The sequence below is a fragment of the Streptococcus sp. CP1998 genome (assembly GCF_041026655.1).
In the GTDB taxonomy this organism is placed as follows: domain Bacteria; phylum Bacillota; class Bacilli; order Lactobacillales; family Streptococcaceae; genus Streptococcus; species Streptococcus dentalis.
Window position 1 is genome coordinate 576,715 of sequence record NZ_CP163380.1, and the last position, 115,343, is coordinate 692,057.

Here is a 115,343-nt window from a genome sequence, read left to right on the forward strand (position 1 = left end):
ACTTCCAGCATAAGCACGAATCAGACCGCCAGCACCTAATTTAATACCTCCGAAATAGCGGGTAACCACGACACAACTATTAGTGATGCGATGATTCTCCAAAACTCCTAACATCGGTACCCCAGCTGTTCCACTAGGCTCTCCATCGTCACTGGTTCGTTTGATATCACTTTGTTCTCCAATGATGAAAGCAGAGCAGTTATGTGTAGCCTTATAGTGTTCCTTTTTGATGGCATTGATAAAATCTCTAGCTTCCTCTTCAGAGGAGACTCGCTTGACATGACAAATGAATTTTGACTTTTTGATTTCTTCTTGAACAGTACCGTTCTCTTTAAATGTAACATATTCCATATTCTTATTTTACAAAAAAAGAATGATTTTCTCCAACTTTTGCGAATTAATAAGTATGAAGATAGAAGATTCTTATGGAAGACTCTTAACGGAGAGTCAAATGACAAATGATCTAAAAGAAATTGCCCAAGAATTTCCAGCTATAGAAAAACAGAATGGAAGGTACCAATGCTTTCGATGTGGCAGTTTGATTAATCAAAAACTGTGGAAGTTGAGTGAAGAGGTACTGTATTGTAGAGCCTGTATCCAATTGGGAAGGATCCGGAGTGATCAAAAACTTTATGCTATTGGACAGCAAGACTTTGAAGGAAAAGAGGTGCTAAACTGGAAAGGGACCTTGACTTCCTATCAACAAGAGGTATCTGAAGGACTTATCCATGCAGTTAAAGCAGGAAAACATGCCTTGGTACATGCTGTGACAGGAGCTGGAAAAACGGAAATGATGTACCAGGTTGTAGCAACAGCGATCAAGGCAGGAAAAGCAGTCTGTATTGCTACCCCAAGAATCGATGTCTGTATAGAATTGTACGGAAGGATGGAGGAAGATTTTTCCTGCTCCATCTCTTTGCTTCATGGAGAATCAGAGCCCTATTTTAGAACGCCTTTAGTGATCGCTACAACCCACCAATTGCTAAAGTTTTATCAGGCCTTTGATCTCCTTATTATAGATGAGGTAGATGCTTTTCCATATGTGGATAATCCAATCTTATATAAAGCAGCTCAGAATGCAATAAAAAAAGAGGGGAATACCCTATATTTGACAGCAACCTCTACAGATGAGTTAGATAAAAAGGTCAAGAAAAAAGAAATCATTCGTTATAGTCTCCCAAGAAGATTTCATGGGAACCCACTAGTGGTCCCTAAAATAAAATGGGTGCCGAAAATTAGAGAAAAAATAGAAAAAGGAAGAATCCCTTACGAACTATTGCAACTGATCAAGAAACAAAGACAGACTCACTACCCATTGTTAATCTTTGTATCTGAAATAGAATTAGGACAACAATTCACTGAGAACTTAAAAAAATACTTTCCCAAAGAAACAGTAGGTTTTGTATCCTCACAGACAACAGACCGTCTACGAATGGTAGAAGAGTTTAGAAACAGAGCCATAACCATGCTAGTCTCTACAACTATTTTAGAAAGAGGAGTGACCTTTCCGTTTGTAGATGTCTTTGTTTTAGAAAGTAATCATAAATTATTTACTAAAAGTACCCTCGTACAAATTTCAGGAAGGGTCGGTCGAAGTAAAGAAAGACCAACAGGTAAACTACTTTTCCTATCAGATGGCATAACACGAGAAATGAAGAAAGCGATTAAGGAAATAAAGGAAATGAATCAGGAGGCTGGATTTTGAAAGAATGTCTGCTTTGTACGAAAGAGTTGAAAACTGGTGAACATTTCACAGACCTTATTTTTATGAATCAACAAGAAGAATGGATTTGTAAAGAATGCAAAGAAGACTTCGAACAAATTGGCGAAATCCATTGTCCTAGATGTTATAAAGATAAAGAGGAGAAAGTATGTAAAGATTGCGAATACTGGATACAAAAGGGGAATATAGTCGAACATGAAGCATTATATAGATATAATGCAGCAATGAAGGACTATTTCAAGCGATATAAATTTGAAGGAGATCGTTTATTAGGAATGGTATTTGCATGTGACATCAAAAAAGCCTTAAAAAAGTATAAAAGCTATACTATAGTACCGACTCCAATTAGCCATGAAAAAAAGCAGGAGAGAGGATTCAATCAAGTATCGACTATATTAGATTTTGCAGAAATAAAGTACAGCAGTCTATTCCAAAAAGAAGGCACCTTAGCCCAATCAAAAAAAACAAGAGAAGAAAGATTAAAAACCTCTCAACACTTTCAATTAAAAGGAGAAGTTTCAAAAAAGCAGAAATATCTTATCTTCGATGACATCTACACAACTGGCAAAACAATCGAATTAATGAAGCGCCTATTAATTGAAAAAGGTGTGAAAGAAATAAAGACATTTTCAATCGCAAGGTAAAAAAAGATTTGCAAAAACTTTATGAAAGCGTTATAATATACATATAAATAAAAACATAATGTTTAGAAAGTAGGTACTAATATGATTAAATATAGTATCCGTGGTGAAAACCTAGAAGTAACAGAAGCCATTCGCGACTATGTCGTTTCTAAACTCGAAAAGATTGAAAAATATTTTCAGGCAGATCAAGAGCTAGACGCTCGAGTAAACTTAAAAGTTTACCGTGAAAAGACCGCAAAAGTAGAAGTAACTATTCCACTTGGATCTATTACACTGCGTGCAGAAGATGTCTCTCAAGATATGTACGGTTCAATTGATCTGGTTGTGGATAAAATTGAACGTCAAATTCGTAAGAATAAAACAAAAATCGAAAAGAAAAATCGTGTTAAATCTGGTGCAGGTAAATTGTTTACCGACGCAGTTGTAGAAGAAGCAACAACCACAGAAAAAGTTGTTCGCTCAAAAACAATTGATCTAGAACCAATGGATATAGATGAAGCGATCCTTCAAATGGATCTATTAGCACACGATTTCTTCATTTATCGTGATGCAGAAGACAACACAACTAATGTTATCTACCGTAGAGAAGACGGAGATATCGGTCTATTGGAAGTAAAAGAATAGAGATCAAAAAGAGATTGAAAACATCAATTAAATTATAGAGGAATCAGGGGTATTGATGCTCCTGATTTTTTTATATAAACAAAAAACTTTCAAGAAAGTAAAATTTTTTGAAAAAAAGTATTGACAGTAGGGGAAGGTCATGATATACTAATATAGTTGTCGCGCGAGAGCGACAAAGACCTTTGAAAACTGAACAAGACGAACCAATGTGCAGGGCGCTATAACGCAAGTTATAGTAACTGAACAATAAAGAAACAATAAATCTGTCAGTGACAGAATGAGTTTAAGACAAACAATTATTTTAATGAGAGTTTGATCCTGGCTCAGGATGAACGCTGGCGGCGTGCCTAATACATGCAAGTAGAACGCTGAAGGAGGAGCTTGCTCTTCTGGAAGAGTTGCGAACGGGTGAGTAACGCGTAGGTAACCTGCCTCTTAGCGGGGGATAACTATTGGAAACGATAGCTAATACCGCATAAAAGTCGACATTGCATGATGTTGACTTGAAAGGTGCAACTGCATCACTAAGAGATGGACCTGCGTTGTATTAGCTAGTTGGTGAGGTAACGGCTCACCAAGGCGACGATACATAGCCGACCTGAGAGGGTGATCGGCCACACTGGGACTGAGACACGGCCCAGACTCCTACGGGAGGCGCAGTAGGGAATCTTCGGCAATGGGGGCAACCCTGACCGAGCAACGCGCGTGAGTGAAGAAGGTTTTCGGATCGTAAAGCTCTGTTGTAAGAGAAGAACGAGTGTGAGAGTGGAAAGTTCACGCTGTGACGGTATCTTACCAGAAAGGGACGGCTAACTACGTGCCAGCGCGGTAATACGTAGGTCCCGAGCGTTATCCGGATTTATTGGGCGTAAAGCGAGCGCAGGCGGTTAGATAAGTCTGAAGTTAAAGGCTGTGGCTTAACCATAGTACGCTTTGGAAACTGTTTAACTTGAGTGCAGAAGGGGAGAGTGGAATTCCATGTGTAGCGGTGAAATGCGTAGATATATGGAGGAACACCGGTGGCGAAAGCGGCTCTCTGGTCTGTAACTGACGCTGAGGCTCGAAAGCGTGGGGAGCAAACAGGATTAGATACCCTGGTAGTCCACGCCGTAAACGATGAGTGCTAGGTGTTGGGTCCTTTCCGGGACTCAGTGCAGCCTAACGCATTAAGCACTCCGCCTGGGGAGTACGACCGCAAGGTTGAAACTCAAAGGAATTGACGGGGGCCCGCACAAGCGGTGGAGCATGTGGTTTAATTCGAAGCAACGCGAAGAACCTTACCAGGTCTTGACATCCCTCTGACCGCTCTAGAGATAGAGTTTTCCTTCGGGACAGAGGTGACAGGTGGTGCATGGTTGTCGTCAGCTCGTGTCGTGAGATGTTGGGTTAAGTCCCGCAACGAGCGCAACCCCTATTGTTAGTTGCCATCATTGAGTTGGGCACTCTAGCGAGACTGCCGGTAATAAACCGGAGGAAGGTGGGGATGACGTCAAATCATCATGCCCCTTATGACCTGGGCTACACACGTGCTACAATGGCTGGTACAACGAGTCGCGAGTCGGTGACGGCAAGCTAATCTCTTAAAGCCAGTCTCAGTTCGGATTGTAGGTCGCAACTCGCCTACATGAAGTCGGAATCGCTAGTAATCGCGGATCAGCACGCCGCGGTGAATACGTTCCCGGGCCTTGTACACACCGCCCGTCACACCACGAGAGTTTGTAACACCCGAAGTCGGTGAGGTAACCATTTGGAGCCAGCCGCCTAAGGTGGGATAGATGATTGGGGTGAAGTCGTAACAAGGTAGCCGTATCGGAAGGTGCGGCTGGATCACCTCCTTTCTAAGGAAAAGGAAACCTGTACGTTGGTCTTGTTTAGTTTTGAGAGGTCTTGTGGGGCCTTAGCTCAGCTGGGAGAGCGCCTGCTTTGCACGCAGGAGGTCAGCGGTTCGATCCCGCTAGGCTCCATTAACACTATAAGGGTGTTAAGATTGAACATTGAAAATTGAATATCTATATCAAATAGTAACAAGAAAATAAACCGAAACGCTGTAAATATTTAAAGAGTTTAGGTCGCAAGACCAAAAATAAGGTTAAGTTAATAAGGGCGCACGGTGGATGCCTTGGCACTAGAAGCCGAAGAAGGACGTGACAAACGACGAAATGCTTTGGGGAGCTGTAAGTAAGCGACGATCCAGAGATGTCCGAATGGGGGAACCCACTAGCTAATGGCTAGTACTCCTATCTGTTAAGGATAGGTAGAGGAAGACGCAGTGAACTGAAACATCTAAGTAGCGCAGGAAGAGAAAGCAAAAGCGATTGCCTGAGTAGCGGCGAGCGAAACGGCAGGAGGGCAAACCGAAGAGTTTACTCTTCGGGGTTGTAGGACTGCAACGTGGACTTAAAGATTATAGAAGAATGACATGGGAAGGTCAGCCAAAGAGAGTAAGAGCCTCGTATTCGAAATAGTCTTTATACCTAGCAGTATCCTGAGTACGGCGGGACACGAGAAATCCCGTCGGAATCTGGGAGGACCATCTCCCAACCCTAAATACTCTCTAGTGACCGATAGTGAACCAGTACCGTGAGGGAAAGGTGAAAAGCACCCCGGGAGGGGAGTGAAATAGAACCTGAAACCGTGTGCCTACAACAAGTTCGAGCCCGTTAATGGGTGAGAGCGTGCCTTTTGTAGAATGAACCGGCGAGTTACGATATGATGCGAGGTTAAGTTGAAGAGACGGAGCCGTAGGGAAACCGAGTCTGAATAGGGCGCAATAGTATTATGTCGTAGACCCGAAACCATGTGACCTACCCATGAGCAGGTTGAAGGTGAGGTAAAACTCACTGGAGGACCGAACCAGGGCACGTTGAAAAGTGCTTGGATGACTTGTGGGTAGCGGAGAAATTCCAAACGAACTTGGAGATAGCTGGTTCTCTCCGAAATAGCTTTAGGGCTAGCGTCGACATTAAGATTCTTGGAGGTAGAGCACTGTTTGGGTGAGGGGTCCATCCCGGATTACCAATCTCAGATAAACTCCGAATGCCAATGAATTATGGTCGGCAGTCAGACTGCGAGTGCTAAGATCCGTAGTCGAAAGGGAAACAGCCCAGACCACCAGCTAAGGTCCCAAAATAATTGTTAAGTGGAAAAGGATGTGGGGTTGCACAGACAACTAGGATGTTAGCTTAGAAGCGACTATTCATTCAAAGAGTGCGTAATAGCTCACTAGTCGAGTGACCCTGCGCCGAAAATGTACCGGGGCTAAAACAATTTACCGAAGCTGTGGATACCTTTATAGGTATGGTAGGAGAGCGTTCTATGTGTGGAGAAGGTGTACCGTGAGGAGCGCTGGAACGCATAGAAGTGAGAATGCCGGTATGAGTAGCGAAAGACAGGTGAGAATCCTGTCCACCGTAAGACTAAGGTTTCCAGGGGAAGGCTCGTCCGCCCTGGGTTAGTCGGGACCTAAGGAGAGACCGAAAGGTGTATCCGATGGACAACAGGTTGATATTCCTGTACTAGAGTATGTAGTGAAGGAGGGACGCAGTAGGCTAACTAAAGCGTGCGACTGGAAGTGCACGTCTAAGCAGTGAGGTGTGAATTGAGTTAAATGCTTAATTCTATAACATTGAGCTGTGATGGGGAGCGAAGTTTAGTAGCGAAGTTAGTGACGTCACACTGCCAAGAAAAGCTTCTAGCGTTAATCATACTCTACCCGTACCGCAAACCGACACAGGTAGTCGAGGCGAGTAGCCTCAGGTGAGCGAGAGAACTCTCGTTAAGGAACTCGGCAAAATGACCCCGTAACTTCGGGAGAAGGGGTGCTGGCTTAAAGTCAGCCGCAGTGAATAGGCCCAAGCAACTGTTTATCAAAAACACAGCTCTCTGCTAAATCGTAAGATGATGTATAGGGGGTGACGCCTGCCCGGTGCTGGAAGGTTAAGAGGAGTGCTTAGAGGTAACTCGAAGGTATGAATTGAAGCCCCAGTAAACGGCGGCCGTAACTATAACGGTCCTAAGGTAGCGAAATTCCTTGTCGGGTAAGTTCCGACCCGCACGAAAGGCGTAATGATTTGGGCACTGTCTCAACGAGAGACTCGGTGAAATTTTAGTACCTGTGAAGATGCAGGTTACCCGCGACAGGACGGAAAGACCCCATGGAGCTTTACTGCAGTTTGATATTGAGTGTCTGTACCACATGTACAGGATAGGTAGGAGCCATTGATATCGGGACGCCAGTTTCGATGGAGGCGTTGTTGGGATACTACCCTTGTGTTATGGCCACTCTAACCCGGTAGGTTAATCATCTACGGAGACAGTGTCTGACGGGCAGTTTGACTGGGGCGGTCGCCTCCTAAAAGGTAACGGAGGCGCCCAAAGGTTCCCTCAGAATGGTTGGAAATCATTCGCAGAGTGTAAAGGTATAAGGGAGCTTGACTGCGAGAGCTACAACTCGAGCAGGGACGAAAGTCGGGCTTAGTGATCCGGTGGTTCCGTATGGAAGGGCCATCGCTCAACGGATAAAAGCTACCCTGGGGATAACAGGCTTATCTCCCCCAAGAGTTCACATCGACGGGGAGGTTTGGCACCTCGATGTCGGCTCGTCGCATCCTGGGGCTGTAGTCGGTCCCAAGGGTTGGGCTGTTCGCCCATTAAAGCGGCACGCGAGCTGGGTTCAGAACGTCGTGAGACAGTTCGGTCCCTATCCGTCGCGGGCGTAGGAAATTTGAGAGGATCTGCTCCTAGTACGAGAGGACCAGAGTGGACTTACCGCTGGTGTACCAGTTGTCTCGCCAGAGGCATCGCTGGGTAGCTATGTAGGGAAGGGATAAACGCTGAAAGCATCTAAGTGTGAAACCCACCTCAAGATGAGATTTCCCATGATTTTATATCAGTAAGAGCCCTGAGAGAAGATCAGGTAGATAGGTTAGGAGTGGAAGTTGTGTGAGCAATGGAGCGGACTAATACTAATAGCTCGAGGACTTATCCAAAGAGTCAGAAGATATTGACAACGAAAGGTTAACTTGTTAGAATATAGATGTTCAATTTTGAATGTTTAATCATTCAGAGTTAAGTGACGATAGCCTAGGAGATACACCTGTACCCATGCCGAACACAGCAGTTAAGCCCTAGAACGCCGGAAGTAGTTGGGGGTTGCCCCCTGTGAGATAAGGTAGTCGCTTAGCAAGAGATTGAGCCTAGTAGATACTAGGCTCATTTGGGAGTTTAGCTTAGTTGGAATTGAGAGGCAATCGAGATTCCAATCGGCGGATAAGAGAAACGCAGTTTCTGACCGTTGGCTGAGTTAAACGACCATAAGGGAGTTTAGCTCAGCTGGGAGAGCATCTGCCTTACAAGCAGAGGGTCAGCGGTTCGATCCCGTTAACTCCCATAGGTCCCGTAGTGTAGCGGTTATCACGTCGCCCTGTCACGGCGAAGATCGCGGGTTCGATTCCCGTCGGGACCGTTAAGATAATGAAAATTATTTTAAGACTCGTTAGCTCAGTTGGTAGAGCAATTGACTTTTAATCAATGGGTCACTGGTTCGAGCCCAGTACGGGTCATATTTTGCGGGTTTGGCGGAATTGGCAGACGCACCAGATTTAGGATCTGGCGCTTTACGGCGTGGGGGTTCAAGTCCCTTAACCCGCATAAGAGAATAATAATGAGCCGGCTTAGCTCAGTTGGTAGAGCATCTGATTTGTAATCAGAGGGTCGCGTGTTCAAGTCATGTAGCCGGCATTTTTTTATATAAAGAAAGCAATGCGAACGTAGTTCAGTGGTAGAACACCACCTTGCCAAGGTGGGGGTCGCGGGTTCGAATCCCGTCGTTCGCTTGAGGAGGCCGGGGTGGCGGAACTGGCAGACGCACAGGACTTAAAATCCTGCGATTGGTAACGATCGTACCGGTTCGATTCCGGTCCTCGGCATAGACAAAGGTTGAAAGAAGCACCCTTAGCTCAACTGGATAGAGTACCTGACTACGAATCAGGCGGTTAGAGGTTCGACTCCTCTAGGGTGCATGGTCGGAAGGCTATGTAAGAATTAAATAGGAATGAGCACCCTTAGCTCAACTGGATAGAGTACCTGACTACGAATCAGGCGGTTAGAGGTTCGACTCCTCTAGGGTGCATAAAGCGGTAGCTTTAGATCGGGAAGTAGCTCAGCTTGGTAGAGTACTTGGTTTGGGACCAAGGTGTCGCAGGTTCGAATCCTGTCTTCCCGATAGTGTATCGAAAAAGTCTAATGGTTGTCATTAGACTTTTTTTTGTAGTTATTTTTTTATTAATTTAAAAGAAAAAAGAGCTTGCGCTCTTTCCAACTTTATTTATTTCGCAGTTCAACATAACGGTTATACCAAATTTTGATATATTCCTCAGAAAAGGGACTTTTGTTTTGGTTTATCCAATCTACTAGAACCTTAACATTTTCCTTTAAAATAAAGTCGATGTCATCTGAATAGTGCATTTTTTCTTTATGCTGCTCGTATTCTTCAACATCTAACAATTTTTTTTCACCATTGGTAAAGACCTTGACATCGAGATCATAGTCGATATATTTTAAGGCTTCTTGGTCAATGTGAAAAGGACTTGCTAGGTTACAGTAGTAAGACACACCATTGTCACGGATCATGGCGATGATGTTAAACCAATATTTTTTATGGAAATATACGATCGCTGGTTCACGTGTAATCCAACGTCTACCATCACTTTCAGTAACAAGTGTATGATCATTTACTCCAATAATTGCATTTTCGGTTATCTTTAATACCATGGTGTCACGCCATGTTCGGTGTAAACTGCCATCATGTTTATAACTTTGAATTGTAATAAAGTCGCCTTCTTTAGGTAGTTTCATAACTTACCAACTTTCTACAATCTAAGTATATCCTCTATATTGTATCATATTTTTTCAAATTTTTTCTTATTTTTCTATTTAATTTTCAATTTGGTTTATGAATCTAAGTATTCTCTAATAGCTGACGTTATATCACTATAATCATATCCCTTTCTGGCCAGTGCTTGAGTTAAGCGTTGTTTGAGGTCATAGCCTTCATATTTTTTACTGTATTTACGGTATTGTTTTTCTAACTCTTTTAGAATGAGCTCATTGGTTGTTTCTTCATCTGTTTCGAGCTCGAGATTTTGGAATGCTATCTTTGCTTGATTGTAAGAAAAACCTTTTGAAATGAGTGCTTGGATGATTTTCGTTTCAATGGCTTTTAACGGATATTTTCCTTGGTATTTTTTTAGCAGTTTTATTGCGGTACGGTCGATCACTTCTGAAAAATCATAGTCTGCAAGTATTTCTTGAAGGATAGATTTTGGTATCCCTTTTTGTTGAATTTTTTGTTGTAATAAGAGAGGGCCCTTATCGCCACTGAGGAGGTTGGCTTCTATCAGGTTTCTTGCATATTGACGATCATCTAACCACTTGTCTTCTTTTAGGTGTTGGACCACTTTATCAATAATGCCACTTTCAATCTCATACTTTGTCAGGTAGTCTCTGACTTCTTTTGTTGTTCGAGCTTTAAAAGAAAGATGGTAAAGGGCCAGGTTTTTACCATAGGAGTATTGAGCAAACTCTTGGATTTCTTTTAGTTCCTCTTCACTGATTTCTTTCTCTTTGGAAAGAAAATATTTGACGATGGTGTCTTCTGTGATATAAAGTTTTTGATCATTGTCTAATTCAAGGAGGTAGAGTCTTTTTTTCTTTTCTAGTTTTGTAATTTTCATGTTTTTATTATACCGAAAAATGTGTTAAGATAGGGATATGAACGTTAAAGTAAAACAAAAAATTCCTTTGAAAATTAAACGAATGGGAATTAACGGAGAAGGGATTGGCTTTTATAAAAAAACACTTGTCTTTGTGCCAGGTGCTTTGAAGGGAGAAGATATCTTCTGCCAAATTACAAGTGTCAAGAAAAATTTTGCGGAAGCCAAACTCCTATCTGTGAATAAGGCGTCTAAGTTTCGTGTGACACCCATGTGTGATATCTATGAGACCTGTGGTGGTTGCCAAATCATGCATTTGAAGTATGACAAGCAGCTGGAGTTTAAGACAGATTTATTGCAACAGGCCTTGAAGAAGTTCTCACCTGAAGGATTTGAACAGTATGATATTCGGCCAACAATCGGAATGCAGGAGCCTCTTTACTATCGGGCAAAATTGCAATTTCAAACAAGGAAATTCAAGGGTCAGGTGAAGGCGGGCCTCTATGCTCAAAATTCACATTATTTGGTGGAATTAAAAGATTGTTTGGTTCAAGATCCGGTTATTCAAGCTATCGCCAACGATCTAGCGGATTTACTGACCTATTATCAGATTCCGATTGCTGATGAACGTAAAGAACTGGGTGTTAGAACCATGATGATTCGACGGGCTCGGAAGTCTGGTCAGGTTCAGATCATTGTGGTTACCAGTCGTCAGATTAACCTAAATAATTTGGTGCAAGACTTGGTCACGAAACACCCTGAGATTGTCACAGTTGCTGTTAATAAAAATACGTCTCGATCCAGTGAAATTTATGGGGAACAAACGCAGATTATTTGGGGAGAAGAAGCCATTTTGGAAGGGGTTTTGGATTATGAATTCTCCCTTTCTCCTCGAGCCTTTTACCAGTTGAATCCGGAACAAACTGAAGTATTGTATAGTGAGGCTGTCAAGGCTCTAGATGTTTCTCCAGAGGATCATTTGATAGATGCCTATTGTGGGGTTGGAACGATTGGGTTTGCTTTTGCTAATAGAGTGAAAAGTGTTCGGGGGATGGATATTATTCCTGAAGCGATTGAAGATGCCAAATACAATGCTAAACGGATGGGATTTGAGAATACCCACTATGAGGCTGGTACAGCAGAGGAGATCATTCCTCGCTGGTACCAAGAAGGCTATCGAGCTAATGCTGTGATTGTGGATCCACCTCGTACGGGCTTGGGTACAAAATTAATCGAGACCTTGTTGCAGTATGCACCTGAAAAGATGGTCTATGTCTCTTGTAATGTCTCTACTTTGGCACGCGATCTAGTGGCTTTGACGAAGGTTTATCAGGTTGAATATATTCAATCAGTGGATATGTTCCCCCATACTGCACGCACAGAAGCAGTTGTGAAATTAGTGAAGAAGAGAAAATGAACAGAATGAGTGAAGGAAATAGGAAAATGGACAATGTTATTGATGTATCGATTCCAGTGGCTCAAGTCATTGATCAACATCCGGAAGTATTGGATTTGTTGGTGGAGTTGGGCTTTAAACCCTTAGCCAATCCGATCATGCGCAATACAGTTGGGCGCAAGGTTTCTTTGAAACAAGGATCAAAATTAGAAGGTACGCCTATGGAGAAGATTGTGCGAACGCTAGAGGCTAATGGCTATGAAGTAGTGGGGCTAGACCAATGAGTGATGAACGAATTCATGTCTTAAGAGATATCTTATTAGAGCTTCATCATGGAGCTTCCCCTGAATCGGTTCAGGAACGGTTTGATGCGACTTTTGCAGGGGTTTCTGCGATTGAGATCTCCCTTATGGAGCATGAACTGATGAACTCCGATGCAGGCATCACCTTTGAGGATGTCATGGAGCTGTGCGATGTCCATGCCAATCTCTTTAAGAATGCGGTTCAAGGGGTCGAAGTAGCAGATACCGACCACCCTGGTCATCCTGTTCAAATCTTTAAACAGGAGAATCTAGCCCTTCGTGCGGCTATGATGCGGGTACGCCGCTTGCTAGACAATTATGAGACGACTGAGGATCCTGAGATGATTCAGGAGATTCATAAGGGATTGTTACGTCAGCTGGGTTTGGTGGGTCAATTTGACCGGCATTACCGTCGTAAGGAAGAGTTGATGTTTCCGATTATGGAAAAATATGGGCATGATTCCCCACCAAAAGTGATGTGGGGAGTGGATGACCAGATTCGGGAACTCTTTGCGAAAGTTTTGGATGTGGCCAAGAAATTACCGGATTCTAGTATCTTAGAAGTCAAAGAGCTCTTTGAAGCCTTTGCGCAAGAATTTGAGGGCATGATCTTCAAGGAAGAGTCGATTCTCTTGATGATTTTGTTGGAGGCCTTTACCCAGGATGACTGGCTCTCCATTGCAGAAGAAAGTGATGCTTATGGTTATGCCATTATTCTCCCAAGTGAGAAATGGGTGCCGAAACGCGTGGACTTCAAGGAGGAAGCGTCTGAAGAGTCAGAAGGTTCAACTGAACCGCTTTCTTCTTCAAATGGAGACGAGCACCGTCAGGTCATTGAGACTCCTGAGGGACAGTTGACGATTACCTTCACGCCTAAGAAAAAAGAAGAGAATTTCGATCGCAACCAACCTCAACCGTTTGGTAATGGCTATTTGTCAGTGGAGCAAGCGAATTTGATCTTGAATCATCTGCCGATGGAGATCACCTTTGTCAATAAGGATGATATTTTCCAATATTACAATGATGCTGCGCCTTTTGAGGAAATGATTTTTAAGAGGACGCCATCACAGGTAGGACGTAATGTTGAGCTGTGTCACCCTCCGAAATACTTGGAGAAGGTCAAAGCCATCATGCAAGGGCTTCGTGAAGGGAAAAAAGACAAGTATGAAATGTGGTTCAAATCAGAATCGCGTGGGAAATTTGTCCATGTCACCTATGCAGCCGTGCGTGATGAAGCAGGGGATTTTCAAGGTGTCTTGGAATATGTTCAGGACATTCAACCTTATCGGGAGATCGATACGGATTTTTATAGAGGAATGGAGTAAAGATGAGTTACGAAACAGATTTTATGAAGGAGTTTGAGGAGTGGATCAAGACTCAAGTCATGATCAATGAAATGGCTCTCGAAGAAAGTAAGAAGGTTTTTGACGAAGACCAGGATGAGCGAGCTAAAATTGCTATGATTCGCTATGAAAGCCGTTTGGACGCTTATCAGTTCTTGCAAGGGAAGTTTGAAAATTTCCATGCTGGAAAAGGATTTCATGATTTACCAGATGGCCTCTTTGGTGAAAGAAAATATTAAAATGGCCTTATTGAAGGCGTTTTACTGGCTAGATTTACCTGAAAATTGAGCAATGACTTGATTTTTTAGGGGATTGTGATACAATAAAAAAGTTGAAATGACATCAACGGATTATTGAATGGAATTATGGTGATGAAACCTTGTTGCCTTAGGAATTGATCACTGAATTTAGGAGGAAAAATGGCAAAGAAGAACGTAAACCGTGCGAAACAATACAAACATCAAAATAGACATCTTTTGAAAAAGCTGTCGCAACTGTAACTACTGTGAAAGAAGCACCTAAAAAGGTTGAGAAAGCTACAAAAGCAGTGGCGAAAGAAGTGAAACAAGCGACTTCTTCAGTGGAAGAATTTGTCGCAAGTTTGGAAGGTGTGGCACTTGATCGTGCGCAAACATTCTATGATGAAGGTATTCGCTCTGTTGCGGACTTCGCAAACTGGACAGAAAAAGAGTTGTTGGCCCTTAAAGGAATCGGCCCAGCTACAATCAAGAAATTGAAAGAACTAGGCGTTAAATTTAAATAATCGCTTTTATGATTTCTTGCTATTTCCAGGAAAACTTGCTAAAATGAACCTATTAGAGGTGTTTTGAATCCCACATTTTACAGAAAGTGGCGGTGCTGAGAAGTCCACAAATGTGTCAGAACTAGTTGCTAATGGATGAAAATGAAATAAACAAAGTTGCGGGCATTGCCCGAAATTGGGTGGTACCGCGGATCAACACATTCGTCCCTGTCAGATTAATGACAGGGACGATTTTTCTTTTATCCCGCTAGCTGAAGGAGCTTGTCATGAAACAATCTTTTAACACCAGCAAACTCTACTACGGTTTTCCGATTTTCATCTTGGGGTATCAGGACCAGAACTTTGGGGACAATATCACGACTTGCAGTTCCTCTTATAGCTTGGGAGATTGGCTGGTCATCGGTGTTGGTAGTGAGGAAAATGCGGCTGACCAGATTAAGCATTATCAACAGTTCACTGTCAACATCCCTGATGAAAATCTCATGCTCCAGATGGAGCAGGCTGGTTTTATCAGCCATAGGGAGAAATTGAAACACTTGGGCCTTGACTATGAGATTTCTGAACGAACTCAGGCACCGATTTTAGAAGCTTGTCCAGTCGTTTTGGATTGTCAGGTGGATCGGATTATTGAGGAAGATGGCATCTGTCATATTTTTGCCAAGATTCTCGAGCGACTGGCTGATCCAGAGCTCTTAGATGACAAGGGGCATTTTAAAAATGACCGCTTTGCGCCAACTTACTTTATGGGGGACGGGCACCAGCGTGTTTATCGTTATCTAGATGACCGAGTCGATCCCATGGGGAGCTTTATGAAGAAAGCGAGGAAGAAGAATGACAAGAGCTGAGTTGCCAGATAAAATCGAAACGGATCGACTGGTCTTGCGAGTCCGAACAGTGGCGGATGTTGAAGATATCTTTGACTATGCTAGTCGTCCAGAAGTCTCTTACCCAGCAGGTTTTCCACCTGTCAAGACCTTGGAAGATGAGATTTATTACCTAGAACATATCCTTCCCGAGCGCAATGAAAAGGACAATCTCCCAGCTGGTTACGGCATAGTAGTTAAAGGGACCGATACAATCATTGGTTCTGTCGACTTCAACCATCGCCACGAAGATGATGTGCTGGAAATTGGCTATACCTTGCACCCAGACTATTGGGGCCGAGGTTATGTGCCAGAAGCAGCGCGAGCCTTGATTGACTTAGGCTTTAAAGAATTGGGGCTTCACAAGATAGAACTGGTCTGCTTTGGATACAACCTTCAAAGTCAACGAGTCGCGGAAAAGCTTGGCTTTACCCTCGAAGCTCGCATAAGAGACCGCAAAGATGCCCAAGGCAATCGCTGTGATGATTTGAGGTACGGCTTGCTGAAGAGTGAGTGGGAGACTCAAGATCAACACTAAAGAATAGAAATAACTAGAAAGGACACACACATGTCTAAAGAACTTTCACCTAAATACAATCCAGCCGAGGTTGAGGCTGGTCGTTACCAAAAATGGCTTGACGAAGATGTTTTCAAGCCTTCTGGCGATAAAAAGGCTAAGCCTTATTCCATCGTTATTCCACCACCAAACGTAACTGGGAAACTTCACCTTGGTCACGCTTGGGATACAACTTTGCAAGATATCATCATCCGTCAAAAACGTATGCAAGGTTTCGATACGCTTTGGCTTCCAGGGATGGACCACGCTGGGATTGCCACTCAAGCTAAAGTAGAAGCGCGTTTGGCTGAGGACGGCATCTCTCGTTATGACCTCGGTCGTGAGAAATTCCTCGATAAGGTTTGGGAATGGAAAGACGAATATGCGACGACTATCAAGGAACAATGGGGCAAGATGGGGCTCTCTGTAGACTACTCTCGTGAGCGTTTCACCCTTGATGAAGGGTTGTCAAAAGCCGTTCGTAAGGTCTTTGTAGAGCTTTATAAGAAGGGCTGGATCTACCGTGGTGAATTTATCATCAACTGGGATCCGAAAGCCCGTACTGCCCTTTCTGATATCGAGGTTATTCACAAGGATGTTGAAGGTGCCTTCTACCACATGAACTACATGTTGGAAGACGGTTCCCGTGCCCTCGAAGTAGCGACAACTCGTCCGGAGACTATGTTTGGGGATACTGCCGTAGCGGTTAACCCAAATGACGACCGTTATAAAGACTTGATTGGTAAAAATGTTATCTTGCCAATCTTGAACAAGCCAATCCCAATCGTAGGGGACGAACACGCAGACCCTGAATTTGGTACTGGTGTGGTGAAAATCACTCCTGCCCATGACCCTAACGACTTCTTGGTTGGTCAACGTCATAATCTTCCGCAAGTGAACGTCATGAACGATGATGGCACCATGAATGAATTGGCTGGCGAATTCAACGGTATGGATCGCTTTGAAGCTCGTAAGGCTGTTATCAAGAAGTTAGAAGAAATTGGTGCCCTTGTTAAGATTGAGAAGATGACCCACTCAGTTGGTCACTCAGAGCGTACAGGGGTTATGGTTGAGCCACGTTTGTCTACACAATGGTTTGTGAAGATGGATCAATTGGCGAAAAATGCCATTGCCAACCAAGACACAGATGATAAGGTTGAATTTTACCCACCTCGTTTCAACGATACCTTCCTTCAATGGATGGAAAATGTCCACGACTGGGTGATCTCTCGTCAGCTCTGGTGGGGTCACCAAATCCCAGCTTGGTACAATGCTGAGGGTGAAATGTACGTTGGCGAAGAAGCGCCAGAAGGTGACGGATGGAAACAAGACGAAGATGTCTTGGATACTTGGTTTAGTTCAGCCCTTTGGCCATTCTCAACTATGGGCTGGCCGGATGTCGACTCAGAAGACTTCAAACGTTACTTCCCAACTTCAACCTTGGTAACAGGTTACGACATCATCTTCTTCTGGGTGTCTCGTATGATCTTCCAATCTTTGGAATTCACAGGTCGTCAACCATTCCAAAACGTTCTGATTCACGGTCTCATTCGTGACGAGCAAGGACGCAAAATGTCGAAATCTCTCGGTAACGGGATTGACCCAATGGATGTCATTGAGAAATACGGTGCCGATGCCCTTCGTTGGTTCCTTTCAAACGGTTCTGCTCCAGGGCAAGACGTGCGTTTCTCTTACGAGAAAATGGATGCGTCATGGAACTTCATTAACAAGATTTGGAACATCTCACGTTACATCCTCATGAACAATGAAGGGTTGACCTTGGATGTGGCGCGTGAAAATGTAGCTAAAGTGGCTGCTGGTCAAGCAGGTAACGTGACAGACCGCTGGATTCTCCACAACCTCAACGAAACGATCGGTAAGGTCACTGAAAACTTCGATAAGTTTGAGTTTGGTGTGGCTGGTCACATCCTCTACAACTTCATCTGGGATGAGTTTGCGGACTGGTATGTTGAGTTGACTAAGGAAGTGCTATACAGCGACAATGAGGACGAAAAAGTCATCACTCGTTCGGTTCTTCTTTACACCTTGGATCAAATCTTGCGTCTCCTTCACCCAATCATGCCATTCGTGACTGAGGAAATCTACGGTCAAATCTCTGAAGGAACAATCGTGACTGCGGAATACCCAGTGGTTCGTCCAGAGTTTGAAAACGAAGAAGCAGCAGCCGGCGTTGAAGCTCTTAAAGATGTGATTCGCTCCGTTCGTAACTCACGTGCAGAAGTGAACGTAGCGCCAAGTAAACCAATCACTATCTTGATCAAGACAAACGACAGCAAGCTCGATGCTTTCTTTAATGATAATGTCAACTACATCAAACGCTTCACAAACCCAGAACACTTGGAAATTGCAGCAGATGTCGAAGTGCCTGACTTGGTTATGTCAAGCATCATCACAGGCGCAGAAATCTACTTGCCACTTGCTGACCTTCTTAATGTTGAAGAAGAATTGGCTCGTCTTGAAAAAGAATTAGCCAAATGGCAAAAAGAACTGGATATGGTTGGTAAGAAGCTCTCTAACGAACGCTTCGTAGCCAACGCCAAACCAGAAGTCGTCCAAAAAGAACGCGACAAACAAGCCGACTACCAAGCGAAATACGACGCGACTGTTGCACGTATTGATGAGATGAAGAAGTTGGTGAAATAAACCTAGAAACACGGCGGTATGCCGTGTTTTTTTGGTATAATGGAAAATAAAGTGTTAAAGTAGGTTATTAAATTGTCTATATCAGATATTGAGTTTGAACGTAGTGAGAAGAATTACCGTTACTTAAGACTAGCTATTGAACAGTTATCTGAAACGGATAAAACTTTTATTAAAGAGAATTTGTTAACGATTATTTCGGGACGTGAAAGTTCCTTATCTTTGAAGGAAGAAGCAAGAGAATTGCTAAATTATCTTAGAAGAATTGACATTAACAAAAGAAATGGAGCAATAGCGGAATTAGTCGTCATATGTTTATTGAGAACGAAAGGTTTTTCTCAAGAATATTGCTTTAGAAATTTAGAAGAAAATTCTGCTAAAAAAGGGTTTGACGGTCTTGTACTTGAGGGGGAAAGATTCTGGTTGTTAGAGAGTAAATCTAGTCAGATAGGACATAATAACAGTCATAGGAATACAGTATATAGAGCATACAATGGGTTAAAGAAGCAATTATCTGGTGAAAATGAAAAAATCAATAATCCGTGGCGGAATGCATATAATCATACAAAGATTGCTCAATCACCACATAGTTTAGTTCAAAAAGTTGCGGAATTATCAACAGATTATACAAATGGAAATTATTTTAAAATTGAGGATAATAACGTTATTATAGGATCGACGATTATACCAGATAAGAGAGGGAACCATCATATTAATGAAATTAATTTTGAGATTTCTACCTTAAATAATTTTATAAAAAATCATCAATCAAAAGATGAAATAATTATCGCAATTAATTTACAAACTATTGAAATTTTTTTGGAATACTTAGAGGAAATCATTGATGAGTAGCGATGGAAAAAGTACATTGACAACACTCTCTAAAAGAGAAGAGATTGTAAATACAATCTTAGAATTATTGTTTATAAAAGAGAAATTAACTAATCGAGACGCAGAATATTTATTTGCAATATCATTGTTATTTATTGAAGAATTTGAAAAAAACAGATCCAGAAGTTATTATATAGAGTTTGCGTATTCAATTATTGTTAGAACATGCTTTAAAATCAAAGATTACAGAGCTCTATACGATTTTTCAGTTAATTTTGGTTATTATCCAATTGCACGAAAACTTTTAAAAAGTGGTTTGGTAGATGAAGGAATATTGAATTATTTTCTTTCGGATTTAAAACTTGCTCAATTCTCAAATGGTGATAAAATGAACACGTTTGAACAAGATAAAGTATCTAAGGAAATCATTACTTCAGGAAATAAAACATTTGCTTTTATTGCTCCAACATCATATGGAAAAAGCGAAATAATTTATCAACATATTTTAAAAAATAATGAGTTGGACAATATTGGAATTATAGTACCTACTAAAGCGTTGATTGACCAAGTACTCCGAGAAGCAAAAAAGTTAAGAGAATTAAATAGGAAAATTATAACTCATGAACAGAATTATAATGATTCTGATCGACGAGTACTTGCGATTGTTACACAGGAGAGAGCGTTGCGATTAATTGAACAACACTTAATATTCGATTCTCTCTATATAGACGAAGCGCATGAACTGTTTAACTTTGATTTCGGTTTGAAACATGCAAATAGAAGCCTATTATTAGCAAGATTACTTAAACTCAACAAGAAACTAAATCCTGGACTAAATATATACTATTTTTCACCTCTAATTCAAAATGTTAAGAATTTATTGTTAAAAGATGAAGAAGGGGATATAGAGCAGTATAAAATTAACAATAATTTGAAGGTTTTAGATATAAGATATGTTAGTAATTCCAATGAACAATTTGTCTTCGAGCAATATCTGGGTTACTTTTTTAAATTACCTAATACGGAAAATAATTTAAAATATATTGTTAACTGTAGTAAAAATTACAAAAAAAATTTGCATTATTTATATAGGCCTATTTATATAGAACATTACGCTAAAGAATTATTTGACCAATTACCTGAGTATGATGAGTTACCAAATTCACTCGGTAATTTAATTGAAGAATTGAAGTATATAGTTCATCCTAAATTTAAGCTAATTGAATTTTTATCAAAAGGAATTCTATATTTACATGGTAGACTACCAAATAATATAAGGAATTATCTTCTAAAATGTTTTAGAGATGATACTTCAATTAAACATTTAATTGCCAATTCAGTTATTCTCGCTGGTATGAATATGCCTATCGACTCTTTATTCTTTATTTCAGGTTTTTCGGCTACTAATGAACTAATAAACTTAGTTGGTAGAGTCAATAGATTGAATGAGATTTTTTCAAATAATGGTGAACTAAATAAAATCTTAGTTCCTGTACACTTTGTGGAACTTGATAGCTATCCTCAAAATAGAAATGGTCAATTAAAGAAAACAGTTGAATCTTTACGAAGTAATATTAAGGATTCTGTAAAAAATCCACTGTTAGAAAATTCTGTAGTAAATAGATCTAATTTAGAAAATTCTGAGAAAATTTTAGCTTTAGAAAGTAATATAGTTAATGATTTTGATAATCCTAGTTTTATTTCTCGTCTCACGAGATCTGGAGCTCAGCAACTATTAAATTATACTGATTTAGGTTTAATAAAATTAGAGAAAATTATAAATAAGACAGAAATTATCCATAATGCTGATAATGTCTACAAAGAAATTTTGCTTAAAGTTAAGGAAGTTTTTTTTGATAATTTTGTTTCTGAAGGTGTCGATAGAGATATAGACTATAGGTATTTTCATCCGAATAACAATGTCAAACGTTTGCGGTTTGAACCTACGATTAATTATTATTCAGGTTTTATTCCAAGCGCCTATTCTCCTCTAAAGGATAGAGTAAATAATTTAGTATCATATTGGAAAGATATTTTAAGTTCTCCTTCGGATCATGAAAAAAATTTAATGCAATATGTTGGTAGCCAATTTGGAGAAAAGGCATATCAGTCGAATGATTATAATGATTCCAGGGCAAAAGTCTATATAGATTTAAATGACTATAAAACTAGAGAATATGATATGTATAACATCGCCATTATTAAACTCCAAATCGATGATGAATTTGTAGATTTTGAAATTGGTTTATTAGTAAATTCATTAAGAGAATTTAATATTATCTCTGATGATTTGTATAATTTGTTTATGTTTGGAACAAATGACATAAAAGAGTTGCAAATTTCGCAACTAGGATTAAGTAAAAATCTATATAACACGCTAAAAAAGGATAACCAAATTCAAAACATAGAGTTTGATGATTTTTATAATCCAAGAGCAAATCAACATTTAAGAGAGTACATACTTTCAAAGCAAGGAATTGAAAAATTTGAATTAGAACAATATTTTTTATAAACTATATAGAGCCATATATCTTTTATTTTAGAAAGCAGGTTACTACATGACAAATTCTGTAAGTTCGAGCCGACCTGAGAAGTACAACATTGCAGCTTTCTTCTCAGGTGTTGGGGGAATTGAGTTGGGATTTGAACAGACCAACGAGTTCAGAGTGGTGTATGCCAATGAATTTGATAAGTATGCGCGTCAGACTTATCGTTTAAATTATCCAAATACGCATTTGGATAGTCGTGATATTCATGCGGTGCAGCCGGAAGAAATTCCAGCTGAGCGCGTGGATGTCATTATGGGAGGTTTCCCTTGTCAGGCCTTTAGTATTGCGGGGTATCGCAAGGGCTTTGATGATGATCGTGGCGATCTTTTCTTTGAGTTGCTTCGTATGATTGAAGGACGTAAACCTCGTGCCATCTTCATCGAAAACGTCAAAAACATGGTCGGTCATGACCATGGCAATACCTTCAAGGTTATTCGTGAGGCTTTGACTGAGAACAACTACTTCATCAAGTGGAAGGTACTCAATGGGAAAGACTATGGAAATATCCCACAAAACCGTGAGCGGATCTACATTGTTGGTTTTGATACTAAAGAAGCCTACGACTTATTTGAATTCCCAGAGGAAATCAAACTAACAACGACCTTGGCTGATGTCATTGATTTTGGTGCCAAGCCTGATGAGGCCTACTATTATCGAGAAGGGAAACAAAATTTCTACGATCAGTTGAAGTTTGAAGTGACTAGTCAAGATACGGTTTATCAATGGCGTCGTCAGTATGTCCGTGAAAACAAAAACGGTGTAGTCCCTACCTTGACAGCCAATATGGGAACAGGTGGACACAATGTTCCATTGATCTTGACAGACAGTGGCGAGATTCGGAAGTTAACTCCCAAAGAAACCTTTAATGTTCAAGGCTATCCTAAATCCTTTAAAATCCCTGAGGGGGTTTCCAATGGTCAGCTCTACAAACAAGCTGGAAATAGCGTAGTTGTTCCTGTGATTAAACGCATTGCAGAGCGGATTGCTTTTGCCCTTAATGAGAGCAATGGGCCGTCTCAACTGGATCGTTCAGGAAAATTTGCCATTATCTACACCAAGATGAATGGTCAATTTGAAGGTCAGTCTTATGTGAAAGATTTTGTCTCCACTTATGAGGAAGCAGAGAAGAAGATTGCCTCCTATGAGGATGGGCTTGCAATTTTATCAGATGAAGATTATTTCAGATTGGTAAAAAAACGTGGGAATTTGGAGTTTTACAGCATTATTTAACGAATTATATAAGTAAGAGGACTAGTGAAAATCTAGTCTTCTTTTGATATACTTAAATAAGAAGTGAGGATGAATAGATGTGGGAACACTTAAAAAAAGAACAAAAAGAGAAATATAAGACTCTCATTACCAATTTTGCTAGTCTGAGTGAAGCATTTTCTCAAAAAGCAGAAGGTGAAGATTCTGATGATCGAGAAAGCTATGTTGCTCCGATTGTCAATTCAAAATTCCAAGAGACTGTTTTCCAAAAAGCTTTTCATGCGGTTGGTGAGGATATTGCTAATACCTCCTATGATGCTTCGGTTGTCGTTGATGAGCAACATAAGTATTTGGTTGGGATTAAATCCTTTGGTTTGGATTCAGGGGATCAAAAGATTGCTCAGTTTAAGAAAGATTCGCAGTCTTGGAATGAGCTGTTGAGTGAAATCCGATTTCAGGCTGAGATTTCACCGGACAAGGAAACAGCTGATAAAGAAAATGATGCCCGTTATGAAAAACTGGCCCGTGAGATTGCGTCTTTGCGAAATCAACGGATTGAATCCTCCAAAGCACTCATAAAGGGATTTCATGATGATGCTAGTCATGTAGAAGCCGTCTATCATGTTTTGATGCCGACCTCGAAAGGACACAAGCCTCAGATCCATGTAGGAGAGACAACTTATTTGCCGGTTGATTTAGACCATCTCAAGATTCTAGGATCAACGACCAAAAACAATCCGACAAATTTCCGTTTTACGGACGGCCAGCATGATTACAAATATACGGCTGCAGATAGTCAGCTCCATATGACCTTTAGGAATAAGGAGATTGTGGTTGATACCTGGGATGTGAATTATGTCGAAGATCCCTTTTATCTCTTTGAACATCTTCACTTATTGACCTCAGAAAAAAGTGATACTGAGATTCTTGAGACGGTGTCGTGGGTGATCACAGACAAGCATGGAAATGTAGAAGAAAATTCTGGTTTTAATGCCTTTAATGGTGGATCAAAGTTGGCCAAGAAGGATCGCTTGCCACGGATTTTAAAGATTCAGGAAAAATTTAAAGACAGTCTGGCTCCAGAAGAACTAGCTTTTGTGACTTTTTCTTTAGAAGAAATCCTCTTGAAAAAATGGTCTACCAAGGAAGAAAAAGCCCAGATGAAGTCCATTCGTGAAGACTTGATTCGCTTTGTACACGAGACGGGGAATGAAAAACTAATCAAAGAAATTGAACAGCTGGTGTATCGTCCAGTCAGTGAAGTGTATATTCCTCTTCCAGACTCCAAACATTTTCATGAGGAGCGTCCGGACTTTTTTGGTAAAGATATTGGAAGGTTTGAGACAGGTACAAGTAAACTTGTGCTCCCAAAAGAAGAACGGACCTTTAAGCTACGATTTTTATCATCAGGTGATGTGATTACGGCCTATATCAACCAAGAAGCTGGGAAGGCCATTCAATCAACTGATAAGCAAGAAATCCTTGGAAATTGGATTCTTCGTGGGGTCTTTCAGTTAAAAGACAGAGAGATCTTAACGGGTAAGAAATTATCTCAGTTAGAAATCAATGGTATCCGTCTTACTAAATTCAAAAACGGTGAAATCGGCATTGATTTCATCTGGATCGATGTGGACAATCCTCCTGCAGACGCGATTGGTTGGGTTGCGAAATAGAGAGTAATAAACTATTCATAGAACTACAAAAACACCACCTCCTAGTCTTTAGGAGGTGGTGTTATGCTTTAGACCATTTGCCAGAAATAATCGATGATATAGGTCAGGCCGTAGGTGTAGATGACGAGGGTGATAGGTTTGCAGAGGATGATGATGGTCATGTAGCGTTTGAAGGTCATATTGGTCAGACCTGCCAGCATACAGATGAAGTCGGCGGGACTAACTGGCCAGATCATCATGAAGATAAAGAAGCGATCGAATCGCTTGCCTTCATTGAGCCAGCCAATGTACTTGTCGTAGGTTTTCTGACTGACCATGGATTGGACGAACTTGGGCCCGTACATTCTGGCGAGATGGAAGATAATAGCACAGCCGATGACGATGCCGATGTAATTGTAAATGGTCCCAATAATATGGCCGTAGATGAAAACACCTGCTACAGATGTCAGGGCACCGGGAATAATAGGGACCACTGTCTGAAGGATCTGAAGAAAGATAAAGAGAGGTGGTCCAAAGATGCCCGCTTGTAGAATAAAAGCTGACAAAGTTTCCTTGGATTGAAGGATGCCAGCAAAGTAGGCCCAGATACAAAAGGCCAAGGTCCCAAGAGCTCCGATGATGGAGGACCAATTAATGATGCGCTGGAGAAGAGGAGAGACCTCTTTTAAGCTTGTTTGTTTCATAAAAAATTCCGAGTTCTTTTTCTTCTACTATACCATGTTTTTGGAACTTTGTAAGGATTTTGTCTATTTTTTGAGCAGTGAAATTGACCTGATAGGAGTCTGTCGTTGTTTTAGTCGTGAAGCGAGTGCAAAATGGGCCTTTTTATGCTACAATGAAAGGAGTATAAAAAATGGAGAAAAACGTGTCAATCGAAAATTACAAACCAGATTTTGCGGTGGAAGCAGCCTATGATCTCACCGTTGCAGACTTGAAAAAACAGGGCATCAAGGCGGTCCTTGTGGATTTGGATAACACCTTGATTGCTTGGAACAATCCGGATGGAACTCCGGAGATGCGCCAGTGGTTGCATGACCTTCGTGATGGAGGGATTCGGGTTATCGTAGTGTCTAATAATAGCCCCAAACGGGTCAAGCGCGCTGTTGAGAAATTTGATATTGACTATGAAGCCTGGTCGCTCAAGCCCTTTACTTTTGGGATTGATCGGGCCCTCAAACGTTTCCACTATGAGAAAAATGAAGTGGTCATGGTCGGGGATCAACTGATGACGGATATCCGGGCTGCCCATCGTGCAGGCATTCGTTCGATTTTGGTCAAACCTTTGGTCGAGCATGACTCGATCAAGACGCAGATCAACCGGGCGCGTGAACGCCGTGTTATGAAGCAAATGGCCGAAAAATATGGTCCGATTGTATACAAAAAAGGAATTTAAGAATGGAAGAATTATTCTGTATTGGCTGTGGAGCCCCCATTCAGACAGAAAACAAAGAGGGACTAGGTTATACTCCCCAATCAGCTCTTGAAAAGGGCTTGGAAACAGGCGAGGTTTATTGCCAACGCTGTTTCCGTCTGCGTCACTACAATGAAATCACTGATGTGCATCTGACAGATGATGATTTCCTAAAACTCCTTCACGAAGTAGGAGATAGTGATGCTCTCGTGGTCAATGTAGTGGATATTTTTGATTTTAATGGATCCGTTATCCCTGGCTTACCACGCTTTGTAGCAGGAAATGATGTCCTCCTGGTCGGAAACAAAAAAGACATCTTGCCCAAGTCTGTCAAGGACAGCAAGGTGACCCATTGGTTGATGGAGCGGGCCCACGAAGAAGGCATGCGTCCTGTCGATGTGGTCCTCACCTCTGCCCAAAACAAGAGTGCTATCAAGGACTTGATGGAAAAGATTGAACAGTACCGTAAGGGCCGTGACGTCTATGTGGTGGGTGTGACCAACGTTGGGAAATCGACCCTCATCAATGCAATCATCCAAGAAATCACTGGAGATAAGGATATCATCACGACCTCTCGCTTCCCAGGGACGACACTGGACAAGATCGAAATCCCACTGGACGATGGATCCTACATCTACGATACACCAGGGATTATCCATCGTCACCAGATGGCTCATTACTTGACAGCAAAAAATCTCAAGTATGTCAGCCCTAAAAAGGAAATCAAGCCTAAGACTTATCAGCTCAATCCAGAGCAAACCCTCTTCTTGGGTGGTCTGGGACGCTTTGACTTTATTAAGGGAGAAAAGCAAGGTTTCACCGCCTTCTTTGATAACGAACTCAAGCTTCACCGAACTAAGCTCGAAGGAGCGACCGCCTTTTATGACAAGCATGTCGGTGGCTTACTAACCCCACCTAATAGCAAGGAAAAAGAAGAATTCCCGCTCTTGGTTTCTCATGAGTTCACCATCAAGGACAAGACAGACCTCGTCATCTCAGGCCTCGGCTGGATCCGCGTCAATGGAGAAGCCAAAGTAGCTGTCTGGGCACCAGAAGGCGTCGCCGTCGTCACCCGCAAAGCTATTATTTAAAAATTTGTAATAGAATGAATTGAAGAGCGCACGAAGTGAGCTCATAAAGAGATCGTTATTGCCGTGGTGTAGTTGCCAATCGATCGATTGGCAAGGGCAAAATGGAGACCAAGGCTCCATTTTGAGGTGAGGAAATCCATTTTTCAAAGATGAGATCTTTGAAAAATTAGTTCCGGCCGTCCCCACCACTTAAAATAACGATCAAAAAAAGGAAGTAAAAACATGACATTAACATCTAAACAACGGGCTTTCCTCAACAGCCAAGCCCACAGCCTCAAACCCATTATCCAAATCGGGAAAAATGGGCTCAATGACCAAATTAAAACCAGTGTGCGCCAAGCGCTAGATGCGCGCGAACTGATCAAGGTAACTCTTCTTCAAAATACGGATGAGAATATCCATGAAGTAGCAGAAATCTTGGAAGAAGAAATCGGTGTGGAAACGGTCCAAAAGATTGGTCGGATTCTCATCTTGTTTAAACAATCGAGCAAAAAAGAAAATCGTAAAATTTCAGCGAAGGTAAAAGAAATTTAGGACATCGAGGAGAGCAAACCTATGGCAATTGAACTATTGACTCCCTTTACCAAGGTAGAGTTAGAGCCAGAGATCAAAGACAAGAAACGCAAACAAGTTGGTATTTTGGGTGGAAATTTCAATCCGGTCCACAATGCCCATTTGGTCGTTGCGGATCAAGTGCGCCAACAATTAGGATTAGATAAGGTGCTCTTGATGCCTGAGTATGAGCCACCGCATGTCGATGCCAAGGGGACGATTGCAGAGCACCATCGCCTTAAGATGCTGGAATTAGCTATTGAAGGCATTGAAGGTCTGGAAATCGAGACGATTGAACTTGAGCGGAAAGGGATTTCTTATACCTACGACACTATGCTCTTGCTCAATGAACGGGATCCAGACACAGATTATTACTTCATTATTGGTGCAGATATGGTAGATTATTTACCAAAATGGCACCGCATCGATGAATTGGTGGAGATTGTGCAATTTGTCGGAGTCCAGCGACCACGCTATAAGGCAGGGACTTCTTATCCGGTGATCTGGGTGGATGTTCCTCTCATGGACATCTCTTCTAGTATGGTGCGTGATTTTGTTGCCAAAGGCCGGACGCCGAATTTTATGTTGCCAAAACCAGTCTTGGACTACATCAAGAAAGAAGGATTGTATCAATGACCTATGAAAACTATCTAGGCTTTTCTCGTGAGGTCTTGCTTGAAAAAATGCGTCAAATCCTGCCAGAAAAGCGGCTAACTCACTGTTTAGGAGTTGAGAAGGTTGCGCGTGACTTGGCCAAACGATATGGGGCTGATGAAGAGCAGGCTGGCCTAGCTGGTCTCTTACATGACTACGCCAAGAAAATATCGGATCAGGAATTTCTGGACTTGATCGATCGCTATGAGCTGGATCCAGCGTTAAAAAACTGGGGCAACAATGTCTGGCATGGGATGGTCGGGATTTATAAGATCCAAGAAGATCTGGGGCTGACAAATCCAGCCATTCTTCGCAGTATTGAGATTCACACCGTGGGGAGTGGACAGATGTCGACCTTAGACAAGATTGTCTATGTGGCAGATTATATTGAACACAACCGGGCCTTTCCTGGGGTAGAACAAGCACGTGATATCGCTCAAGTTTCTTTGGATCGTGCTGTGGCCTATGAGACGGCTCGCACAGTCGAACACCTGGCCCACCAAGGATTGCCCATTTATCCCCAAACCCTTGAAACCTATAACGCCTTTGTGAAGTATTTGAAAGAGGAGCAGTGAGTGAAGACAGCTTTTATCATTATTGATGTACAAAATATCTTAGTGGAAACAGGTTTTGAGACAGAAAAGATCTTAGAGAAGATCGCTTATTTGCAAGAGCAGGCTAGAAAACAGCAGATTGAAATTATCTACATGCAGCATATTGAAACGCCAGAGGCTTTAACTTCGGAAGATTGGCAATTGTCGCCTCAGTTGAAGAGACAGGCAAATGAAAAGGTATTTCAGAAGCGATACAATAGCATGTTTAAAGAGACAGGATTAAAAGAATACTTGGATCAACAAGGGATTGAACAACTGGTCCTGTGTGGTATGCAGACAGAATATTGTGTCGATACATCCGTCAAAGTGGGATTTGAATATGGCTACAAGCTGGTCATTCCAGAAGGAGCTGTCACAACCTTTGATGGAGAGGATATTCCAGCAGAAACGCTGAATGAATTTTATGAAAATATTTGGGCAGAACGTTTTGCGGATGTCTTAGATTACAAATCAATTTTTTAAGGAAAGAGGATTACATGAAAGAAAAAGAACTACTTGAACTAGTTGTCAAAGCAGCAGATGAAAAGCGTGCAGAAGACATTGTAGCTTTGGATGTTCAAAGCTTAACCAGCGTGACAGACTACTTTGTCATCGCAAGCTCTATGAATAGCCGTCAATTGGAGGCTATCGCTGAAAATATTCGCGAGAAGGTCGTTGAAGCTGGTGGCAATGCCAGCCACGTCGAAGGTGATTCAGCTGGAGGTTGGGTCCTTCTTGACTTAGGTAGTGTGGTGGTCCATGTCTTCTCAGAAGAAATGCGTGCCCACTATAACCTAGAAAAGCTATGGCACGAAGCAAGTGCTGTCGATCTTTCAGCAGCCCTAGCATAAGCAGGTAAACTCAGTTGGTAGCAACTGAGTTTTGTTGGTTAAATTGAAAATTCTACGGAAAGAAAGGATGGAGCCTCGTGTTTAGTTGGTTTGATAATTGAACACGAGCTAAAAGCTGTGAGAAAAAGAGTAACTTCCTTTGTATCTGACGATAGGGCAGAAAGGTTCCTATTTTCTCTTTGCTTTTAAGGCTCTTTGTATCTTAGAAAGGATTTGAACCCGTCCTGTAATCCTCGGGAAATAGATAGCTCTCCTTGGAGCTTAGCTCCATCGTCGTGCTCCTAATTTTCTATCGGATTACGGGCGGACTCGGTATCATGAATATGGCGACTTATGAAACGTTTGCGGCGGTCTATGATGCGGTCATGGATGACAGTCTGTATGATTTGTGGACGGATTTTTCCCTCCGGCATCTCCCTAAAAGCAAGGACCGGAAAAAATTACTGGAATTGGCTTGTGGGACAGGGATCCAGTCTGTCCGCTTTTCCCAAACTGGTTTTGATGTGACAGGATTAGACCTGAGTGCGGACATGCTGAAAATTGCTGAAAAAAGAGCTGCTTCAGCCAAGCAGAAGATTGATTTTATCGAGGGGAATATGCTGGACTTGTCACAAGCAGGCACTTACGATTTCGTGACCTGCTACTCGGATTCTATCTGCTATATGCAGGACGAGGTAGAAGTAGGGGATGTCTTTAAAGAAGTCTATAATGCCCTCAATGAGGACGGAGTCTTTATCTTTGATGTCCATTCGACCTATCAGACGGATGAGGTTTTCCCAGGTTATTCCTACCACGAGAATGCCGAAGACTTTGCCATGCTCTGGGATACTTACGAGGACGCGGCCCCTCACTCGATCGTCCATGAGCTGACCTTCTTTGTCCAAGAAGAAGATGGAACCTTTAGTCGCCACGATGAAATCCATGAGGAACGCACTTATGAAGTTTTAACCTATGACATCTTATTGGAGCAGGCTGGCTTTAAATCTTTCAAATTGTACGCAGACTTTGAGGACAAAGAGCCAACAAAGACCAGCAAACGATGGTTCTTCGTAGCACAGAAGTAGGAAAGCATGACAGTTACAGGTATTATTGCAGAATTTAATCCCTTTCACAATGGTCACAAGTACCTGCTGGAACAGGCAGAAGGGCTGAAGATTGTGGCCATGTCTGGGAATTTTGTTCAACGTGGCGAGCCTGCCATTGTAGACAAGTGGATTCGCGCGCAGATGGCTTTGGAAAATGGAGCGGACCTGGTGGTCGAGCTCCCCTTTCTCGTGGCTGTTCAATCGGCGGATCATTTTGCCAAGGGAGCGGTAGAAATCTTATCCCGTCTGGGAATCGACCAATTGACTTTTGGGACAGAAGCGGTCTTAGATTACCAAGCGATTGCGAGTGTTTATTCGGAGAAAGAGGCGGAAATGGAAGGTTTCTTGCGAAATCTTCCAGAAGATTTATCCTATCCACAAAAGACCCAAAAAATGTGGGAAACCTTTGCTGGAGTGGAGTTCACAGGAGATACTCCCAACCATATTCTGGGCTTGGCCTATGCCAAGGCTTGTGCTGGGAAGGGGATTGCGCTCAAGGCTATCCAACGGCAAGGTGCAAGCTACCATTCAGAAGAAAAAGAGGTGGCCTATGCTTCTGCGACTAGTCTACGCCTACACAAGGAAGATCAAGACTTTGTCGCTAAATTCATGCCCAATAGTCAACTCTTTCAGTCGGCACCACAGGTGTCTTGGGAGGATTATGACCAACTGCTCCGTTATCAAATCCTAACCCATCCGGATCTGACACAGATTTTTCAAGTCAATGAGGAACTGGCCAATCGGATAAAGGATGCGGTTCGAAGTGCTAGCACTGTGGAAGACCTGGTGGAGAAAGTCGCAACCAAGCGTTATACTAAGGCGCGTGTGCGCCGCATCTTGACCTACATCTTGGTAGGGGCGATGGATCAAGCTCTTCCCGATGCCATTCATGTCTTAGGATTTTCCGCAAAGGGACAAGCTCACCTCAAAGGCTTGAAAAAATCAGTAGAAATCGTGACTCGAATCGGTAAGGAACCTTGGGATGGTTTGACTCAGCAAGCAGATCAGGTGTATCAGCTAGGCCATCCCCAATTGCCTGAACAGATCTGGGGTCGGGTGCCCGTGAGAGTGGAAGAATAAAATGTCTCACGGAAATCTCCTTTTCCCCAAAAATAAAGGTGTTTTTGTCACATAAGGCAAGAAGTTTATGATATACGGAAACAATGTTTATCTACTGTCTAAAAATTCTTTTTAGACAGTAGATTTTTTTTACCAATTTTAGAAACTTTTTACGAATAATTAGGTAGAGAGGGAAAAACTTGTACAAGTTTCTGACAAGTTTTTCTTTTTCATGTATAATAATAGAAAAGAGGTAGAATGAGGTATGGTCATGGAAGCAGTCGTTTATTCAACATTCCGCAATCATTTGAAGGATTATATGAAGAAGGTGAATGATGAGTTTGAGCCTTTGACGGTCGTAAATAAGAATCCAGACGAAGATATTGTGGTCATCTCTAAGAGCGAGTGGGACAGCCTACAAGAAACCCTGAGACTAGCTCAGAACAAGGAATTGTCAGATAAGGTCTTGCGGGGCATGGCAGAAGTCCGAGCTGGCCAGGTTCAATTCCATAAGATTGAGGGGTAACGGATGTTACTCAAGTTTACAGAAGATGCCTGGAAGGATTATTGTTACTGGCAAAGTCAGGACAAAAAAACACTGAAGCGAATCAATACTCTTATCAAAGAGATCCAAAGGGATCCATTTGCTGGGATTGGTAAGCCTGAGCCCTTGAAATATGACTTTCAAGGAGCATGGTCAAGGCGGATTGATGCAGAGAATCGCCTGATTTATATGCTAGATGAGTCAGGTGTCGCTTTTCTGTCATTTAAAGATCATTATTAAGTCTTTAAAAGAGGATCTTTTTGATAGTTAGGATAGCTATTTAGAATTTCCAACTCGAAGAAAATTCCTATAAAATCCCCTTTCTAAAAATAGAAAAATCTAGTCTAACTTCGATGATTTGTGATATAATGTTAAAGATTGAAAATAATTTGAAAAAATTTAAGGAGAATCCTCATGGGACGTAAATGGGCCAATATTGTTGCCAAGAAAACTGCCAAAGATGGTGCCAACTCAAAAGTGTATGCCAAATTTGGTGTGGAGATCTATGTAGCTGCTAAAAAGGGTGAACCAGATCCAGAACTAAATACTGCTTTGAGATTCGTTATTGACCGTGCTAAACAAGCGCAAGTGCCAAAACACGTTATTGATAAAGCGATCGATAAGGCAAAAGGAAACACTGACGAAACCTTTACAGAAGGACGTTACGAAGGATTTGGACCAAATGGTTCGATGTTGATCGTTGATACTTTGACTTCAAACGTTAACCGTACAGCTGCCAATGTCCGTGCTGCTTTTGGTAAAAACGGTGGGAACATGGGAGCTTCAGGTTCTGTATCTTACCTCTTTGACAACAAAGGTGTTATCGTCTTTGCTGGTGATGATGCCGATGCGATCTTTGAACTTTTACTTGAAGCAGATGTGGATGTAGATGATGTCGAAGCAGAAGAAGGAACGATCACCGTCTACACTGCTCCAACTGATCTTCACAAAGCAATCGTTGCTTTGCGTGAATCAGGTGTCGAAGAATTCCAAGTAACAGAATTGGAAATGATTCCTCAATCAGAAGTTGAGTTGTCAGGTGAAGATTTGGAAACATTTGAAAAACTTTACAGCGTTCTTGAAGATGACGAAGACGTACAAAAAATCTACACAAACGTAGATGGATTCTAATCACTCCTAAGGATTGTAGTGAATCCCATAAATTAAGAAAAAGGATAGCTTCTTAGATCAAGCTATCCTTTTTCTCTGTTTGATGAGGAACTATCTTTTGTAAGTGATGTCCTGTATAAGCGTAAATACGGGTCAGGGGTGATTGGGAGAGTGTGGAAACCTTAAAATAGAAATAATGGTCTCGATGATCCCGACTTTTGGTGTGGTGAAGACGAAAGTAGTTTCGCTGGCCTGCTGCCATAGAGTGGAGAATATCGTCTTCTAAAAAGACGAGTGGCGTAGAAGTAGCTGCCCACTTGTAAAAGTCTGTCTCAAATTGGTGGTAATTCTCCGAAAAATAATCAAATTGTAATTCGTGTTTAGTCTGAATAGGTTTCATAGGCTGTTTCCTCAGATTCAATAAAAATGATAGAGTCTACGAGGAGACGGTGGTAGTGGCCATCGCTTTTGAGAAGAAGCTCAGAAGCAGATAAGGTGTGAATCGAACCTGTGTAGGTTGCAAATTGATTCCCCTCTAAAGTTGTGATCGAGATCGTCGTTTGTTGTTGAAAGGCCTGCTCCAGGAGCTGGATCTGTTCAGCAAGTGGAAGAATTGTGAGCTGACTGCGGTCAATTTCTTTTGTCTGCAGGGCAGTTGTGTGCTCGGATAAAAAGAAGCCAGCCCATTTGGCCATGCCACGATCTTGAAATTCGCGGGCGGATTGATAAGGGAGATAAGAACGGTCGATCATGTTAATCCATCTAAGCCTCCTGCGGAATGTCCGCCTGTTAGTTTACTGCGTGCAATGGCGCGTGAGTTTTCTAGTAGTGAGGAGCCTTTCTGAAGAGAGGTGAATCCAAATTGGTCCCGAATGCGGTCAATGGTCTGCTGGAGTTTTTCCTCTTTTTCCAAGGCTACTGGATCGTCAAAGAGAGAAAAGAGTTGAAGAGACTCCTCGACAAGTTCTCCATAAAAAACGCCAATCTGCCGAATGGCGCCTCCTTCGTACTTGGAGCGAAAGAGCCGCAGAACCGTATCGGATAAAACTTTGGTGGATTGAGTAGGCTCAATCTTTTGCTGGCAGTGAATGGACGGAAGCCCCTCGATTTTGGAGTAAGAGGCATGAATGGAGACCAGTTGGGTCTTCTTTTTTTTCCGTCGCAAGCGAATAGCCACCTGCTCAGCCATCTCCCGAAACACCAGTTCAATATCAGCTTGTAGATGGTAGTCATAGGGCAAGATTTGAGAGTTGCCAATGCCTCGTGATTTCGGACGATAAGGCTTGTGGACATTGCTTTCATCAATGCCATGAGCATGGAACCAGAGTTGCAGACCCATGACTCCGAATTCTTTCTTTAAGAGATCCGGATGGGCCTGAGCCAGTTCAGCAATCGATGTGATCCCGATCTTTTGCAATCGCTTTTCAGTCCGACGTCCAATGCCCCAAAAATCAGTGAGCTGGGGCAGTTTCCAGACCTTACTTTCTACATCTTCATAAGACCAATTGGAGCGCATATTTCGGCAATGCTTGGCTTCATTGTCCAAGGCTAGCTTGGCAAGAAGGGGATTGGCATTGCTGAGGCCGATGGTAGAGTAGATTCCAGTTTCCTGCCAGATCCTTTTTTGGATTCTGGCAGAAAGGAGATCTAGTTTTTCCTTTCGAGAGAGGGAGGGATCTGGAATAAAATAATTTAAGGAAGAAGTCAGATCGATAAAGCCTTCGTCAATCGAGTAAGGGAAAATATCATCTGGTGCCGCAAATTCCTGAAAGACCTTCTGAATCTCCATATTGACTTGAATATAGGCATTCATCCGTGGAGGCACAATCAGAGTTCTCTTGGCCCAGGATTCAATGGATGCAATAAAGGCTGAATCTGTGGGCAATCCTTGCTTTTTGGCGACGTAGCTATTAAATTTTCTGGTTTTGAGGTCAAAAGGTAGGTCGTAGCTACGACTCACATTCTTCTTACCAAAGACTTGTTTGAAAACGGGAGAGCTCGCCAAAATCAGGCCAGCAGAATTGTCGCTTCGACTCATGACGCAAAGGGAAGTCGTCAAGGGGTTGAGACCTAGACGGACACATTCACAGCTAGCATAAAAACTTTTCATATCCACAAAAGCAATATCAGAATGAGGCTCACGTGAATAATCAAATAGCATATTTAAACCTCGAGTGGAAGAAAATGCCCGACCACAATGCCGACGATTTTGGGCTCGTCTTCATAGGGAGCAAATAAATCATCGTAGTCAGGGTTGATGGATTCTAAGCGCAAACCTTCCGCTTCTCGATAGACTTTCTTGATGTAGGTTTTTCCGTTCCACATGAGGGCATAGACAGCCCCATCATAGTCAAAGCCAGTCTGCTTCATGAGGGCAACAGAGCCATTGGGATAGAGAGGTTCCATCGAATCACCTGATACCCAAGAAGCGAAATCGTGCTGGATCTCTTGGTCAAAATAGACGGTTTCATAGTCCGTTTCGTTGTCATAAAAGGTATGTCCTAAACCGGCTGCTAGTTCAATCGAAAGAACCTTATAAGCAGTCAAGGAAACAACTTTTTGTTGCTGTTCCAATAACTGGCTGGCCAACTGGTCGACTTTCTTTTGATGAGGTGGGGTTAATAAAGGGTAGGTGTAGAGTGCGGAGTCTTTGTTAATAAAGTAGTCCTCTTTAACGGAGAGGCGCTTGGCCAACCTCCTGAGATTTTTTTCGTGTGGCTCCGCTAAGCCATTCTCCCAACTGGAGTAAGTCTTGCGAGAAATCTTGAGATCCTCGTAGACATCTGCTTGGGTCAAGCCTTTTTCCAGGCGTCTTTCTTTTAGTTTTTTTGCATCAAACATGTCAGTTCTCCTATGTAACGTTTTAAAAGTTACGTATAGTTTATCAAAAATAAATCCTTTTTGCAAGAGAAAAATTAAGTTGAAAACGAATGAAAAGACTTGATTTTGATTGAAAAAAGAGTATAATCATTTCTAAAATGTCTATAAATGAGGAACTATATGAAAAAAAGTTTTATCCACCAACAAAAAGAAATTTCGTTTGTTAAAACGACGTTCACACAATATTTAAAAGATAAATTGGACATCATTGAAGTCCAAGGGCCAATTTTGAGCAAGGTCGGAGACGGGATGCAGGATAACCTTTCTGGGATCGAACATCCGGTATCTGTAAAGGTCCTTCAAATTCCTGATGAGACTTATGAAGTCGTGCATTCACTTGCAAAATGGAAACGCCATACCTTGGCACGTTTTGGTTTTGGAGAAGGTGAAGGTCTCTTTGTCCATATGAAGGCCCTTCGTCCAGATGAAGATTCGCTAGACGCTATCCACTCTGTTTATGTAGACCAATGGGACTGGGAAAAAGTCATCCCCAATGGTCAACGCAACATCGCCTACCTCAAAGAAACGGTTGAAAAAATCTACAAGGCGATTCGTTTGACAGAACTAGCAGTAGAAGCGCGCTATGACATTGAGTCAGTTCTTCCAAAACAAATTACCTTCGTTCACACAGAAGAGTTGGTGGAACGCTATCCAGATTTAACTCCAAAAGAGCGTGAAAATGCCATTGCCAAAGAATTCGGAGCCGTTTTCTTGATCGGGATTGGTGGAGAGCTTGCAGATGGCAAACCACACGATGGACGTGCACCTGACTACGATGACTGGACAACAGAGTCTGAAAATGGCTACAAGGGCTTGAATGGTGATATCCTCGTCTGGAATGACGTTCTAGGTTCAGCATTTGAGTTGTCTTCAATGGGGATCCGTGTCGATGAAGATACGCTTCGTCGCCAAGTAGCGATTACCGGGGACGAGGATCGTCTACAATTAGAGTGGCACAAGGCTTTGTTAAATGGTCTTTTCCCACTTACAATTGGTGGAGGGATCGGACAATCTCGTTTGGCTATGTTCTTGCTTCGTAAGAAACATATCGGTGAAGTCCAAACTAGTGTCTGGCCTCAATCTGTCCGCGATGAATATGAAAATATCCTATAAGGAAAGAAAGAGAGTGGGACAGAAATCGGTAATTCGTTAGAATTCGATTTCGTCGTCCCACCTTCGCACAGTTGAGTAGGGCTGTAAAAGCTGATGAAATCAGCGTAATAGAGCCCACTCAACCACTGCGTCTTGCTCGACAATCCAAAAATAATTGAGAGGCTAGGACTTTTGTCCCAGCCTCTTTTAATTGTCGCTTGACCATATCAAATCGCAATTTTCTGATTTTTTTTGGTATAATGGTCCCTATGAAAATAGTATCTGGAACCTATGGGGGACGTCCCCTCAAAACACTTGAAGGAAAAACAACCAGGCCGACTTCTGATAAGGTCAGAGGGGCCATGTTCAATATGATTGGTCCTTACTTTGACGGTGGAAGAGTGCTGGATCTCTATGCAGGAAGCGGTGGGCTCTCTATCGAAGCAGTTTCTCGAGGCATGTCAGAGGCCGTTCTAGTAGAACGAGATCGTAGAGCGCAGGAGATTGTAGCAGCCAATATTGCCATGACTAAGGAAAAGGAACGGTTTCAACTGCTAAAAATGGAGGCCAAGCAGGCCTTAGGGCTTTTAACGGGCACCTTTGACTTAGTTTTCTTGGATCCTCCTTATGCTAAGGAAGAGATTGTTCGCGATATCGAAACCTTGTGCGAGCGCCATCTCTTGTCAGAGGACATCATGATTGTGTGCGAAACTGATAAACACGTAGAACTTCCTGAGGAAATCGGACAAGTGGGAATCTGGAAAGAAAAAATCTATGGAATTAGTAAGGTAACAGTATATGTCAGATAGAAGTGGATTGTTTACAGGATCGTTTGATCCGATTACCATTGGGCATGTGCAATTGATCGAGCGAGCTAGTCGCTTGTTTGACCGTGTCTATGTCGGAATTTTTTATAATCCGGAAAAAGTCGGACTCTTTTCCATTGAGCAGCGCGTGCGCATGGTGAAAGGGGCCCTGGCTCATTTGGAAAATGTTGAAATTGTGACGTCAACTCAAGAGTTGGCTGTGACAGTGGCGCGCAATCTTGGGGTCATCACCTTGATCCGGGGCTTGCGCAATGCACAGGATCTAGTATACGAAGCCAATATGGATTATTTTAATCATCAGTTGGCGCCTGAATTGGAGACGGTTTATCTCTATGCCCAGCCTCCTTACCAGGCTATTAGTTCAACCCGTATTCGAGAGTTGCTGGCTTTTCAGCAGGATATCTCACCTTATGTACCAAAGAGTGTAATGGAGGAAATCAAAGATGACACAAGCGAATAAACCAAGCTTGCCCACTAAAAAGAAAAAAGGACGATTGAAAGAATACCGATGGCCGATTGCAGGCGTTCTTTTCTTGCTCCTCTTGCTAGCTGCTTTTGTGATTCGCCTTCCCTATTATATTGAGATGCCAGGAACGGCAGAAGACATTCGATCGGTCATGACAGTCGATGGAAAAATGGATACCAAGTCAGGATCCTATGATTTTGTAACCGTGGCAGTGAAAGAAGCGACCCCGGCTGATTTGATCTATGCTTGGGCGACACCTTTTACAGATATCTACTCTGCCAAGGATATGACAGGTGGTAGTTCGAGCCAAGAATTTACGCGGATTAACCAATTCTATATGGAAACCTCGCAAAATATGGCCATCTACCAAGGGTTAAAGACAGCTGGAAAAGAAACCCAGATGGACTTTCTAGGTGTTTATGTCATGCAGGTGGCAGATGATTCGACCTTTAAGGGTATCTTGAACATTGCGGATACCGTCACCGGTGTGAATGGCAAGACCTTTAAGAGTTCCAAAGAATTGATTGACTATGTCGGTTCTCAAAAAATTGGCGATCCCGTTTCAGTGACCTATATCGAGGATGGACAAACCAAGACCGCAGATGGGAAGATCATCAAATTGTCCAACGGGAAAAACGGAATCGGGATTAGCCTAATCGACCGGACTGAAGCCAAAGGCGATGTTCCTGTCCAATTTGCGACCCAAGGGATTGGTGGACCAAGTGCCGGTATGATGTTTAGCCTAGCCATCTACACCCAAGTGGCTGATCCAGATCTTCGTCAGGGACGCCATATTGCAGGGACAGGAACCATTAACCAAGATGGAACGGTTGGCGATATCGGTGGGATTGACAAGAAAGTCGTCGCAGCCGATAAAGAAGGAGCAGAAATTTTCTTTGCCCCTAATAATCCTGTTTCCAAAGAAGAAAAGAAAGCCAATCCCAAGGCCAAATCAAACTATGAAACAGCTAAAGAAGCAGCGAAACAAATTCATTCGAAGATGAAAATTGTACCCGTCAAAACCTTGCAGGATGCCATCGATTATTTGAAAAAGAACTAAAGTAGCCTGTTTGACAAATTTCGTACTTGAACGTATGACATCGTGTTAGCAGAGGGGAACATTCATCTTCTAATCAAATTCAAGTTTTTGCTTATCAATCTCTCTATTTTTAGAGGGATTTTTTCTTTATACTGGTATCAGAAAGAAAGGGAGGTAGTGAAATGATTCAAACCAGTTTGTTTTCCATTTCAGTATTCTTAGCGGGAGTTCTATCCTTTTTCTCCCCATGTATTTTGCCACTGATGCCAGTCTATGTAGGGATTCTATTGGATTCTGAACGTGTGAAAACTGTTCGAATTTTTGGAAGAGATATTTCTTGGTATGGCTTGGTGAAGACTCTTTGTTTTATCGCAGGTCTATCAACTGTTTTCCTAATTCTAGGATACGGTGCAGGGGCTCTTGGTCAGGTATTGTATGCTCCATGGTTTCGCTATCTGCTAGGAGGGATTGTGATCTTACTAGGGATTCACCAAATGGAAGTGATCAATCTGAGACAACTCCAAAAGCAAAAGACTATCCAACTCAAAAAGAATCGGGAGCGCAATGAATTCTTCAATGCTTTTCTGATAGGGGTCACCTTCAGTTTTGGTTGGACCCCTTGTGTCGGACCAGTTTTGAGTTCTGTTCTAGCCATTGCAGCTTCTGGAGGAGATGGTGCATTGCAAGGCGCTCTCCTGATGCTGGTATATACATTAGGCTTGGCTCTGCCTTTCTTGCTTTTAGCCTTGGCTTCTAGCTGGGTTCTACAACATTTTGCTAAACTCAAGCCCCATATGGGAACCTTGAAAAAAATTGGTGGTGCCCTCATCATCTTGATGGGCATCTTGCTGATGCTAGGAAATCTTAATAGCCTCGCATCCCTGTTTCACTAATCTTGAATGATTAAAGGAGAAAAATCATGAAAAAAATTCTTGCACTTTCTATTGCTACACTTAGCATCGTCACTTTAGCAGCTTGTTCTGGACAGAAATCAGATTCAGACATGAAAAAAACGGACGATAGTAGTATGATGAAGAAGGACGATATGAAGAAGGATGACATGAAGGATTCATCCATGTCCGATGATAAAATGAAAAAAGAAGACATGAAAGATTCATCTATGATGTCTGACAGCAGTTCTGAAATGAAGGACGATATGAAAAAGGATGAGATGAAATCCAGCGATTCAGAAATGAAAGACGAAAAGAGTGGATCATCTGATATGAAATCAGACAACTAATGAAAGAAGGGAGAGGTCATCTGAGGATGACTTTCTCCTTATTTAAAGAGGTAATAATGATGAAGAAATTAGCTTTAGTAGCTGCAGGATTCTTGTGTACTGGACTTTTGGGGGCTTGCTCGAGTCAAGGAATGGCTACTTCCAATAAGGACATGAGCCAACAAACAGCCAAAGCTGGGGCTAGGCAACCATCTGGCAAGAAAGTGAAGGAGTTTAACCTGCAAGGAGTAGACGGTAAGACCTACCGCTTATCCGATTACAAGGGAAAGAAAGTTTACCTCAAATTTTGGGCTTCCTGGTGCTCAATCTGTCTTTCAACATTAGGCGACACAAATGATTTAGCAAAGGCAGAGGAGGGTAAGGATTATGTGGTCTTATCCGTTGTAGCTCCAACCTTTAATGGTGAAAAATCGGAAGCAGATTTCAAAAACTGGTACCAGTCTTTGGATTACAAGGATTTCCCGGTCTTGCTAGATAGTAAAGGGGAACTGCTAAAAGAGTATGGGATTCGTTCATATCCATCGGCGCTCTTTATCAATAGTGATGGGACTTTAGCAAAGAGTCATATTGGCTATATGAATAAAGAGGATATCCTCAAGACCCTAGAGAACATGCAGTAAGGAGATAGACAATGGAAACAAAATGGAAAGTGTTTGCTATCCTTCTCGTTGGCTTACTATTCATTGGTTTCTTTTTCTTTAGTAAGGGATCAAACGGAATGGATCAATCAGAAACAAGCACTGAGATGATTAAAAAAGCATCGATGAGTCAGACTCCAGTAGCCAAAAAGGAAACAAATGAAAAGGTTGATCCAAAGGATCAGCGTGAAATTTATTTGGCTGGTGGTTGCTTCTGGGGCGTAGAGGAATATTTCTCCCGTGTTCCAGGTGTGATTGATGCTGTATCAGGCTATGCCAATGGAAAGGGAGAAACAACCAAGTATGAATTAGTCCCTCAAACAGGCCATGCTGAAACAGTTCATATCACTTACAATGTCAAGCAGGTATCTCTGAAAGAATTGCTCCTGCATTATTTCCGGATTATCGACCCAACGTCGAAGAATCGTCAAGGAAATGATCAAGGAACTCAATACCGAACAGGTGTCTATTATGTCTCCCAAGAAGACCTTCCAACTATTAACCAAGTCTTTGAAGAGGTAGCAAAAAAATACGACAAACCGTTAGCGGTGGAAAAAGAGCCACTGACTAATTTCATCAAGGCTGAGGACTACCACCAGGATTATCTAAAGAAACATCCGAATGGGTACTGCCATATCGATGTCAATCAGGCTTCTTATCCTGTTATTGATGCTAGTCGCTACTCTAAGCCAAGCGATGAGGAAATCAAAAAGAAGTTATCTCCTGAAGAGTATGCGGTGACACAAAAAAATGATACCGAACGGGCCTTCTCCAATCGTTACTGGGATCAGTTTGATGCCGGTATTTATGTAGATGTCGTGACCGGTGAGCCGCTCTTTTCCTCTAAGGATAAATTTGATTCTGGTTGTGGTTGGCCAAGTTTCAGTCGTCCTATTAGTCCTGATGTGGCAATCTATAAGGAGGATAAGAGTTTCAATATGACGCGGACAGAAGTTCGGAGCCGTGTGGGAAATTCCCATCTGGGCCATGTTTTTACCGACGGTCCCAAGGAAAAAGGCGGCCTTCGCTATTGCATCAATAGTTTGTCTATTACCTTCATTCCCAAAGCAGAAATGAAAGAAAAGGGCTACGGTTATTTATTGGACTATGTCTGAGACATTTGGAACCACAATTTGCTATAATAAGTATAGCAAAGACAAGTAGGTGAAAGACATGTATGCGATCATGATTGTGGAAGATGAAGAGCTTATCCGGCAGGGTCTGACTTCCTTAGTAGATTATGAACAGTTTGGAATGACTGTCATCAACCAGGCAGAAAATGGCCGTGAGGCTTGGGAAAAGTTTAAAGAGCAACCAGCCGATATCCTTCTAACCGATATCAATATGCCACAAATGAATGGCTTGGATCTGGCCCATCTCGTCAAAGAGCAGTCTCCGTCTTGTCATATCATTTTTTTGACAGGTTATGATGACTTTGAGTTTGCGAGGAAAGCCATCAAGTTAGGTGCAGATGATTATTTGCTGAAGCCTTTTTCAAAAGATGATATTGAAGAGATGTTAGCAAAGGTGAAAGGAAAACTTGATCAAGAGCGTAAGAAAGCGCAAGTCGAAGATTTGGTCAGACATGGTTATTCGACAGACTTGGAAGAAGCCATTCATGCTCGTTTAGCAGACTCTCAGTTAACTCTAAAGGATCTGGCCTATCAACTTGGTTTCAGTGCCTCTTATCTAAGCGTATTGATCAAGAAAAAATTGGGACTCCCCTTCCAAGACTACCTCATCCAGGAGCGAATGAAGAAGGCTCAACTCTTGCTTCTCACGACAGATCTAAAGATTTATGAGATCGCCGATCAGGTTGGTTTTGAAGATATGAACTATTTTTCTCAACGCTTTAAGCAGGTTGTTGGGGTGACACCAAGGCAGTACAAAAAAGGAGAGCATGAATGAAACGATATCCCTTGCTGATTCAGCTGGTCCTCTACTTTTTTCTCTTCATTCTCCTGCTGTTTGGTCTTATTGGTAGTCTTTACTATCAAACGAGTTCAGGGACGATCCGCCAGCAAACAGAGCGGACGACAAGAAATAGTATCGATCAAAGCAGTCAGTTCATCACCTCCTATCTAAAAAAATTAAAGCAGACCACCACGGTTCTTAGCAAAGAGCAGGCTGTTCGCCAATTTGCACAAGACAAGAGTGCGAATCAAGAAACGGTTCAACACCTGATGCGAACGATGATTGAAACGGATCCGGACCTAGTCTCAGCGGTCTTGGTGACCAAGGATGGACGTCTGGTAGCGACAGATTCCAAAATCAGCATGCAGACTTCCTCAGATATGATGAATGAAAGTTGGTATCAAGAGGCGATTAAGGAAAGAGCCATGCCGTTCTTGACGCCAGCTCGAAAGGAATCCTTGACTTCGGAAAAAGAAAAATGGGTGGTTTCTATTACCCAAGAAGTGGTCGATCAGACTGGCCAAAATCTCGGAGTAGTACGCTTGGATATTGGCTATGATAGCCTTCAGGCTTACTTGGATCACCTTCAACTAGGGAAACAAGGCTTTAGTTTTATCATTAATCAAAAGCATGAGTTTGTCTACCATCCCAAAAAAGCGGTTTATTCTTCCAGTCAAGAAATGCAGGCCATGCAGCCCTATATTGCTGTGAAAGATGGTTATGGCAAAGGAGAGAAGAATTTTATCTATCAGGTTCCGATTCCAGATAGCGATTGGACCTTGATTGGAGTGGCTTCACTTGAAGGACTTCAGATGCTACAGTCGCAGCTCCTATACTCTTTCATTGGCCTAGGATTACTAGCTTTGATCATGTGTTTAATAGGGATTGGCTTTGTTCTGCGTTTGTGGATCAAACCCTTACGAGACCTTCAAACCATCATTTTGAGGATTGGAGCAGGAGATGCCCACTTGAGGGCTGTAGCCAAAGGATCTCCAGAATTGGTGGACCTCGCTCAAGCTTTTAATGCCATGTTGGACCAAATCGATCACCTTATGCAACAGGTCAAGGAAGAGGAACAGAACGCACGGCGGTACGAGTTGCGGGCACTTTCGGCTCAGATTAATCCGCATTTCCTCTACAATACCTTGGATACGATTGTCTGGATGGCGGAGTTTAATGATAGTCGGCGCGTGGTCGACATCACTAAGTCTCTGGCTCAATATTTTCGACTGGCTCTTAACCAAGGCCAGGAACAAATCCTACTGAGAGATGAAATCGACCATGTCCGCCAGTATCTTTTCATTCAAAAACAACGTTATGGTGAAAAGCTCAACTATGAAATTCTAGAAGATGAACGGTTGGGCGACTATCAGCTTCCAAAATTAGTGCTTCAGCCTTTAGTGGAAAATGCGATTTACCATGGCATTAAAGAGATCGATCGGCCAGGTCTCATTCGAGTGACAACTGAAGTCAGTGGAGACTACGCCTGCGTATCGATTTTTGACAATGGACGAGGGTTTGACCGATCAGGATCAACAGACCAAACCCTTCTTCGTTTAGGAGGTGTTGGCTTGAAAAATGTGGACCAACGATTGCATCTTCAATTTGGCGAAGCCTATCATATGGAGATTGATTCTAAGGCAAATAGCTATACCAAAATTACTCTTTTTTTGCCACTTGCATCCGGCAATGAATATTCATAGAGGCTGGGACAAAAGTCCTAGCCTCTCAATTATTTTTGGATTGTCGAGCAAGACGCAGTGGTTGAGTGGGCTCTACTACGCTGATTTCATCAGCTTTTACAGCCCTACTCAACTGTGCGGAGGTGGGACGACGAAATCGAATTCTAACGAGTTACCGATTTCTATCCCACTCTCTTTTTGCTCTCAAAGGAATTTCAACTCTTTTCTAGTCAAATCTGACGCAAGTCATCAAATTTATGATAAAATAAAGTGTTACAGTAAATAGATTTTGATGAAGGAACACTATGCGAAAAGAGATTGACCCTGAATTATATAATTACAATAAATTTCCTGGACCTGTCTTTCATCAGGTAGGAGACCAAATCCGTTCAGAAAACCTCTCCTTTGAGCTCTTGAAAAATGAGAAGGAAGCTTTTGATGCGACTGTTTTTGGTCAGCGATTTTCTGAGATTTTAACCAAGTTTGATTACATTGTTGGTGATTGGAGCAATGAGCAGTTGCGCTTGCGTGGCTTCTATAAGGAAGAGCGCGATGTTGCAACGATGGATAAACTAAGTCGTTTAGACGATTATTTGTTAGAATATTGTAGCTATGGTTGTGCTTATTTTGTCCTTGAAAATAAGGAACCTCATCGTGCTTCTTTTGATAAGAAATCACCGGTCAAAAAAGCTCAATCAGAAGAAAGAGAGCCCAAGAAGCGTTCGCGCAATCGCAAACAAAAAGATCGTTTCCAAAAACGAGAACGCGACAAGGGACAACCAGCCAAAAACTCGAAAAAAACAAGACCGTCTGCTGAGACTAAAAAGACAACGAAGACAGACAACAAACGTCATTTTGTGATTCGACAAAAAGAGGAGTAAGAAAGAATGAAACCATCCATTTATAGTTTAACACGCCAAGATATGATTGATTGGGCGGAAGAAAACGGCGAAAAGAAATTCCGTGCAGCACAAATCTGGGAATGGCTCTATCGCAAACGCGTCCAGTCTTTCGAAGAAATGACCAACCTTTCTAAGGATTTGATTGCAAAGTTAAATGATCAATTTGTCGTCAACCCACTTAAGCAACGGATCGTGCAAGAGTCAGCAGATGGAACGGTCAAGTATCTTTTTGAATTGCCAGACGGCATGTTGATTGAAACCGTCTTGATGCGTCAGCACTATGGATTATCTGTCTGTGTAACGACTCAGGTCGGATGCAATATCGGTTGTACCTTCTGTGCTTCTGGTTTGATCAAAAAACAACGCGATTTGAACAATGGGGAAATCGTGTCTCAAATCATGTTGGTCCAAAAATACTTTGACGAACGTGGCCAAGATGAACGGGTCAGTCATATCGTTGTCATGGGGATCGGAGAACCATTTGACAACTATAACAATGTCTTGAAATTTATCCGGACGGTCAACGATGACAAGGGATTAGCGATTGGTGCTCGTCATATTACCGTGTCAACTTCTGGTTTGGCTCATAAAATTCGTGACTTTGCAAATGAAGGTGTGCAAGTCAATTTGGCAGTGTCTCTTCATGCTCCAAACAATGACTTGCGCTCTAGCATCATGAAGATCAACCGGGCCTTTCCAATTGAAAAATTGTTTGCGGCGATTGAATACTATATTGAGACTACGAACCGTCGGGTGACCTTTGAGTACATCATGCTCAATGAAGTCAATGACGGGGTCGAGCAAGCCTTAGAGTTGGCAGAATTGCTCAAGAATATCAAGAAATTGTCTTATGTTAACTTGATTCCTTACAATCCTGTCAGTGAGCATGACCAATATAGCCGGAGTCCCAAAGAACGGGTCATGGCCTTCTATGATACCTTGAAAAAACAAGGTGTTAACTGTGTAGTGCGTCAAGAGCACGGTACGGATATTGATGCAGCCTGTGGCCAATTGCGTTCAAATACCATGAAACGGGATCGGGAGAAAGCGATTGTTGAACATGCGCAACCTTAAACAAGGGCTGATCGATCATACAGAACTAACAAAAAGAGGAAGAAGGCTGTTACGGAGTGGCAGCTTCTTCTATTTTATCCTTTTGTGTCTGATGTGTTTTTTGCCCCAACAGCCAGAGCCGGGTATGGAAACACCGGGTATTCAACATTTCGGTCGCATCGTCGTCCTGCTGGTTCCTCTTAATTCGGTGATGAATCTTGGTCAGATCACCAGTGTCATCCAACTCATTAAGGTCATTCTCCAAAATATAGCCAATATCTTTTTGTTAAGCCCGCTGGTCTTTCAACTTCTCTGGCTATGGCCCTGGTTGAGGAGTCGCAAACGGGTCTTGTGCTTCGGTTTTGCCATGAGCTTGTGGATTGAATGTAGCCAAGTTCTGTTAGATCTCTTGTTTGATGCCAATCGTGTCTTTGAGCTAGATGATTTGTGGACCAATACCTTAGGCGCTTATCTAGCTTATTTAGGCTTTCAGTATTTCCGAGCACGATTGCTAGCAAAAAATGGTGAAATGTAAAATCCGAACATTTTAGTGTCTTTTTGAAATTTTTGTTGACAAAATCAGAAGCGGGAGCTATAATATCTTCAAGACATCAGAAAAGTAGAGATTTTTCTCACTTCCAGGGAGCTTGTGGTGATTGCGAACAAGCAGTGGTGAATCTTGAAATGGGCTGATGTGTTTATGATGATGAATTTGAAACAATAAAAATTCGGTGAGCACACCTTATCGTGCACCCTGTTGTTAGACAGGTCAGAGATGTAGGAGAAAGAATAGCTTCCTACAATTGAGGTGGCACCGCGGTATCGAATCGTCCTCACACAGATTTTTCTGTGTGAGGTTTTTTGTATCTCAAAGGAACCCAATGAGACTGCAGCTCAAAGGGCCCGCGAGAGAAAAAGATCATAAACAGGATTAAAGATATAGAAAAGAGGACACAATCATGACAGAAACAAAAGGCTATTTCGGACAATTTGGTGGATCTTTCGTACCAGAACCGATTCAAAACTTGCTCAATCAATTAGAGGAAACCTTTGAACAGTATAAAAATGATCCAGAATTTATTGCAGAATACAAACATTATTTGAAAGATTATTCTGGTCGGGAAACACCGCTCTACTTTGCGGAAAGTTTGACAGAACATTTAGGTGGGGCAAAAATTTATTTGAAGCGCGAAGACTTGAATCACCTAGGTTCGCATAAATTGAATAACGTTTTGGGGCAAATCCTCTTGGCCAAACGCATGGGCAAAACGCGCGTGATTGCTGAAACAGGGGCTGGTCAACACGGTGTAGCTACAGCGGCAGCTAAGTTCGGTATGGCCTGTGATGTTTACATGGGAGCAGAAGACGTTGAACGTCAACGTCTCAATGTCTTCCGCATGGAAATGATGGGGGCAACCGTCCATGCGGTTGAAACCGGGACTAAGACCTTGAAAGACGCCGTTGATGCTGCCTTTGGAGCATGGATGGCGGATCTGGATGCCTTTTACGTTTTGGGTTCTGCTGTTGGCCCTCACCCTTACCCAACCATTGTGCATGAATTCCAAAAAGTGATTAGTGAAGAATCTAAACGTCAAATCTTGGAAAAAGAAGGCCGTTTGCCGGATTATGTGATTGCCTGTGTCGGTGGTGGCTCTAATGCCATCGGTGCCTTTTCTGAGTATGTTGCAGAAGAGGAAGTCGGCTTGGTTGGGGTAGAAGCAGCTGGACATGGCTTGGACACCGATCAACACGCAGCGACCATGACCAAAGGGACTATCGGTGTGGTTGATGGGATGAAGACCTATGCAGTCTTTGGCGAAGATGGAAAAGTAGCGCCAGTGTACTCGATCTCTGCTGGTTTGGACTACCCAGGGGTTGGTCCAGAGCATGCTTTCTTTAAAGATTCTGGTCGTGTCAAATATGTAGCAGCGACAGATGATGAAGCAGTAGAAGCTCTTCTTCTTCTCAGTAAGACAGAAGGGATCCTCCCAGCCATTGAAAGCTCACACGCGATTGCAGAAGCGGTCAAACGTGCTCCACAATTGGATAAAGACAAGATCATTATCATCAACGTTTCCGGACGTGGGGATAAAGATGTGGTCGCCATCGCCGATTATCTAGAAGCGAAGGTCGCAAAATAAAAAGAATTTATCTGCAAAACATCGTATAAAGCAGTAAAGCGTGATAACTGAGAAAGAGACAGGGAACAAAGGGAATCCGGTCTCTTTCTTTTTTGAGAGCAAAGACGAGAATGCCTAAGATGGATGCGATCTGAATGAGAATGAGGATCTGGGTAGAAGAAAAGCTTAGCGAAAAGGTAGCTAGTAAGAGAAAATCTCCTGCTCCCATTCCGATAAAGAAAAAGTGAGCTCCGATCGCAAGGAGTAAAAAGACCAGCATGAGGAGATTACTACCGGATAAAAAGAGGACCAGGGCATGGAGACAGCACCAGATGAATAAAGGGTATTCCATAAAGCGAAGGTCATAGATGGCTAAAACGGCAGCTCCCAGTAGTGTTAGAAGTTGAGGCAGGGAAAGGTAACCATTGGCGCAGGCTAAAAAGAGCAGGCCACTCCAGACCTCAAAAAGGCAGTACCAAAATGGGTAGATCTGATGACAATAGCGACAGCGAAAGCGATGCAGGAGTTGCGAGAGGATAGGGATGAGGTCCCAAACTCCAAGGACGTGCTGGCATTGATCGCAATGACTGCGAGGAGTGAGAATGGATTGGTTTGGAAAACGATCGACTACTAGTCCCAAAAAAGAGGCGATGCAAGTACCGATGGTAAAAAAATAAAAGTTGATCATACTTATTTATTCGTAAAGCAATCGGAAAATTTCATCATTTGCTTGAAAATCTTGTAAAGCCTTTCTAAATTTGATACAATAATGAACATGAAAAACCTGTATGATGTTCAACAATTTTTAAAACGTTTTGGAATCATCATTTACGTAGGGAAGCGCCTCTATGACATCGAATTGATGAAAATTGAGCTTCAACGTCTTTATGATGCAGGCCTGATGGAGCGGCTCGATTATTTAGAAGCCGATACCGTTTTAAGAAGAGAGCACAAGCAAGAATTAGAATTTTTGAAAAAGAGTGAGGTAGAGTGATGGGAAATATCATTTTTTGGTTGGTTGTTTTAGGAGCATTTGGATGGATGGCGTTTAATTATTTCCGCATCCGTAAAGCTGCTAAATTTGTGGACAATGCTACTTTTGAAGAGCTGATTCGTAAAGGTCAGTTGATTGACTTGCGAGAGCCAGCTGAGTTTCATGCCAAGCATATTTTAGGAGCACGCAACATTCCTTCAACTCAGTTGAAATTGAGTCTTGCAGCCTTGCGCAAAGACAAACCAATTTTGCTCTATGAGAATAGCCGTAGTTCTCGAGTAACCAATGCGGCTCTCTATCTTAAGAAACAGGGCTACACAGACATTTATGTCTTGTCTTATGGTCTTGATTCTTGGAATGGGAAAGTGAAAAAAGATGCTTAATAAAAAGAGCTCTAACTGCACCAGCTGTGTAGTTAGAGCTTTTTTATCTCGTTTTTTCAAGGGACTCTTTGACCCATGTGAGCTCCACCTCATTCAAAGGTCGGCTTTCTCCAGGGGCTAACTGAGGATCCAAGGTGAAGGGACCAAAAGACAAGCGGTTTAAGGTCATTACTTTGACCCCTATGGCTAAAAACATTTTTTTCACTTGGTGGTATTTTCCTTCTGAGATCCGGATCTGGGCCTTGCTGTAGCTGAGGGTGCTTTCTAGAATGGTTAAGGAGGCGGGCTTGCAGATAGGACCGTCTGTGAATGAAATTCCATTCTGAAATTGCTCGATGTGGGCTGCATAGAGCGGACCATTGACTTCTACCTCATAGACCTTCTCCACATGGTATTGAGGATGGAGCAGTTGAAAGCCTAAGGGACCATTATCTGTGATGAGGAGCAGACCACTGGTGTCGCGATCGAGGCGACCAAGAGGATAGAGGTCTGGGTACTCTTGCTGGGGGTCCACTAGCTCGATCACCGTTGGATGGTGGGCGTCTCTTTTGGCGGTCACGGCCCCGATTGGTTTGTGGAGCATGTAGTAGTGGTGACGCGGTTCTTGAATGATCCGATCCCCTATTTGAATCTGTTGGAGTCCAGGGTCGATGTTTTGGGATAGCTTTTGAGCTGGTAGGTGATCGACCAAGATTTGCCTTCGAGCCAGAAGTTGTTTGATGTCTTTGCGAGAGTACTGATGGTCTGCCATCAATTGATCTAATCTCATGGGAGCCTCTTTTTCTGTAAGTCTTATCATTAGTGTATCATGAAAAGAAAAGGAAATCGAGTCGGAGAAAAGAAATGAAGATGAAAACATTTACAACTAGCTGAACTGTGTTTTTTAGATAGGACTGTGGTATAATTGTTCAGTTAGAAATATTATTTAAAATTTTATAGAGGAAATCATGACAAAATTAAGAGAAGATATTCGTAACGTTGCGATCATTGCCCACGTTGACCATGGTAAAACAACCTTGGTAGACGAATTGTTGAAACAATCGCACACCTTGGATGAACGTAAAGAATTGCAAGAACGTGCAATGGACTCAAACGATCTTGAAAAAGAACGTGGGATCACTATCCTTGCTAAAAATACAGCCGTTGCTTATAACGGAACTCGAATCAATATCATGGACACACCAGGACACGCGGACTTCGGTGGAGAAGTGGAACGGATCATGAAAATGGTCGATGGGGTTGTATTGGTCGTTGATGCCTATGAAGGAACCATGCCTCAGACGCGTTTCGTATTGAAAAAAGCCTTGGAACAAGATCTTGTTCCGATCGTTGTAGTCAACAAAATCGATAAACCATCTGCTCGTCCAGAAGAAGTTGTAGACGAAGTTCTTGAACTCTTCATCGAATTGGGTGCGGATGACGACCAATTGGAATTCCCAGTTGTTTATGCATCAGCGATCAACGGAACCTCTTCACTTTCAGATGATCCAGCTGATCAAGAGCACACAATGGCACCGATCTTTGATACCATCATTGATCACATCCCAGCCCCAGTTGATAACTCAGATGAGCCACTTCAATTCCAAGTATCCCTGCTTGATTACAACGACTTCGTTGGACGTATCGGTATCGGACGTGTCTTCCGTGGTACTGTAAAAGTTGGGGACCAAGTAACCCTTTCTAAATTGGATGGAACGACTAAGAACTTCCGTGTTACCAAACTCTTTGGTTTCTTTGGTTTGGAACGTCGTGAAATTCAAGAAGCTAAAGCGGGTGATTTGATCGCTATCTCTGGTATGGAAGATATCTTCGTTGGAGAAACGATCACACCGACAGACGCAGTTGAAGCTCTTCCAATCCTTCACATCGATGAACCAACGCTTCAAATGACCTTCTTGGTTAACAACTCACCATTTGCTGGTCGCGAAGGAAAATGGGTGACCTCTCGTAAAGTTGAAGAACGCTTGCAAGCGGAATTGCAAACAGACGTCTCTCTTCGTGTTGACCCGACTGACTCACCTGATAAATGGACAGTTTCAGGACGTGGGGAATTGCACTTGTCTATCTTGATCGAAACCATGCGTCGTGAAGGATACGAATTGCAAGTATCTCGTCCAGAAGTTATCATCAAGGAAATCGATGGTGTTAAATGTGAACCATTTGAGCGCGTGCAAATCGATACACCAGAAGAATACCAAGGATCTGTTATCCAAAGCCTTTCTGAACGTAAAGGTGAAATGTTGGATATGATTGCAACAGGAAATGGTCAAACTCGTTTGGTCTTCCTAGTTCCTGCTCGTGGTTTGATTGGCTACTCAACAGAGTTCTTGTCAATGACACGTGGTTACGGAATCATGAACCACACCTTTGACCAATACTTGCCAGTGATTCCAGGAGAAATCGGTGGACGTCACCGTGGTGCTCTTGTCTCAATCGATAACGGAAAAGCAACCACATACTCTATCATGTCTATCGAAGAACGTGGTACGATCTTTGTCAATCCAGGTACAGAAGTTTACGAAGGAATGATCATCGGGGAAAACTCTCGTGAGAACGACTTGACCGTAAACATTACGAAAGCCAAACAAATGACCAACGTTCGTTCAGCTACTAAGGACCAAACAGCGGTTATCAAGACTCCTCGTATCTTGACCTTGGAAGAATCTCTTGAGTTCTTGAACGACGATGAGTACATGGAAGTAACGCCTGAATCTATCCGTTTGCGGAAACAAATCTTGAACAAAGCAGAACGCGAAAAAGCAAATAAAAAGAAAAAATCAGCAGCTGCTGAATAATACGGAAAGAAAGGAGAAACAAAATGGTCTATTTTATCTTAGGAATTTTGATTCTCCTTTTTTACCTTTTTATGACACCAAAAAGCATTCGTGGCACGTTAGATAGTGTGGTATTGGTTATTTTGATCGTCTCGATTATCGTATTAACCTGTCTCGCTGTTTTTCAGATATTCCAATTACCATCTGAGTTTTTTGTCGGCGCCTTACTAGCCTTCGTTGGCTACCTGGCTTTGGTGGATATTTCAAGATTACCAACCGAGTTAAAAAAACGGAAATAGTAGAAGCTCAATATAAATCGTTAGAGTTATAAAAGGGAAATTCTTCTCTTTTGTAACTCTTTTTTCTTTGGTATGAGCCAAAAAGTACTTCAAACAATGAAAAAGGAGCACACCTTGATCGGTTTGCTAATTGATTGTGCTAAGGGTATAATAAAGGAAAGAAATAAGGAGGGAATAGAGATGAAATCAAAAATGATTCGAAATCTGTTTCTGATTCTTGGTGGGATTAGTGTTTTACTCTTAGGATCTTGTAGTTGGAACTCTATACCAAAAAAATCTTCTGACGAGTTTTCACAGTATGACTATGCTGTTAGCTTTTATTCCTATCGCCCAAAGGGCAAAAGGGATATCCTAACGAAGATTTTTTTCATTGACAAAAAAGGAGAACAAAAAGAATATTCTCTAAAAGGGTATAATGTTGGTACGCTTTTCCAAAAAGGAAATGAACTCTATGCCTACTCTTTTGGAACTAGACCTCATTTGGTGTTCAAGTCCCCTTCTACTTATTTCGTTTATCCAAGTCAAATTTTCTCTATAGGTTCGACTACCTATTCTGTTCGATTTGTTTCAAAGGGACAGAAAGGGCCGATTGAAGGATTATCTGTGGAGGATGGGAAGGTAGGTGTGTTGCGAAGTCGCATCCGCTACACCAACTCTAAAAACAAGCAGGTAGTGTCACCAGAGGTTGATCTAAGCCTTGATAAAGGAATCGAAGTCAATTCAAAAATTTTTGTTACAGGATTTGATTTAGTTGGTGATGATATGCGTTTTCTCTACCTAGATGAGGAAAAGAATGAATTTGAGTTTATTGAGTTGCAGGATCCGTCTCAGTCTGATTTTCAGGAACTTTTATTGGTAGACGGGAAAGTGATAACCGTTGGGAATCCTAAATTTACTCGCTTTGATGATGAGAAAAAGCGAGAGGAAAAGAAAAATAAAATTAGCCTGACAAGTGTTGATCCAGAGACGTTAGAAGTAAGCGAAGAGACCTTTGAAGCTGAGAGAGTCCTCACTGCTTATCCTATTCATAATCACTTTCGCTTTGTGACATCAGATCATCGATTGCTAGAATATACAAGTGACTTAAAACTTGTTTCTGAAAAAGATTTATCCGGAACTGATTTTATCAAGCTTTTTAGTGATAAAGGTCTAAAAGTCCAAAAAGTTTGTTATACGGATGATAAGGTCGTAGTCTTAGCGACTCCAGCAAAAGCTTCCACTAAAGAAATGGGGACCATTGTTGAATTTGATGCTGCAACCTTAGAGGTGAAAAAACGGATTATGATTCCACTCTCTGAAAAAACAGAATGGGAGACGGATTCCGCTGATTTGCTTCTTATTGATCATCCCTAAAATTTTTTGCCAAGAAATATAGAAAAGAAAGATGGGTTAGAGTAGACGGAGCTTTAACTTTCATTTCTAATATAGACAACACCTACCGGTAAGTAATCACTTATTACATTTCGGTGGGTGTTATTTAACTCGGACAATAGAAGTCGAATCCGATGGTGATAGTTTACGTTTTCTTTGTTGATCTAGCCTTAGATGATTGAGGTTATCCTACCTATGTACATGAATTGCCCTACTCATTAGATTATCTAGTTGCCTTTAACAATCATGGACGATGGGATGATACAAGAGCAAAGTTCTATGTATATATGATGCCTGAAAGCTCTTATATGCCTGCAATATCCTTTAACCTCAACTTTTCTTTTGATGAAAGATAGATTCTACAAGGGACACCTTTAAAAAAACTAAGCAGAGTAGATTTGATGTTCTCTATCGTCTAGACAATATAGGAATGGGGTATAGTTGAGGATTGTCAGAAACTGAAACAAGCTATTTACAAGGCTTATCTCAAGGAATCTAATGAGTTTAGAGGAGTCTGTCTATACTCCATAAAAAACAAAAGAACCTTGTAACAAAGCAGAAATTAAACTAGGAATGCCTCTTAGGCAGTTAGTGAAATAGATAGGGGTATAAGAATGAGAAATAACATCAGTTGAATGGATTTAATCGGATGTTGTTTCTTTTTCTGTCTTTGGGCTTTTTAATTTTGCTAAAAAAAGGTAAAATAGAGAGTGATAAAAATGGAGCGAAGAAATCATGAAATTTGTGAAACAATTTGAAAATAAAAAGGTTCTTGTGTTGGGTTTGGCTAAGTCCGGCGAGTCAGCTGCTCGTTTGTTGGATCGCTTAGGAGCGATTGTGACCGTCAATGATGGCAAACCTTTTGAAGAAAATCCAGCAGCACAAAGTTTACTGGAAGAAGGGATTAAAGTCGTGACAGGAGGTCACCCTCTGGAATTGTTGGATGAAGACTTTGCAGTCATGGTCAAAAATCCAGGGATCCCTTATTCGAACCCGATGGTCGAAAAAGCGCTTGAAAAAGGCATTCCAGTCCTTACTGAAGTAGAATTGGCTTATCTGATTTCGGATGCGCCAATTATTGGGATTACAGGATCAAACGGAAAAACGACGACGACAACCATGATCGGAGAAGTCTTGACAGCTGCCGGTCAAGGTGGTCTATTGTCTGGAAATATCGGTTTTCCAGCTAGTCAAGTTGCACAAACAGCGACCGAAAAGGAAGTCCTGGTCATGGAATTGTCTTCTTTCCAATTGATGGGAATTGAAGCTTTCCATCCAGAGATTGCAGTGATTACCAACCTCATGCCAACCCATATCGACTATCATGGTTCTTTTGAAAATTATGTAGCTGCCAAATGGAATCTTCAAAAGAATATGACAGAAAAAGATGTCATTGTATTGAACTTCAATCAAGACTTGGCTAAGGAACTGGCTACAAAAACCAAGGCAAGGGTCCTTCCATTTTCTACAATTGAAAAGGTGGACGGTGCTTATTTGGAAGATGGACTTCTCAAGTTTAAGGGAGAAGCTGTCATGCGTGCGGATGAGCTGGGTGTTCCAGGAAGCCACAATGTAGAAAATGCCTTGGCAACGATTGCTGTTGCAAAAGTCCGTGGTGTGGAGAATGAGGTCATTAAAGAAACCTTGTCAGCCTTTGGAGGAGTGAAACACCGTCTTCAATATGTGGATGAAATTCAAGGTGTCAAATTCTACAATGACAGTAAGTCGACCAATATTTTGGCGACACAAAAAGCCCTTTCTGGTTTTGATAACAGCAAGGTGATCTTGATTGCAGGAGGGCTCGATCGTGGCAATGAATTTGATGAATTAGTGCCTCACATTACTGGCCTAAAGGAAATGGTGATTCTCGGGGAATCAGCTCCTCGAGTGAAACGCGCAGCCGATAAAGCAGGCGTCCCTTATGTCGATGCGGCAGATGTAGCAGATGCTACAAAGAAAGCCTTCGACTTGGCTAGCCCTGGCGATGTTGTACTACTAAGTCCTGCCAATGCTAGCTGGGATATGTATCCGAATTTTGAAGTGCGTGGGGATGAATTCCTTGCTACAGTAAAAGGGTTGAAATAAGATGAAAAAAATAATGTTTACTGGTGGGGGAACCGTGGGACATGTGACCCTTAATCTCCTCTTGATTCCAAAATTTATCGAAGATGGATGGGAAGTCCATTATATTGGAGACAAAAAAGGAATCGAATACCAAGAGATCAAAAAGTCTGGCTTAGACGTACGCTTCCATTCAATTGCAACGGGGAAATTGCGTCGCTATTTCTCTTTCCAAAATATGATGGATGTGTTCAAGGTAGCTTGGGGAACGCTCCAGTCCATTGTAATCCTGCTTCGTGTGCGTCCACAAGTTCTCTTCTCAAAAGGGGGATTTGTCTCGGTGCCACCAGTGATCGCAGCTAGACTCACGCGTGCCCCTGTCTATATCCATGAGTCCGATCTTTCTATGGGATTGGCCAATAAAATTGCTTATAAATTCGCCACCAAGATGTACACGACTTTTGAGCAAGCACATGGTTTGACAAAGAGTGAGCATATCGGTGCAGTAACCAAGGTCACAGATCATATTCCGCCGACTTCAGAAGTTTTAGAAGAAAAAACAAAAGGTTTTCGAAAAGAGTTGCCGACTCTTCTCTTTGTCGGAGGATCAGCTGGTGCGCGTGTTTTTAATGAATTTGTGACAGAGTATCAAGCAGAGCTCTTGCACCACTACAATATCATCAATTTGACAGGCGATTCAACATTGAATCAGGCTGAGGGCGGTTTGTATCGAGTGGATTATGTAACGGATCAGTATTTGCCCATGCTCCAGAAGGCTGATTTAGTGGTGACTAGAGGTGGAGCCAATACCTTATTTGAACTCTTAGCTATGAACAAACTCCATTTGATAGTACCACTAGGAAAAGAAGCCAGCCGTGGCGATCAGATTGAAAATGCTCAATATTTTGTGGATAAAGGTTATGCAGAGCAATTGCAGGAAGATCAATTGACACTCGAAACCTTTAATGAAACCATTCAAGAAATGTTGAAGCAAAGCCAAGTCTACCACCAAGCAATGGAAAAATCGACAGAACTCCTTTCACTAGACGATTTTTATGGCCTGCTTCAAAAAGATATCAGTAAGGGAAAAGATGACGGACGACAATAAAAAAACGCCAACGGATGACAAAATTACAGAATTGTCAGCCTGGCAAAAAAGAAACAAAGAATATTTAGAAAAAAAAGCGCTTGAAAAAGCGAAAGAAGCTGAAACAGAGGAAACTGAAAGCGAAGAAGCAAAAGAAGACGAAGACCTTTCAGAAAAAGAGACAGCTTCTGTCTCAGAGGAAGAATCTGACGAAATAAAAGAGTCTGAAGAGGAAGATGAATCTGAGGTCGAAGAGAATTCAGAAGCAGATGGAGAAAGTTCAGAAGGAAAAGAGGACGATCCGGCTATAGAGGAGCTAGATCCTTCAGAGAAGCAAGAGAAAAAGCCTTCATTATTTGAACGCTTGAGGACGAAAAAGCCAAAGAAGGAACCGGCAGTGGCAAAACGTCATATCTATCGTGCCCTTCCTGTTATCGGCATCAGCTCGATCGTCGCGCTTCTCTCAATCTATTTTTTAAGCCCCTTATCCACACAGAAAGTGATTGAATTTTCAGGGAACAAAGCGGTTGATCAGAAACAATTGTATGAACAAAGTCACATCAAAGAAGAAGATTATACTCTGACGACCTTCCTTCATAAATCGGTCTATGAACAAAATATGAAAACGGCTAGTCCATGGATCAAAGAGGTTCACATGAATTATCAATTCCCAGTGACCTTTAAAGTCAATGTCGTAGAACACAAAGTGGTTGCCTATTATGTGACCGGAGAAGACCACTATCCAGTGTTGGAAAATGGAGAAGTGGTGGAGACAGTAACTCCAGCTTCAGAATTGCCGTCCTCCTATATTAGTTTGAAATTCTCAGATCGAGAATTGGTTAGACAATTTGTCCAAGAAATGAAGTCTATTTCTTCTTCCATTACGGATAAAATTGTTTCGGTTGATCTGACACCGAGCAAGGTCACGAAAGATCTGATAACCATTACCATGAAAAACGATAATAAAATCTTGGTGCCTGTTTCCCAAATTACCCGCAAGCTTCCTTATTATAAGGCGATCAGTAAGCAATTAGACGATGATTCCACCATTGATATGGAGGCTGGAGTCTTCAGCTATAGTGAACAATCCATCGCAGATGCCAAAGAGCAAGCTGAAAAAGAAAAGGATGAAAGTACAGAAAATCAAGAAGAACATTCTGAGGAAGCAAGCCAAGAACAGAATCCAGAAGGAGAGAATTCTTCTGGGAATGAGTAAAGCCCATAAATTATCTCAAATAATTGAAGAAAAAATGTCCATTTTAGGCTTCTTTGTGATATAATGAAGTTTGGATAGTTCCAACTAAAAGGGCTATAAATAGATGTAAAGTGAAAACAAATAAAGAGAGAGGACTGGTGTAATGGCTAGAGACGGCTTTTTTACAGGTTTAGATATCGGTACTAGTTCAATAAAAGTATTGGTGGCAGAACATGTCAATGGAGAAATGAATGTAATTGGAGTCAGCAATGCAAAAAGTGCTGGCGTCAAAGATGGAATTATAGTAGATATCGAAGCTGCTTCAAATGCAATTAAAAATGCAATCAGCCAAGCTGAAGAAAAAGCAGGGATTTCAATCAATCTAGTCAATGTTGGGTTGCCTGCAAACTTACTACAAATCGAAGCAACTCAAGGAATGATTCCAGTCACAAGTGATTCAAAAGAAATCACAGATGCAGATGTTGAAAATGTTGTCAAATCTGCACTCACAAAAAGCATGACACCGGATCGTGAAGTAATCACCTTCATTCCTGAGGAATTCACAGTTGATGGTTTCCAAGGAATCCGCGATCCACGCGGAATGATGGGGATCCGACTTGAAATGCGTGGCCTTCTTTATACAGGACCTCGTACAATCTTGCACAATTTGCGTAAAACCGTTGAACGTGCAGGCTTACAAGTTGAAAACATCATCATTTCACCGCTTGCGATGATCAAAACAGTCTTGAATGAAGGCGAACGTGAATTCGGAGCTACAGTGATCGATATGGGTGGTGGCCAAACAACGGTAGCATCTGTTCGTAGCCAAGAACTTCAATTTACAAATATCTACCAAGAAGGTGGCGATTATGTTACCAAAGATATTTCTAAAGTATTGAAAACTTCTCAAAAATTGGCAGAAGGCTTGAAGTTCAACTATGGTGAAGCCTATGTGCCATCTGCTGGAAACGAAGTTTTCCATGTAGAAGTCATCGGTGAAGTAGAGCCAGTTGAAGTGACTGAGAAGTACTTAGCTGAAATCATTTCAGCACGTATCAAACACATCTTTGAGCAAATCAAGCAAGACCTTGAGAGAAGACATTTGTTGGATCTTCCTGGTGGTATTGTGATTATCGGTGGAGGAGCGATCCTTCCTGGTGTTGAAGAATTGGCTCAAGAAGTCTTTGGTGTAAATGTGAAATTGTTTGTTCCAAATCAAATTGGAATTCGCAATCCAGCTTTTGCCCATGTGATTAGCTTGTCTGAATATGCAGGCAATTTGACAGATGTGGATATTATTGCTCAAGCTGCGGTTCATGGAGACGAAGTCTTGCGTCAACAACCGATTCAATTTGATCGTCCTGTGCAACCACAAGTACAACCACAACCTGCTGCTCCAGCACAACCGGTAGTACCTGCATACAATGCTGAGAAGATTGAATCTCCAGTGGATGCTCAAGGAATTCCAGCACAAGCAATGATAGCAAACAAGAACCAAAAACTACATTCACAGACCGAATGAAAAATTTGATCGGTAATATGTTTGATTAAGGAGTGTAAGTATTTATGACATTTTCATTTGACACAGCGGCACAAGGTGCAGTAATTAAAGTAATCGGTGTCGGTGGCGGTGGCGGAAACGCCATCAATCGTATGATTGACGAAGGCGTTGCCGGTGTAGAATTCATCGCCTAATACAGATGTTCAAGCACTTTCAAGTGCAAAAGCTGAAACAGTTATCCAATTGGGTCCAAAATTGACTCGTGGATTGGGTGCTGGAGGTCAACCTGAAGTTGGTCGTAAGCTGAAGAAAGCGAAGAAGTATTAACAGAAGCTTTGCAAGGTGCAGATATGGTCTTCATCACTGCAGGGATGGGTGGAGGATCTGGTACAGGTGCTGCACCAGTCATTGCTCGTATTGCCAAAGCTGTAGGTGCTTTGACAGTAGCCGTTGTGACTCGTCCATTCGGGTTTGAAGGTTCAAAACGTGGCAACTTTGCTATTGAAGGGATCAACGAACTTCGCGAGCATGTAGATACCTTGTTGATTATTTCTAATAACAACTTGCTTGAAATTGTAGACAAGAAGACACCGCTTCTTGAAGCTTTGAGTGAAGCAGATAACGTTCTTCGTCAAGGTGTTCAAGGGATCACTGACTTGATCACAAGTCCTGGATTGATCAACCTTGACTTTGCAGATGTGAAGACCGTTATGGAAAACAAAGGAAATGCCCTCATGGGTATTGGTGTTGGTAGCGGTGAAGAACGCGTTATCGAAGCGGCTCGTAAAGCAATTTACTCTCCACTTCTTGAAACTACAATTGATGGTGCAGAAGACGTGATCGTCAACGTAACAGGTGGTTTGGATATGACATTGATCGAAGCTGAAGAAGCTTCAGAAATTGTGAACCAAGCTGCAGGTCACGGAGTGAACATCTGGTTGGGTACATCTATTGATGAATCTCTTAAAGATGAAATCCGCGTGACAGTTGTTGCAACTGGTGTCCGTCAAGACAAGGTAGAACGCGTTAGCGGAATTGCTTCCTCACAACGTCCTTATAAAACAGGACCACGTGAACAACGTCCACAAGCTGCACCATTTGACCGTGAATTTGATTTGAAACAAGATGTTGAATTGCCAACAACTCCAAGTCGTCCAGCGGTAGAACCAAACCGTGGCTCAGCCTTTGGTGATTGGGATATTCGTCGTGAGAATATCGTTCGCCAAACTGAACCAACATCAACACATCAAGTTGATCGTTACGTAGATTCATCTTCAGATGATGATGAATTGGAAACACCACCATTCTTCCGGAATCGTTAATCATGAATCTGGTAGAGAATGCTGATCTTGTTCGGCAACAAGTAGAAACAGCAAGAAACAAAGCTAACCGTCAAGATCAAGTTAATGTGATAGCTGTCACCAAGTATGTGGATGTTGCTACAACAGAAGCACTGGTGAAAACAGGTATCCAACATATCGGTGAAAATCGTGTCGATAAATTCCTAGAAAAGTATCAAGCTTTAAAAGAGTATGACCTCACTTGGCACTTGATTGGGAGCCTCCAACGGCGGAAAGTAAAAGACGTGATCAATCTCGTCGATTACTTTCATGCCTTGGATTCGGTGAAGCTGGCTCAAGAAATTCAAAAGCGAGCAGAACACCCAATCAAGTGTTTCCTCCAAGTGAACATTTCTGGTGAAGAAAGTAAGCATGGATTTGCACCCGATGAACTGGATGATGTTTTAGCGGAAATCGCACAGCTGGACAAAATTGAAATTGTTGGTTTAATGACGATGGCTCCTTTTGAGGCTAGTCAAGAAGAGTTGCAGGATATTTTTTCAAAAACTCACCAACTTCAGAAACAACTAGAAAAGAAACAATTAAAAAATATGCCTTTTTCAGAACTAAGTATGGGTATGAGTCGTGACTTTGAAGTAGCCATTGCGAACGGAGCGACTTATGTTAGAATTGGGACATCATTTTTTAAATAGGAAAGAACTATGTCATTAAAAGATAAATTTAACAACTTTATTGACTACTTCACAGAAGACGGTGAAGAAGTAGAAGTTCATGAGGCAAAAGCAGCTGGGGCGGAAACACAACCAGTTCCACAGCCACAGCCGACTCCTCAAGTGACTTCTCCACGTCCGCAGATTAGTCAAAGAGAACCAGTAAAACCAAAACCGACTCCTGTCGCACCTGTTACGAATCCAGTGTCTACAGCGGCAGTGAAGGAACCTGTTTCAACAACGAAAAATACATCTGAGAATATTACTCGCTTGCATGAACGTCAACGTGAATTGGCTGCTAATCGTGCGAATACAGATGAAAAGATTACCATTGATGTACGCTATCCCCGCAAATACGAGGAAGCGACTGAAATTGTTGATCTATTACTATCTAATGAGAGTATCTTGATTGACTTCCAATATATGACTGAAGTACAAGCACGTCGTTGTTTAGATTATTTGGATGGGGCTCGTTATGTTTTAGCAGGAAATCTTCGTCGTGTTGCTAGTACCATGTACTTGTTGACTCCAATTAATGTAGTCGTTAACATTGAAGATATCCGCCTTCCAAATGATGTGGAAGTGACAGAATTTGACTATGATATGAAACGTAATCGTTAAGATGGTTATCTTTCAATACTTATCAAATATCATTCAAATCTATTCCATCATTCTTGTCATCTATGCCTTACTATCTTGGTTCCCTGGGGCACCTCAGAGTACTCTTGGACAAATGGTTCACCGCCTAGTTGAACCATTTTTGAGCCTTTTTAGAAAGTTACCATTGCAATTTGGGGGCTTGGATTTTACAGTTCTAGTAGCACTTTTGGTCTTGAACTTGATGAATCAGTTATTAGCCCGCTTGTTCCTACTTTTGATTGGATAGAATACGATGGGACAGACAGAGATTTACCAACATTTCAATCGCGAAGATCACGAATTCATTGATCGCTGTATTGAATTGTCTGAAAGAGTGGTGGAACGCTATTCTGTTGAGGTGACGGGTTTTTTAAACCCTCATCAGGTCACTATTTTACGAAATGTCGCGGCAAGCTACCAATTACAGGTCTTTGCTTCCAGTGATGAGCAGAAAATGGAGTATGCTAAGGTTATTGTTGCTCCAGATTATTACCAATTAGATCCAAGTGACTTTGATCTGGCCTTATTGGAAATGGTCTATGCTTCAAAATTTCATCACTTGACCCATTCCCAGGTACTGGGGACCATTGTTCACCAATTAGGTGTGGAGCGCAAGTCCTTTGGAGATATTCTGACGAGTGATGGAAAGATCCAAGTATTTGTTGAACAGCGTTTTGTTCACTATTTCATGGATCACATCCAGAAAATTTCTCGGGTACCTGTTAAGCTGAGGGAAGTTCCTCTATCTGAACAAATGATCGTAGAGGAAGAAAGCCAGCAGCGAGATATTCTCGTGTCGAGTTATCGGTTAGATAAGGTGATTGCTGGGACCTTCAAGCTTTCGCGCTCACAAGCTAGTCAGTTGATTAGTTCTGGTCTAGTGAAAGTTAACTATGCGACTACTTCCAATGTTAGCTATTCTGTAGGTCTGAATGATTTAGTCAGTGTCCGACGCTTTGGGCGTCTTAAAATTGTTTCTGAAAATGGTATTTCAAAGAGTGGAAAATATAAAGTAACTGTTGAAGTACTCTTAAGTAAAAAATGAGGAGGAGTTATGGCTCTTACTGCTTTAGAAATTAAAGATAAAACTTTTGGCGTTAAATTTAGAGGGTATGATGCGAACGAAGTAGAAGAATTTCTAGATATCGTTGTTCGCGATTATGAAGATCTTGTTCGTTTAAATCATGATCAAGAAGCAAAAATTCAAGCTCTTGAAGAACGCTTAAACTATTTTGATGAAATGAAAGATTCATTGAGTCAATCTGTTTTGATTGCACAAGATACTGCTGAACGTGTCAAACAAGCAGCTAACGAACGTTCTGAAAATATTGTTCGTCAAGCTGAACAAGATGCACAGCACTTAGTAGATGAAGCAAAACAAAAAGCAAATGAAATCCTTCGTCATGCAACGGATAATGCCAAGAAGGTTGCCGTTGAAACAGAGGAATTGAAGAATAAGACACGCGTCTTCCATCAACGTTTGAAATCAACCATCGAAAGCCAATTGAGCATTATCGATACACCTGAATGGGATGAAATTCTTCGTCCAACAGCTATGTACATTCAAACAAGTGATGAAGCTTTCCGTGAAATTGTGGAGAAAGCTTTGGGTGAATCAGTTCACCATCATCATGCAGAAGATGATAACATTGATTTGACTCGTCAATTCTCTCCAGCTGAAATCGAAGAATTGCAAAAACGAATCGAAGCTGCTAATTTAGAATTGGGTGCAACACAAGCGTTTGAAGGTTTGAATGAAAAAGTTCAATCCGCTTTAGAAGAAGCAGAGCACACTCGTCATGAAAATGAGGAAGTCGTTGAGGTTGAAGAAACTGTTCAACCTGAAGATGATGCAAATCGTGAATCTGTCAATATTTTATAGTTTTGTAAAAACAGGTCCATTAATGATAGGTCTAGCGAGCAGATGATGGTGGAAGATCTGCACTCCCTCTTAATGGATGATCCTTTTACAGTATTCGTTCTGAACCCTTGAGTAAGAACGGACGTTTCCCTCGTTACGGGATGAGAGGAGAAGGTCGCTTGCGACTTCTCGAACAAAGGTGGTACCACGAGCAATCGTCCTTTTTAGGATGCTCGTGTTTTTTTTATAGCTTTTAAATCAATAAGGAGACACAATGAAACTCAAAGAAACATTGAATCTTGGGAAAACAGCTTTTCCAATGCGGGCTGGGCTTCCAACGAAGGAACCAGTTTGGCAAAAAGAATGGGAAGATGCAAAATTGTATCAACGCCGTCAAGAGTTGAATGAAGGAAAACCGCATTTTACCCTTCATGATGGCCCTCCCTATGCTAACGGAAATATTCACGTAGGGCATGCCATGAACAAGATCTCAAAAGATATCATTGTTCGTTCTAAGTCTATGTCAGGCTTTTACGCCCCTTATATTCCAGGTTGGGATACCCATGGTTTGCCAATTGAGCAAGTCTTGGCCAAACAAGGTGTGAAACGTAAAGAAATGGACTTGGTTGAGTACCTGAAACTCTGCCGTGAATACGCTCTTTCTCAAGTAGATAAACAACGCGAAGACTTTAAACGCTTAGGTGTTTCAGGTGATTGGGAGCATCCTTATGTAACCTTGACGCCTGACTATGAAGCAGCGCAAATCCGCGTCTTTGGTGAAATGGCCAATAAAGGCTATATCTACCGTGGGGCTAAGCCAGTTTACTGGTCTTGGTCTTCTGAGTCAGCCCTTGCTGAAGCAGAGATTGAATACCATGATTTGGTATCAACGTCTCTTTACTATGCGAACAAAGTTAAAGATGGTAAGGGTGTCCTGGATACAGACACTTACATCGTTGTCTGGACAACAACTCCATTTACGGTTACAGCATCTCGTGGATTGACGGTAGGTGCAGAGTTTGATTATGTCGTAGTGAAACCTGCTGGATCTGACCGCAAGTATGTCGTAGCATCTGAGCTCTTGCCAAGCCTTTCTGAAAAATTCGGTTGGGAAAATGCTGAAGTCCTTGCGACTTACCAAGGGAAAGAATTGAACCATATCGTGACAGAACACCCATGGGATCCGGAAGTGGATGAATTGGTGATCCTTGGTGAGCATGTAACCCTTGATTCAGGTACTGGTATCGTCCATACTGCTCCTGGTTTTGGTGAGGATGACTACAATGTAGGGATTGCCAATGGCCTCGAAGTTGCTGTTACTGTTAATGAACGCGGAATCATGATGGAGAATGCTGGTCCTGACTTTGCAGGTCAGTTCTATGACAAGGTTGTTCCAACGGTTATCGAAAAACTTGGAGATTTGCTCCTTGCTCAAGAAGAAATCTCTCACTCCTACCCATTTGACTGGCGGACGAAAAAACCAATCATCTGGCGTGCCGTACCACAATGGTTTGCCTCAGTATCGAAATTCCGTCAAGATATCTTGGACGAAATTGAAAAAGTGAAGTTCCACTCAGAATGGGGGAAAGTCCGTCTTTACAACATGATTCGTGACCGCGGTGACTGGGTCATCTCTCGTCAACGTGCCTGGGGTGTGCCTCTTCCAATCTTCTATGCAGAAGATGGAACACCGATCATGACGGCTGAAACCATCGAACATGTAGCGCAACTCTTTGAAGAGCATGGTTCCATTATCTGGTGGCAGCGTGAAGCGAAAGACCTCTTGCCAGAAGGATTTACGCATCCAGGTTCACCAAATGGCGAATTTACAAAAGAAACAGATATCATGGACGTCTGGTTTGACTCAGGTTCATCATGGAATGGGGTTGTCGTTAACCGTCCTGAACTCAAATATCCAGCGGATCTCTACCTAGAAGGTTCAGACCAATACCGTGGTTGGTTCAACTCATCTCTTATCACATCTGTGGCGAACCATGGTGTTGCACCATACAAACAAATCTTGTCTCAAGGTTTTGCTTTGGATGGGAAAGGTGAGAAGATGTCTAAATCTCTTGGAAATACCATTGCTCCAAGTGATGTTGAAAAGCAATTTGGTGCTGAAATCTTGCGTCTCTGGGTAACTAGTGTAGACTCAAGTAATGACGTGCGTATCTCAATGGATATCTTGAGCCAAGTGTCTGAGACTTACCGTAAGATCCGGAATACTCTTCGTTTCTTGATTGCCAACACTTCTGACTTTAACCCAGCTGAGGATGCAGTTGTTTATGACGAGCTTCGTTCAGTTGACAAGTACATGACCATTCGCTTTAACCAGCTTGTCAAGACTATCCGTGACGCTTATGAAAACTTCGAATTCTTGACGATCTACAAGGCGCTAGTTAACTTTATTAACGTTGATTTGTCTGCCTTCTACCTGGATTTTGCCAAGGATGTTGTTTACATCGAAGGAGCTAAATCCCTCGAACGCCGTCAAATGCAAACAGTCTTCTACGATATACTTGTGAAAATCACGAAACTCTTGACGCCAATTCTTCCTCACACTGCTGAAGAAATCTGGTCCTATCTTGAGTTTGAAGCAGAAGACTTCGTTCAATTGTCAGAATTACCAGAAGCAGAAACGTTTGCCAACCAAGAAGAAATCTTGGATACTTGGTCAGCCTTCATGGACTTCCGTGGTCAAGCTCAAAAAGCCTTGGAAGAAGCGCGGAATGAAAAAGTGATTGGTAAATCACTTGAAGCTCATTTGACTGTTTATCCAAATGAAGTTGTGAAAACACTTCTTGGAGCTGTTGATAGCAATGTTGCTCAACTCTTGATTGTTTCTGAGTTGACCATCGCAGAAGGACCAGCTCCAGAAGGTGCAGTGACCTTTGAAGATGTAGCCTTCACGGTTGAACGTGCAGCTGGTGAAGTTTGTGACCGTTGCCGTCGCATCGATCCAACAACGGCTGAACGTCACTACCACGCAACCATCTGTGATCACTGTGCACGCATCGTCGAAGAGAACTTTGCGGACGCAGTCGCAGAAGGATTTGAAGATAAATAAAAGCCATTAAAAGAAGTTCCATAAAGGAACTTCTTTTTTAATGGCTAGAATGGTCTATAAATTCATGCATTAAGGAAATAAAAAAAGTAAGGCAAATTGGCCTTACTTTGTAATTGGAAAGGAAATTTCAATTAGTTTATCGGAGTAGAGGGTTTTAATAGCGGATTGGTCAATGATTTGAAGATCAATCTTACGTTTTAAAAAGAACTCACGAATTTTTTCTACTTCAGTTTCACGAATAGCTCGGTGTTTGTTACTGATCAATAATTCATAGTGTGTTGGGGCCTGTGTAAAAACAACATCGGTATTGCCCGCGGAATAAACCTCGACAAGCAAGGCGTCAGTGCTGGCAAGTTGGCTTTTGACCAGTGCAGCATGACTATTTGTGGTATTAATGAGCTTCATATGAGTTCCTCCTAACCTCTATCTTCATTTATTATAGCACTTTTTTATTTTTTGTGAAAGAATTCCTTTATTTTTTGTGGGTATTTTTCCACTGTTCAATGCCCCATTTGTGACTGCCACGTTTGAGTTTTTCAATAGCTTCCTCTACAGGAAACCAAGCAAGATTGTTAAAATCTTCCAGTGGTTTTTGAGCCTCTGTATAGTCTACAACTTCATAAATATAGGCAGGATTGTAGTAGTAGGCGTCGCGATGGCTAGAATAGAAGTACTCATCTGCTTGGCCATAGTATTGTCCTAAAATAGCGGTAAAGCCTAATTCTTCGATCAGTTCCCGTTTCAGAGCTTGCAAGTGATCTTCACCTGCCTCGATTTCCCCGCCTGGTAAGAACCAGGCTCCATTAGGAGCTTGAACGAGGATGATCTGATCCGTGTCCTTATTGGGAATAACAGCGTAGACACCATAGCGATTGACGTAGGTCACATCTTGTTTTTTTTTACCAAAACTTGGAATGGTCATGGTTTTCTCTTTTCTTATTTTTTCATCATTATATCATATTTTTTAGCAAAAATCTGGAGGGAAAAAAGAAAGAGACTGGAACAAAGGTCCTAGCCTCTCAATTATTTTTGGATTGTCGAGCAAGACGCAGTGGTTGAGTGGGCTCTACTACGCCGATTTCATCAGCTTTTACAGCCCTACTCAACTGTGCGGAGGTGGGACGACGAAATCGAATTCTAACGAATTACCGATTTCTGTCCCACTCTCTGAATGTACATTTACTGATTATGATTATGACTTCTTTTCAGCCGTCTTATGAACAGCTTTGATGCTAATATCTCCATTGCTGGTCATGACTGCTTTGAGTTGTTTCTCACTTGGATGTTCCAGGTAATAATCGGTAATAGCATCTTCGATATGATCTTGAATGGTACGACGGAGTGGGCGGGCCCCCATTTTTGGATCGTATCCCAGATCGACCAATTTTTCTTTGACCTTCTCTGTCACATCCAGATGAATCTCATTTTGTGCGAGACGTTGATTGACTTCATCCAGCATGAGGGTAACGATTTGGAGAAGGTTTTCTTTTGACAGAGGTTGGAATTCAATGATGCCATCAAAACGGTTCATGAATTCAGGGCTAAAGAAGTTACCGAGTTCTCCAAGTACAGAGTTGGTTCGACCTTCGCGAGCAGCTCCAAAACCAACATTGGCCTCAGCTTTGCCAGTTCCAGCGTTAGAGGTCATGATGATAATGGTATCTTTGAAGCTGACGGTACGGCCTTGACCATCTGTCAAACGGCCATCATCCAAGACTTGCAAGAACATGTGCATGACATCTGGATGGGCTTTTTCCACTTCATCCAATAACACGAGGGAGTAAGGATTGCGACGAACCTTTTCCGTTAGTTGTCCAGCTTCATCGTAGCCAACATAGCCCGGAGGAGCTCCGACTAGTTTCGCTACGCTATGTTTTTCCATGTATTCGCTCATATCAAAGCGGATCATATTGTCTGCAGAGCCAAAGAGCTCGATCGCTAATTGTTTAGACAACTCGGTCTTTCCGACACCAGTTGGTCCGACAAAGAGGAAGCTTCCGATTGGACGGTTAGGCGATCCTAAGCCGACACGATTGCGTCGAATGGCTTTCGCGATTTTATCTACGGCATCGTCTTGACCAATCACATGAGCTTTCAAATCAGAAGCCAGATTGATCAATTGAGACTGTTCTTTTTCTTTCAAATCACCAACAGGAATATTGGTCTTTTGTTCAACGATGTGTTCAATCGTTTTTTCACTGATGACAGGGGTTTCCTGATCGGTGACATGTTGACCTTGCATTTCCTTGTATTTCGCGATTTGGTCACGGAAGTAGGCTGCTTTTTCAAAGTCTTCTTCACGGGTCGCTTGGGCTTTGAGGTTTTCCGCTTCAATCAAGCGCTGGTCGATCACTTTTGGATCCACGAAGTTTAGGGTCAGGTTCATCTTAGACCCCGCTTCATCCAACAAATCAATGGCCTTGTCTGGCAGAAAGCGATCTTGGATGTAGCGGTTTGAAAGAATAGCTTCGATGGCCCCGTCTGTATAGTGGACGTGGTGGTAGTCTTCGTATTTTTTCTGGATGCCCTTGAGGATGGTGATGGTTTCTTCAACCGTTGGTTCATCGACCTTAACGGGCTGCATCCGACGTTCCAAGGCCGCATCTTTTTCAATGATACGGTATTCATTGAGGGTAGTAGCCCCAACTAATTGGAGTTCACCGCGCGCCAAGGCTGGTTTGAGGATATTTCCAGCGTCCATATTGCCCTCACCAGCAGATCCTGCGCCAACAATTTCATGGATTTCGTCGATGAACAGGATAACATCTTCGCGTTGACGAATTTCATCCATTAATTTTTGCATGCGTTCTTCGAATTGACCACGGATACCTGTACCCTGAACGAGGCTGACGACGTCTAGGCGGATGACTTCTTTTCCTTGCAATTTATGAGGAACGTCGCCATCGACGATTTTTTGAGCCAGGCCTTCCACAACGGCAGTTTTTCCGACCCCAGGCTCTCCAATCAGAACCGGGTTGTTCTTGGTTCGACGGTTGAGAATTTCGATGACACGGATAATCTCCTCGTCACGGCCAATGACAGGGTCAATATCCCCTTTGCGGGCAATTTCTGTAACATTGATGCCAAACTCCTCTAACAGTCCTTTTGGCTTTTGAGGGCGTGCTTGACGAGGGTCTTGACCGTCGCCACGGTTATTGTTTTGACCGTAGCCACCACCTCCATAACTGCCTCCGGATTGAGTTGGAGGGGTTTGAGGTTCTTGCGGATTTTGGAAGTTTCCAAGGTTATTGAAGAAATCTTCAAAAGGATCTCCAGTGAGTTGGCTCCGTTGGGTCATGCCTTTTAAGAAGCTGTTATTTGGGTCTGTTTTCATAATTTTATAGCAATTTTGACAGAGGTCTACTTGCTGCTGACGTCCATTTACATTTGTATATAAATGGATGGTTGATTCATTTATTTTACAATTTTGACAAAGCATATACATACCTCACAGTAGGTTTTTGATGGTTTTCCATCAAGAGACGAGCCTATTTTTAAAAGGTCAAAAATAGTCAAAGATTTATAGTTTCATTATATCAGTATTCTAGAAGTTTGCAAGAATTTGCTACGGAATGTCGCTAAGGATTGAAGAAGAGAGCAAATCAAAGGAAAAATGTGAATTTTTATTGGAAGAGCTTTCTCTTTTATGATAAAATAGGAGAGTAGAAAGTAAAGAGGAGAAATAAAATGGAATCACATTTAGTACGGATTATTAACCGTTTGGAGACGATGACAAAAGACGGTGGAAACTTAAAACGTAATTTTGAACGTGACGGTGTTGTTGTCGCTGAAGTAGCCTACAACCACAATGAAGAAGAAGGTTCAACCTTTACACTTCGTGATGTTAAAGCGCGTGAAACCTATACATTTGATAGCATTGATTTAATTGCAATGGAAATTTATGAATTACTTTACTAAGTAGCTGAGTGGATGAGTTTGGGGTGGTCTCAAGCTCATTTTTTGTCCATCTGGTTATAGTTTTCGTCTATAAGAAATTCTAAGCAGGAACAGTTAGGTTTGAGAGTTGAAATCTGCTATAATAGAGAGGACTATTTTCATTACTTGACTAGAAAGAGAATTGACATGACGACAATCATTGATGGGAAGGCGCTCGCTACAAAATTACAGGGTGAGATTGCGAAGAAAACAGCACAATTAAAAGAAGAGACAGGAGTTGTGCCTGGCCTCGTTGTAATCGTGGTAGGAGATAATCCAGCTAGCAAAATCTATGTAAGAAATAAAGAGCGTTCTGCTATTGCGGCAGGCTTTCGGAGTGAAGTGAGACGACTTCCTGAAAGCATCAGCCAAGCTGAATTATTAGAAGTGATCGAACACTACAATCAAGATCCCCTTTGGCATGGGATTTTGGTGCAGTTGCCACTGCCTAAGCATATCGATGCGGATGCAGTCCTTTTAGCCATTGATCCGACAAAAGATGTGGATGGCTTTCATCCATTGAATATGGGACGCTTGTGGGCTGGAAATCCTCTCATGGTGCCTTCAACTCCCGCTGGGATCATGGAGATGTTCAAAGAGTACGGGATTGATCTAGAAGGGAAGCGAGCAGTCGTGATTGGTCGTTCCAATATCGTTGGAAAACCAATGGCGCAGTTGCTCCTCGCCAAAAATGCGACGGTAACCTTGACCCATTCTCGGACCCATCATCTGCCTAAAATTGCTAGAAGAGCAGATATCTTGGTTGTTGCGATCGGTCGTGCAAAATTTGTAACAGCAGACTTCGTGAAAGAAGGTGCCGTCGTCATTGACGTCGGAATGAATCGCGATGAGAATGGCAAATTGTGTGGGGATGTCGATTTTGACTCTGTTGCCCCTTTGGCCAGTCATATTACTCCGGTTCCAGGAGGGGTTGGGCCTATGACCGTCACCATGCTGATGGAGCAGACCTTCGAAGCAGCTGTTCGTGCCTTAAAAAAATGAAAGTGTGAACAAGATGAAGTTTGTATTTGATTTAGATGGAACCCTGTCATTCGATGGTGTCACAATCGATGATGAAATCAAACAGGTCTTATTGAGAGCAGAAGAATTTGGCCATGAAGTTGCCTTTGCTTCTGCACGTTCTTACCGGGACTGCTTGGACCTTTTAGGGGATCCATTGAGTCAACAACTCGTGATAGGCTTAAATGGTGGATTGGCCTATCGTCAGGGACAATTAGTATATGAGGAACAATTGGACAAGGATGTGTATCGGGAAGTCCTTGGCTTTTGTCACCATTACAATCTACCATTTTTTGTGGATGATACCTTTGATTATAGCGGACAGATTTTGGAAAAGATTCCTTTTGTTGTTAATGTAGACCCTCTCAAGAAAGCCCAGTATCGTTCGTTAGAGGAGCTGACAGATCCGATTAAGGTTGTGATCTATATGGGTGGCCATGAGGAGCTCGTGGATGAGATCATCGAGCGAATCGAAAAGACAGACAAGGCCCATATCCGCTATCATGCGCATGAAAAATGCATCTATCTCAATCCAGCAGATACGCATAAAGCAACAACCGTAGAAGAACTCTGTGGAGAGAATTTCGTGGCTTTTGGCAATGATCAAAATGATATCGAGCTCTTTGAAAAAGCTCTTTATGCAGTTCAGATTGGTGATTTTCCAGCCCTTCAGCCTTATGCGGATGATCAATTGGTAGCCAAACAAAATCAACCACAAGCTGTGGCTGCTAAGATCTTGCAAGTCTTTGCAGAATTCAGAGGAAAATAAAAGAAGGGGGGGAGTCGTGGCTTCTCCTTTTTCGCTAGAAATGAGGATGGTATGAGAAGAGTTGAGAAAGAAGAGATCCAGCGAGTCATTGTGCAGCGAGAGGCAAAGTCTTATAAGGGTGATTTTGGCCGTCTGCTCTTGATTGGCGGGACTTACCCCTATGGGGGAGCTATTATTATGGCGGCGCTTGCTGCGGTTCATAGTGGAGCGGGTCTAGTCACTGTTGCAACAAATCCTGATAATCTGACAGCCCTTCATAGCCATCTTCCTGAAGCCATGGGCTTTGATTTGGCAGATCACGAACTCCTTTGTGAGCAGCTCCAAAAAGCCAGCGTGATTCTCGTAGGACCTGGCTTAAAGGAAGTAAGAGAAAACCAAGTAATCTTGCACATGATTTTTGAGCAAGTCTCTAGCCAGCAGGTCTTGATTTTGGATGGAGGAGCTATTAGTCTTTTTGCAAGCTCTCAGTTTGACCTGCCAGAGGCTCAGTTGGTCTTTACCCCTCATCAAAAAGAATGGGAAAAACTGTCAGGGCTTGAGCTAGCAAGCCAGATTGAAGACAAGAGTCGAAGAGCAGTACAGAACTTTCCTAAAGGGACTGTCATTGTAGAAAAAGGGCCTCACACCCGCATTTGGACAAGTGGGCAAGAAGAGGGCTATCAGCTAGATGTTGGTGGCCCCTATCAAGCAACAGGGGGCATGGGGGATACCTTGGCAGGGATGATCGCAGGATTTGCGGGTCAATTCCCACAGGTCAGTCTCTATGAGCGCGTGGTGGTTGCGACCTATCTCCATTCAGCCATAGCAGAAGATTTGAGCAAGGAGGATTATGTGGTTCTACCCACGACTATCAGCAAAGAAATCCCCAAATGGATGAAAAAGTGGAGTGACAAAGATCAGGTTACCAGCACTGAAAATAGAAAATAGGTAAAAAAGATGAAGGAAAGCATTCGGAAAGCAAATCAGTATATCAATGAAAACAGGGAGAAGGTTGACCAGCAATATAGAGGGGCATTTCATTTGCTGCCTCCAATCGGCTGGATGAACGATCCAAATGGTTTTGTTTATTTCCGTGGGGAATACCATTTGTTTTACCAATTCTATCCCTATGATAGTGTTTGGGGTCCCATGCATTGGGGGCATGCCAAATCAAAAGATCTTCTCCATTGGGAAGAATTACCAGTAGCTATAGCACCAAGTGAAAGCTATGATAAGGATGGTTGTTTCTCAGGTAGTGCTATTGTGAAAGATGACAAGCTCTATTTGCTGTATACTGGTCATGTAGACGATGAGGAAAAGCGCGAGGAGACTCAGTGTCTTGCGGTGTCGACAGATGGCATTACCTTTGAAAAGTTGCCTACTAATCCAGTGATCCATGCTCAACATATTGAGGGGATCGCAGATATTGCAGATTTTCGTGATCCTAAAGTATTTGAATACGAAGGAAGCTATTACGCTGTCGTTGCTTCTAAGACGCCAGATGACAGTGGTCAAATTCTCCTATTTGCATCAAGTAATCTAGTAGATTGGGACTTTACATCAGTCCTTCTAGAAGGTGAAAAAGGGCAAGGGATTATGTGGGAGTGTCCTGATTTCTTCCCTTTAGATGGCAAATGGGTCTTGATTCTGTCTCCCATTGAAATGGAAAGGCAGCAAGAAAAATACTGGAATTTAAATTCGACGGTTGCCTTTATCGGTGACATGAATTGGGAAACGGGGCGCTTTCGTGTTGATTCTTATGATGAATTGGATGGTGGTTTGGATTTCTATGCCCCTCAAACTAGTCAAGGACCAAATGGCGAACGATACATGGTTGCCTGGATGCAAATGTGGCACCGGTCTATCCCCAGTCATGATTTAGCCCATGGGTGGGCAGGTAGTATGACTCTTCCAAGAAAATTGTCCTTGAAAGACGGACGATTGGTTCAGGAGTTACCTGAGTCAGTGAAAGAACAATTTCTTGTAGAACATGCATCAGAAACCATTGTTCAGGGCAATCAGATTACGATCCCAGCGAGAGGGAAACAAACCTTGTTTGAGCTAGATACCAAACCGGGTCGCTCCTTTATCCTTGGATATGGCGATGAAACCGATCCTGATAGTGTCTTGCAATTGGTTTACGACGCCTCTCAAAAACGCTTTAGCTTAAGTCGAGACCAATTTGGGCACCCCATTTCTGGAAAAGAAAATCCAGCATTTCAATCGAGATGGATTCAGTTGGATGCTGAAAAGGATCATCATTTTTTGATCATTCGCGATACCAACTCAATCGAAGTATTCGTGGATGGTAAAACTCTCTCGATGACCTTTTATGAAACGACTGAGAATCCTGTCTATACCCTCACGGCAGATGAAGGAGTTGATTGGGTCGTAAAAACCTATCAAAAATAGGAAAGCAATAGCCTCCTAAAGAATAAAAAGACAAGTACTGTGACTTGTCTTTTTTGTGTATTCCAACTTGGTCTTGAGTTTTAAGGATGCTGGTGTCAAACAGACAAGTAGAGAGCAACTTGAATAAAATGAGGCCTGTAGAGAAAGGAAATTCATGATTTCGCTTTGTCTGCCAGCCTTTTTTGGTGTTTTTTGGTATAATTAAACTTGATCATATTCTGCAGAAAGGAGTTCCTATGTCCAACTATTTATCCGTATCAAGTTTGACCAAATATTTGAAATTAAAATTTGATAAGGATCCCTATTTGGAAAGGGTTTATCTGACAGGGCAGGTCTCCAATTTCCGAAAACGTCCCAACCACCAGTATTTTTCATTAAAGGATGAAAAAGCGGTCATTCAGGCAACGGTCTGGGCTGGGGTTTATCGAAGCTTTGGTTTTGAGCTAGAAGAAGGCATGAAGATCAACGTCATCGGTCGCATTCAGCTCTATGAGCCAAGTGGGAGTTATTCCATTGTCATTGAAAAGGCTGAGCCAGATGGGGTAGGGGCCTTGGCCATCCAATTTGAGCAACTCAAGAAAAAGTTGACCGAAGAAGGGCTCTTTCAGGATCGGTGGAAGCAAGCTCTGCCACAATTTCCTAGAAAGATCGGGGTCATCACCAGTCAAAGTGGGGCCGTGATTCGCGATATTATCACAACGGTGAGCCGACGCTTCCCTGGTGTAGAGATTGTGCTCTACCCGACCAAGGTTCAGGGTGAAGGAGCATCTAGTGAGGTGGTTGCTAATATTCAAAGAGCCAACCAACGGGATGATTTGGATGTCTTGATTATCGGTCGTGGGGGTGGTTCAATTGAAGATCTCTGGGCCTTTAATGAAGAAGCAGTGGTGCGAGCCATTTTTGAATCGCGGATTCCGATTATCTCCAGTGTTGGACATGAGACAGATACGACTCTAGCCGATTTTGTAGCAGATCGACGAGCTGCTACTCCGACAGCAGCTGCTGAATTGGCTACTCCAGTAACGAAGTTGGATCTCTTGTCGCATTTACAAAAGCAGGAAAATCGCATGGCAACAGCCATGTCCAATCGCTTGGCCTATAATCGTGAACGCTTGGCCAAATTAAGTCAATCGGTTATTTTTAGACAGCCTGAAAGACTCTATGATGGCTACCTGCAAAAGATTGACCAGTTGCAATTGCGATTGAAACAAGGGATGCGCGATGCTTATGGGCAAGGGGCCAATCAGCTGCAAGGTCTGCGTCATCGCCTAGAAGCTATGTCTCCTTTGCATCGCATCGAGCGCTACCAAGATCGCCTGCTCCAAAATAAGAGAATCTTAACCAGCCGAATGGAACAAGTCCTAAAAGAGCAAAAGATCAAGGTGAAAGGCTTATCAGAAGCCCTCTTGATGCTCGATACCAGTCGGATTATTGCGCGTGGCTATGCCATGGTCAAGGAAGGAGATCAGGTCCTAGATTCCGTTGCGAAAGTAACAGAAGGGGACCCGCTGTCACTCATCATGAGAGATGGCCAGTTAGAAGTAGAGGTAAAACATGTCGAAAGAAAAGAAATTTGAAGAAAATTTAGCAGATTTGGAAGCCATCGTCCAAAAATTGGAGAGTGGTGATGTGGCTTTAGAAGAAGCCATTACAGAATTCCAAAAAGGAATGAAGTTGTCGAAAGAATTGCAAGATACCTTGGATCAAGCAGAGAAAACCCTGGTCAAGGTCATGCAAGCAGATGGTACTGAAGCGGATCTAGCATGAGACAAGAAGAAAAACGAAATAGAGTAGAGCAAGCAGTTCGCTCTTTTTATGAGGAAAAATCTGTTGCCCCCCATTTAGTGGAGTCGGTCCTTTATTCGATCCAGGCAGGAGGAAAACGCCTGCGCCCCTTGCTTCTTCTAGAATTGTTAGAGGCCTTTGGACAGGAATTGACGGAGGCTCACTTTCAAGTGGCAGGGGCTTTAGAGATGATCCACACAGGAAGCCTTATTCACGATGATTTGCCAGCCATGGACAATGATGATTACCGTCGGGGGCAATTGACCAATCATAAGAAATTCGGAGAAGACCTGGCGATTTTAGCAGGGGATGCGCTTTTTCTTGATCCCTTTGGGATGATTGCTGCCAGTGCCCTTCCTGATGCGGTCAAGGTCTCTTTGATCCTTGAATTGTCAGATGCTTCCGGTAGTCGTGGAATGGTAGCTGGCCAAGTCCTGGATATGGAAGGGGAGCACAAACAGCTCACATTAGCAGAGTTGCAGACTATCCATGCCAATAAGACAGGACGCCTCCTTGCCTATCCTTTCATCGCAGCTGGTTTGATTTTAGAGTTGCAAGCAGACATTGCTCAGCTTTTAAAAAAAATCGGGAAAAAATTAGGCCTGGCTTTTCAAGTGAGGGATGATATTTTGGATTTGGTCGCTGATTTTGAGGCTTTGGGGAAGACCCCTCAAAAGGACTTAGTGGCTGAAAAATCGACCTATCCAGCCCTGTTGGGATTGGAAGAATCAAAAGCTTTGCTGACAAGAGAATTAGATGCTTGCGAGGACTTGTTGGATCAGATTACAGCTGCTTGCGACTTTGATCCGCAAGCGATCAAGAAATTAATAGAAGGATTACGAATAGATGGCTAAGGAAAGAGTGGATGTATTAGCCTATAAACAAGGCCTATTTGATACCCGCGAACAAGCCAAAAGAGGGGTGATGGCAGGTCTTGTCGTTGCCGTTATCAATGGTGAGCGCTTCGATAAACCGGGTGAAAAAATTGATGAAGCAACCGAGTTGAAATTAAAGGGCGAAAAGCTCAAATATGTCAGCCGGGGCGGTCTTAAATTAGAAAAAGCTCTGAACCAATTTGGTTTATCTGTAGAGGGTAAAATTGCGATTGATATTGGAGCTTCTACAGGTGGCTTTACAGATGTCATGCTGCAAAATGGAGCCAGCCAGGTCTTTTCGGTGGATGTCGGGACCAATCAGTTGGCCTGGAAATTGCGCAATGATCCTCGGGTGGTCTCGATGGAGCAGTTCAATTTCCGTTATGCCGAGCCAGATGATTTTGAAGCGACACCGAGCTTTGCGAGCATCGATGTCAGCTTTATTTCCTTAGACTTGATTCTGCCAGCCCTTCACCGGATTTTGGCAGAAAATGGACAAGTCGTAGCCTTGGTGAAACCTCAGTTTGAGGCAGGACGCGAACAGATCGGGAAAAATGGGATCATTAAGGATCCTAAGATTCATTTCGCCGTTCTTGAAAAGGTCGCTGCTTTTGCAGGGACACATGGCTTTGCGGTAATGGGAGTGGATTATTCCCCTATCCAAGGAGGCCATGGCAACATCGAATTTTTGATGTATCTAGAAAAAAAAGAAGAGAAAACAAAGCCAACTACAGAGCAGCTGGAGGCTGTTGTGGAGCGGGCACACAAGGAATTTAAACATGAAGAGTAAGAATATTAGATTAGAAAAAATTCGTCGCTTCATTCGCGATCATGAAGTGGGGACCCAAGAAGAAATCGTCGAACATTTGAAAGAAGAAGGCATCTCAGCAACCCAAGCGACAGTATCACGGGATATCAAAGAATTGGGTATCGTAAAACGTCCTCTGAAAGATATGACTTATGTCTATGAATTGCCACGCAAGCACCACCAAGGGATCGGGATGATCGAAAGCAATATTTTGTCTCATCGTCGCATGGGAGAATATGTCAATTTCACCATGGTTCCAGGTACGGCTCCTTTAGTCAAACGTCGCTTGCGGGAGATTTATAAGGAGCATATCTTTAGTATTGTTGCAGATGATGATACAATCTTACTGATCGCCTATTCAGCTCCAGAAGCAGAGAATATCCTCAAATCAATCTTTGGGTGGTAAGAGCCTATGCTATTAGAAATTTCGATTAAGAACTTTGCCATTATCGAAGAGATTTCCTTAAATTTTGAAAAGGGAATGACGGTACTGACAGGGGAAACAGGTGCAGGGAAATCCATCATTATCGATGCCATGAACATGATGCTGGGAAGCCGTGCAACGACGGATGTCATTCGACACGGAGCTCCAAAAGCGGAAATCGAAGGTCTCTTCACTGTTGAGAGCAATCGCCACTTGACGGCTCTCTTTGAAGAGCAAGGACTAGAGTGGACCGATGAATTGATCATTCGCCGAGAGATTCTGCAAAATGGACGAAGTGTCAGCCGGATCAATGGTCAGATGGTGAATTTGTCTGTCTTAAAGGCAGTCGGTCAACATTTGGTGGACATCCATGGCCAGCATGATCAGGAAGAACTTATGCGCCCCCAATTGCATATCGCTATGCTGGATGAATTTGGGGATGCAGCCTTTTTCCAAACTAAAGATGCTTATCGTCAGACCTTTGAAGACTACAAACGCCTGCGCAAACAAGTGGTGGAACTCCAGCGTAACCAGCAGGAAAATAAGGCCCGTATTGAAATGATAGAGTTTCAAATTGCAGAGATTGAGGCTGCTTCCTTGGAAGTGGATGAGGATGTGCGTTTGGAGCAAGAACGCCAACGCCTGCTCAATCACAAGATGATTGCAGATACCCTAACCAATGCCTATACCATGCTGGATGCAGAAGAATTCTCGAGCCTCTCCAATGTTCGCTCAGCCATGAATGATCTGGAAAGCATCGAAGAATACGATCCCAGCTACAAAGAGCTCTCAAGCCAGTTATCTGAAACCTTTTATGCCCTTGAGGATATTACCAAGCGCTTAGAAGATGTGGTCGATGGTCTGGAGTTTGATGGCAATCGCCTCATGCAGGTGGAATCACGTTTGGATTTGATCCACTCCATCACGCGCAAGTATGGTGGTCAAGTCAAGGACGTCTTGGAATACCTGGCGCAAATCACCAAAGAATATAGCCTCCTCACCGGAAGTGACCTCTCGTCTGAGGATTTGGAAAAAGAACTGAAACGTTTGGAAAAGAGTTTGGTCACCTTGGCTCAAGATTTGAGTGATCAGCGGCATGCCCTGGCCCAAGCTTTGGAAAATGAAATCCAGCAAGAATTGGCAGATCTCTACATGGACAAGGCGCGTTTTCAAGTGCGTTTTAGCAAGGCTAAGTTTAATCGGGAGGGAAATGAAGCCGTCGAGTTTTACATTTCGACCAACCCAGGTGAGGACTTTAAACCTCTTGTCAAGGTGGCATCTGGCGGAGAATTGTCACGCTTGATGTTGGCCATTAAGTCTGCTTTTTCTCGAAAAGAAGGAAAAACCAGTATTGTCTTTGACGAGGTGGATACAGGAGTCTCTGGGCGCGTGGCTCAAGCCATCGCAGCGAAAATTCATAAGATTGGTCAAAATGGCCAAGTGCTTGCTATTTCTCACCTGCCTCAAGTCATCGCTGCAGCAGATTATCAATTCTATATTGAGAAAATCAGTGATGCACACTCTACTGTGTCTACAGTACGTTTGCTCAATAGAGAAGAACGAATCGAAGAAATTGCCAAGATGCTGGCAGGAGAGGATCTAACGGAAGCTGCCCGTCAACAAGCAGAGCAACTTCTCAAGCGTTAAGAGAAAGAAGGTTTGAACCAATGTCAACATACTTTGTAGTCGGGGATATTCACGGAAAAGCACAAATGCTAGAAGAGCTCATGACAGAGTGGGATGGAAAAGCTCAATTGGTCTTTTTAGGGGATTTGATAGATCGAGGCGAAAACAGCAAACGATCGATTGAAATCGTAAAAGACTACATAGACCACCACGGAGCTGTCTGCCTTTCTGGGAATCACGAGTACATGTTTTTAGCTTGGTTGGACAATCCAGAAGAGCGTTATGACCACTATCGAAGAAATGGTGGCGATACGACCATCAACTCTCTTTTAGGCCGGCCGCTCGATGCTCCTGTGGATGGCATTGCGGATGCACAAGCCGTAGAGAGTGCCGTCCCTGACTTGGTGGCCTTTATCCGCAGTTTGCCCTTTGACTACGAGACAGAGACCTATTACTTTGTTCACGCTGGTGTGGATCTAACCCTTGAAAATTGGCGGGAAACCAGTGATTACCAAAAAGTCTGGATTCGTAAACCATTCCATGAAGCGGAGAATCATACAGGAAAATGGATCGTCTTTGGCCATACGCCGGTTTATGGACTGCTCAATGAGCCGGTCGGTACCGAAAATCTTTGGATTTCAGATCAGAAGATGGGCGTCGATGGGGGCGCTGTCTATGGTGGAGTCCTCCATGGATTGCTCTTGGATGATCAAGGCATCGTCCATGACCATGTCCTTCATAATACAGGTTTTTCTGCCGCAGACGACTGAGGAAGCAGGAATGGATATCTTTCACTGCAAAACCCCGTGTTTTTTGATATAATGAAAACAGAACATTCTTAGGAAGAGTATAGAAATATATGGCAAATATTAAAATAGTTACAGACTCATCTATTACAATTGAGCCTGAAGTGGTTGAAGAATATGGCATTACCATTGTGCCACTTTCTGTTATGGTGGATGGAGTCCTTTATTCCGACAGTGAGTTGGGCGAAGGGGACTTCTTGCGCTTAATGCAGTCTAGCAAAAATCTTCCAAAGACCAGCCAACCACCTGTTGGAGTCTTTGCGGAAATTTATGAAAACCTAGCAGCAGATGGAGCTCATATCGTTTCAATTCATATGTCTCATGCCTTGTCAGGAACCGTAGAGGCGGCTCGTCAAGGGGCAACCTTGTCAGGGGCAGAAGTAACTGTGATTGATAGTGGCTTTACAGACCAAGCCATGAAGTTCCAAGTGGTTGAGGCAGCTAAGTTGGCTAAAGAAGGAGCAGATCTAGACACCGTTTTAGCTCGTATTGAAGAAGTCAAAGAAAAGACAGAGTTGTATATCGGCGTATCTACCTTGGAAAATCTAGTTAAAGGTGGTCGGATTGGCCGTGTTACCGGACTTTTGAGCTCGCTTCTCAACATCCGTGTGGTAATGGAAATGAAGGACCATCAATTGGAACCAATCGTCAAGGGACGTGGAAACAAGACCTTTAAGAAATGGTTGGATGAATTAGTAGAAAAACTATCCCACAGCAAGGTGGCTGAGATCGGGATTTCTTACGCAGGGACACCAGAGTGGGCCAATGAAATGAAGGCTCAGTTGCAATCACTCGTCGAAAAAGCGATCCCTGTTCTCGAAACTGGATCGATTATTCAAACCCATACAGGTGAGAATGCATTTGCAGTTTTGGTGCGCTACGAATAAGCTAAATAAATGTTTAAAAAAACAGGTTTAGTACTTGACCTAAAGGCTTTTTTTAGATATGATAGTACTGTTAAGGCGTAAAGCCTAAAAAAAATTGGAGGATTTGTTAAATGGCTAACAAACAAGATTTGATCGCAAAAGTGGCAGAAGCTACAGAATTGACTAAAAAAGATTCAGCAGCAGCTGTTGACGCTGTATTCGCAGCAGTTTCAGAATACCTTTCAAAAGGTGAAAAAGTTCAATTGATCGGTTTCGGTAACTTCGAAGTTCGTGAACGTGCAGCTCGTAAAGGTCGCAACCCACAAACTGGTAAAGAAATCAAAATCGCAGCTTCTAAAGTTCCAGCATTCAAAGCTGGTAAAGCTCTTAAAGAAGCAGTTAAATAATTGCATTTTGAAAAGCCATCCTAGATTTCTAGGGTGGTTTTTTTGTTGGACAGCTCTATAGGATAAGGGTATAATAGGAAAAAAGAAAGAGAGAGAAAAGACCATGAGATTCATTCTAGGACTCTTTGCCTTGTTGTTTATCCGACCTATTTTGTATCTATTGAAAGGGCTGTGGTTTGTACTGGAATTTTGTTTTATGATCCTCGTGGTCAAAATGATCCTAGGAACCGTGCGCTGGATGACCAGTTGGATCGGCTGAGAGTAGATGAATCTATTTCAGGCTCGTGAATCAATGTCCCCCGGACAAAAACTCGCTCTTCCATTTTCAGGCTCGTGAATCAATGTCCCCCGGACATTTTTTTTAATTAAAAGCATTCTAAATAGTGATTTATTTTGAAACATGATATAATAAGGGTAACGAATCGATTAAATCATATTGGAAAGGGGGAATCATAGTGAACGCATTGCATCGTCATGAAGAAGAGCGCGTGGAAGAAGTCTTGCATAATTTACGTGCTAAGGGCATTCGGATTACCGATACCCGCAGAGCAGTTCTTTCTTATTTAGTGGCGAGTCATGAACATCCAAGCGCTGAGAAGATCTATCGTGATTTATTGCCTCAGTTTCCAAGCATGAGTCTAGCAACTGTCTACAACAATATCAAGGTTTTGATTGATGAGGGGGTTGTTTCTGAGATCAAGGTTCGCAATGATACCACGACCTATTTTGATTTCATGGGGCATGACCATTTGAATGTGGTGTGTGAAAAATGTGGCCGTATCGCAGATGTGGACATTGAAGTCCCAGATCTTCGCAAAGAAGCAGCCAGTCAAAGTGGCTACCAGATCACCAAGACCCAGATGACCGTCTATGGCATTTGCCCCGACTGTCAGAAAAATTAATGGGAGAGAAACCAGAGCCGTCAGGCTCTTTTTTGTGAGAAATTGCACTTTTCTATGGTCGCCACTAGATTTTTCACTGAAAATCTAGTAGAATAGAATAGATAAACGGGGGAAACCTCGGAGAATAAAAAGGAGATCCATCTAATGGTAAAATTGGTTTTTGCTCGCCACGGTGAGTCTGAATGGAACAAAGCTAACCTTTTCACTGGTTGGGCTGATGTTGATTTGTCTGAAAAAGGTACACAACAAGCGATCGACGCTGGTAAATTGATCAAAGAAGCTGGTATCGAATTTGACCAAGCTTATACTTCAGTATTGAAACGTGCGATCAAAACGACTAACTTGGCTCTTGAAGCTTCTGACCAATTGTGGGTTCCAGTTGAAAAATCATGGCGCTTGAACGAACGTCACTACGGTGGTTTGACTGGTAAAAACAAAGCAGAAGCTGCTGAACAATTTGGTGATGAACAAGTTCACATCTGGCGTCGTTCTTACGATGTATTGCCTCCTGCAATGGACCGTGATGATGAACACTCAGCACACACTGACCGTCGTTATGCTTCACTTGACGATTCAGTGATTCCAGATGCTGAAAACTTGAAAGTTACTTTGGAACGTGCCCTTCCATTCTGGGAAGATAAAATCGCTCCAGCTCTTAAAGACGGTAAAAACGTATTCGTAGGAGCACACGGTAACTCAATCCGTGCCCTTGTAAAACACATCAAACAATTGTCAGACGACGAAATCATGGATGTGGAAATCCCTAACTTCCCACCATTGGTATTCGAATTTGACGAAAAATTGAACGTTGTAAAAGAATACTATCTTGGAAAATAAAAATATCCAGTGGATATTTTTATCCCGAGCCTAGAAATGCCAAAGCGAGGCTTATCCAGTGGATATTTTTATCCCGAGCCTGAAAACGCAAAAGCGAGGCAATTATAACGGGATTTGTTATCAATCATAGAAAGCTGACTTCGGTCAGCTTTTTTGCTTGTCTTCCTTTGATCCTAGCTGGTTTTGGGTTTTCAGGGTCTCCTAAAAATGTTATAATAGAGTGTTACTAAATTGGGTTCCATTAGCCCTGAAAGGAAAATCAAATGACAAAATCATTCTACATCACAACACCTATCTATTACCCATCTGGTAAATTGCATATTGGTTCAGCTTATACAACCATTGCCTGTGACGTCTTGGCGCGTTACAAACGCATGATGAACTACGATGTTTTCTACTTGACTGGTCTCGATGAGCACGGGCAAAAGATCCAGCAGAAAGCAGAAGAAGCTGGGATTACACCACAAGCTTATGTAGATGGGATGGCGGTTGGAGTGAAAGAACTCTGGCAATTGCTCGATATCTCATATGATAAATTCATCCGTACGACAGACGATTACCATGAAAAAGTGGTGGCGCAAGTCTTTGAACGCTTGCTTGCGCAAGACGACATCTACCTGGGTGAGTACTCTGGTTGGTATTCAGTCTCTGATGAAGAGTTCTTTACAGAAAGCCAATTGGCTGAGGTTTACCGTGATGAGAATGGCAAGGTCATCGGTGGGGTAGCCCCATCAGGACACGAAGTAGAATGGGTTTCTGAAGAATCTTACTTCCTTCGCCTCAGCAAATACCAAGACCGCTTGGTGGAATTTTTCAAATCCCAACCAGATTTCATCACGCCAGATGGTCGTCTTAATGAAATGTTGAAAAATTTCATCGAGCCAGGCTTGGAAGATTTGGCGGTATCTCGGACCACCTTTACTTGGGGAGTTCCAGTTCCATCTAATCCAAAACACGTGGTCTATGTATGGATTGATGCCCTTCTCAACTACGTGACAGCTCTTGGTTATGGTCAAGAAGATCATGAAAACTTTGATAAGTTCTGGAACGGAACCGTCTTCCACATGGTTGGAAAAGACATCCTTCGTTTCCACTCCATCTACTGGCCAATCCTTCTTATGATGTTGGATATCAAATTGCCAGAACGCTTGATTGCCCATGGTTGGTTTGTCATGAAAGACGGCAAGATGTCTAAGTCTAAAGGGAATGTCATCTACCCAGAAATGTTGGTGGAACGCTTCGGCTTGGATCCACTTCGTTACTACCTCATGCGCAGTTTGCCAGTTGGTTCTGATGGGACTTTCACCCCAGAAGACTATGTGGCTCGCATCAACTATGAATTGGCCAATGACCTTGGAAACCTCCTTAACCGGACGGTAGCCATGATCAACAAATATTTTGGTGGTCAAGTTCCGGCTTATGTCGAAAATGTCACTGCATTTGATGCTGAGTTGGCTAAGGTAGTTGAAGAAAACATCGCTGAATACCACAAGCAAATGAACGCGGTGGATTACCCACGCGCTTTGGAAGCCGTATGGAACATCATCTCTCGGACTAACAAGTACATCGATGAGACTGCTCCTTGGGTTCTCGCTAAAGAAGATGGCGACAAGGAACAATTGGCAGCAGTCATGGCTCACTTAGCTGCTAGCCTTCGTGTCGTGGCTCACTTGATCCAACCATTCATGATGAACACCTCAAACGCCATCATGGAACAACTTGGCTTAGGATTGGACTTCGATCTTGAAAACTTGACTTTAGCAGCCTTCCCTGAAAATATCACAGTGGTTGCCAAAGGAACTCCAATCTTCCCACGTCTCGACATGGAAGAAGAAATTGCCTACATCCAATCTCAAATGACTGCAGGTAAACCTCAAGAAAAAGAATGGATTCCAGAAGAAGTGGAACTCAAGTCTGAAAAAGATGAGATCAAATTTGAAGACTTTGACAAGGTTGAAATCCGTGTAGCAGAGGTCAAAGAAGTGGAACGTGTCGAAGGATCAGACAAACTGCTTCGCTTCCGCCTAGATGCAGGAGATGGCGAAGACCGTCAAATCCTCTCAGGTATCGCTCAATTCTATCCAAATGAACAAGAATTGGTTGGCAAGAAACTCCAAATCGTGGCCAACCTCAAACCACGGAAGATGATGAAGAAATATGTCAGCCAAGGTATGATTCTTTCCGCAGAACACGGAGATCAATTAACAGTCTTAACGGTTGATCCATCTGTACCAAATGGAAGTATCATTGGTTAAACGAATGTCCAATTTGTCCTCAACAAAGATAAGAAACCTCGGAAAGCAGGCTCTACCTATCAGGTTTATTTTGTGCAAGAAGGTACGAAAGGAACTAGTCCTGGACAAGAGCTGATCATGACCTTGATTCCTGAAAATGTTCAAGGGCCAGACGGTGTAGTTTCTCCTTTGAGACGCATCTTTTATCATCAAGCTTCTTTCCAAACCTACCAAGACAAGTGGTGGGAAGCTTATCCTGCTCCAAAGAAAGAAGTGGATCTGGATATTTCTGCGATTAATAGTGGAGACTTTTCAAGTCTAGTGGGTACCTGGCGCAATGCGAAGGGGCAGGAAATGGTCATTCAGGCGGATGGTACAGTCAAAGGACAAGGAAGGATTAAAGCAGTAGCAAATTCAGATAAGACTAGCAAAATCCCTTATGTCGAGTTGAGAGTGGGAGAAACTGGTGCAGCTGTTGGTCTCTTTAAGATTGGGTTTGAAAACCCTGATGGAGACCAGTCAGACACGAGAAAGCCTCGCTTGGTCATTACCCAATCAGCTGGGAACTATTCAGTGGATCAATACTTCTATCGTCAATAAAGAAAAATAAGGATAGGATTTCAGTTGGTTTCCGATGCTAGAATGGGATCTATTCATTCTCTAGTGATTATGATTGATTGGTGACTTCATGGTTCATGCATATAGTGTAGCGGATGATGGGGCAAATCATGAAATAGGTCGTCACTAAGAATAAGGTGACATTACCTGATAGGAATCGACCTCATTTTGGAGTATGATGGAAACGAAGTTCATAGGTCCTATCGTATGTAAAGGAGAAAGAAATATGATAATGTTTTATATGGTGCCTAGACGTATGGTATTGAAAAAACATGAAATCCAAGAGTTTCGTGGTATTGCAGAAGGTTTAGTAGGGGAGAGTGGGATTGATGTAGACTTCCCATCAGAGACCCCACCCGCAAGAGGAATGAAAGTTGTGGGCTGGATTCTTGCCCTGTCTATGCTAGGTTTGCTTGGAATAGCAGTGCATGTCATCCGTTTACTTGGATTTAAAGCAGAAGAATCGCTTGTAGTGATTGGAAGTTGGATGTTATTGTTCTTGCCAGTCCTTCTTTTATGGACAGTTGGAGTCGGAGTGTGGAGCTATTTGTTCCGTCGTTACCAAGATAAATTATGGCTTGAATTAGGTGATTTATTAGATATTGCTGATGAGGCAACCATTGCTTTACATGAGCAAAACCGTTCAGACATCGCTGCAGAGATCAAACGGGTAGAAAGACTTGTTAAAAAATACAGAAGATACGGAGTATAGAACCTAGAAAAACTATCTTGGTGGTCTGAAAAGAGAACAGTTAAAGTCCTAGAATGGATGGAAAATGGACTTCTAGCCGTAAGGGAAATCGGGAAAAATACTTTGACTTCAAAGGAAAACCAGGAAAATTAATTTTCCTGGTCAGAACGTAGACAAACGTCATTTTTGGCGTTTGTCTTTTTGTATGTTCAAAAATATTTTGTCTTATCATCTACTATTCCATCCAAAAACTGGATTTAGAATAAAATAAAAAGGGATATTCGCTATCCATTTCACCAATCTTTTGATATCTAAGCATGCCAAAGTAAGCCCAACCTTATCTTCAATTTTGGACTTTCCTTTCTCTCTAGTGTATCTCAAGTTATGATATTCCTTAGCAGTCCCAAAGAGTCGCTCAATTGTTTCTTTGCGCTTCTTATAAAGCTCCTTCATCCCTCTTTGGTGGTGAATCTCTTCACAAAATTCAAGATCATCTTTCCATACATGTCTCGTGATTACTTTTTGGTGATTTTGGCTTTGGGTACAAATGGATAATAGGGGACAAGAAGCACATACTTTGGGATTACTCTTATACTCACGATAACCTTCTCGAGTCGTGGTGCGATAGCTTAACACTTGGTTCTCTGGACAAAGGTAACAGTCATAGAAAGTATCATAAACAAAATCATTGGGCCTTAAGTTCCCCTTTACTCCCTTTGGACGAGTATAAGGGAAGACAGGGATGATAATTCGCTCTAATAAATAATGGGCAATAGCTGGTGTCTTATAGCCTGAATCCGCAATAATATAGTGTGGGGAGAAGGGTTCTAACTTTGAAAAAAGATCAGGGAAGGCTTGACTATCATGGACATTTCCTGCTTCAACCGTATAAGCCAAAGCCTCACCATGCTTATCACAAGCTACTTGGGCAGAATAGGCAAACACTTCCTTATGTTCACCCTTGTGGAACCAACCACTCTCAGGATCTGTTGTTGAGATTTTCTTTTCTTTAGCCTCGCTTTCTGTTACGGGCTTTAAGGACTTTTTTTCGTGTTTTCTCCTATCCAAATCAATCTCAACTGCCAATTGTTCACTCATAAATTTAGCTTCTTGCTCTACCCATTCCTTACGATACTTGTGGCTGTTAGCTGAAGCTTTGATATGGGTACCATCCAAAAATAGTTCAGAAGGATCAATTAAGCTAGTACATAAAGCTTGATTGAGCACTCGCGAAAATATCTTTGAAATTAGTTCTCTATCTTGAAAACGACGACTGTAATTCTTTCCATAGGTGGTAAAATGAGGGACCTTGTCATCTAAGGTTAGTCCAAGAAACCAACGATAGGCAACGTTTACTTCAATCTCTTTAATCGTTTGGCGTATAGAATGGATACTATAAAAACATTGAATCAAAGGGATTTTGACTAACATGACAGGAGCTAGACTAGGACGACCGTTATCTGGACTATAGGTATCTTCTACCAAATCATAGATAAAGTCAAAATCAACCTCTTTATCCACTTGTCGAAGAAAGTGATCTTCTGGGACTAATTCGTCTATCGTATAGAAGCCATATTGGCATCGATTATAATCTGGTTTTTCTTTGTGAAACATAGCGAACATCTCACAATTCTTCTTACCTCTATTATACGAGTTTACACAAAGAAAAGCCCTTAGAAACTTATGTTCCAAGGACTTTGTCTTCAATCTGAAGCACTCCTGTGGAGTGCTTTTCTTATAACAATACATGTTCTATTCATCTGGCCGGTATTCTAGGATATCTCCTGGCTGACAGTCGAGTTCTTTGCAGATGGCTTCAAGGGTGGTGAAGCGAATAGCTTTAGCCTTGCCGGTTTTGAGGATGGAGAGGTTAGCTGTCGTGATGCCGATTTTGTCGGCTAGCTCATTGGATTTCATTTTTCGCTTGGCCAGCATGACATCTAGATTGACGATAATCATGGCACCCTCCTTAAATGGTTAGCTCATTTTCTTCAGCAATCTCAATCCCTCTCTCTAAAATCTTGCCAGAGACCCAGACGATTGGAACGGCAAGGAGAAGCCCTGTATTAAAGGTAAATTTGAAAGTGAAGGGAAGGAGATAAGCATTTCCACTGGTTTCAAGTGTGCCAGACATAAAAGACAAGACCAAGAGAATCTTCCAAGCTCGGTTGCAAAGATTAATGTTGGAGTGAGAAAAGATCTTTTCTTGGTAGAGATTTTGGAGGAAGCTACGAATAGTGATGAGAAGGTAAATATAGATAGCGCTTGAGGCTAGTGGGAAGAGCAGCTGCCAGAGAGGTTGTGGATGTTGGGGAAAGAGCTGGATGCCATTCGCATCAAAGGACAAGCGACCTGATTGAATGAGATCTTTGAAAAGGCCCATGCGGGAAAGCAGATGGACGACCAATGCAGCCACGGTCATAAAGCCACAGAAGTAAATGAAAGCCGTTAAGACTTCAATGACATTTTTTAAGGTTTTTGAGTTTTTCATCGCAAGCCTCCTTGAAGTTTATTTATTTTTCACTTATAGTATACTCTTTATAAAAAATTAGTCAATAAAAAAGTATCGAAAAACGATAAAAAAATAACGATAAACAAAATATTGTTTTTGAAAAACAGGTATTCTCTGCTCAAACTAGTCGGTTTAAGACGGGGAAACCACTACATAGAGGGGAATTTTACTATACTGTCGATTTAGGGTATACTAGTGTAAAGATCTTATTCCATGGAGGTAGTGAAATGAATCTTAAGTGGAAGAAAAAATACCTGGGGCCGATTTTGGGGCTGGTCGGAGCAGTTGTTCTGATCGGTGGAGTCTATCTCTACTCTAGTTCCAACATCCAACCAGACCATCAAAAGGAATTTAACCAGACCAGTAAGAAGGTCACCAAGCCAAAAGAAAAAGCTATTGACCTGAGTGGTGACTACGTCTCTAATGAACGGGATGAAGCCAAAATCGAGAAAAAAGGCAAGGCCTGGAAGATCGATTACCAAACGGCTGACGGCAAGGTATCTGCTGAATTTAGTACGGATTGGAAGGTCGAAGGGTCTAATAAAGTTTCGACAGGCAAGATGAAAAAGTCCGATGGCAATACAGACTTTACAGTCACTGTTCGTGTCTTTAAATACAAGACAGATAAGAAGCCTTTGATCACGATCACCATGTCTGACAAAAATCCCGACCACGAGATGGTCTTTGCCAATCGAGAGGATTTTTTCAAATCGACAGATCCAAATGATGTCGTCCTTGATGGCAATCTCTCACCGTTTGAAGGGGCCTATTCCAATGATACCTATGAAAAGGAAATCGCAGCTTCGGGTTTTAAACTCTATGGCTATACTCCTGAAGAGTATTACCAAAACAAGACCAGCGCCTTTCCAAGCATTGTAAATAGTGAGACCGGCTGGATTTTCTGGAGTGGAGGGACTCGGGCGAGTTATCTTTTCAATAAAGAAAAAGAGCCCAAAAAGCGAAAAGGCTATTATGAAGTTTATTTCACTGGGGCAAATGGGACTGCGATCCAAGGGCAAGAGCAAACCTTGTACTTGATCCCAGCAGGTGTGACAGGTCCTGATGGAGTGGCTTCTCAAGAACGTCGGATTCTCTTTGGTGACGCGGCTTTCCGTGATTACCATCTAGAGTGGTGGAAAGCTTACCCGCAACCGAAAAAAGAGAAAGACTTGGATATTGCGGCCATTAACGGAGGCGACTTCTCAAGCTTAGCTGGAACCTGGCGCAATGGCAAGGGTGCTGAAATCGTCATCCAAGCAGACGGAAAAGTCAAGGGACAAGGCAGCCTCAAGGCTGTTGCGGACTCGGATAAGAAGAGCAAGATCCCTTATGTTGAGATGAAGATGGGTGAGACCGGTGCTGCGATTGGACTTCTGAAAATCGGTTTCCAAAATCCAGATGGAGACCAGTCTGATACCAGCAAACCACGTCTAGTGGTCACTCAATCTGCAGGCAACTACCCGGCTGATCAATATTTCTACCGTCAATAAAAAGTTTGAGACAGCTTTGTCTCAAACTTTTTTACTGTCTAAAAGGCAGCTATCTATTTGCAGAATGCTAGTTCCTAGCATTAAAAGGAAAAAATGTAAAAAAGGCTTGACAAAGCAAATAATTAGCAGTATGATTAACTAGTTAATTAACTGATTAATAAACTGGTTAATAAAAATAAAAAAGAGGTGAAGGATGATTAGGAGAAAAATGAAGGTTCTGGGATTCTTGTTTCTCGGTTTCTTTCTGCTGACAGCTTGTGGAAGTCAAGGAAATGCGGGCAAGCCCCCTTCTAAAAAAGGTCTTAAAATTGTCACGAGTTTTTATCCCATCTATGCCCTGGTCAAGGAAATCTCTGGCGATCAAAATGACATCTGGATGGTTCAGTCAGGTGCAGGGATCCATGATTATGAACCCTCAACCAAAGAAGTAGCCCAGATCTATGATGCGGATGTGTTTGTCTATCATTCTCAGACCCTGGAATCTTGGGCCGGCCGCTTAGATCCCAATCTTCAAGGTTCCAAGTTGCGAGTGATCGAAGGCAGCCAAGGAATGACCCTTGATAAGGTGGCTGGATTAGAGGATGTCGAAGCTGGTCAGGGAAAAGAAGCCAAGCACTTGTATGATCCGCATACTTGGTTGGATCCTGTAAAAATCGCAGAGGAAGGAAAGATCATCGCCCAACGTTTGGGAGAGATCGATCCAAAGAACAAGGAACTCTATCAGGCCAATGCTCAAAAGCTTGAAAAGCGCTGTGAGGACCTGGTAGCCCACTACCAGCCTCTCTTTGACAAGGCCAAACAAAAGACTTTTGTGACCCAGCATACGGCCTTTTCTTACCTGGCCAAACGCTTTGGTCTCAAGCAGTTAGGGATTGCAGGGATTTCCCCAGAGCAAGAACCGACCGCTCGGCAATTGGCCGAGATCCAGCAGTTTGTCAAAGACTACAAGGTGAAAACGATCTTTGTGGAAAAGCACACGTCGTCAAAAGTAGCAGATAGTATCGCCAAGGCAACAGGGGCGCGTGTCAAGGTCTTGGATCCACTGGAAGCCGATCCACAAAACGATAAGGATCTATTAGAAAATTTAGAAGAAAATATGGCGACTTTAGCCAAGGAATTAGAGGAGTAAATCAAGAATGAAGAAAAAGGGAACGATTGGAATTGTAGCGACCTTAGGAATAGGGCTCTGTGCCTATGCGCTCAGTCAGCAACCACAAGTCAAGGAAGAGAAAAAGAATCAGATTCAATACCTGCAGGCAGAAAAGAAATCGTCATCGACTGACACCAGCAAAAAGGAAGACAGCATCGAAGCGGTCAATGCCAAGGAAAAGACCCAGGCAGAGCAGATTGTCATCAAGATTACAGATGAAGGTTTTGTCACTTCTCATGGGGATCATTTTCATTACTATAGCGGCAAGGTTCCATTTGATGCCATCTTTAGTGAGGAGTTGATTTTACGGGATCCAACTTACCAGCTGCAAGAAACGGATATCGTGAGTAAGGTCAAGGATGGCTATATTATCAAACGCGCTGGGAAATACTATCTCTACTTAAAGGATGCCCAACATACAGTCAATGTGCGCTCGATTGAAGAGATCGCCCAACAGCAAAAAGGGGGCGTAAAAGAAGAAGGGGAAACGGGATCGGTGCAAGCGAGCTCCTCGCACAAGGCAGGCCAGACCCGTGACTTCCGTCAACCGAGTCAAGCGCTGAAAGAAGGGAAGACTCTTGAGATGCTGACGGCTAAGAACCATACAGGTGGTGGCTACCGTACGGACGATGGTTATGTCTTTAGCCCTGGAGATGTCATTTCAGATACAGGGGACGGCTTTATTGTGCCCCATGGCGGCCATTTCCATTTTATTCCAAAGAGTGCCTTATCTGCTGGCGAGTTAGCAGCAGCTCTCTCTGTCTTAGGTGGTCAAGCTGGCCATCAGGCTGGAAACTCACACCTAGCTGGAGCAAGCACAGAACAAGGGAAAGGAACTTCAGATCAAGCCTCTCCAAGCCTTGGGAAGCAAGCGAGCAACCAGCCGTCATCCAGTCCAACCAATACACAGACGACCCCAACGATTTCTAAACCGGCTGCATCTAAACCGAGTCTAACCCTGACCAACTTGATCGAAGAATTGCAGAAAGCCCCGTTGTCTTCTCGTCATGTGGAGTCTGATGGTTCTGTCTTTGATCCAAGTAAGATTACCAAGTGGACCGATCAAGGGATTGTCTACCCTCATGGGGATCATTTCCACTTTATCCCATACAGCTCCCTATCTCCTTTAGAGCGTGAGTTGGCGCGGCAATTCCAATTGCTTCGTGCTCAAGGATCTAGTAGTCCAACAGAAGGAAGTCCAAGCTTGCCTTCAAATCCAAGCACAAAACCAGTTGAACATGATCATGACCACGACCATGAGAAGGAAGATCCTCATCACAAGCATGACCATGAGGACCATGAAGCCGATCATGACCATCATCATGAAGGCGAACATGATCATGGTTTCCACGCAGACAAGGTCATCAGCAAGGACGAGGATGGCTATATGGTTGCTCATGGCAACCATGCCCATTATTTCTATAAAAAGGATCTCTCTCCTCAAGAAATTGCGGCAGCAGAGGCAACTCTAGCTGGTAAGAAAGAAGAGGACAAGGGTCAGCCCCTGACAGATGATGTTGCTACCTATTCTCGTGATGCCTCAGATGAGGAAAAAATCCAATACATCAGCAAGACCTACGGTGTCCCTCGTGAGGCCATTAAGATTTCCAATGGTTTCTTTGTCTTTAACAATCCAGACCAAGAATACGATCCTACCCACATCCATCCTTATGCCGTTCGGAAGGAACATGTCCGCATCCCACTTGAAACTGGCAATCCTGAACTAGACTTTATCAATGAACTCTATGCAACAGCGCTTCGTTCGGGGATTTCTCCTTATAGCCTCCAGATTGAAAATGGTCAGTTTGTCATCCCGCATGGCGATCACAACCACTATATCAAGGTACGTTCAGCAGGACTAGCAGACTACTTAGCCCACCGTCTTCCAACCATCCAATCGCCTTACAAAAAAGGAGACTTGGACAAGAAAGTCGTAGAGGACAGGGTCAACCAGCTCTTAGCAGAAAGCCGCAGCCTCTATGCTTCTGATCCATTGCAACAAAGACGGATTGAGCTCATCTTGGGCCACTTCTTGGAAAATGTCAAGAGCTTCCCAAGTAACTCAACAGAGGGCTACCTAGCCAGTCTCAAACAGGTTGATGAGCAGTACATTCATGCGACTCAAGCGGTCAAACCAAAAGAGGAGACAGCCTTGGATCGTCGTTACCAAGAATTGTTGGAACAAGTGCGCTTGCTAGACACAGAAGCCTTCCAATTGAAGAAGGAAGAGCTGGTCTCTCAACTGCAGGAAGCCTATACTGCCAAAGACAGCAAGCGTTTAGAACAGGAAGGGAAGCTATTAGAAGCTGTTCAGGAGATGCAAGATCGGACGGGTGTGACATCTGTCGACTACCTCAAGTATTTCTACCAAAGCTTGAGCGATGCGCGCTTGACACCAGAACTCCGCACCAAGGCAGCAGATCTAGCCTTGAAGCTCTACCGAGCTCAAGCCTTTGAAGAAGCTTGGGATTCCAAGTCTCACTTTATGGAACTCTACCAAACTAAGCAAGCTATTGATCAGCTCTTCTCCCAAGAAAAAGGCCAAACCTATCCTATTGAAAAAACAGTTTTGGATCAAAAAGGAAGTCAAGTCCCATCCTACAACGTAGCGGTTTATGATTTCCTCAAAGGCTTGTATGGAGAGTTGGATAAGGCAACAGAAGCCCGTCAACAGAACAAGATTTTGACAGCCCTCTTAGAGCAAATCCAGTCGCTCTTGCCACAAGTCGAAGACCAAGGCAAAAGAACGGCTTTTGAAGCAGGCTTGACTCAACTTGGAAAAGAATCTGATCCAGACAAGGCTATTACAAGTGGAGAAGCACTTCTACGTGAAATCAGTGATACCATTGAAAAGCAAAAACAAAAGAAAACGGAAGAGCCTCAAATTGGGGATGTCGCTCTTTATCAACAGCTCTATAACCAATTGATGGCCCTACACCAACAATTGCAGGACAAGGGAGCTAGTGATACTGTATTTGATCGCTTAGAAGCTCTCTTTGACCAATTGGCTAATCCAAAGAGTGATAAAGCAGCCTTACTACAAGCCATCCAAGCCTTCCAGGCGGAATTGGCAGCAATGCCATCTGCAAGCGAAGTGACCAAACCAGCTACCACGGTTGAAACGCCTGTCGCTACAGAAACTCCGGTGGAAAAAGAAGCAGTAGCTTCAGAAGGAAGCAAGCCTGCCACAACTGAGATAGAAACCGAGCCTGCAAGCGCAGCTGTAACAGAAGCAAGTACGCCAGATGCTCCATCTCCTCAGAACCAATAGAAAATAGAAAAGAGAGTGGGACAGAAATCGGTAATTCGTTAGAATTCGATTTCGTCGTCCCACCTCCGCACAGTTGAGTAGGGCTGTAAAAGCTGATGAAATCAGCGTAGTATAGCCCACTCAACCACTGCGTCTTGCTCGACAATCCAAAAATAATTGAGAGGCTAGGACTTTTGTCCCAGCCTCTTTTTGCGTTCTAGTGAATAGAAGAAGTCAGTAGTTGAGCCTCACTCCTTGTGCTCGAGGAGCAGTGGCGAGGCAAGCTCGACTGCTTTTTTTCGCTTGAAAAATGCGGCCATTTGAACCAGGATACGGGGGACCGTCTGCCATTTTTTCCAAGCTTGAAAGCGGGTATCGATGAGCTGCTTGGCCAAGCGTTCTAACATTTCCTGCTCGGTTGGATCCAAATCCTGGGCATTTTGGAGGATTTCTTTGGCCTTAGCTAGCTGTTTGAGATCGGTTAGGTCATTGATGGAAGTGATGCCGGCATCCAGAAAAATGCCAAAAAAGGTGTCAAAAAAATTCTTGCGCTCCTCTGCCGATGTTTCGCGAACCCATTGCATCAAGGTCAGATCGGTCTGCTGGCTATCGGGACTGGTTTCAGAAACGGTCACAAAGCTGTAGTCTTTGATTTCCCAAGTGAAGGCGTCATGCTGGGCAAAGCCACCCAAGGCACGACTCTTGACAATGGTCGTCGGTTCTGGCACTTCCAACATCATGCCAACGATGGATCCCTGAGGGACAAAGCGACGAATGTTTGGGGACGTGCGCTGGTAGCCTTCGGTTTCGATGATGGCCTTGTTGAGGCCAGGAGCATCGTAGCTGTAGATCGCGTCGACCCGCTCAAATAAGGAATCAGGTAGATAAGAGCAGGCATAGGTCGCAAGGTTGCCCCCTTTGGAGTGACCGGCTACTAAGAAACGTCCTTTTGGAAATTCCTTCATGACATGTTGCAGGTAGCTGGCTGCGCGCTTCTGAGCTGGAACATGGTCCATATAGGTCATGTGGAAGTCTTCCTTCCAGCCGATCAAGGTATCATCCGTCCCTCTGAAAACGACCAAATACGCATCCAGACTAAGCCGATAGGTCATGGCCGCGAACTGTTTTTGCACATCGGGATCGTACTCATCGACATAGTTGAGGAGTTTGATGTTCTTAAAGCGCTTTGAAGTAGCCAAGTCATCGACTAATTGCAGATGCTGGTTACTCACGATGAAATCGGTGGTCCGATCGATCAGTTCCATCGCATCAGACAGGCGCACTGGAATTCCTGTTGTATCTCCTTGAGGCACAATGTGTCCAAAGGGCAGATAGGTCAGCTCTGTCAATGCGAGAACATCCAGCTCCTTGAAAGGGCGGTCATATATGGAATCGTAAGTCACTTCTTTTAGGTAATCAAAAATCGTCGACATCTGCGCCTCCTGCATCTTATTTCTTTCAGTATAGCACAAAAATGGATGGAGAAAAAGCGCCTCCCATCAAGAAAAGAGGAGTGAGATCATCTTTCCCTCTGAAACAGCCTTTTTCTCTGCTTCTTAATCTGTTATAATAGGAAGAAGAAAAAAAGAAGGAAAGAAAGCCATGCATAAAATTCTCTTAGTCGAAGACGATGACATTATCCGCCAACAGGTCAAACAATTATTGGAACAATGGGGCTATGAAGTGGTCGCAGTCGAGGATTTTATGGATGTCCTAGGAATCTTTGTCGAAAGTGACCCCCACTTGATCCTCATGGATATTGGCCTGCCACTCTACAACGGCTACCACTGGTGCCAGGAGATTCGCAAGGTTTCAAAGGTTCCGATCATGTTTCTTTCTTCACGGGATCAAGCCATGGATATTGTCATGGCTATCAATATGGGTGGAGACGACTTTGTCACCAAGCCCTTTGATCAAAATGTCCTCCTTGCCAAGGTTCAAGGACTCTTGCGCCGCTCTTACGAATTTGGGACAGATCAAAATCTGCTGGAGCACCGGGGAGCCATCCTCAATCTCAAGTCTACGGACTTGGTGTATGAAGGGGAAGTCATCAAGCTGACCAAGAATGAATTTCAGATCCTGCGTGTCCTCTTTGAGCACGCGGGCAGTATCGTGGCGCGTGATGACATGATGAAGGAGCTCTGGAATAGCGATTTCTTTATTGATGACAATACCTTGTCTGTCAATGTGGCCCGCCTTCGTAAGAAACTAGAAGAGGCTGGCTTGTCAAACTTCATCGAAACCAAGAAAGGCATCGGTTACGGGTTGGTCCATGAATAAATTTGGAAACATCTTCTGGCAATATGTGGTATCCCGCAGGCGCCTACTCTATCTATTGGTCATCTTTTTGATCGTCGATTTGGTCTTTGCCTATCTCTTTCCAGAGACGGGGAAGGTTTTCCTCTATGCGACCCTAGTGCTAGGCTTTTTTGCCCTCTGTGTCTTGATCTGGGATTTCGCCATGACCTTTCAGGACTATCGCAAAGTCGCACTTTATGAGGAAATAGAGGTTGCCTCACCACTGGAACACCTCCTTTATGAAAAATACACGGAAGAACAGCAGGCGCGCTTGGAGGAAGGGAAGATAGCCCAGGCCAAGTTCAATGACCTGATGGATTACTATACCCTCTGGGTTCACCAGATTAAGACGCCCATTGCGGCCAGCCAGCTCTTGGTGCAAGATGTCGAGCCGCCCATTGTCAAGCAGCAGATGGAGCAGGAGCTCTTTAAGATTGACTCCTATGCCAATCTGGTTTTGCAGTACCTGCGACTGGAGAGTTTTCATGATGATCTAGTCTTAAAGCGCGTGTCGGTAGAAGATATGGTCAAAGAAGTAGTCCGCAAGTATGCCCTCTTTTTTATCCAAAAGAACTTGACCGTGGATCTGCATGATTTGGAGCAGGAGGTCATCACCGATCGCAAGTGGCTCCTGGTCATTATCGAGCAGCTCTTGTCCAATAGCCTCAAGTACACCAGCACTGGTGGAATTGAAATCTATTTTAAAGACCAGACTCTCTATATAAAAGATAGCGGGATTGGGATCAAAAATAGCGATGTTCTCCGTGTCTTTGAGCGGGGCTTCTCCGGCTACAATGGCCACCTGACCCAGCAATCTTCAGGGCTGGGGCTCTATCTATCTAAGAAAATCGCAGAGCAATTGGGCCACAGGATCACCCTCCATTCAGAGGTCGGCCAAGGCACGACTGTTGCCATTCACTTTGAAGAGAAGAAGTTGGTCATGGATTAAGATTCCCCATCTTACAAAAATGTAAGAAATAAACGGTAAAATGAAAGGTTAGGTTATGGTAGCCGCCTTTTATTTTTTATACAATAGTCTCATCAAATGAAGGAGGTCAAGAAAATGAAACTCTTGAAATGGATGAAACAACCCAAAAAGATTAAGAAACCAAATAACCAACCCGATCTGGAAAAGACGGAATTTGGTCTCCAAGTCCTGCAACAAACCCAAGAATTTTTCTTGATCTACTAGTAAAAGGAGAAAAGTATGTCATTACTAGATGTTCAACATATCAAAAAGATCTACAAAACCCGCTTTCAAGGAACGCAGGTTGAAGCCTTAAAGGATATCCATTTTACCGTTGAGAAGGGTGAATACGTCGCCATCATGGGGGAATCAGGATCTGGGAAATCGACCCTTCTCAATATCCTAGCCATGCTGGACCAACCAACCGAAGGACGGGTCTACCTCAATGGCACGGACACCTCAACCATCAAGAACAAGGATGCGTCGAGCTTCCGTCGCGAAAAACTAGGCTTTGTCTTTCAAGATTTCAATTTGCTTGATACCTTGTCGGTCAAGGACAATATCCTCTTGCCTTTGGTGCTTTCTCGCAGACCGGTTAAAGAAATGATGAGCAAGGTGGATAGCGTGAGTCGGGAGTTGGGCATCCACCAACTGCTTGAAAAATATCCCTACGAAATCTCTGGTGGGCAAAAACAACGGGTGGCCGTGGCACGGGCTATCATCACCTCGCCAGAAATTCTCCTTGCGGATGAGCCAACAGGGGCGCTGGATTCCAAGTCTTCGGCAGCTTTGCTAGATGTCTTTGAAGATATCAATACCATGGGGCAAACCATTCTCATGGTGACCCACTCAACCGCAGCAGCAGCTCGGGCCAAGCGCGTGCTCTTTATCAAGGACGGGATTCTTTACAACCAGATCTTTCGTGGGGAAAAGACAGAGCGTCAGATGTTCCAAGAAATCTCGGATACTCTGACGATCATGGCAAGTGAGGTGGAGTAGATGTTTCGATTAACCACTAAATTAGCTTGCTCTAATCTGATCAAGAACCGCAAGCTCTATTATCCCTTTGCGATTGCGGTCATTCTCGCAGTGACCATCGCCTACCTCTTTGACTCCCTGACCTTTAATCCCCACATTCATGAGCTTCGAGGGGGAGATCCCATGATCTTTACCCTGGTCTTGGGACTGTTCGTAGTTAATGCTGCGGGGGCTATCATCGTGCTCTATGCCAATAGCTTCGTCATGAAAAACCGCTCCAAGGAACTGGGCATCTACAGCATGCTCGGCCTTGAGAAACGCCATCTTATCAGCATGATTTTCAAGGAACTCTTGCTTTTTGGCTTTCTGTCTATCTCAGCCGGTGTCTTGATTGGAGCCCTCTTTGACAAGCTGATCTTTGCCTTTCTTTTGAAACTCATGAAGATGAAGGTCCAGCTAGTATCCACCTTCCAACCTGGGATTGTCGTCTTGGTCTTTGTCACCTTTGGTCTCATCTTTGGACTTTTGATTCTTCTCAACGCTTGGCGGATTCTCCGTTTGAATGCCTTGCAGTTGACGCGTGAGAAGGCCAGTGGTGAAAAGAAAGCCCGCTTCTTGTGGCCCCAAACCATCCTGGGACTAGCCTCTCTTGGTTTTGGCTACTACCTAGCTTTGTCTGTCAAAGACCCCATCATTGCGCTTGTGACCTTCTTTCTAGCTGTTATCCTGGTCATGATTGGGACCTACCTGCTCTTTAATGCGGGGATCACCGTCTTCTTGCATTTGCTTAAGAAAAAGAAGAGCTACTATTACCAGCCCAACAACATGATCTCGGTCTCTAACCTCATCTATCGCATGAAGAAAAATGCAGTGGGCCTTGCGACCATTGCCATCCTCTCGACCATGGTGCTAGTAACCATCTCTGCAGCAACCAACATCTATGTCGGTAGCGAAATGGTCAAGAAAATCATGGCGCCTCATGATTTCTCTGTCCAAGGAAAAGGGGTCGACCTGAATCAGATCAATCAGAAATTTGATGAATTTGCTTCTGAACACCATCTCGAGATCAAAAATCGTGACCTGATGACCTATGCCAACTTTGGGGTTAAATCACAAAAGGGGACAGACTTCACCGTCTATCCAGCTGATGAACGCAGCGTCACTCCTAAAACCGTCTTTATGGTCTTTGATGCAGCTAGTTATGAACATATGACAGGCGAACAGGTCGATCTGACTGGCAACCAAGTCATCCTCTTTGCCCATAACAAGGATCTTAAGGGGCAAAAGCAGTTTACTATCAACGGGCATGACTTCCAAGTCAAGGAAGAAGTGAGCAAGGATTTTATCACCGACCACGTGCCCAATCAGTTTAACATGCTGACGGAGGATTTCAACTACCTGATCGTGCCTGACCTCGCGGCCTTTGTCGCCCAGTTTCCAAATCTGGCCATCAATACCAATATCTACGGTGGCTTCAATGTCAATGTCGATGAAGACCAGCGACTCAAGCTAGCGACTAGTTATGACAAGATGATCGATGAATTGAGCGACCAACAGGCCCAAGGAACATTTATCTATGGAGGTAACCGAGCCAATGATGTGGCAGAGTTGAATAGCCTCTTTGGTGGCATCTTCTTTATCGGAATTTTCTTGTCACTGATCTTTATGGTCGGAACGGTCATCGTCATCTACTACAAGCAAATTTCAGAAGGCTATGAAGACCGTGACCGCTTCGTCATCCTCCAACAGGTGGGACTCGATGAACACGAGGTCAAACGAACCATCAACCGCCAAGTACGGACCGTCTTCTTCCTCCCTCTCATCTGTGCCTTTCTCCACCTGGCCTTTGCCTACCATATGATCCGCCTCATTCTCAAGGTTCTCGGTGTCATCAATAGTGGCCAAGTCCTCGTCGTGACCCTCAGTGTCTGTGCTGTCTTTCTCATCACCTACCTGATCGTCTTTTGGATCACCTCTCGGAGCTACCGTAAGATTGTGCAGATTTAAGAAAAGAAGCTCAAATTAAATTAGAAACTTTCCTTAGGTGAGTACGGACGTCAGCGAACTTCGAAGAAGTTCCATGACTAATTATTGAGCCTAAGGTCTCAATAATTCCGAGTGCCTGAAACATAATTGTTTCAGGCACTTTTCTCACAGCGGAAAGTTTCAATATACTCTAAATAATAATCAGAAATCATTTTGATATTTTTGCACAATAGTCCAGCATAGGTTATTCAAAGAAAAGAACTGTCAATTTTTAAGCTCGCTCATGGCGGGCTTTTGTGCGAAAATCGACAGCGATTGTTTTTGCTTTTCAAAGGGATATAAAAAAGACTGAACCAGTCGAGTTCAGTCTTTGTTCGCTTTCTATTAAAGTGATGTAAGGAAAGTCAATCCTCCTAGGATGACACCTGCCGAATTCGGAATGATCAAAATCCAGTCTTTTTTAGGTTCCTTGGTCCAACCATAAATGACCCAGATCAAGCAAGAAATAGCAGCTGACAAGGGTTGGAAAGGTTGGGCCTTATGTCCCTGTAAATTAGCAATAATTTGTGGGATGTAGGCAATGAAAACGATAATCCCAATAAAGGCACCGATCGAGCCAACGATTTGGTTGATTTTTTGTTTATTCATAAAATTTTACCTCTGTGTATTAAAATAGCATAAGTAGGAAGATAATGCAATTAATTTGCATGCTATTCAAGATGAAAATGATTATATTTGCAAAAAAATTAGACAAAGTGTCTAAAATAATTACTAGAGAGAAGACTCTCTCGAAAAGAAATCCATCTTCCTGCAAAATCACAAGATTGTGACACTTTACAGTTCGGTAACATTTGAAAAAAAGACTTGAATTTGTAAAGGACAAAAGGTAGAATAGTGCATACTTAAAAAAAGAAAAGGAAATGGTAGTTTCAAAATGAATGAAAAACAAATGAAAATTCTTGGTTGGGTTGCGACCTTTATGTCTGTTATGATGTATGTGTCTTACTTCCCACAAATCATGGATAACCTCGCTGGTCACAAAGGGAACTTTATTCAACCCCTTGTCGCAGCCATCAACTGTAGCCTTTGGGTTTATTACGGACTCTTCAAAAAAGAACGCGATATTCCACTTGCTGCAGCCAATGCACCAGGGATCATCTTTGGTTTGATCACAGCCATTACAGCTTTGTAATCAATGAAAGAGAGAGTGGGACAGAAATTGGTAATTCGTTAGAATTCGATTTCGTCGTCCTACCTCCGCACAGTTGAGTAGGGCTGTAAAAGCTGATGAAATCAGCGTAGTAGATCCCACTCAACCACTGCGTCTTGCTCGACATTCTAAAGACAATTGAGAGGCCAGGACTTTTGTTCCAGCCTCTTTTTTATGACTTAACTCATTTCCATGGTATAATGGGAGGACTATTCATAGAGAAGATCAAAAGGAGACACGAGTGGATCAAAAACATCACTGCCAAGTCCTATGGGCGAAAAATAAATACCTGGTGCTGAGTCATTCCAGCAATATTTACAAGGAGATCCGGGAATACCTCAAGCAAGACCAGGTGGAGGTCAGCCACGTCGAAGGCTTGATCCAGCAAGCGCTGGCCTTGCCGGAAAATCGTGGTCAGGTCTCCAACGCCTTCCAGCATATCTGGGGCTATTTCAAAAAGCAGGCGACTCCTGAGGAAAAAGCGGACTTCATGTTGTTACTTGAAAAGTACCAACATGGCCAAGCTAGTCAAGAAGATCTCATCAAGGGGATCCAGACGCTCCTGGAGCGCTACCCGAATCGCTACTTGCAAGACTCGACGTTACTTGGAGGTCAATAAATGAGACTGTGGCACCAAGACTTGATTAGCAAACTTCCTCGTCCCCAGCTCCTCGGCCAACACCGGGAATGTTGCGCCCTTCGAGGCAATGGCTGGGGCAAGAAGCACGCGACGGTCAACTATGTCTTTGACTACTCGCCTTATCGCCTCTATGCCTATCACCGCTTGATCATGGAGGAGATGACTGCACGTGGCTATAAGGTCAGCCCAGAGTGGTGGGAGCCAACCTACCGAGGCAAGACCTGCCCTGCTTATACAGAGTTGGAAGAGGAAGCCTTGAGCACCCCTATCTATCCCGAGCATCAGGACACTTACCTCCAAGAATGCCTGGATAACCTAGCAGAAAAAGGGATTCAACTAGATTAAGAAAAAACGAACCAGACCAGGTTCGTTTTTTTGCGCCAAATCCCAACAAAATGCTTTGAAAGCGTTAATTTCTTTCCCAAACATGCTATAATAATAGGAGATTATGTACAGGAAAAGGATAGACGGATGAAGGCAGTAGCAACTCCAGAACTTGAGATTGAAAGACAGTTGATCCAACAATTGACATCAGGAGAGAGTCAGTGGACCTACCGCGAGGATCTCAAGAATGAAGACCAGTTATGGGACAATTTTTTTGATAAGCTAGCGCAAAACAATGTCGCCGTGCTGGCGGACCATCCCTTGACTGACCAGGAAAAGCGCCAGATCAAGAACCAGCTCAACTTTGTCAGCTATTATGAAGCAGCCAAGTGGCTTGCGGGTGAAAATGGTATCGCCAAGGTAGAAGTCCAACGTGAGGATGCCAGTCTAGGGACGATCCGCTTGGCAGTCATCTGGCGGGACAATATCGCGGCTGGGAAGTCGAGCTACGAAGTGGTCAACCAAGTCGAACGCGACAAGGCCTATCCGCTAGACCAGGATCGACGGCTCGATACGACCCTTTTGATCAATGGCCTGCCCCTCATCCATATCGAACTCAAGAGTCCACGAGTGGCTTTTCTAGATGCCTTTCATCAGATCAAAAAGTACGACCGTGAAGGCAAGTTCCGGGGGATTTACTCCAGCTTGCAGATGTTTGTCGTGACCAATAAAGTCGACACACGCTACATCGCTGCAGCGCGTGAAAGCAAGCTAAATAAGCAATTCCTGACCAAGTGGGTGGACAAGGATAACCAGCCCATGATCGATCTCAACAGCTTTGCCCATGAGGTCCTCTCCATCCCTCGGGCCCACCAGATGGTCATGCAGTACTCAGTCATCGACGATAGCAAGAAAGCCCTCATCCTCCTGCGTCCTTACCAGATTCATGCCATTGAGGCTGTACAGGAAGCCTCTCGTCGCCAAGAGTCGGGCTATATCTGGCATACGACCGGATCAGGCAAGACCCTGACCTCTTACAAGGTAGCGCGCAATCTCTTGCAGATCCCAGCGATCCAAAAGACCATCTTTGTCGTCGACCGCAGAGATCTGGATCAGCAGACGACCTCGTCCTTCCTCTCTTATGCGGCCAATGATGTCATCGATATCGACGAGACGGACAATACCCATGAACTGGTCAAGCGCCTAGGGGGCAATGACAAGCGCGTGGTGGTCACGACCATCCAGAAAATTACGACCATGATGCGTAAGTTCGAAGAAGGGAAGTACCAGCGAGATGCTGGGAAGATCAAGGAGTTGCGCGTGGCCTTTGTCGTGGATGAGTGCCACCGGGCGGTCACACCACAGACGCAAAAGGAGATCAAGGCCTACTTCAAGAACTCTCTCTGGTACGGCTTTACAGGAACTCCGATCTTTAAGGAAAACAAACGCAAACAAGTGGGAGATCTGGCTCAGACCACCCACCAACAGTATGGCGATCGCCTACATGAATACACGGTCAAGGAAGCCATCCATGATGGGGCGGTTCTAGGTTTTAAGGTAGACTACCGCAATACCATCATCTCCGATCTCCTAGAAGAAGAGATCCCAGATCAGGCCTATGAGGACAAGGAGCACATGCTAGAGGTCCTAGTATCCTCAATAAGAGCCAGCAACAGCTCAATATCCCTAAAGGGGTCGGAAAGAGCTATGAGGCGATCTTGACGGTCAAGTCTATCCCAAGAGCTCAGGCCTATTATAATTTGCTCAAGAGCATCCTCGCTGGCAAGGAACGGGTCAAGGTTTCTGAGCGGGTCAAACAATACCTACCAGATTTTCCAAAGTTTACCATCACCTACTCAGTATCTGAAAATGAGGAAGAATCCATCGGCTACCAAGACCACATGAAGCAGGTCATGGAGGACTACAATCAAGAGTTTGGTACCCATTTTAGCCTAGCGGATCTGCGGGGCTTTAATAGTGATGTCAATAATCGCCTGGCTAGAAAGCAGGACAAGTACCTCTACCGCAATGAGCAGTTGGACCTGGTCATCGTGGTCGACCGTCTTTTGACAGGCTTTGATGCACCTTGTCTTTCTACCCTCTTTATCGATCGCAAGCCTATGCGCCCACAGGACTTGATCCAGGCCTTTAGTCGGACCAATCGGATCTTTGATGACAAGAAGCACTTCGGTCATATCATCACCTTCCAGCGTCCTCAAGCCTTTAAGGAAGCCGTCGACAATGCCCTCAAGCTCTACTCTAATGGAGGAGAAAATGAGGTCCTAGCACCAAGATGGGAAGAAGAAAAGCGCAACTTCTTAAAAGCCTGGGCAGAGTTTAAAGGCCAAGTCACAGACTTGGAAGAAGAAGGAGTCGCCCTCGAGCAGGCTCCAACAGCCCAGCTCCGCAAGGTCGCCAAAGCCTATCAGGTCTTTGACAAGTACCAAGCCTCGATCCGCGTCTACTCGGAGTATGATAAGGAAGAGATCTATCTGGAAACAGGCCTCAGCGACAGCCAGCTCGAAGCCTATCTAGGCCTCTATCAAAATATCCTGGCGGAGATCAAGAGCAGGGATCCAGAAGTGGGCAGCGAGGACGAGCTGGACATCCACTATGAACTGGAGTCTGTCCAAGTCGATGAGATCAACTATGCTTATATCCTGATGCTGATCCAGAGTATGATCCAGCAGGAGGAAAATGACGAGCAAAGCCTGAGTGACAAGGATATCGCAACCGTGGATAGCTATATCGAGAGCCTGAACCGGACCAATCCAAGCCTAGCGGAGATCATCCAAAACCTTTGGACCCAAGTCCAAGAAGAGCCCGAACGTTACCGAGGACAATCCATCACCGGAGTCTTGGACCAGATGATCGAATCTGTCATCGATAGCCATATCGTAAGCTTTGCTAAACGCTGGTATATCGGAGCCGAGGAACTCCGCTATTATATCCAACACTACCGCAAAGGCGCCAAAAAACAAGCCGGCGAAAGCCAACTGACCAAGAGCCAACGCTACAAAGACTACAAGGCAGAAGTAGCAGACGCCCTTAACCCACTCAGCTACAAAAAACAAATCAAAGAAGCCTATACCCAATTGATCGAAGAGGTGATTGAACCGCTAAGAGTGGGGAGGTAGGAGAGAGTCACAATGAAAGAAACGGAAGTTTTTAAAAGACTTGGGATAAGAAATAAAAATGAGTTAATTTCTCTGCGACAGTTTTCAGATATTTTAGGGTGCATCTGGTCAAATGGAAACTATTATGAATTAACACCTAAAATCCCTCGTCTAATCGATAAAATTGAATTTCTAAACAATCCTGAAGGTTTTCACCCTATTGATATTAATAAAGAAATTAAACTTAATTACTACAGAAGAGATAGAGACAATTTACAAAGAAAAAATAGATATGTTGGTTGGAAGGTAAAAATTCCAAGGCGGGTTTTATTAAAAGAAGATATATCAGATTACTATACAACAAATGAAGGTATACCTCATAACAATGTTGTCCATAGGGGGCACCTTTTGGGGAAACAATTTAAAAAATTTCTTTTTGAGAGTACTTCTATAAAGAATAATATTCATTTTTTTGATAAAAATAACATTGACAATATATATCAACAATTTAGTCGAGCAAATTGCAATGATAAGTTTAATAATGGGCAGTCATATTTTGAAAATATTGTCTGTGGAATTATCGAAAACTATATTAGCAAAGGAATTTTCGAGTGTTGCTATTATGAAGTTGAAGCAATCTTTTTAGATATAGATGACAAGATGCCGGTAGGAAATAGGATTTTATTTTTTGACAAGGAAAATTTTGAAAATAGTTTTCATGTATTTGTTCCAAATTACAGTGAAAAATATGTGCTCGAAAATTATAGTTATCTTAAGTATAGGAAACGCTTTAAATCAGGATTTTCAAAAAAGGTATTAAAGTTTATAGGGAGTAATTATAATTGTTAACAAATGATCAATTAGATGAAATCGTAAGGGAATTATTTTATCTTGGAGTGGAAGGGGAATATTGGGATTTTAAAGAAAAACCATATTTCTTCGAAGGTCAAAGTAAAGAAGAAAAAAATAAAAAGAAGAACGACCTTCTCCATGATATTATTTGTATGGCAAATAATTTAAGTAATCGTGACGCATACATTATCATGGGTATTCAAGATAAACCTGTTAAAATAACAGGAGTTAAGCAATTTTCTAATAAGTGGACACAAGAAAATTATCAGGATTTTTTACAAAATTTAACTTGGGCTGGAGACATGATTCCTACAGTTGAATTTCGAACTATTAATAATGGAGATTTAGATGTTTTAATTATAAAAAAATCAAATAGGGTACCATACTACATAACTAAAAGCTATGGTAAAGTTAGAGAAAATCGAATTTATGTTCGAAAAGGCTCTAAGAATACTGCAATTAATAGTCAGGCAGAAATAGGTGATATTGAAAAACTATTCGAATTTAGATTTGGATTAACTCCTTTCCCTAAGGAACGTGTTATTAACTATATAACTGACCACGATCATTGGATTGAGATGAAGGGGAATTATGAAACTCGTTCTTGGTACTATGAGAAATTTCCTGAATATACTATGGAATTAGTTGATGATCCACAGAACGATGAACTAAAAGCTCCAGTTTATGCACTCATCCATCCCAACGCAAGAACTACATGGCAGATTTTACGTCTAAAATACCACCAAACAATTTTGTTGGAATTCAGTTCACATTATATTGACGAATATAGGGGGATATCTGTTCAACCAAAGTATAATTTTTTAAAATTATTCGACAGGATAAACGATATAAAGTTTCCATCTATGTATTACTATTATTTATCTAACTCTGTCGAAATAGAATTGATGTATTTGTTAAAAGAATTAATGCAACAAGATGGTGAAGCATGGAGAAGGCATTTGAGTCTAATTCCTGTTTTTTATGACGATGAAGAAAGAAATGTTATTGAAGAATATATTGAAGAAAATAAATCTGATATTCTTGAGAAAATAAAAAAGGAAAGTGAGAAGGTTTGTTTAGATTACAACTATGAAGGGAATGAGCAACATAGTAAATGGGACAAAGAAGAAATAGCAGTAACCAAAGTTGTAAAAAATATCTTAAATGAGTATAGGGAAAAGAAGGTATATGAAAAAACAAAGTAATGCTCCAAAAATTAGGTTTCAAAATTTTGAAGATGAGTGGCTAGATAGCACAATAGGACGTCATATTTCTTTGTTAAATGGTCGTGCATATAAACAGGAAGAATTATTAGATGAAGGAAAGTATAAAGTTCTCAGAGTTGGAAATTTTAATACAAATAGCAAATGGTATTATTCAAACTTAGAGCTTGAAGAGAATAAGTATGTAAATAAAGGTGATTTGTTATATTTATGGGCTACAAATTTTGGACCTGAAATATGGACCGAAGAAAAGGCAATTTATCATTATCATATTTGGAAACTTGAATTTGATAGAACGGAAATTAATCAAGATTATTTAAATATCTGGTTAGAGAGTGATAAGAATAAAATTCAACAAAATACTAACGGCAGTACGATGGTTCATATTACAAAAACTATGATGGAAGAAAGAAGGGTTTCACTTCCTAACTTTGATGAACAATCCGCCATTGGCTCTCTTTTCCGTAACCTCGACAACCTTCTTGCTAGCTACAAGGACAATCTTGCTAACTACCAATCCCTCAAGGAGACCATGCTCTCCAAGATGTTCCCCAAAGCTGGACAGACAGTTCCAGAGATTCGTTTGGATGGATTTGAAGGTGAGTGGAAAAAAGTGAAGCTTAAAGATGTAACTGAGAGCATCGAATACGGATTAAATGCCTCAGCTAAGGAATTTGATGGAGAAAATAAATATATTCGTATTACTGATATTGATGATGTTTCTCGTAAATTTAAAGAAGATAGTCTAACATCTCCAGATATTAACGTAAGTGAATGCGACAACTATCTATTGTGCGAGAAAGATATATTATTTGCTCGTACTGGTGCTAGCGTTGGGAAAACGTATCTTTATGATATGAAAGATGGTAAAGTTTATTTTGCCGGTTTCTTGATTCGTGCTCGAATAAAAGAAAAATATGATTCAAAGTTTATTTTTCAAAATACATTGACTAATAGATTTACACAGTATGTAAAAGTAACTTCTCAAAGATCGGGACAACCAGGAGTTAATGGGAAGGAATATGGGGAATATGAGTTGTATTTACCAAAATATGAAGAACAACAAGCCATCGGTGCCTATTTCTCAAACCTAGATAACCTCATCAACTCTTACCAAGAAAAAATTTCGCAGTTAGAAACACTCAAAAAGAAACTCTTACAAGATATGTTTATTTAAGGGGGAGTTATGTATAGTTCTAAAACAGATTTAATTGAAAAGTTAAAATCTGAAAGAGAAAGACTTCAAGATAACTTGAGTCAGATAGCTGATCATGAAAAAGATCTATATAGTAGAGTAGATAATTATCTATCTGAACTGATTTCTTTTATAAATGACGAGCTAAATGAAGAAGTTTTCTCTAATGATGTAACGGTAAGGTACAAAACATTACGTGATAATTTGTTAGAAAGCATCTACAATTGTTTTGGTGGTGAAATTTATCTGTATGATTCTATATTTCCTCAAATTTTGTATAATTTCAAAGTTATTAAACTTTTCTCTTTTATTGCTAAAATAGATTCTACTACTGTTATTATAGGAGCTAATGGAGCAGGGAAGTCAAGTCTTATTAATGAATTAAGAAAGAATAGTATAGATGAGATGTATGTTTTGCCTGCTCAAAAAATATTATATTTTGTGCTTAATACTTTTGGTCGTGATAGTATCAATAAAGAACAATATATAGCAAATTTAAAAAACGTAGAAATTAAATATGACACGATTGACATACAGACTCATAAGATTGAAGATAGTTTTTCGGGTACTTTTACTAAATTAATAACTCTGTTGGTAAAAGATTATGCAAAAATAGCGACTGATAATTCTAGGGGAGTAGAGGGGGTGTCAGTTGCTTTATTGGACAGAGTGGAACAAGTATGGAATCAAATTTTTCCAGAAATAACATTTTATCCTGAAACTAATGATAGAGTTTTAGAAGTTATAAGAAATGGGGCTAAATATAGTATAAATGGGCTTAGTGATGGTGAACGCTGTGCATTATTTTATATTGGTAATGTTCTTCTTGCTCCAGAAAATAGCTATATTGTGGTTGATGAACCAGAAACATTCCTTAATGCTGCTGTCTATAATGAATTATGGGATTTGCTAATATCAGAGAGACAGGATTGTCAATTTATTTTTGCTTCACATAATATGGACTTTGTTCAATCAAGATCAAATGCTACTTATGTGTGGTGTAAGAAATTTGAAGCACCTTATGACCTAGATTATGAACGATTGGAAGATTCTCAAGAATTTCCTTTACCCTTATTAACAGAAGTTTCTGGTACAAGGAAACCAATACTATTTTGTGAGGGTACTAAAACTAGTATAGATTATAAAATCTATTCTAAACTATTCAGTAAATTTTGCTTTGTAAAACCAGTACAAGGGCATAAACAAGTCATCCAGCATACTAAGGCTTATAATAATTTAAACAAAATGCATGGAAATAAAGCATATGGAATTATTGATTATGATTGGATGGATGAGGAGAAAATTGCAAAATATAAAAAGAAAAATATTTTTGTACTTCCTTTTAATGAGATAGAGATGCTTCTAGTGGATGAAGCAGTAGTAAAGTCAGTTTTGGCATCTGATGATCAGGATAAAGAACTAAAATTAAATAAATTCCAAGAAGCTATTAAAAGTTTGTGTATAGAAAATAAAGATAAGATAGTAAGTATCGCCTTAAAAAAGAAACTTGATGAATTTATGGAAAGTCATTTTATAGAGGAGAATAAACCAACTAAACGTGGTGCTCAAGAATTTTTAGAAAGTTTAGTAACCAGATTTAATGTAACTTCAACAGTTGAAAATATAACTTCTATTGTTGATAAAAGTATAGTTTCACCAAATTTTGCATCAATTTTAAAGGTTTGTAACTTAAAAAATGAGATTATCAATAAACTAGGGGATAATCTAATCACTCGCGACTTTAAAAATAAGTCAATAAATAGGATTACAATAAATCCCGAGTTACAAAATTTATTGAGAAACAAATATTTTGGTGAACTTGTAACTTTGCTTAATAATAATTAAGGGTGTTAGTTTATTATAATCCTCACCTTAAACACTCAAAAAGAAACTCTTACAAGATATGTTTATCTAACCTTCAAAAATGCCCCTTATCAGCATCCTTAAGCATATCCTTTTTCGAATAATATAAGTGAGCCTCTTTGATCCTTTCAAAGGGTGCTCCTTAGTATTTAATAACTTAAAAGTATTTACTTTTAATAACTTTAGAGTTATAATGAATTCGAAAAGAGGTTGCTTAGTGCACGAAATTTATTTTTATAAGGACAAATAGGGGAATCAACCAGTCTTGGACTACATGAGGGAGTTAGCTCGTCGCGATAACAAGGACAGCCGGATCAAACTCAACAAGCTCAACGACTATATTGAACTGTTGAGCCAGCAGGGAACACGTGCTGGCCAACCCTACATCAAGCATCTGGA

The 115,343-nt window shown here is 42.5% G+C and carries 108 protein-coding genes, 11 tRNA genes, 3 rRNA genes, 3 pseudogenes and 1 other annotated feature (2 of these 126 only partly in view); of the genes and pseudogenes, 107 read left to right on the forward strand and 18 right to left on the reverse strand.

Annotated elements, in window-relative coordinates; translation table 11 throughout:
- A protein-coding gene (locus AB4X21_RS03035) for a YigZ family protein (RefSeq protein WP_003012605.1) crosses the window boundary here: on the reverse strand, positions 1-351 show its 5' portion. 291 nt of this gene lie to the left of the window's left edge; 351 of the gene's 642 nt are visible here — the first part of the coding sequence; it begins with the start codon at positions 349-351; the stop codon falls past the left edge of the window.
- Positions 352-406: 55 nt separating this feature from the next.
- Here AB4X21_RS03035 and AB4X21_RS03040 point away from each other — a divergent pair, with 55 nt between their 5' ends.
- From AB4X21_RS03040 to AB4X21_RS03120, 17 genes are all read left to right on the forward strand, one after another.
- Positions 407-1,705, forward strand: a complete 1,299-nt coding sequence (locus AB4X21_RS03040) for a DEAD/DEAH box helicase (RefSeq protein ID WP_369088160.1) — start codon at positions 407-409, stop codon at positions 1,703-1,705.
- Positions 1,702-2,367: a ComF family protein gene (locus AB4X21_RS03045; RefSeq protein ID WP_003012565.1), complete on the forward strand. Its 666-nt coding sequence runs from the start codon at positions 1,702-1,704 to the stop codon at positions 2,365-2,367. Before AB4X21_RS03040 ends, AB4X21_RS03045 begins: the two co-directional genes overlap by 4 nt.
- Positions 2,368-2,448: 81 nt before the next feature.
- Entirely contained in the window at positions 2,449-2,991 is a 543-nt protein-coding gene (gene raiA / locus AB4X21_RS03050) for a ribosome-associated translation inhibitor RaiA (RefSeq protein WP_003012610.1), read from the forward strand.
- 300 nt (positions 2,992-3,291) lie between these two features.
- Positions 3,292-4,829 (forward strand): 16S ribosomal RNA (locus tag AB4X21_RS03055).
- Between the two features lie 53 nt (positions 4,830-4,882).
- Positions 4,883-4,955: transfer RNA gene (locus AB4X21_RS03060), tRNA-Ala, on the forward strand.
- A gap of 123 nt (positions 4,956-5,078) precedes the next feature.
- Positions 5,079-7,979: ribosomal RNA gene (locus tag AB4X21_RS03065) — 23S ribosomal RNA — on the forward strand.
- Positions 7,980-8,058: 79 nt separating this feature from the next.
- Positions 8,059-8,174, forward strand: a 5S ribosomal RNA gene (gene rrf, locus AB4X21_RS03070).
- Together the 16S, 23S and 5S rRNA genes with 11 tRNA genes alongside form the textbook arrangement of a ribosomal RNA operon.
- A 133-nt stretch (positions 8,175-8,307) precedes the next feature.
- Positions 8,308-8,380: transfer RNA gene (locus AB4X21_RS03075), tRNA-Val, on the forward strand.
- Positions 8,381-8,382: 2 nt separating this feature from the next.
- A tRNA-Asp gene (locus AB4X21_RS03080) sits at positions 8,383-8,455 on the forward strand.
- 24 nt (positions 8,456-8,479) lie between these two features.
- Positions 8,480-8,552 (forward strand) — tRNA-Lys (locus AB4X21_RS03085).
- A gap of 6 nt (positions 8,553-8,558) precedes the next feature.
- Positions 8,559-8,640 (forward strand) — tRNA-Leu (locus AB4X21_RS03090).
- 17 nt (positions 8,641-8,657) lie between these two features.
- Positions 8,658-8,730: transfer RNA gene (locus AB4X21_RS03095), tRNA-Thr, on the forward strand.
- 23 nt (positions 8,731-8,753) lie between these two features.
- Positions 8,754-8,825: transfer RNA gene (locus AB4X21_RS03100), tRNA-Gly, on the forward strand.
- A 7-nt stretch (positions 8,826-8,832) separates the two neighbouring features.
- Positions 8,833-8,918: transfer RNA gene (locus AB4X21_RS03105), tRNA-Leu, on the forward strand.
- Positions 8,919-8,937: 19 nt separating this feature from the next.
- Positions 8,938-9,011: transfer RNA gene (locus AB4X21_RS03110), tRNA-Arg, on the forward strand.
- A 36-nt stretch (positions 9,012-9,047) separates the two neighbouring features.
- A tRNA-Arg gene (locus tag AB4X21_RS03115) sits at positions 9,048-9,121 on the forward strand.
- A gap of 19 nt (positions 9,122-9,140) precedes the next feature.
- Positions 9,141-9,214, forward strand: a tRNA-Pro gene (locus tag AB4X21_RS03120).
- A gap of 98 nt (positions 9,215-9,312) precedes the next feature.
- Here AB4X21_RS03120 and AB4X21_RS03125 read toward each other — a convergent pair.
- On the reverse strand, positions 9,313-9,846 hold the full coding sequence (locus tag AB4X21_RS03125; RefSeq protein ID WP_369088161.1) for a DUF402 domain-containing protein: 534 nt from the start codon (positions 9,844-9,846) through the stop codon (positions 9,313-9,315).
- Positions 9,847-9,941: 95 nt separating this feature from the next.
- Positions 9,942-10,724, reverse strand: a complete 783-nt coding sequence (recX, locus tag AB4X21_RS03130) for a recombination regulator RecX (RefSeq protein WP_155171390.1) — start codon at positions 10,722-10,724, stop codon at positions 9,942-9,944.
- A gap of 37 nt (positions 10,725-10,761) precedes the next feature.
- Here recX and rlmD point away from each other — a divergent pair, with 37 nt between their 5' ends.
- The 12 genes and pseudogenes from rlmD to AB4X21_RS03190 all read left to right on the forward strand — a co-directional run bounded on the left by rlmD (position 10,762) and on the right by AB4X21_RS03190 (position 24,849).
- Complete coding sequence (gene rlmD / locus AB4X21_RS03135; RefSeq protein WP_155171392.1) at positions 10,762-12,120, forward strand: 23S rRNA (uracil(1939)-C(5))-methyltransferase RlmD; 1,359 nt, start codon at positions 10,762-10,764, stop codon at positions 12,118-12,120.
- 26 nt (positions 12,121-12,146) lie between these two features.
- On the forward strand, positions 12,147-12,383 hold the full coding sequence (locus AB4X21_RS03140) for a DUF1858 domain-containing protein (protein WP_003014300.1): 237 nt from the start codon (positions 12,147-12,149) through the stop codon (positions 12,381-12,383).
- Positions 12,380-13,726: a DUF438 domain-containing protein gene (locus AB4X21_RS03145; protein WP_155125432.1), complete on the forward strand. Its 1,347-nt coding sequence runs from the start codon at positions 12,380-12,382 to the stop codon at positions 13,724-13,726. The genes AB4X21_RS03140 and AB4X21_RS03145 overlap by 4 nt, the downstream gene beginning before the upstream one ends.
- Positions 13,727-13,728: 2 nt before the next feature.
- Positions 13,729-13,983: a DUF1912 family protein gene (locus tag AB4X21_RS03150; RefSeq protein WP_155125434.1), complete on the forward strand. Its 255-nt coding sequence runs from the start codon at positions 13,729-13,731 to the stop codon at positions 13,981-13,983.
- A 180-nt stretch (positions 13,984-14,163) separates the two neighbouring features.
- Positions 14,164-14,507, forward strand: a pseudogene (locus AB4X21_RS03155) (helix-hairpin-helix domain-containing protein).
- Positions 14,508-14,773: 266 nt separating this feature from the next.
- Positions 14,774-15,352 (forward strand): flavin reductase family protein, encoded by a 579-nt coding sequence (locus AB4X21_RS03160; protein WP_155125436.1) that lies wholly within the window; start codon positions 14,774-14,776, stop codon positions 15,350-15,352.
- Complete coding sequence (locus tag AB4X21_RS03165) at positions 15,339-15,908, forward strand: GNAT family N-acetyltransferase (RefSeq protein ID WP_155125438.1); 570 nt, start codon at positions 15,339-15,341, stop codon at positions 15,906-15,908. Before AB4X21_RS03160 ends, AB4X21_RS03165 begins: the two co-directional genes overlap by 14 nt.
- A 30-nt stretch (positions 15,909-15,938) precedes the next feature.
- A complete protein-coding gene (locus AB4X21_RS03170; RefSeq protein WP_369088162.1) occupies positions 15,939-18,590 on the forward strand; it encodes a valine--tRNA ligase in 2,652 nt (883 codons plus the stop codon).
- A gap of 72 nt (positions 18,591-18,662) precedes the next feature.
- Positions 18,663-19,439, forward strand: a complete 777-nt coding sequence (locus AB4X21_RS03175) for a hypothetical protein (RefSeq protein WP_150905454.1) — start codon at positions 18,663-18,665, stop codon at positions 19,437-19,439.
- A complete protein-coding gene (locus AB4X21_RS03180) occupies positions 19,432-21,930 on the forward strand; it encodes a DEAD/DEAH box helicase (RefSeq protein ID WP_150905456.1) in 2,499 nt (832 codons plus the stop codon). Before AB4X21_RS03175 ends, AB4X21_RS03180 begins: the two co-directional genes overlap by 8 nt.
- A 46-nt stretch (positions 21,931-21,976) precedes the next feature.
- On the forward strand, positions 21,977-23,197 hold the full coding sequence (locus tag AB4X21_RS03185; protein WP_150905458.1) for a DNA cytosine methyltransferase: 1,221 nt from the start codon (positions 21,977-21,979) through the stop codon (positions 23,195-23,197).
- A 77-nt stretch (positions 23,198-23,274) separates the two neighbouring features.
- Positions 23,275-24,849, forward strand: a complete 1,575-nt coding sequence (locus AB4X21_RS03190; protein ID WP_369088163.1) for a hypothetical protein — start codon at positions 23,275-23,277, stop codon at positions 24,847-24,849.
- 68 nt (positions 24,850-24,917) lie between these two features.
- Here AB4X21_RS03190 and AB4X21_RS03195 read toward each other — a convergent pair whose 3' ends face one another.
- Entirely contained in the window at positions 24,918-25,532 is a 615-nt protein-coding gene (locus tag AB4X21_RS03195) for a TVP38/TMEM64 family protein (protein ID WP_150905462.1), read from the reverse strand.
- Positions 25,533-25,714: 182 nt separating this feature from the next.
- Here AB4X21_RS03195 and AB4X21_RS03200 point away from each other — a divergent pair, with 182 nt between their 5' ends.
- From AB4X21_RS03200 to AB4X21_RS03255, 12 genes are all read left to right on the forward strand, one after another.
- A complete protein-coding gene (locus AB4X21_RS03200) occupies positions 25,715-26,242 on the forward strand; it encodes a YqeG family HAD IIIA-type phosphatase (RefSeq protein WP_045759146.1) in 528 nt (175 codons plus the stop codon).
- 2 nt (positions 26,243-26,244) lie between these two features.
- Complete coding sequence (gene yqeH / locus AB4X21_RS03205; RefSeq protein ID WP_369088164.1) at positions 26,245-27,351, forward strand: ribosome biogenesis GTPase YqeH; 1,107 nt, start codon at positions 26,245-26,247, stop codon at positions 27,349-27,351.
- Positions 27,352-27,573: 222 nt separating this feature from the next.
- Positions 27,574-27,885: a ribosome assembly RNA-binding protein YhbY gene (yhbY, locus tag AB4X21_RS03210; protein ID WP_003005853.1), complete on the forward strand. Its 312-nt coding sequence runs from the start codon at positions 27,574-27,576 to the stop codon at positions 27,883-27,885.
- 21 nt (positions 27,886-27,906) lie between these two features.
- Positions 27,907-28,539 carry a nicotinate-nucleotide adenylyltransferase gene (locus AB4X21_RS03215; protein ID WP_003012335.1) on the forward strand — a complete coding sequence of 211 codons (633 nt, stop codon included), beginning with the start codon at positions 27,907-27,909 and terminating at the stop codon, positions 28,537-28,539.
- On the forward strand, positions 28,536-29,132 hold the full coding sequence (yqeK, locus tag AB4X21_RS03220) for a bis(5'-nucleosyl)-tetraphosphatase (symmetrical) YqeK (protein WP_369088165.1): 597 nt from the start codon (positions 28,536-28,538) through the stop codon (positions 29,130-29,132). The genes AB4X21_RS03215 and yqeK overlap by 4 nt, the downstream gene beginning before the upstream one ends.
- On the forward strand, positions 29,133-29,633 hold the full coding sequence (locus AB4X21_RS03225) for a cysteine hydrolase family protein (protein ID WP_369088166.1): 501 nt from the start codon (positions 29,133-29,135) through the stop codon (positions 29,631-29,633).
- Positions 29,634-29,647: 14 nt separating this feature from the next.
- Entirely contained in the window at positions 29,648-30,001 is a 354-nt protein-coding gene (gene rsfS / locus AB4X21_RS03230) for a ribosome silencing factor (RefSeq protein ID WP_003005865.1), read from the forward strand.
- Between the two features lie 323 nt (positions 30,002-30,324).
- Entirely contained in the window at positions 30,325-31,065 is a 741-nt protein-coding gene (locus AB4X21_RS03235) for a class I SAM-dependent methyltransferase (protein ID WP_369088360.1), read from the forward strand.
- A gap of 6 nt (positions 31,066-31,071) precedes the next feature.
- Entirely contained in the window at positions 31,072-32,166 is a 1,095-nt protein-coding gene (locus tag AB4X21_RS03240) for a nucleotidyltransferase (protein WP_369088167.1), read from the forward strand.
- Positions 32,167-32,416: 250 nt separating this feature from the next.
- Positions 32,417-32,671, forward strand: coding sequence for a type II toxin-antitoxin system Phd/YefM family antitoxin (locus tag AB4X21_RS03245; RefSeq protein WP_369088168.1), 255 nt, complete (start codon positions 32,417-32,419; stop codon positions 32,669-32,671).
- 3 nt (positions 32,672-32,674) lie between these two features.
- A complete protein-coding gene (locus AB4X21_RS03250; RefSeq protein WP_013903192.1) occupies positions 32,675-32,929 on the forward strand; it encodes a Txe/YoeB family addiction module toxin in 255 nt (84 codons plus the stop codon).
- Positions 32,930-33,103: 174 nt separating this feature from the next.
- Entirely contained in the window at positions 33,104-33,820 is a 717-nt protein-coding gene (locus AB4X21_RS03255) for a YebC/PmpR family DNA-binding transcriptional regulator (RefSeq protein WP_003005873.1), read from the forward strand.
- Between the two features lie 52 nt (positions 33,821-33,872).
- Here AB4X21_RS03255 and AB4X21_RS03260 read toward each other — a convergent pair whose 3' ends face one another.
- From AB4X21_RS03260 to AB4X21_RS03275, 4 genes are read right to left on the reverse strand one after another with little or no spacing between them, the layout of a single operon-like run.
- On the reverse strand, positions 33,873-34,199 hold the full coding sequence (locus tag AB4X21_RS03260) for a DUF5960 family protein (protein ID WP_070594369.1): 327 nt from the start codon (positions 34,197-34,199) through the stop codon (positions 33,873-33,875).
- Positions 34,180-34,551 carry a hypothetical protein gene (locus AB4X21_RS03265; protein ID WP_129824977.1) on the reverse strand — a complete coding sequence of 124 codons (372 nt, stop codon included), beginning with the start codon at positions 34,549-34,551 and terminating at the stop codon, positions 34,180-34,182. Before AB4X21_RS03265 ends, AB4X21_RS03260 begins: the two co-directional genes overlap by 20 nt.
- On the reverse strand, positions 34,548-35,960 hold the full coding sequence (locus AB4X21_RS03270; protein WP_369088169.1) for a Y-family DNA polymerase: 1,413 nt from the start codon (positions 35,958-35,960) through the stop codon (positions 34,548-34,550). The genes AB4X21_RS03265 and AB4X21_RS03270 overlap by 4 nt, the downstream gene beginning before the upstream one ends.
- Before the next feature lie 2 nt (positions 35,961-35,962).
- Positions 35,963-36,640, reverse strand: coding sequence for an XRE family transcriptional regulator (locus AB4X21_RS03275; RefSeq protein WP_041826243.1), 678 nt, complete (start codon positions 36,638-36,640; stop codon positions 35,963-35,965).
- A gap of 159 nt (positions 36,641-36,799) precedes the next feature.
- Here AB4X21_RS03275 and asnA point away from each other — a divergent pair, with 159 nt between their 5' ends.
- From asnA to trpB, 14 genes are all read left to right on the forward strand, one after another.
- Positions 36,800-37,792: an aspartate--ammonia ligase gene (gene asnA, locus AB4X21_RS03280; RefSeq protein ID WP_003005888.1), complete on the forward strand. Its 993-nt coding sequence runs from the start codon at positions 36,800-36,802 to the stop codon at positions 37,790-37,792.
- Positions 37,793-38,040: 248 nt separating this feature from the next.
- Positions 38,041-38,580, forward strand: a complete 540-nt coding sequence (rsmD, locus tag AB4X21_RS03285; protein WP_021152746.1) for a 16S rRNA (guanine(966)-N(2))-methyltransferase RsmD — start codon at positions 38,041-38,043, stop codon at positions 38,578-38,580.
- Positions 38,570-39,058: a pantetheine-phosphate adenylyltransferase gene (gene coaD, locus AB4X21_RS03290; protein WP_003011880.1), complete on the forward strand. Its 489-nt coding sequence runs from the start codon at positions 38,570-38,572 to the stop codon at positions 39,056-39,058. Before rsmD ends, coaD begins: the two co-directional genes overlap by 11 nt.
- Positions 39,042-40,124, forward strand: coding sequence for a SepM family pheromone-processing serine protease (locus tag AB4X21_RS03295; RefSeq protein ID WP_342984177.1), 1,083 nt, complete (start codon positions 39,042-39,044; stop codon positions 40,122-40,124). Before coaD ends, AB4X21_RS03295 begins: the two co-directional genes overlap by 17 nt.
- 161 nt (positions 40,125-40,285) lie before the next feature.
- A complete protein-coding gene (ccdA2, locus tag AB4X21_RS03300) occupies positions 40,286-40,996 on the forward strand; it encodes a thiol-disulfide oxidoreductase-associated membrane protein CcdA2 (protein WP_004219721.1) in 711 nt (236 codons plus the stop codon).
- Positions 40,997-41,022: 26 nt separating this feature from the next.
- Positions 41,023-41,343, forward strand: coding sequence for a hypothetical protein (locus AB4X21_RS03305; protein WP_021152749.1), 321 nt, complete (start codon positions 41,023-41,025; stop codon positions 41,341-41,343).
- A gap of 59 nt (positions 41,344-41,402) precedes the next feature.
- On the forward strand, positions 41,403-41,963 hold the full coding sequence (locus AB4X21_RS03310) for a redoxin domain-containing protein (RefSeq protein WP_155125909.1): 561 nt from the start codon (positions 41,403-41,405) through the stop codon (positions 41,961-41,963).
- Positions 41,964-41,974: 11 nt separating this feature from the next.
- Entirely contained in the window at positions 41,975-43,096 is a 1,122-nt protein-coding gene (gene msrB / locus AB4X21_RS03315) for a peptide-methionine (R)-S-oxide reductase MsrB (protein ID WP_004219819.1), read from the forward strand.
- A 58-nt stretch (positions 43,097-43,154) separates the two neighbouring features.
- On the forward strand, positions 43,155-43,889 hold the full coding sequence (locus AB4X21_RS03320; RefSeq protein WP_155125476.1) for a response regulator: 735 nt from the start codon (positions 43,155-43,157) through the stop codon (positions 43,887-43,889).
- Positions 43,886-45,598 carry a sensor histidine kinase gene (locus AB4X21_RS03325; protein ID WP_369088170.1) on the forward strand — a complete coding sequence of 571 codons (1,713 nt, stop codon included), beginning with the start codon at positions 43,886-43,888 and terminating at the stop codon, positions 45,596-45,598. The genes AB4X21_RS03320 and AB4X21_RS03325 overlap by 4 nt, the downstream gene beginning before the upstream one ends.
- A gap of 284 nt (positions 45,599-45,882) precedes the next feature.
- Entirely contained in the window at positions 45,883-46,458 is a 576-nt protein-coding gene (locus tag AB4X21_RS03330) for a YutD-like domain-containing protein (protein ID WP_045759156.1), read from the forward strand.
- Between the two features lie 6 nt (positions 46,459-46,464).
- Positions 46,465-47,553, forward strand: coding sequence for a 23S rRNA (adenine(2503)-C(2))-methyltransferase RlmN (gene rlmN / locus AB4X21_RS03335; protein WP_003005918.1), 1,089 nt, complete (start codon positions 46,465-46,467; stop codon positions 47,551-47,553).
- The gene (locus tag AB4X21_RS03340) at positions 47,540-48,067 is read left to right on the forward strand and encodes a VanZ family protein (protein ID WP_155125480.1); all 528 of its coding nucleotides are present in this window, start codon (positions 47,540-47,542) and stop codon (positions 48,065-48,067) included. Before rlmN ends, AB4X21_RS03340 begins: the two co-directional genes overlap by 14 nt.
- A 62-nt stretch (positions 48,068-48,129) precedes the next feature.
- Positions 48,130-48,370: a binding site (T-box leader), on the forward strand.
- 121 nt (positions 48,371-48,491) lie between these two features.
- Complete coding sequence (gene trpB / locus AB4X21_RS03345; protein ID WP_369088171.1) at positions 48,492-49,673, forward strand: tryptophan synthase subunit beta; 1,182 nt, start codon at positions 48,492-48,494, stop codon at positions 49,671-49,673.
- A gap of 7 nt (positions 49,674-49,680) precedes the next feature.
- On the opposite strand, the gene AB4X21_RS03350 is transcribed toward trpB, so the two are convergent.
- Positions 49,681-50,340: an A24 family peptidase gene (locus AB4X21_RS03350; RefSeq protein ID WP_155125484.1), complete on the reverse strand. Its 660-nt coding sequence runs from the start codon at positions 50,338-50,340 to the stop codon at positions 49,681-49,683.
- Between the two features lie 87 nt (positions 50,341-50,427).
- Here AB4X21_RS03350 and AB4X21_RS03355 point away from each other — a divergent pair, with 87 nt between their 5' ends.
- Complete coding sequence (locus AB4X21_RS03355; RefSeq protein ID WP_003017930.1) at positions 50,428-50,646, forward strand: YqgQ family protein; 219 nt, start codon at positions 50,428-50,430, stop codon at positions 50,644-50,646.
- Positions 50,646-51,029, forward strand: coding sequence for a rhodanese-like domain-containing protein (locus AB4X21_RS03360; protein WP_049503555.1), 384 nt, complete (start codon positions 50,646-50,648; stop codon positions 51,027-51,029). Before AB4X21_RS03355 ends, AB4X21_RS03360 begins: the two co-directional genes overlap by 1 nt.
- 43 nt (positions 51,030-51,072) lie before the next feature.
- On the opposite strand, the gene AB4X21_RS03365 is transcribed toward AB4X21_RS03360, so the two are convergent.
- Positions 51,073-51,798 carry a 16S rRNA pseudouridine(516) synthase gene (locus AB4X21_RS03365; protein WP_155125486.1) on the reverse strand — a complete coding sequence of 242 codons (726 nt, stop codon included), beginning with the start codon at positions 51,796-51,798 and terminating at the stop codon, positions 51,073-51,075.
- 178 nt (positions 51,799-51,976) lie between these two features.
- Between AB4X21_RS03365 and typA the strand changes: the two genes are divergently transcribed.
- The 14 genes and pseudogenes from typA to ileS all read left to right on the forward strand — a co-directional run bounded on the left by typA (position 51,977) and on the right by ileS (position 68,895).
- Complete coding sequence (gene typA / locus AB4X21_RS03370; RefSeq protein ID WP_003011633.1) at positions 51,977-53,824, forward strand: translational GTPase TypA; 1,848 nt, start codon at positions 51,977-51,979, stop codon at positions 53,822-53,824.
- A 23-nt stretch (positions 53,825-53,847) separates the two neighbouring features.
- A complete protein-coding gene (locus AB4X21_RS03375; RefSeq protein WP_155125488.1) occupies positions 53,848-54,102 on the forward strand; it encodes a DUF3165 family protein in 255 nt (84 codons plus the stop codon).
- 114 nt (positions 54,103-54,216) lie between these two features.
- On the forward strand, positions 54,217-55,455 hold the full coding sequence (locus tag AB4X21_RS03380; protein ID WP_369088172.1) for a hypothetical protein: 1,239 nt from the start codon (positions 54,217-54,219) through the stop codon (positions 55,453-55,455).
- Positions 55,456-56,208: 753 nt separating this feature from the next.
- Positions 56,209-57,558: a UDP-N-acetylmuramoyl-L-alanine--D-glutamate ligase gene (gene murD / locus AB4X21_RS03385; protein ID WP_369088173.1), complete on the forward strand. Its 1,350-nt coding sequence runs from the start codon at positions 56,209-56,211 to the stop codon at positions 57,556-57,558.
- Between the two features lies 1 nt (position 57,559).
- Entirely contained in the window at positions 57,560-58,642 is a 1,083-nt protein-coding gene (locus AB4X21_RS03390) for a UDP-N-acetylglucosamine--N-acetylmuramyl-(pentapeptide) pyrophosphoryl-undecaprenol N-acetylglucosamine transferase (protein WP_369088174.1), read from the forward strand.
- Positions 58,626-59,837: a cell division protein FtsQ/DivIB gene (locus AB4X21_RS03395; protein WP_369088175.1), complete on the forward strand. Its 1,212-nt coding sequence runs from the start codon at positions 58,626-58,628 to the stop codon at positions 59,835-59,837. The genes AB4X21_RS03390 and AB4X21_RS03395 overlap by 17 nt, the downstream gene beginning before the upstream one ends.
- A gap of 142 nt (positions 59,838-59,979) precedes the next feature.
- Positions 59,980-61,338 (forward strand): cell division protein FtsA, encoded by a 1,359-nt coding sequence (ftsA, locus tag AB4X21_RS03400; protein ID WP_369088176.1) that lies wholly within the window; start codon positions 59,980-59,982, stop codon positions 61,336-61,338.
- 44 nt (positions 61,339-61,382) lie between these two features.
- Positions 61,383-62,639: pseudogene (gene ftsZ / locus AB4X21_RS03405) on the forward strand (cell division protein FtsZ).
- Between the two features lie 2 nt (positions 62,640-62,641).
- Positions 62,642-63,310 carry a YggS family pyridoxal phosphate-dependent enzyme gene (locus AB4X21_RS03410; RefSeq protein ID WP_003011742.1) on the forward strand — a complete coding sequence of 223 codons (669 nt, stop codon included), beginning with the start codon at positions 62,642-62,644 and terminating at the stop codon, positions 63,308-63,310.
- Positions 63,311-63,319: 9 nt separating this feature from the next.
- Complete coding sequence (locus tag AB4X21_RS03415; RefSeq protein WP_003011597.1) at positions 63,320-63,949, forward strand: cell division protein SepF; 630 nt, start codon at positions 63,320-63,322, stop codon at positions 63,947-63,949.
- Position 63,950: 1 nt separating this feature from the next.
- Entirely contained in the window at positions 63,951-64,214 is a 264-nt protein-coding gene (locus tag AB4X21_RS03420; protein ID WP_003011858.1) for a YggT family protein, read from the forward strand.
- A gap of 6 nt (positions 64,215-64,220) precedes the next feature.
- Positions 64,221-65,012 carry an RNA-binding protein gene (locus tag AB4X21_RS03425; RefSeq protein WP_155125500.1) on the forward strand — a complete coding sequence of 264 codons (792 nt, stop codon included), beginning with the start codon at positions 64,221-64,223 and terminating at the stop codon, positions 65,010-65,012.
- Positions 65,013-65,021: 9 nt separating this feature from the next.
- Positions 65,022-65,849, forward strand: coding sequence for a DivIVA domain-containing protein (locus AB4X21_RS03430; RefSeq protein ID WP_155125502.1), 828 nt, complete (start codon positions 65,022-65,024; stop codon positions 65,847-65,849).
- Positions 65,850-66,102: 253 nt separating this feature from the next.
- Positions 66,103-68,895 (forward strand): isoleucine--tRNA ligase, encoded by a 2,793-nt coding sequence (ileS, locus tag AB4X21_RS03435; protein WP_369088177.1) that lies wholly within the window; start codon positions 66,103-66,105, stop codon positions 68,893-68,895.
- 102 nt (positions 68,896-68,997) lie between these two features.
- Here ileS and AB4X21_RS03440 read toward each other — a convergent pair whose 3' ends face one another.
- From AB4X21_RS03440 to AB4X21_RS03450, 3 genes are all read right to left on the reverse strand, one after another.
- Positions 68,998-69,300 carry a DUF1827 family protein gene (locus AB4X21_RS03440; protein WP_003012157.1) on the reverse strand — a complete coding sequence of 101 codons (303 nt, stop codon included), beginning with the start codon at positions 69,298-69,300 and terminating at the stop codon, positions 68,998-69,000.
- A 67-nt stretch (positions 69,301-69,367) separates the two neighbouring features.
- On the reverse strand, positions 69,368-69,817 hold the full coding sequence (locus AB4X21_RS03445) for an NUDIX hydrolase (RefSeq protein WP_369088178.1): 450 nt from the start codon (positions 69,815-69,817) through the stop codon (positions 69,368-69,370).
- Positions 69,818-70,087: 270 nt separating this feature from the next.
- Positions 70,088-72,334, reverse strand: coding sequence for an AAA family ATPase (locus AB4X21_RS03450; RefSeq protein WP_369088179.1), 2,247 nt, complete (start codon positions 72,332-72,334; stop codon positions 70,088-70,090).
- Positions 72,335-72,582: 248 nt separating this feature from the next.
- Here AB4X21_RS03450 and AB4X21_RS03455 point away from each other — a divergent pair, with 248 nt between their 5' ends.
- From AB4X21_RS03455 to AB4X21_RS03545, 19 genes are all read left to right on the forward strand, one after another.
- Positions 72,583-72,813, forward strand: a complete 231-nt coding sequence (locus AB4X21_RS03455; RefSeq protein ID WP_003011913.1) for a DUF1797 family protein — start codon at positions 72,583-72,585, stop codon at positions 72,811-72,813.
- A gap of 165 nt (positions 72,814-72,978) precedes the next feature.
- On the forward strand, positions 72,979-73,833 hold the full coding sequence (locus tag AB4X21_RS03460) for a bifunctional methylenetetrahydrofolate dehydrogenase/methenyltetrahydrofolate cyclohydrolase (RefSeq protein WP_369088180.1): 855 nt from the start codon (positions 72,979-72,981) through the stop codon (positions 73,831-73,833).
- A 13-nt stretch (positions 73,834-73,846) separates the two neighbouring features.
- Complete coding sequence (locus AB4X21_RS03465) at positions 73,847-74,620, forward strand: HAD-IIB family hydrolase (protein WP_003012261.1); 774 nt, start codon at positions 73,847-73,849, stop codon at positions 74,618-74,620.
- Between the two features lie 51 nt (positions 74,621-74,671).
- Complete coding sequence (locus AB4X21_RS03470; protein WP_369088181.1) at positions 74,672-75,547, forward strand: NAD(P)H-hydrate dehydratase; 876 nt, start codon at positions 74,672-74,674, stop codon at positions 75,545-75,547.
- A 9-nt stretch (positions 75,548-75,556) separates the two neighbouring features.
- Complete coding sequence (locus AB4X21_RS03475; protein ID WP_369088182.1) at positions 75,557-77,011, forward strand: glycoside hydrolase family 32 protein; 1,455 nt, start codon at positions 75,557-75,559, stop codon at positions 77,009-77,011.
- A 236-nt stretch (positions 77,012-77,247) separates the two neighbouring features.
- On the forward strand, positions 77,248-78,588 hold the full coding sequence (gene xseA, locus AB4X21_RS03480; protein ID WP_003011714.1) for an exodeoxyribonuclease VII large subunit: 1,341 nt from the start codon (positions 77,248-77,250) through the stop codon (positions 78,586-78,588).
- Positions 78,566-78,778, forward strand: coding sequence for an exodeoxyribonuclease VII small subunit (locus AB4X21_RS03485; protein ID WP_003006013.1), 213 nt, complete (start codon positions 78,566-78,568; stop codon positions 78,776-78,778). The genes xseA and AB4X21_RS03485 overlap by 23 nt, the downstream gene beginning before the upstream one ends.
- The gene (locus AB4X21_RS03490) at positions 78,775-79,650 is read left to right on the forward strand and encodes a polyprenyl synthetase family protein (RefSeq protein ID WP_155125518.1); all 876 of its coding nucleotides are present in this window, start codon (positions 78,775-78,777) and stop codon (positions 79,648-79,650) included. The genes AB4X21_RS03485 and AB4X21_RS03490 overlap by 4 nt, the downstream gene beginning before the upstream one ends.
- Positions 79,643-80,461 (forward strand): TlyA family RNA methyltransferase, encoded by an 819-nt coding sequence (locus AB4X21_RS03495; protein ID WP_155125520.1) that lies wholly within the window; start codon positions 79,643-79,645, stop codon positions 80,459-80,461. The genes AB4X21_RS03490 and AB4X21_RS03495 overlap by 8 nt, the downstream gene beginning before the upstream one ends.
- Positions 80,451-80,885, forward strand: a complete 435-nt coding sequence (locus AB4X21_RS03500) for an arginine repressor (protein WP_003006022.1) — start codon at positions 80,451-80,453, stop codon at positions 80,883-80,885. The genes AB4X21_RS03495 and AB4X21_RS03500 overlap by 11 nt, the downstream gene beginning before the upstream one ends.
- A 6-nt stretch (positions 80,886-80,891) precedes the next feature.
- A complete protein-coding gene (gene recN, locus AB4X21_RS03505; protein WP_369088183.1) occupies positions 80,892-82,550 on the forward strand; it encodes a DNA repair protein RecN in 1,659 nt (552 codons plus the stop codon).
- A gap of 20 nt (positions 82,551-82,570) precedes the next feature.
- Positions 82,571-83,299 carry a metallophosphoesterase gene (locus AB4X21_RS03510; protein WP_369088184.1) on the forward strand — a complete coding sequence of 243 codons (729 nt, stop codon included), beginning with the start codon at positions 82,571-82,573 and terminating at the stop codon, positions 83,297-83,299.
- Positions 83,300-83,388: 89 nt separating this feature from the next.
- Entirely contained in the window at positions 83,389-84,222 is an 834-nt protein-coding gene (locus AB4X21_RS03515) for a DegV family protein (protein WP_003011558.1), read from the forward strand.
- 110 nt (positions 84,223-84,332) lie between these two features.
- Positions 84,333-84,608, forward strand: coding sequence for an HU family DNA-binding protein (locus tag AB4X21_RS03520; protein WP_003006038.1), 276 nt, complete (start codon positions 84,333-84,335; stop codon positions 84,606-84,608).
- 455 nt (positions 84,609-85,063) lie between these two features.
- Positions 85,064-85,510, forward strand: a complete 447-nt coding sequence (locus AB4X21_RS03525; RefSeq protein ID WP_338323841.1) for a Fur family transcriptional regulator — start codon at positions 85,064-85,066, stop codon at positions 85,508-85,510.
- 144 nt (positions 85,511-85,654) lie between these two features.
- On the forward strand, positions 85,655-86,347 hold the full coding sequence (locus AB4X21_RS03530; protein ID WP_003012031.1) for a phosphoglycerate mutase: 693 nt from the start codon (positions 85,655-85,657) through the stop codon (positions 86,345-86,347).
- 263 nt (positions 86,348-86,610) lie between these two features.
- Positions 86,611-88,602, forward strand: coding sequence for a methionine--tRNA ligase (metG, locus tag AB4X21_RS03535; RefSeq protein WP_151379159.1), 1,992 nt, complete (start codon positions 86,611-86,613; stop codon positions 88,600-88,602).
- A 72-nt stretch (positions 88,603-88,674) separates the two neighbouring features.
- Positions 88,675-89,181: a DUF6287 domain-containing protein gene (locus AB4X21_RS03540; protein WP_369088185.1), complete on the forward strand. Its 507-nt coding sequence runs from the start codon at positions 88,675-88,677 to the stop codon at positions 89,179-89,181.
- 244 nt (positions 89,182-89,425) lie between these two features.
- A complete protein-coding gene (locus AB4X21_RS03545) occupies positions 89,426-89,911 on the forward strand; it encodes a hypothetical protein (protein ID WP_270298862.1) in 486 nt (161 codons plus the stop codon).
- A gap of 207 nt (positions 89,912-90,118) precedes the next feature.
- Here the strand turns inward: AB4X21_RS03545 and AB4X21_RS03550 are convergent, their stop codons facing one another.
- The 3 genes from AB4X21_RS03550 to AB4X21_RS03560 form a co-directional block, all read right to left on the reverse strand.
- Positions 90,119-91,504: an IS1182 family transposase gene (locus AB4X21_RS03550; RefSeq protein ID WP_369088186.1), complete on the reverse strand. Its 1,386-nt coding sequence runs from the start codon at positions 91,502-91,504 to the stop codon at positions 90,119-90,121.
- A 138-nt stretch (positions 91,505-91,642) separates the two neighbouring features.
- On the reverse strand, positions 91,643-91,849 hold the full coding sequence (locus tag AB4X21_RS03555; RefSeq protein WP_003006064.1) for a helix-turn-helix transcriptional regulator: 207 nt from the start codon (positions 91,847-91,849) through the stop codon (positions 91,643-91,645).
- A 10-nt stretch (positions 91,850-91,859) separates the two neighbouring features.
- Complete coding sequence (locus AB4X21_RS03560; protein WP_270298859.1) at positions 91,860-92,381, reverse strand: DUF2975 domain-containing protein; 522 nt, start codon at positions 92,379-92,381, stop codon at positions 91,860-91,862.
- A 248-nt stretch (positions 92,382-92,629) separates the two neighbouring features.
- On the opposite strand from AB4X21_RS03560, the gene AB4X21_RS03565 reads away from it, so the two are divergent.
- The 3 genes from AB4X21_RS03565 (at position 92,630) to AB4X21_RS03575 (ending at position 98,313) form a co-directional block, all read left to right on the forward strand.
- Positions 92,630-93,892, forward strand: coding sequence for a DUF6287 domain-containing protein (locus AB4X21_RS03565; RefSeq protein WP_270298858.1), 1,263 nt, complete (start codon positions 92,630-92,632; stop codon positions 93,890-93,892).
- A gap of 208 nt (positions 93,893-94,100) precedes the next feature.
- On the forward strand, positions 94,101-95,021 hold the full coding sequence (locus AB4X21_RS03570; RefSeq protein ID WP_369088361.1) for a metal ABC transporter solute-binding protein, Zn/Mn family: 921 nt from the start codon (positions 94,101-94,103) through the stop codon (positions 95,019-95,021).
- A gap of 7 nt (positions 95,022-95,028) precedes the next feature.
- Positions 95,029-98,313, forward strand: coding sequence for a pneumococcal-type histidine triad protein (locus AB4X21_RS03575; RefSeq protein ID WP_369088187.1), 3,285 nt, complete (start codon positions 95,029-95,031; stop codon positions 98,311-98,313).
- A gap of 227 nt (positions 98,314-98,540) precedes the next feature.
- On the opposite strand, the gene AB4X21_RS03580 is transcribed toward AB4X21_RS03575, so the two are convergent.
- A complete protein-coding gene (locus AB4X21_RS03580; RefSeq protein ID WP_369088188.1) occupies positions 98,541-99,725 on the reverse strand; it encodes a DUF2974 domain-containing protein in 1,185 nt (394 codons plus the stop codon).
- 169 nt (positions 99,726-99,894) lie between these two features.
- Between AB4X21_RS03580 and AB4X21_RS03585 the strand changes: the two genes are divergently transcribed.
- The 5 genes from AB4X21_RS03585 (at position 99,895) to AB4X21_RS03605 (ending at position 104,542) form a co-directional block, all read left to right on the forward strand.
- Positions 99,895-100,572, forward strand: a complete 678-nt coding sequence (locus tag AB4X21_RS03585; RefSeq protein WP_003017092.1) for a response regulator transcription factor — start codon at positions 99,895-99,897, stop codon at positions 100,570-100,572.
- On the forward strand, positions 100,565-101,539 hold the full coding sequence (locus AB4X21_RS03590; protein WP_369088189.1) for a sensor histidine kinase: 975 nt from the start codon (positions 100,565-100,567) through the stop codon (positions 101,537-101,539). The genes AB4X21_RS03585 and AB4X21_RS03590 overlap by 8 nt, the downstream gene beginning before the upstream one ends.
- Before the next feature lie 114 nt (positions 101,540-101,653).
- On the forward strand, positions 101,654-101,782 hold the full coding sequence (locus tag AB4X21_RS03595; protein WP_369088190.1) for a hypothetical protein: 129 nt from the start codon (positions 101,654-101,656) through the stop codon (positions 101,780-101,782).
- Between the two features lie 15 nt (positions 101,783-101,797).
- A complete protein-coding gene (locus tag AB4X21_RS03600; RefSeq protein ID WP_061563696.1) occupies positions 101,798-102,556 on the forward strand; it encodes an ABC transporter ATP-binding protein in 759 nt (252 codons plus the stop codon).
- Entirely contained in the window at positions 102,557-104,542 is a 1,986-nt protein-coding gene (locus AB4X21_RS03605; protein ID WP_369088191.1) for an FtsX-like permease family protein, read from the forward strand.
- Positions 104,543-104,905: 363 nt separating this feature from the next.
- On the opposite strand, the gene AB4X21_RS03610 is transcribed toward AB4X21_RS03605, so the two are convergent.
- Positions 104,906-105,169, reverse strand: coding sequence for a SemiSWEET family transporter (locus tag AB4X21_RS03610; RefSeq protein ID WP_003006096.1), 264 nt, complete (start codon positions 105,167-105,169; stop codon positions 104,906-104,908).
- 286 nt (positions 105,170-105,455) lie between these two features.
- Between AB4X21_RS03610 and AB4X21_RS03615 the strand changes: the two genes are divergently transcribed.
- The 9 genes and pseudogenes from AB4X21_RS03615 to AB4X21_RS03655 form a co-directional block, all read left to right on the forward strand.
- On the forward strand, positions 105,456-105,713 hold the full coding sequence (locus AB4X21_RS03615) for a SemiSWEET family transporter (RefSeq protein WP_003011864.1): 258 nt from the start codon (positions 105,456-105,458) through the stop codon (positions 105,711-105,713).
- A 259-nt stretch (positions 105,714-105,972) separates the two neighbouring features.
- Positions 105,973-106,350 carry a YbgA family protein gene (locus AB4X21_RS03620; RefSeq protein WP_254729436.1) on the forward strand — a complete coding sequence of 126 codons (378 nt, stop codon included), beginning with the start codon at positions 105,973-105,975 and terminating at the stop codon, positions 106,348-106,350.
- A complete protein-coding gene (locus tag AB4X21_RS03625; RefSeq protein WP_369088192.1) occupies positions 106,351-106,716 on the forward strand; it encodes a TIGR02328 family protein in 366 nt (121 codons plus the stop codon).
- A 126-nt stretch (positions 106,717-106,842) separates the two neighbouring features.
- Positions 106,843-109,832: pseudogene (locus AB4X21_RS03630) on the forward strand (type I restriction endonuclease subunit R).
- Between the two features lie 12 nt (positions 109,833-109,844).
- Positions 109,845-110,660 carry a hypothetical protein gene (locus AB4X21_RS03635; RefSeq protein ID WP_369088193.1) on the forward strand — a complete coding sequence of 272 codons (816 nt, stop codon included), beginning with the start codon at positions 109,845-109,847 and terminating at the stop codon, positions 110,658-110,660.
- Positions 110,654-111,868, forward strand: coding sequence for a helix-turn-helix domain-containing protein (locus AB4X21_RS03640; protein WP_369088194.1), 1,215 nt, complete (start codon positions 110,654-110,656; stop codon positions 111,866-111,868). Before AB4X21_RS03635 ends, AB4X21_RS03640 begins: the two co-directional genes overlap by 7 nt.
- On the forward strand, positions 111,852-113,063 hold the full coding sequence (locus AB4X21_RS03645) for a restriction endonuclease subunit S (RefSeq protein ID WP_369088195.1): 1,212 nt from the start codon (positions 111,852-111,854) through the stop codon (positions 113,061-113,063). The genes AB4X21_RS03640 and AB4X21_RS03645 overlap by 17 nt, the downstream gene beginning before the upstream one ends.
- A 9-nt stretch (positions 113,064-113,072) precedes the next feature.
- Positions 113,073-114,926 (forward strand): AAA family ATPase, encoded by a 1,854-nt coding sequence (locus AB4X21_RS03650; RefSeq protein WP_369088196.1) that lies wholly within the window; start codon positions 113,073-113,075, stop codon positions 114,924-114,926.
- A gap of 292 nt (positions 114,927-115,218) precedes the next feature.
- Positions 115,219-115,343: the beginning of a type II toxin-antitoxin system RelE/ParE family toxin gene (locus AB4X21_RS03655; protein WP_369088197.1), read on the forward strand. It continues 184 nt past the right edge of the window; only the first 125 of its 309 coding nucleotides appear in the window; its start codon is at positions 115,219-115,221; its stop codon lies beyond the right edge, outside the window.

Bases quoted from the DNA above. Each gene is read 5' to 3' on its own strand.
- AB4X21_RS03185 (WP_150905458.1), top strand. From the start codon at position 21,977: ATGACAAATTCTGTAAGTTCGAGCCGACCTGAGAAGTACAACATTGCA.
- AB4X21_RS03395 (WP_369088175.1), top strand. From the start codon at position 58,626: ATGACGGACGACAATAAAAAAACGCCAACGGATGACAAAATTACAGAA.
- AB4X21_RS03650 (WP_369088196.1), top strand. From the start codon at position 113,073: ATGTATAGTTCTAAAACAGATTTAATTGAAAAGTTAAAATCTGAAAGA.
- yqeK (WP_369088165.1), top strand. From the start codon at position 28,536: ATGACCTATGAAAACTATCTAGGCTTTTCTCGTGAGGTCTTGCTTGAA.
- AB4X21_RS03275 (WP_041826243.1), bottom strand. From the start codon at position 36,640: ATGTTTGATGCAAAAAAACTAAAAGAAAGACGCCTGGAAAAAGGCTTG.
- AB4X21_RS03440 (WP_003012157.1), bottom strand. From the start codon at position 69,300: ATGAAGCTCATTAATACCACAAATAGTCATGCTGCACTGGTCAAAAGC.
- AB4X21_RS03295 (WP_342984177.1), top strand. From the start codon at position 39,042: ATGACACAAGCGAATAAACCAAGCTTGCCCACTAAAAAGAAAAAAGGA.
- AB4X21_RS03560 (WP_270298859.1), bottom strand. From the start codon at position 92,381: ATGAAAAACTCAAAAACCTTAAAAAATGTCATTGAAGTCTTAACGGCT.
- AB4X21_RS03180 (WP_150905456.1), top strand. From the start codon at position 19,432: ATGAGTAGCGATGGAAAAAGTACATTGACAACACTCTCTAAAAGAGAA.
- AB4X21_RS03425 (WP_155125500.1), top strand. From the start codon at position 64,221: ATGGGACAGACAGAGATTTACCAACATTTCAATCGCGAAGATCACGAA.
- ileS (WP_369088177.1), top strand. From the start codon at position 66,103: ATGAAACTCAAAGAAACATTGAATCTTGGGAAAACAGCTTTTCCAATG.
- AB4X21_RS03310 (WP_155125909.1), top strand. From the start codon at position 41,403: ATGAAGAAATTAGCTTTAGTAGCTGCAGGATTCTTGTGTACTGGACTT.
- AB4X21_RS03585 (WP_003017092.1), top strand. From the start codon at position 99,895: ATGCATAAAATTCTCTTAGTCGAAGACGATGACATTATCCGCCAACAG.
- AB4X21_RS03375 (WP_155125488.1), top strand. From the start codon at position 53,848: ATGGTCTATTTTATCTTAGGAATTTTGATTCTCCTTTTTTACCTTTTT.
- AB4X21_RS03475 (WP_369088182.1), top strand. From the start codon at position 75,557: ATGAAGGAAAGCATTCGGAAAGCAAATCAGTATATCAATGAAAACAGG.
- AB4X21_RS03460 (WP_369088180.1), top strand. From the start codon at position 72,979: ATGACGACAATCATTGATGGGAAGGCGCTCGCTACAAAATTACAGGGT.
- AB4X21_RS03575 (WP_369088187.1), top strand. From the start codon at position 95,029: ATGAAGAAAAAGGGAACGATTGGAATTGTAGCGACCTTAGGAATAGGG.
- AB4X21_RS03415 (WP_003011597.1), top strand. From the start codon at position 63,320: ATGTCATTAAAAGATAAATTTAACAACTTTATTGACTACTTCACAGAA.
- AB4X21_RS03410 (WP_003011742.1), top strand. From the start codon at position 62,642: ATGAATCTGGTAGAGAATGCTGATCTTGTTCGGCAACAAGTAGAAACA.
- AB4X21_RS03465 (WP_003012261.1), top strand. From the start codon at position 73,847: ATGAAGTTTGTATTTGATTTAGATGGAACCCTGTCATTCGATGGTGTC.
- metG (WP_151379159.1), top strand. From the start codon at position 86,611: ATGACAAAATCATTCTACATCACAACACCTATCTATTACCCATCTGGT.
- AB4X21_RS03520 (WP_003006038.1), top strand. From the start codon at position 84,333: ATGGCTAACAAACAAGATTTGATCGCAAAAGTGGCAGAAGCTACAGAA.
- AB4X21_RS03430 (WP_155125502.1), top strand. From the start codon at position 65,022: ATGGCTCTTACTGCTTTAGAAATTAAAGATAAAACTTTTGGCGTTAAA.
- AB4X21_RS03390 (WP_369088174.1), top strand. From the start codon at position 57,560: ATGAAAAAAATAATGTTTACTGGTGGGGGAACCGTGGGACATGTGACC.
- AB4X21_RS03265 (WP_129824977.1), bottom strand. From the start codon at position 34,551: ATGATCGACCGTTCTTATCTCCCTTATCAATCCGCCCGCGAATTTCAA.
- AB4X21_RS03215 (WP_003012335.1), top strand. From the start codon at position 27,907: ATGGCAATTGAACTATTGACTCCCTTTACCAAGGTAGAGTTAGAGCCA.
- AB4X21_RS03125 (WP_369088161.1), bottom strand. From the start codon at position 9,846: ATGAAACTACCTAAAGAAGGCGACTTTATTACAATTCAAAGTTATAAA.
- AB4X21_RS03140 (WP_003014300.1), top strand. From the start codon at position 12,147: ATGGACAATGTTATTGATGTATCGATTCCAGTGGCTCAAGTCATTGAT.
- rlmN (WP_003005918.1), top strand. From the start codon at position 46,465: ATGAAACCATCCATTTATAGTTTAACACGCCAAGATATGATTGATTGG.
- AB4X21_RS03255 (WP_003005873.1), top strand. From the start codon at position 33,104: ATGGGACGTAAATGGGCCAATATTGTTGCCAAGAAAACTGCCAAAGAT.
- AB4X21_RS03040 (WP_369088160.1), top strand. From the start codon at position 407: ATGAAGATAGAAGATTCTTATGGAAGACTCTTAACGGAGAGTCAAATG.
- AB4X21_RS03260 (WP_070594369.1), bottom strand. From the start codon at position 34,199: ATGAAACCTATTCAGACTAAACACGAATTACAATTTGATTATTTTTCG.
- asnA (WP_003005888.1), top strand. From the start codon at position 36,800: ATGAAAAAAAGTTTTATCCACCAACAAAAAGAAATTTCGTTTGTTAAA.
- rlmD (WP_155171392.1), top strand. From the start codon at position 10,762: ATGAACGTTAAAGTAAAACAAAAAATTCCTTTGAAAATTAAACGAATG.
- AB4X21_RS03190 (WP_369088163.1), top strand. From the start codon at position 23,275: ATGTGGGAACACTTAAAAAAAGAACAAAAAGAGAAATATAAGACTCTC.
- xseA (WP_003011714.1), top strand. From the start codon at position 77,248: ATGTCCAACTATTTATCCGTATCAAGTTTGACCAAATATTTGAAATTA.
- AB4X21_RS03445 (WP_369088178.1), bottom strand. From the start codon at position 69,817: ATGACCATTCCAAGTTTTGGTAAAAAAAAACAAGATGTGACCTACGTC.
- recN (WP_369088183.1), top strand. From the start codon at position 80,892: ATGCTATTAGAAATTTCGATTAAGAACTTTGCCATTATCGAAGAGATT.
- recX (WP_155171390.1), bottom strand. From the start codon at position 10,724: ATGAAAATTACAAAACTAGAAAAGAAAAAAAGACTCTACCTCCTTGAA.
- AB4X21_RS03250 (WP_013903192.1), top strand. From the start codon at position 32,675: ATGTTACTCAAGTTTACAGAAGATGCCTGGAAGGATTATTGTTACTGG.
- yhbY (WP_003005853.1), top strand. From the start codon at position 27,574: ATGACATTAACATCTAAACAACGGGCTTTCCTCAACAGCCAAGCCCAC.
- AB4X21_RS03170 (WP_369088162.1), top strand. From the start codon at position 15,939: ATGTCTAAAGAACTTTCACCTAAATACAATCCAGCCGAGGTTGAGGCT.
- AB4X21_RS03580 (WP_369088188.1), bottom strand. From the start codon at position 99,725: ATGTCGACGATTTTTGATTACCTAAAAGAAGTGACTTACGATTCCATA.
- AB4X21_RS03235 (WP_369088360.1), top strand. From the start codon at position 30,325: ATGGCGACTTATGAAACGTTTGCGGCGGTCTATGATGCGGTCATGGAT.
- AB4X21_RS03325 (WP_369088170.1), top strand. From the start codon at position 43,886: ATGAAACGATATCCCTTGCTGATTCAGCTGGTCCTCTACTTTTTTCTC.
- trpB (WP_369088171.1), top strand. From the start codon at position 48,492: ATGACAGAAACAAAAGGCTATTTCGGACAATTTGGTGGATCTTTCGTA.
- typA (WP_003011633.1), top strand. From the start codon at position 51,977: ATGACAAAATTAAGAGAAGATATTCGTAACGTTGCGATCATTGCCCAC.
- AB4X21_RS03635 (WP_369088193.1), top strand. From the start codon at position 109,845: ATGAAAGAAACGGAAGTTTTTAAAAGACTTGGGATAAGAAATAAAAAT.
- coaD (WP_003011880.1), top strand. From the start codon at position 38,570: ATGTCAGATAGAAGTGGATTGTTTACAGGATCGTTTGATCCGATTACC.
- AB4X21_RS03515 (WP_003011558.1), top strand. From the start codon at position 83,389: ATGGCAAATATTAAAATAGTTACAGACTCATCTATTACAATTGAGCCT.
- AB4X21_RS03570 (WP_369088361.1), top strand. From the start codon at position 94,101: ATGAAGGTTCTGGGATTCTTGTTTCTCGGTTTCTTTCTGCTGACAGCT.
- AB4X21_RS03485 (WP_003006013.1), top strand. From the start codon at position 78,566: ATGTCGAAAGAAAAGAAATTTGAAGAAAATTTAGCAGATTTGGAAGCC.
- AB4X21_RS03160 (WP_155125436.1), top strand. From the start codon at position 14,774: ATGAAACAATCTTTTAACACCAGCAAACTCTACTACGGTTTTCCGATT.
- murD (WP_369088173.1), top strand. From the start codon at position 56,209: ATGAAATTTGTGAAACAATTTGAAAATAAAAAGGTTCTTGTGTTGGGT.
- AB4X21_RS03305 (WP_021152749.1), top strand. From the start codon at position 41,023: ATGAAAAAAATTCTTGCACTTTCTATTGCTACACTTAGCATCGTCACT.
- AB4X21_RS03600 (WP_061563696.1), top strand. From the start codon at position 101,798: ATGTCATTACTAGATGTTCAACATATCAAAAAGATCTACAAAACCCGC.
- AB4X21_RS03615 (WP_003011864.1), top strand. From the start codon at position 105,456: ATGAATGAAAAACAAATGAAAATTCTTGGTTGGGTTGCGACCTTTATG.
- AB4X21_RS03240 (WP_369088167.1), top strand. From the start codon at position 31,072: ATGACAGTTACAGGTATTATTGCAGAATTTAATCCCTTTCACAATGGT.
- AB4X21_RS03330 (WP_045759156.1), top strand. From the start codon at position 45,883: ATGCGAAAAGAGATTGACCCTGAATTATATAATTACAATAAATTTCCT.
- AB4X21_RS03270 (WP_369088169.1), bottom strand. From the start codon at position 35,960: ATGCTATTTGATTATTCACGTGAGCCTCATTCTGATATTGCTTTTGTG.
- AB4X21_RS03470 (WP_369088181.1), top strand. From the start codon at position 74,672: ATGAGAAGAGTTGAGAAAGAAGAGATCCAGCGAGTCATTGTGCAGCGA.
- AB4X21_RS03350 (WP_155125484.1), bottom strand. From the start codon at position 50,340: ATGATCAACTTTTATTTTTTTACCATCGGTACTTGCATCGCCTCTTTT.
- ccdA2 (WP_004219721.1), top strand. From the start codon at position 40,286: ATGATTCAAACCAGTTTGTTTTCCATTTCAGTATTCTTAGCGGGAGTT.
- AB4X21_RS03605 (WP_369088191.1), top strand. From the start codon at position 102,557: ATGTTTCGATTAACCACTAAATTAGCTTGCTCTAATCTGATCAAGAAC.
- AB4X21_RS03340 (WP_155125480.1), top strand. From the start codon at position 47,540: ATGCGCAACCTTAAACAAGGGCTGATCGATCATACAGAACTAACAAAA.
- raiA (WP_003012610.1), top strand. From the start codon at position 2,449: ATGATTAAATATAGTATCCGTGGTGAAAACCTAGAAGTAACAGAAGCC.
- AB4X21_RS03555 (WP_003006064.1), bottom strand. From the start codon at position 91,849: ATGATTATCGTCAATCTAGATGTCATGCTGGCCAAGCGAAAAATGAAA.
- AB4X21_RS03455 (WP_003011913.1), top strand. From the start codon at position 72,583: ATGGAATCACATTTAGTACGGATTATTAACCGTTTGGAGACGATGACA.
- rsfS (WP_003005865.1), top strand. From the start codon at position 29,648: ATGAAAGAAAAAGAACTACTTGAACTAGTTGTCAAAGCAGCAGATGAA.
- AB4X21_RS03320 (WP_155125476.1), top strand. From the start codon at position 43,155: ATGTATGCGATCATGATTGTGGAAGATGAAGAGCTTATCCGGCAGGGT.
- AB4X21_RS03495 (WP_155125520.1), top strand. From the start codon at position 79,643: ATGGCTAAGGAAAGAGTGGATGTATTAGCCTATAAACAAGGCCTATTT.
- AB4X21_RS03245 (WP_369088168.1), top strand. From the start codon at position 32,417: ATGGAAGCAGTCGTTTATTCAACATTCCGCAATCATTTGAAGGATTAT.
- AB4X21_RS03450 (WP_369088179.1), bottom strand. From the start codon at position 72,334: ATGCTTTGTCAAAATTGTAAAATAAATGAATCAACCATCCATTTATAT.
- AB4X21_RS03545 (WP_270298862.1), top strand. From the start codon at position 89,426: ATGATAATGTTTTATATGGTGCCTAGACGTATGGTATTGAAAAAACAT.
- AB4X21_RS03195 (WP_150905462.1), bottom strand. From the start codon at position 25,532: ATGAAACAAACAAGCTTAAAAGAGGTCTCTCCTCTTCTCCAGCGCATC.
- AB4X21_RS03500 (WP_003006022.1), top strand. From the start codon at position 80,451: ATGAAGAGTAAGAATATTAGATTAGAAAAAATTCGTCGCTTCATTCGC.
- ftsA (WP_369088176.1), top strand. From the start codon at position 59,980: ATGGCTAGAGACGGCTTTTTTACAGGTTTAGATATCGGTACTAGTTCA.
- AB4X21_RS03365 (WP_155125486.1), bottom strand. From the start codon at position 51,798: ATGAGATTAGATCAATTGATGGCAGACCATCAGTACTCTCGCAAAGAC.
- AB4X21_RS03610 (WP_003006096.1), bottom strand. From the start codon at position 105,169: ATGAATAAACAAAAAATCAACCAAATCGTTGGCTCGATCGGTGCCTTT.
- AB4X21_RS03150 (WP_155125434.1), top strand. From the start codon at position 13,729: ATGAGTTACGAAACAGATTTTATGAAGGAGTTTGAGGAGTGGATCAAG.
- AB4X21_RS03360 (WP_049503555.1), top strand. From the start codon at position 50,646: ATGGGAAATATCATTTTTTGGTTGGTTGTTTTAGGAGCATTTGGATGG.
- AB4X21_RS03530 (WP_003012031.1), top strand. From the start codon at position 85,655: ATGGTAAAATTGGTTTTTGCTCGCCACGGTGAGTCTGAATGGAACAAA.
- rsmD (WP_021152746.1), top strand. From the start codon at position 38,041: ATGAAAATAGTATCTGGAACCTATGGGGGACGTCCCCTCAAAACACTT.
- AB4X21_RS03490 (WP_155125518.1), top strand. From the start codon at position 78,775: ATGAGACAAGAAGAAAAACGAAATAGAGTAGAGCAAGCAGTTCGCTCT.
- AB4X21_RS03145 (WP_155125432.1), top strand. From the start codon at position 12,380: ATGAGTGATGAACGAATTCATGTCTTAAGAGATATCTTATTAGAGCTT.
- AB4X21_RS03590 (WP_369088189.1), top strand. From the start codon at position 100,565: ATGAATAAATTTGGAAACATCTTCTGGCAATATGTGGTATCCCGCAGG.
- AB4X21_RS03420 (WP_003011858.1), top strand. From the start codon at position 63,951: ATGGTTATCTTTCAATACTTATCAAATATCATTCAAATCTATTCCATC.
- AB4X21_RS03355 (WP_003017930.1), top strand. From the start codon at position 50,428: ATGAAAAACCTGTATGATGTTCAACAATTTTTAAAACGTTTTGGAATC.
- AB4X21_RS03565 (WP_270298858.1), top strand. From the start codon at position 92,630: ATGAATCTTAAGTGGAAGAAAAAATACCTGGGGCCGATTTTGGGGCTG.
- AB4X21_RS03645 (WP_369088195.1), top strand. From the start codon at position 111,852: ATGAAAAAACAAAGTAATGCTCCAAAAATTAGGTTTCAAAATTTTGAA.
- yqeH (WP_369088164.1), top strand. From the start codon at position 26,245: ATGGAAGAATTATTCTGTATTGGCTGTGGAGCCCCCATTCAGACAGAA.
- AB4X21_RS03510 (WP_369088184.1), top strand. From the start codon at position 82,571: ATGTCAACATACTTTGTAGTCGGGGATATTCACGGAAAAGCACAAATG.
- AB4X21_RS03625 (WP_369088192.1), top strand. From the start codon at position 106,351: ATGAGACTGTGGCACCAAGACTTGATTAGCAAACTTCCTCGTCCCCAG.
- AB4X21_RS03550 (WP_369088186.1), bottom strand. From the start codon at position 91,504: ATGTTTCACAAAGAAAAACCAGATTATAATCGATGCCAATATGGCTTC.
- msrB (WP_004219819.1), top strand. From the start codon at position 41,975: ATGGAAACAAAATGGAAAGTGTTTGCTATCCTTCTCGTTGGCTTACTA.
- AB4X21_RS03595 (WP_369088190.1), top strand. From the start codon at position 101,654: ATGAAACTCTTGAAATGGATGAAACAACCCAAAAAGATTAAGAAACCA.
- AB4X21_RS03165 (WP_155125438.1), top strand. From the start codon at position 15,339: ATGACAAGAGCTGAGTTGCCAGATAAAATCGAAACGGATCGACTGGTC.